Source organism: Sulfitobacter sp. PM12 (genome assembly GCF_045586035.1).
GTDB classification, from domain to species: Bacteria; Pseudomonadota; Alphaproteobacteria; order Rhodobacterales; family Rhodobacteraceae; genus Sulfitobacter; species Sulfitobacter pontiacus.
Genome location: NZ_CP151534.1, coordinates 1 through 113693, shown reverse-complemented (window position 1 = coordinate 113693; position 113693 = coordinate 1). Strand labels below are relative to the sequence as shown.

Here is a 113693-nt window from a genome sequence, read left to right as displayed (position 1 = left end):
ATCAAGGGCGATCAGATGCTGCTGGATTTCACCGGCACGGCAGACCGCTGTGCAGGACCGGTCAATATCGCGCTCCCCACGGCGGTGGCCACGGCCTATGTCGCGATCAAACATATCTTTCCCAGCCTGCCCGCCAACGCCGGTGTGATGCGCCCGATCGAGGTGAAGATCCCCGAAGGGTCGCTGCTGTCCGCCCCCTTCCCGGCGCCGGTCGGCGGCTATACCGAAACGATCCTGCGGATGGTCGATGTGATCCTTTCCGCCGCGTCGCAGGCGGCACCGGACCGCGTGGTTGCCAACGCGTATGGCACGATCAACGCGCTGTCGATTTCGGGCAAACGCGCGAATGGTCAACCCTGGGTGATGTTCAGCTTTTACGGCGGCGGGCATGGGGGCTCTCCCGAAGGGGACGGTCTGAACCACGGCAATGCGCCGATCTCCACCGCGACCATCCCCCCGATGGAAATCCTCGAATCCGCCTATCCGGTGATGTTCAAACAATGGGCGCTGCGCCCTGACAGCGCCGGTGCGGGTCAGCATCGCGGCGGCATGGGGGCTACCTACGAGATCGAAGTGCTTGAGGAATCTGCTACCGCCTTTCTGTTCGGCGAACGCGGGCGCTTTGCGCCGAAAGGGGTCGCAGGCGGGGGCGACGCGGCGCTGAACCGGTTTGAGTACGAACAAGACGACGGCTGGCACGCCCCGCCGATGGCCTCGAAAATGGTGGGCATCAAGCTGCAACGCGGCCAGTCCGTACGGCTCGATACCCCCGGCGGTGGCGGCTATGGCGCGCCCGCAAACCGTGCTGCGGCCGATGTGGCCCGCGACGTGGCGGGTGGCCTGCTGACACCCGACTACGCGACACAGACTTATGGCCCAGACTGGAAAGAGGTGACCCAATGACCAGCGCAAACCGCATGATCGGCGTCGATGTCGGCGGCACCTTCACCGATATTTTCGTTCTGGACGAGGCAACAGGCAGCGCGCAGGTTGCCAAGGTTCCCACCTCGCGCCCCGACCAATCGGCGGGCTTTTTGTCGGGCATCGGGTCGCGGGTCGATGATCTGTCAACTGTCTCTGTCGTCGTACATGGCACCACTGCCGGCACCAACGCGCTGCTGGAACGCAAAGGGGCCAAGATCGGCGTGATCACCACAATGGGCCTACGCGACGTGCTGGAAATGCGCCGCCGTGACCGGCCGCGCACCTGGGGCCTGCGAGGGGATTTCACGCCCGTTGTCGATCGCGCCTTGCGCCTTGAAGTACCGGAACGCACGCTTGCCGATGGCACAATCCGTCAGGCGGTGGACCTCGAGGCGGTGCAAGCCGCCGCGCAAGAGCTGCTGGATCAGGGCTGTCTTGCCTGTGCGATCCTCTTTGCCAACAGTTATGCCAATGCCGAAAACGAAAGACTGGCGGTCGAAGCCGTGCGCGCCATGTGGCCGAATGCCCATGTCTCGGCATCAAGTGAAATCCTGCCCGAGATCCGCGAGTTCGAACGGTTCTCTACCACCGCGTTGAACGCCTATCTGCAACCCGAAGTCTCTGGCTACCTCGCGCGGCTTGAAACCGCGCTGAAACAGGACGGGTTTGCGGGCGAGTTCATGATCGTGCAGTCCAATGGCGGGGTGATGGACGCGGCGACCGCAGCGCGTCTGCCCGTGCGCACAGCGCTTTCGGGTCCGGCAGCGGGGGTCATCGCCGCGGGTTACATCGCCGAAGCCGCCGGTTTTCCCGATATCATCACCGGCGACATGGGCGGCACCTCTTTCGATGTGAGCCTGATCGCCAAAGGCCAGTCGATGCTGTCGCAGCAGACCTCGATCGACTTCGGCATGGTGGTCCGGTCCCCCATGATCGAGATTACGACAATCGGCGCGGGCGGTGGCTCTATCGCTTGGGTCGATAAGGGCGGCTTGCTGAACATCGGGCCGGAAAGCGCCGGGTCCACTCCCGGCCCTGTCGCCTATGGTCAGGGGAACACGCGCCCCACCGTGACCGACGCCAATGTCGTTCTGGGCCGTATTGATCCCGACAACCCCATCGGTGGCAAGCTGGACCGGCTGGACGTGGAGGCGGCAAAGGCCGCGATCCTTGAACACGTGGGCACCCCCCTTGGGCTTGACGCGCTGCAAGCCGCCGAGGCGATCTTGCGCGTGGCCAACAGCCGCATGGCCGGCGCGCTGCGACTTGTCTCTATCGAGCGCGGGTTTGATCCAAAACGCTTTGCGTTCATGCCCTTTGGTGGCGGTGGTGCGTTGCATTCCGGTGCCATGATGGCAGAGGTCGGTCTGGCGCGGTCCATCGTGCCGCGTTACCCGGGGGTAACATCTGCCATGGGCTGCGTCATCGCGGATATGCGGCAGGATTTCGTGCAAACCATCAACGCCACCCTGTCGGGCATCGACCTTGGGGCGCTGACCGGTTTCATGCAAACCCACGTTGATGACGGGCTTGCCACGCTTGAAGCCGCGCGCACCCATTTTGAACGGCGCGATACGGAGTTCACGCTTGATATGGCCTATCTCGGCCAGACGCATACGGTATCGGTGACGCTGCCGGTGACAGTGACCGATGGCACAGTGACACCCCCGACAGAGGACGATATCTCGGCGGCATTCGACAGCGCCTACCGCGCCACCTACGGGCGGCTGCTTGAGAATGGCACGCGACGGGTGATCAACCTGCGTTCTGCCATCACCGGACGGCGCCCGCGCTTTGATCTGTCCACTCTCGCCCCTGTCGGTGGCAGCGTTGAAGACGCGCTGAAAGGCACGCGTCAGGTCCACTTTGACGGTCAATGGCACGAGACGAAGCTCTATCACCGTCTTTCCTTGCCGGTCGGTGCCGAAGTCCCCGGCCCCGCAATCCTTGAACAACCTGACACAACCGTGTTGATCGAACCCGGACTGGTCGGCAAAGTCGACGCCTACGGCAACACTCTGATCGAAAGGGCCACCGCATGACCCCTGCCACGACCGCTTTGCTGACCATCGACCTGCAAAATGATTTCCTGCATCCCGAAGGCGCCTATGGCCGTGCGGGTCAGGGGGCCGAGAGCATCCTCGCCCTGCCCGACCGGATCGCACCTCTCAAGTCCGCGCTGACCAAGGCGGGCGGCACCTATATCTCGGCGCAGTTCACGCTGGTACCGGGACGCGATGACGAACCGCTGATCGCCGCGCATCTCAAGAAGCTTCGCCCCTTCCTGACTAAGGGCGATTTTACCCCGGGCGGCTTTGGCCACGCGCTGGTAGATACGCTCGCCCCGGCGGATTTCACGATCGAGAAGGTCGCCTACTCTGCCTTTTACCAGACACGGCTTGAATATGTGCTGCGCGCGATGAAGATCGACACGCTGATCATCGGCGGGATCGTCACCAACGGCGGTGTCGCCAGTACCGTGCGGGATGCGCATCTGCGCGACATCCATACGGTGCTGCTGTCGGACGGTTGCGCCGCGTTCAAACAGGACGTGCACGAGGCGACGCTGACCTCGCTGGGGTCGGTGACGCAGGTGATGACCTGCGCCGAAGCCACCGCCGCTGTCGGAGGTGCCCAATGACCCTGCGCCAACGCCTGACCGCCCCCGATATTCTGATCGCCCCCGGTGTCTATGACGGGCTGACCGCCGCCCTTGCCACCGACGCGGGGTTCGAGGCGCTGTATCTTTCCGGTGCAGCGGTTGCCTACACCCGTTTGGGCCGCCCCGACATCGGGCTCAGCACCGCGTCCGAGATGACCGATACGATGGCGTTGATTGCCGATCGCACCGACCTGCCGGTGATCATGGATGCCGACACCGGTTTCGGCAATGCGCTGAACGCGCGACGCACGATGCAAAGCTATGAACGTGCGGGCGCCTCTGCTTTGCAGGTGGAGGACCAGACCTACCCCAAAAAATGTGGTCATCTGTCTGATAAGTCGCTAATCCCGAAAGAGGAAATGGCCGGCAAGATCGCCGCCATGGCCGATGCGCGCCGCCACGATACGCTGATCATCGCCCGCACCGACGCCATCGCGGTCGAAGGCTTTGACGCGGCGATTGATCGCGCGGGCAGCTATATCGACGCCGGTGCCGATGTGCTATTCATCGAGGCCCCCCGCGACAGCGGAGAGCTTTCGCGCATCGCCGATACCTTCAAGGGGCGTGTCCCGCTGCTGGCCAATATGGTGGAAGGCGGCGCGACCCCGATCTCTTCGGCGACCACGCTAGAGGATATGGGTTTCGATATCGTGATTTTCCCCGGCGGCATCGTGCGCGCTTTGGCGAAATCGGCGCAGGACTATTACGCGAGCCTGAAAGCAACCGGCTCTAACAAAGCGTTTTCCGACCGGATGCATGATTTCGACGGGTTGAATGCAGCGATTGGCACCCCCGAGATGCTGGCCCTTGGAAAGCGGTTCGATGGCAAGTCCTGATGTCGCCGCCCCGCCGTCGGCTTTCGATCTAGAGGTCGAAACCCTGATCATCGGCGCGGGTGCCTGCGGCATGATCGCGGCGCTGGCGGCGCATGAGGCAGGTCAGGATGTGCTGCTGCTAGAGGCCGACCCGATCCCCACAGGCTCTACCGCGCTGAGCGCCGGGTTGATCCCCGCGGCAGGGACGCGCCTGCAAAAGGACGCGGGGATCAGTGACAGCCCCGACGGTTTTGCCACCGACATTCAGGCCAAGGCGCACCACGAAAACGATAACGCACTGGTCGCTGCGATGGCCCGCACCGCCCCTCAGGTCATCGACTGGCTTGTCGAAACACATGGGCTGCCGTTCTCCCTCGTGCGTGACTTTGATTACCCCGGTCACAGCCAACGGCGGATGCACGGGCTGCCCTCACGGTCGGGGCGCGAATTGATCGACGCCCTGCGCGCGCGGATCGAGGCGCTTGATATTCCGCTGATCTGTAACCGCCGCGCCACCCGGCTTTATGCGGCAGGCGCAACGCTCGCAGGGGCGCGGGTGTCGCTGCCTGACCAAAGCGGCGAGGATATCGGCTGCGACCGGCTGATCCTTGCGTGCAACGGGTTCGGCGGCAACCGCGCCATGGTCGCCCACCACATGCCGGATATCGCGGACGCGGTCTGGTTCGGCCATGACGGCAACCGAGGAGAGGCGATCAGCTGGGGCGAGGCGCTTGGCGCCCGCCGCCGTCATCTGGGTGCCTATCAGGGGCACGGCAATGTCGCCCACCCTCATGGCATCCTGATCACATGGGCCACAATCACCGAAGGCGGCGTTCAGGTGAATACGACCGGCAAGCGGTTCTGGAACGAAGCGCAGGGCTACTCCGAAGCGGCGCGGGCAGTGCTGGCGCAGCCTGACGGCGTGGCGTGGACCATATTCGACGCCCGCATCGCCGAGATTGCCCGCCAGTTCGAGGATTTCAAGAACGCCGAGGCCCAAGGGGCGGTGATCACAGGGGATACGGTCGAAACACTGGCTGAAAAGGCCGGATTGCCCGCAGATGTTTTGGCGAAAACGATCACTGATATTCCGGCGGGCGGGCGGGATGCCTTTGGCCGCACATGGGGTGCGGCGTCCCTTTCTGCCCCCTTCTGCGCGGTGAAGGTGACCGGCGCGCTGTTTCACACGCAAGGCGGGCTTGAGGTCGACCCGACGACGGCCAAGGTGCGCAGGGCAGAGGGTGGCACATTCGACAATCTATACGCCGCTGGCGGCGCCGCTTGCGGGGTATCGGGCAAGGGCGACAGCGGCTATCTGTCGGGCAACGGCTTGCTCGCGGCTGTCACGCTCGGGTTCATCGCGGGGCGCGGATAGGGTTTTGCCGCCATCCTGCGTCTCGCGTGGTCGTTGGCGCGTTATCCCTTACTCGGCGGTCCAACCGCCATCGACCATCAAGGCTGTGCCCGTCACCATGGCAGACGCATCGCTCGCGAGGTAGACGATCGGGCCCATGATATCCTCGATCTCGCCGACGCGGCCCAGTTTGATCTTTTCTTCAATCCAAGCCAGACGCGTGGGATCGGATAGGGTTTGCTCTCCTAAAGGCGTGCGGATGAAGGTGGGGCATAGCGTATTGATGCGCACCGCCTTTGGGCCCCATTCGATTGCCATCGCTTTCACCATCCCTTCCAAAGCGTGCTTCGATGCGCAGTAGACCCCCCGATCGATGCCCCCGACATGGCCCATCTGACTGCTTACATGGATGATCGAACCGGGACGGCCCGCTGCGATCATTTGGTCGGCGGCGGCTGTGGAAAGGAAATAGGCTGCCCGAAGGTTAACATTCATGACGGCGTCGAAATCCTCGGGCGTTGTGTCCAACGCAGGCCCGTGGCGGGCCATGCCGGCGGAATTGACCACGATGTCAAACGCCCCAAGGCCGGCAAACGCCGCGCGGGTCGCATCCACATCAGTGATGTCGAGCTCTTGCGTCTCGCAGCTCAGCCCCTGAGCCTCCATCGCCGCGTGCAACTCGCCCAACGGTCCGGCCCGGCGCGCGGCGCAGACGACATGCGCCCCCGCCCTGGCCAAGGCCGTCGCAGCCCCCAGACCGATGCCAGAGGTGGCACCGGTCACAAACGCGCGTTTCCCCGAAAGGTCAAACCCGGCAAAGGACGGAAGTTGCATCAAGATCTCCTAGGTTGACAGCAGTCTATTCGGCCGCTTCGCGGTAGCTTGCGGCTGCGCCATACGGCACGTTCTCACCGCCATAGCGCCGCACGCGGACATTGCATTGTTCGGCGTGCCCCACAAAGCCTTCCAACATGCATAGACGCGAACCATAGGCCCCGACCATTGCTGCAGCCTCATCCGTCATAATCTTCTGATAGGAATGGGTCTTGAGGAATTTACCAACCCAAAGCCCCCCTGTATAGCGCCCCGCCTTATGCGTGGGCAGCGTGTGGTTGGTCCCGATCACCTTATCGCCATTGGCGACATTCGTACGCGGGCCCAAAAACAGCGCGCCATAGCAGGTCATGTTTTCCAAGAACCAGTCATCACGATCCGTCATGACCTGCACATGCTCCGACGCGATATCATCGGCCACCTGCAACATCTCGTCGTAGGTATCACAGACGATCACCTCGCCGTATTCCTCCCAGCTTGTCTGGGCTGTGGCCGCAGTCGGGAGAATTTGGAGCAGACGGTCAATCTCGGCCAAAGTATCCTCGGCCAACTGACGCGAATTGGTCAGCAAAACGGCAGGAGAGTTATAGCCGTGTTCCGCCTGCCCCAAGAGATCGGTCGCGCAGAGCTCGGCATCCGCTGCTGTCTCATCCGCGATAACCATCGTCTCGGTCGGGCCGGCGAAGAGATCAATACCCACCCGTCCGTAAAGCTGACGCTTGGCCTCGGCCACGAAGGCATTGCCGGGGCCAACCAGCATGTGTACCGGATCGATCGTCTCTGTGCCAAGCGCCATAGCCCCGACCGCCTGAATCCCGCCCATGACATAGATCTCATCCGCCCCGCCCAAATGCATGGCGGCAATAACAGCTGGGTTTGGTTTCCCGTTGAAGGGCGGCGTGCAGGCCACAATGCGCGGTACTTCGGCAACCTTGGCCGTGGCGACGGACATATGCGCGCTGGCGACCATGGGGAATTTCCCACCCGGAATGTAGCAGCCGACGGATTGAACCGGGATATTCTTGTGCCCCAGAATAACCCCCGGAAGCGTCTCTACTTCGATGTCGGTCATGGAAGCGCGTTGCGCGCGGGCAAAATTCACGACCTGCTCTTGCGCAAACTGAATGTCCTGCAATTCCCGTGCGCTGAGCTGACCGATCAGGCCGTCAATCTCTTGCTGGCTTAGCCGGAAGGTTTCCGGGCTGTAGCTGTCGAACTTTTCGCTCAATTCGCGCACCGCTGTGTCGCCGCGCGTTTCGATGTCCTGCAAGGTCTGCTCGACGACCGCACGGGTCTTGGCGTCGTCATCGGCACGGGCAGCATCGGATTTGCCCTTCTTGAGGTAGGTAATTGTCATGGTTCGGTCCTTTGGTCAGGCGCTGGCAGTGATAGGTCATTTCTAGGCTGACCAATCCGAGTTGCAATATTTTCTGAATATGCTGCAATTATTTCATAGTCATGTCAGCGCGCGTCTCTCTTTTTGAAATCTTCCACAAGCGCTGTACCGCCCAATTGCATGAGCGTGTGTTCGGACCCCACGACAAAGAAGCTCCCGCCGGCGTCGCGGTGCGCGTCTAGGGGCTCTGTCGGGGCGCAATAGAGTCCCGTGGCCGCCCCTGTCGCGGAAAGGATGTCCCGCGTCATCTTTGCCACTTCAGGCGCAAAGAAATCGGACAGACCATGAGAAACGGCCAGATCAGCGCGCCCGATAAAGAGCGCATCTACGCCGTCTACATCCGCAATTTCACTGTGGTTGACCACGCCGTCGGGGTCTTCAATCTGGCAGATCATGGCGACTTCACTTCGCGCCACGGACAGATGCTCTTTCAGGCTGCGGCCAGCATAGTCTGCCGCCCGTGACGTGCCGGCAAAACCACGCCCGCCGGGGCCGTAAGTCACGGCGCGCGCCAGTTCTTTGGCCTGCGCTGCGGTTTCGACATGAGGCACCATGACACCGGCCGCGCCGCCGTCCAGCACATTGAGCACCCAATCCGCTGTTGCCACTGGCACGCGCACCACGATGGGGCACCCTTCGGCACGTCCGGCCATTGTCATGGCGTCAACGGTGCCCCGATCAAAGGGCGCGTGTTCGGCATCGACGACGAGGAAATCGAACCCTGCCCGGGCCATGATTTCGATCACGATCGGATGGGGCGTTTTGATAAAAGCCCCGAGCATGGGCTCTCGTGCGACCAGCCGTGCCTTGAATTCAGCATTCGTCATCATTTCCAATACCCTCCTTGGCCCTTAAGCCGTTTGCATTTCGACATTTTCCGCAGCGCCCAAGGCTTTGCGAGAGAAGACCACCAAGACCGCGAACACGACAGCGGCTGCCGCCGTCGCCGGCCAAGGCGGCATCAGCGCAAGCCCAATCGGCACGACCCAAAGCAGCCGCGACAGACCGCCCCAAGGCAGCCGCGCGCCGCCCAGAAGATGCGCAACGCCCAAGGCGAAAACGCCTCCGGACAGGATGGCACGCAGGATGTCTCCGGCTTCGCCACCGCCCAACATGCCGGGATAGGCGAGGAACAGCATTGGCAAGGCATATGCGGTCGCCCCAAGGCGCAACGTCTCGCCCGCGACCTTCATCCACGGGGCCTGCGCAATGGTCGCCGCAACGAAAACACCAAGGCAGACAGGCGGCGTGATAACCGACAGCGCCGCATAGTAGAGCACAAACATGTGCACCACGAGCGGATCAATACCCTGTTGGATCAGCGCCGGAGCGAAAACAGCCGCGACCATGACGTAGGCTGCCGAGGTCGGCAGGCCCATGCCCGCGATCAGGCAGACAATGGCCATGAGCCCGGCAATGAGCCAGATTTGCCCCTGCCCGATCGACAACACCGCTGCTGTTACCGCGACGCCAAACCCGGTCAGGTTGATCATGGCGACAAACACCTGTGCGCCGACCAGAAGGATCCCGACAATGACAACACCTTTTCCGCCCGCTTCCAGCGCACGAATGATGATGCCGATGACGGCACGGGGATCCTCACCACTCGAGATCCGCGCGACAAGGACGGCCACCAACATGGCAATCATGCCGTAACAGGCCGTCAGCTCGACGGAATTGCCGTTGAGGACGCCAAATCCAAGCCCCAGCAAGGCGGCAACAATAGGGGCGAGCCGCGCAAAGGTCATGGCGCCGCGCCAGTCCGGTAGGTCTTCGGAGGTCACCGGACGAAAGCCCTGACGGCGCGCGATGACGTGAACGGTTGAGTAGATGCCAAGGTAGAACAACAGTGCAGGCACAACGCCCGCAAGCGCGATAGACCAGTAGTTCACGCCCACAAGCTCGGCCATGACAAAGGCGGCAGTCCCCATGATCGGGGGGGCGAGCTGGCCGCCAGTCGATGCGATAGCCTCTACCGCGCCGGCATAGGCAGGGGGGTATTTCAGCCGTTTCATCAGGGGGATCGTGAAGTTCCCCGTCGTCGCGACATTGGCGACGGTCGAGCCGTTGATCGCCCCAAAGAAGCCCGATGCGAAGGTCGCGATTTTCGCCGCCCCACCGGGCCGGGAGCCACCCAAACGGGCCGAGAGGTCAAAGAATGTCTCGCCTGCGCCCGTGTGCAACAGGATCGCGCCGAACAGCACAAATGCTGCCAGCGTCGTCGAGGCCACATTGACCAGCATACCCCATAGGCCACGGTCGGACAGGAAGATGATCTCGGTGAGATAGCCGGCGTCAAAGCCACGGTGCCCGAATTGTCCGGGGATCAAATAGCCGAAGAATGCATAGGTAACAGCCGCGATGACGATAAGGGGGAACACCCAGTTGGAGCTGCGCCTTGCCAGTTCAAGCACGCAGGCCAATGTGCCGAACCCCATGACCATATCCCAACCGTTCGCCCAAGGCAGATCGTTCATAATGGTTTCGTAGTTGGCTATGATATAGGCACCTGACACCGTCACAACGCCGACGATTGCCGCATCGATTACGATACCAAGCGGGCGCAGGCGGCTGCCTTCGAAAAGCGGGTGCATCAGCACGGCCAAGGCGGTGATCATCATCACAAAGATCGCACGCTGCACGAGCGATTCAAACGGCCCGTTGAAAGAGGTGTAGAACACAAACACCCCCAGAAGCACTGCAAGAGCCGCGATGGCGGTCTGTCGAAAATGAGCGAAGATCGGAAGAGTATTCATCACGGCACCTTGGCGAAAATGGTAAATAGAGGGGCGACACGCGCCGCCCCTTTTGAGATCAGGTCTTTTACTTGAGGCGCGCAGGCACGGTCAGGCCGATTTCCTCGTAGTAGCGGATGGCACCAGGATGCAGCGGGCTGGTTGCGTATTGCAGGGTCAGCTCTGGCAGGTTCAAGCCCTTTACCGTCGGGAAAGCGGCGGATTGCTCTTCCATATTCTCCATCACGGCTTTGGTCAGGTCATAGGCCGTCTGGTCGTCCATATTAGGGCGCGCAGAGACACCGATCATGAATCCCCAGACCTTGTAAGGGCCTGTGTTCTCCATCTCACCGCCCGGCATGTCCACGATGGAAAGCTCCGGCAGCGCTTCGCGGATCTTGGCTTCTTGCGCGTCGTCGATGCCAAGCGCAGTCAGCGGCGTGAAGGCCGCGATATCGGTGGTAAGCGCATCGAAAGACGTTCCCACGGCGCTTTTGACGAAGCCTTCGGAACGGCCGTCTTTGATGGCGTTGGCCTGTTCGCTGTTGGTCCCGCGCACCCAATCGGGCGAGATTTCCAGCAGGTCGAACACAGCCAAGGCCGTGGCTTCGGTCGACGACCCACGCATGCCCGGTCCGAACTTCTTGCCGTCGATATCCGACAGTTTCTCGATACCGGAATCGCGGCGAACGACTGCGTTCTGCGGTGCCAGAGAATACGCCCACAGGAGTTTGGATTCGATCGGTTTGCCGTCAAAGCTCTTGATGCCATTGTAGGCGTGATACAGCGTCGACGTCGTGATCAGCCCGATATCCAACTGGTCGCGCGCCATGCGTTTGAGGTTATCGACCGTGGCACCCGTTTCCACGACCGACGCCTGATAGGCGTCCGGATAGGCAGAGTTGATGATTTTCGCGAGCGAGGCGAAATAGGCATAATGCGCGCTTTGCGAATTGGTCGCACCGAAAGCGAGCCGCGTTTCAGCTTGAGCAGGCAATGCCACCCCAAGCCCGGCAAGGGACAGTGCAGCGGCGACAGCGAAGTTGCGTAGTTTCATGGGTATCCTCCAAATATCATGAAACGATCCCGATAGGGACGTTCGAACGGAGGTTAGCCACAGTGCATAGCCGCTATGCAATTCCTGTCTGCGTTAATGAAATAATTTCACTACCCGCTTTGACGTTCTTGGAGTTCACCCGCCAAAACACGGATATCACCGGTCCCGACATAGCTCTCGGCGCTTAATATGATATCTACAGCTTGATCCAGCATGCGGCGCAGTGGCTGGCGCATTGTGGTCAGCCGATAGGATTCCCAGGCCGCCATCGGAATGTCGTCGAACCCGATCACAGCCAGATCACCGGGGACCGAGATGCCTTTGTTTCGTGCAGCATCGAGCATGGCAATCGCCATGATGTCATTGGCGCAGAACACGGCGTCCGGCATCGGACGCTGGACCAACATTTCTTGCGCTGCGGCATAGGCTTGGCGGTAGCTGAACCCGCCGTCGAACTGCACAGCGATCTCGCGTCCGGCCTCTTCCAACTGGTCGCGAAACCCTCGCATGCGTTCCAGATGCGTCGAGGTATCACGCCGCCCACCGATAAAGGCGATGCGCTGTCGGCCACCGTCGAGAAACCGCCGCGCAATCGTTCGCGCGCCCCCGTAATTGTCGCAGCACACCGCCATCATGGTACTGTCGGTCTGTACCCGATTCAGCAACACGGCGGGAATTCCGTTCTGACGACAGGCACGCGCCAGCCCGGAGGTGATTGTGGAGCTTGCCAGAATGACCCCCTGCGTGCGGAAGTCGATGACTTGACGGATCATCGTGTCCACATCTTCGGCCGCTGGCACCACATGCATAATCGCCTTGAGCCCGCGCCCTGGTAGCATTCGGGTCAATTCGTCCATCACAATGGGATAGAACGGGTTGCGCATTTCGCTCAGCACCATCGAGATCGTGTTGCTGGATTGTTTGGCCAACACCTGATCGACCTTGCTCACATAGCCAAGCGCCGTGGCAGCAGCAAAGATCGCTTTGCGCTTATCCTCGGCAATCGGGGCATTCCCCCGATACGCGCGCGACACGGCGGACACCGAAACGCCCGCGCGGGCGGCAACATCTTTGGCAGTGACCTTTTTCATATCGATTGCCTTACCCGATTGCTGCGCTTGCCCGAAATGGGGACTGACGGCTGACCTCGCGCATAGTTTGACGAAGCAATGACATGGGTGCAATTGTGAAACGTACCCGCCATTGTGTTCAAATACTTGGATGAAAGCTGCCGAAAAGTAGCACGCTCAGAAAGCCCCCATGCCAGACCGCACAGATTTTTCGACCATTGTTTTCGACGTAAACGAAACCCTTCTGGATATCGCGACGCTAGAGCCGTTCTTTGACCGCGTGTTCGGCAATGCCGCGGTCCTGCGCGAATGGTTTCCGGAGCTGATCTTGTATTCACAAACAGTGACCTTGTCCGGGCTCTATGCGCCCTTCGGCGATCTGGCCGGCGGTGTTCTGCGGATGGTTGGCGACAATAGAAACATCGCCATTCAGGACAGCGACGTATCCGAGCTGAAGTCACTGATTGGATCGATGCCCGCCCACGCCGATGTGACCCCGGCCTTGACCAAATTGCGCGACGCGGGGTTCACGCTTGTGACCCTGACGAACTCCGCCCCATCCCCCGCACCGACACCCCTTGAAAAAGCCGGCATCGCAGCGCTTTTTGACCACCACTTTAGCGTAGCCGAGGTTGGTCACTTCAAACCTCATCCGTCGACATATCAGATGGTTGCCGACCGTCTGGGCGTCGATGTCTCAAGCCTGTGCATGGTCGCATGTCATATCTGGGACACCATCGGCGCGCAGTCCGTTGGGTGCCGCGGTGCCTTTATCGCGCGGCCACATAACAGCATCCTGCACGTGCCCGGCGTACCGAGACCTGACTTTACCTCACATGATCTCGCCAAGCTTGCCGAGCAGATCATTCAGGCACAGAAGTTGACCGAGTAGTCAGCAAAAAGCCCTGTTCGCCGTCGCGGTGCCGCAGGCCGCGGCCGTGTCGTAACGTCACCATTGTCTGTGACGCGGTACATATTGTCGGGTGCATTTAATTCATATACGAACAAACTAGTTCACATGCGAATTGATTTATGGCCAATACATTCAAGGTTTTCCACAAGCTCCAGATCGCACATTCAGCGCTCTTTCGCGCTGCTGACCGTCGCACGCGCAACAAGATAGGGCTTACCACGTCACAGCTAGCGGTGCTGTTGATCCTGTCGCGAAAGGACGGGCAGCCCATCAGTGACCTCTCTTCGACACTTGCTATGGGTAAGTCCAGCTTGACCGGTCTTGTGGATCGCATGTGCGCAAAGGGTCTGGTGCGTCGGTCACCGTCGCCGGTGGATGGCCGTGTCATACACGTCTACCTTGAACAGTCGGGCCGCGCGGTGCTTGAACAAGGCGCGGGCGAAATAAGCCAGTTCAATGCGGCGCTGCTTGCGCCTTTTCCTGCTGAGGAACAGGTCATTATTGAACGGTTTCTGACGCATCTGGCAGACAATGCGGACGGCATTGTGAACGGCCCTACCCCGCCGAAGAAAGGGCCAGCCGATGACTGAAGACATTACCCAAACGACGATCCGCTTCGCCGCCACCGATGGATGGAAGCTGGAGGCGGACATCTATACCTCATCTTCGCCCAAAATCGCGGTATTGATCTCGGCCGGCACGGGGTTCCCGCGTCAGTTTTATACCGGCCTCGCGATGTATCTGGCCCGCCAAGGTGCCGTTGTCCTGACCTATGACTATCGGGGGATTGGGGGATCAAAGGGCAAGGATCTGGCCGGATCCCGGATCGACTACCCTGACTGGGGACGGCTTGACGCACCCGCCGCCCTAAATGCGCTGGAGGAGGCGGCACCGGGCCTGCCGCTGACCCATCTGTGTCACAGTGTCGGTGGGCATTTTGTCGGCCTCATGCCGAACCACTCAAAGATCATCCGACACGCGTTTGTTTCTGTCGGGACCGGTTTTTTCGGCGGCCACCACCTGCGCAATATCCCGTCGGAGCTTTATTTCTGGTGGGTGTTGGGCCCCTATTTGCTGCTGCGCTACGGCTATATCAAACCGGCGGGCGGCTGGCGGGGCGAAGCGCTGCCGCCGAAACTGTTCAAGACATGGCGCCGGTGGAGCCAGCGCCGCAGCTATTTTCAACCGGACCTCGCAACGAAACTGGCCCCGCATCACTATGACGAGGTCACAGCCCCTATCCGGTCTTGGATATTCCCCGATGACTCGATTGCAACGCCGTCAACCGCATCCGACCTTTTAAAGTGTTATCCAGCCGCCCCGCACGAGGTGATCATCCGCACACCATCGCAGGTCGGTGTAACGCGGATCGGGCACGAAGGCGCATTGCGAAAAGGCCGCGACGCTTTATGGGCCGAATTCAGCGATTGGCTCATGGGCGCGCCTTGAACCGCAACCGATTTCCACCGCCATTCAAATCAACAGGATCAAACATGACCGAAAACATCAAGCTACACACCGACCAACGCGTCACGACCATGACCATCGCGCGCCCCGAAAAGCGCAATGCCATCACGCAGGATATGTATGCCGCCATGGCCGACGCGCTGGAAGACTATGCCCGGTCCGACGCGGTACGCGCCTTCGTGATCACAGGTGCGGAAGACTACTTTACGTCCGGGAATGACTTGCAGGATTTTGCCAAGGGAACCCGCAGCGACGGTGTGCCGCCCGTTATCCGGTTTCTGACCGCAATCTCCACCTGCCCCAAACCCTTGATTGCCGCCGTAAACGGCCCGGCCATTGGTGTCGGGGTGACGATGCTGCTGCATTGCGACCTGATTATCGCCGCCGACACGGCCACATTCAGCACGCCCTTTGTCCAACTGGGACTGGTACCAGAGGCCGCCTCGTCGCTTTTGCTGCCCGCCACCGTCGGCATGGCCGTGGCGAACGACATGCTGCTGGCCAATCGCGTTCTTGCTGCGGCAGAGGCGCTGCGTTTTGGGTTGGTGTCGCGTGTCGCTCCCTCGTCCGATTTTGCCACCGAAGTCGCGTCGCTTGCAGCTGGTTTGGCCCAGGCGGCACCAAGCTCGGTTATCAAAACCAAGGCGCTGATCCGTCATGGCAAGGACCAGATGACCGCCCAGATGGAGCGTGAGTCAGTGCTGTTCGCCGAGCAGCTGAAATCATCGGAATTCGCAGAGGTCGTCACCGCCAAGATGCAAAAGCGTCAGCCGGTCTTCAAATAACGCGCCGCTTTGCCCTAAGGCACCCGGCGGGCAAACCTGACGGTTCAACCCGGTTTTCCGGGTCGGCCGCAGGTTCGCTTGCCGGGTTGCGTCGCGGCGCGTCAACTCGCCAGCAGATGCATCGGCCCGCTCACCTTTTCGGCATAGCGCACAGCCGCGATCTGCGCGATGACGGCAAGTCCGCTTGGTGGTCATGGCGTGAATGCAGCGTTTTTCTTACCCTTGCGCATCGGCGTAGAGCTTTGGGAGAAAGCCTGCCAGAATGGTCATCTCATCAAAACAGTGGTTTAACAAAGCAGTTGCCGACGCCTCTTTCACGGTCAGCAGACGTGCCAGATAGGTGTTCCCAAGCGTTCCGATGACAGAGGGCACCGCCTCGTTTCCCTCACGCGCGGCCACCATCCCAAGCCAAAAACGGCTTCGCATTTCGGCACCGCCTTCGACATTGCGAACAATGTGGCACATTTCGCCGCCATAGATGGGCTCTTCCAGCAGGCCAACGCGGGCGCATACGGCGACGTCGCCGTCAGCCAAGTTTACCTCCCCCAAAACCTCCTCAGGTTCAACAAACTGAATTCTCAGCTTATTCAAGTCTTCACCGATGTATTCATGCACCAGATGGCTCGCCCCGATGAACTGGCCATCAACCTTGTTTTCCCAATCCATCCAAAGATGCGCGTCCGGGAACCAACGTCGGTAGTGTTCGGTCGTTTCCATGTAATCGCCAAACCACCAACCAACCATTTCAGGTGAAACGCCCGGCATCGGGGTCCGTACAGAAACCTCATAAATACCGTTGGGTAGGCGTTTCACCCCGGTCTCAAATCCAGGTTCACCTTCCGCAAACCCAGCGGTGGGCTGACCGCTAAAGGGCGGGAGGCCGAATATCCCGACACCAAGCGCAAAGACAACTGCGCCCCCTACAATCCATCTCATCATGTACTGACATCCTATCGTGCTTGTGCGCCCAGCTATTCTACGTTCGTGGAATATGTCAATATTATTCTTCGAGCGTAGAATAGCGTGTTGTAAGAGATCACGCTGGAAAGCTAAGCTGACCCGGGCTAAGCGAGACGGAGTTCTCGCGGCTCAAACATGGAGATGTCATTCAAATGTCCAAGCAACGTACGAGGACCGAGGTCAAAACCGCCATCGACGTTTCTGAGACAGCCGAAAGAAAACGCGGCCGTCCGCAGGCCGCACAGGGTACAGATTTGAAGCTGGCTTTGCTTCGCTCTGCGATTGATCTGTTTGCGGAGCGCGGTTTCGACGGCGTTTCACTGAGCAACGTTGCTGAAAAAGCCGGGGCCGACAAAGGCCTTTCACGGTATTACTTTGGATCAAAAGAGGCGCTTTGGATCGCAGCGATGGAACATCTTGCCGACTGTTTTGCAAGCGACCTTAACAAAGCTCTTGTCGTCAATACCGCGACCCAAACGGAAGCACTGAAAGCGCTCATTCGCGCTTTCATCACCGCATCCGCCCGCTGGCCGCAAGTGAGCCGTGTTATCGTTCATGACGGGGCAAAACACAGTGATCGCAGTGATTTTTTGCAAAGGCACCTCGTTGTGCCTTTTTTCACGGCACTGAAAGATCTGATCGCAGGTGCAAAATCAGAAGGCACCCTTCCGAACGTCTCGGACCGGACTATCTTTTTCATGATCACCCATGGTGGGTCATTTCCAATGGCCCTGCCCATTCTCACCAACGCGATCGAGGGTGGGGATATTCGATCATCCGACGCATTGGAACATCATTCCGAAGCGATCATCGAACTGCTATTTTCCAAGGCATGAAGATGAAATGGGGCTGTCGCAGTTCCCACCCTATCGTTGGTGCGTGCGCAGGGGGCAACCGGCGTCGGCACGCGCTGCGTAGTAACGACCAAGCACGACCGAAACCTATGCAACCGGGCAGCGACTTAGGGCCGAATTTCTTCAAAACGATCGTGTCAGACCGATGCTGGCAGTGGCGTTGCGAAACCTGTTGATCGAGATGGTGGAGCGTTGCTCTTCAAACCCGAGCCTCAGAACCTGGGTAAATCCCTTGTAGCTCCAGTTCTGGTTGGACAGGTTCAGCATGACGCTTGATTTCTTATCGACGCGGGCAACGCCGAAAATGGGATGCACGCCGTCAAATTCGTTCCGGTCAAACGACAGATCCAGCCCGACCCGAAGGCCGCCGGCAAAGGAATAGTCGCCGCCGATGGTGACGCCCGCCGCATGGCCCGCGACGGGGCTGTAAGAACTGGCACGGTTTTCCGCGCGCATGCCTACGCGAAACACAAGCTGCGAGGATGCCGCGTAGGCGAATTGCGCAGCGCCTGCTGTTCGGTCCACGCCGACACCGCTGCCATCATAGGTGATGCGTTCGCGCTGAAGCACCGCCGTGGCGCGGGCGCGTACGCCGAGGTTGCGCGTATAGGACAGGCCAAGGCCATAGGTATGCGCATAGGCCGCGTCATCAATCCAGCGCTGCGATCCATAGAGCTCGGCCGAGACAAGACGCCCCTCATCGGCGAAATGCAGCAGGGATGCACTGGTCCGAAGGGTCACTTCATCGGGCGCACGCCCGTCGAAAAGCCGGGCATCCAGATCCAGTGCGAACCGGGCGCGTAAGGCGTCCGTAAGGCGCGGCACGGTCGCGACGCCCGTGCCAATCTCGAACGCCGTGGCGGATTGGGCGCGGGAATTCGGGTCCAGCCGCAGCACAAAACCGCTGAGGTTCACCGTCTCTGCAGAGGTGCGGCGGGCGGCATTGCTTTCGGGCACAATGGCAAAACGGAAATAGCCCTGCCATTTTTTCGGTTTGGCCAAACGGTCAAGCTCCGCCTGCACTTTTGCCTGGACAGAGGGCGACAAACCCGCACCCTTGGCCAGTTCAAGGTGATATCGCGCCCGTTCGATCTGGTCGCTTTTCACCAATGCGTTCGCCAGCTCAAGCCGGAACGTAGGATCGTCTGGCCGCAAGATCACAAGCCGCGCCAGCGGGGCAACGGCTTGGTGTGATTTTCCGGAACGGTTGTAGGCGACCCCTAGAATCCACATCCGGCGCAGGGTCTCTGTCTCGGTCTTGGGTGAATACCCCTCAAGCAATGGAATAACCTCTGCGGCTTTTCCCTTGAGGATGCTTTGTTCTGCATCATCAAGGGAAAAGGCCGCTAATGGCGAGGCCAGTAAGATTAAAAATAGATTGTATAAAATTCGCCGCATCAAAGACCTCGGCTGCCGCGGGGAAAGCGGGTTTTTGCGGCCGGTAATTGACCGCATCCAAGAGACCCGCTTATCCGTCGCTTCTATTTCTTGTTGGCGTAGAATGTACCACCGACGCCCGCGTCGAAAATCTGCGGCGAGGGATTGTTCACATCGTTGATACCGCCAGATACCGGTCCAAGCATCGATTCCGCACCCGGCCCCATGAAGTTGCCGCCGAACTGCAAGGTGGCGTCCCCTTCATTCTCGCCATTGCTAAGCCGACCGGACATGTGGAACAGCATCGCGCCGGTGTTCTGCTCGGGGATATTGACGCCCGCGACGACCTGCGCCGGAATGGTGGTGCGGCTGAGCGAGGCAGGCAAGCCTTGATCGACCGTCAGCGTCCCGTCCAGTTTGACGGAGTTCGAGGTGCCCGCCTCGGTCGCGACGATGTTGGAGGCCGTTCCGGTGAACGGATTGGTGGTCTGCCCGTCGGTCCAGTCCACATCGACTGCCAGATCGCCAATGATTTCCGCGCTATTCGCATCGATATCGGTGCCGAAAATCTGGGCCGATCCGCTGTTCACGCCGACCTTCATCTGACCTTCGTAGCTGGCTTTCAGCGACGTGGGCATATCCGAAGTGGGGGCCTTTTGACTGACAGCGTTAAAGGCTGTTTCAAAATCCTGCCCGCCGCCTGCGCCGCCGCCAGCAAGCCCGCCTCCGGAGCTGCTTCCATTGCAACCAGACAAGACCGTCGCAACCCCAAGGCTTGCAATAACAATACTAAGACGTGCGTGTTTCATGAAATTCCCCTTGCTTGATTTAAAAAATTCTTCTTCACTTTTTAGATACCTACTTCATGAAATCGTCTCCCCCCCGTTCAGGGGGTGTCCTCGGACAAGAGTATTTTGAGAAGATGAGCCGTATAGAATGATAAAATTTGCAATTATAAATTCCGCTGTGTGGTCCATAAGATGACACGTCCACATGTCGCCCCCGGAGCCGTTTTCGCGCTTTGCGTCGTGCTCTATCTGGCCGCCGCCGCTGCCCTGACATGGGTGGCGACGGCCCAGCCGTGGCTCGGGATCAGGCTTGGCGTGGTGGGGCAAAGCGTTGTCGTCACTGACATCGCGCAGGGCAGCGCCATGGATCGCGATATAATCGGCAAGCCGCTTCTTGGCCTTTCAGCGGATAACCAGCCCACAATCCCGGTGACACCCCTAGATCTGATAGAAGAGCCCGACGGGATCAGTGATCAAGAGACCCTGCGTCGCTTCTTTGACCGTCAGGATCGCTTGCATGACGCGTTGCGCAGCGGCGCAGTCACCCTGACCTTCGACCAAGCCGACGGCCCTGAAAGCGTATCGGTAAGGGTCCAGGAAAGCCGTCCGGTTTCGGATCTGCCGATGAAATTCTGGACGCAAATTTTTGTCGCGTTCGTGGGCATGTTTATCGGGACTTGGGTCGTCTGCCTACGGCCTCATGAACAGGCCGGATGGTGGTTTCTGCTTTCCGGGATCGGGTTGGCTTTGGCATCGTCGAGCGCCGCGATCTACAGCTCGCGCGAGCTTGCGCTTAGTCTGACGGCCTATTCGGTGGCCTGCCGGGTAAATCCCGGTGGATCGCTGCTGTTCGGGATTGGTATGGTGACATTGTTCCTCTCCTACCCGCGGCGCATTGTTCCGAAACCCGTGCTCTGGCTACCGACACTTCTGATCGGCACCTGTATCCTCTTGGTGCTTGGCCCCGGCTGGCCGGACAAGCTGAACAATGCCCCGGATATGATCGCGATCATCATGGTGGCCCTATTGCTGGTCATTGCCGCCCAAGTCGCCGCCAATCGCCGCGACCCGGCCGCGAGGGCGATGCTGGGCTGGCTTGGCGTGTCGGTTGCGGTCGGTGCGGGTGGCTTTGTGCTAACGTCAATCCTGCCGACGCTTATTGGGTTGGCCCCGGTGATCGAACAAAGCACTGCGTTTTTGTTTTTCCTGATCATCTACGCCGGTATTGCCTTGGCGGTGACGCGCTACCGGCTGTTCGATCTGGCGAATTGGTCCTACGGCATCTTGTTCTATGGCCTTGGGGTGGCTTTGCTTCTGGGGCTTGATGCCGCGCTCATCTACGGGCTTTCGCTGGGGCGTGCCCCTGCCTTTGGCATCGCACTCGCGGCGATCTGCATGGTTTACCTGCCCTTGCGCGACAAAGTCTGGGTGCTGCTCAAGCGCAACCGCGAGATCCCGGCGGAAGAGCTGTATCGCAGAGTGACCCAGATCGCCCATGCGAGAGACCCCGAAGACAAGCAGAGGCTGCTGCGTAAATTCTGGTCCGATATTTTCAATCCGCTGCGCATCAAGGATCAACCGGCGTCTACCACGATCACCGCACTGCAAGACGATGGCCGTATCCTGACGCTCGCGTCTATAGGCAATCTGCCTGCACTGTCGCTTGAGCTGGCCGGGCAGGGATCGCGCCTTTTCTCGTCGCGCGATCTGGCGCGGGCCGATGCGATCCTGTCGTTGCTTGATGCCAGCCTCTCCCAGCACGAGACCTATCTTCAGGCCGTCAGCGCAGAGCGGCTGCGCATCAATCGCGACATGCATGACAATATAGGGGTGCTGCTGCTCAGCGCCCTGCACACCGGCCCTCGGGAACGCAAAGATCTTCTTATCCGCCAGACCCTCGCCGATCTACGAGAGTTGATTTCAAACCCGGATCAGACTGATTGGGAACTCCGCGATCTGCTCGCCGATCTGCGTGCCGAAATCATCACCCATTTCGAGGCCGCCCATATCACCGTCACGTGGCAGGCCGACGAGATCACCAAAGGCCGTATATCCCATCGGTTGGCGCATGCGCTACGCGCCTTCCTGCGAGAGGGGACCAGCAATATCCTACGCCACTCTGGCGCGACAGAGGCGAAGGCCCAGATCGACCTGGAAAGCGATGGATTGCAGCTCACGCTAAGCGATAACGGCTCGGGCTTTGACAGCAGCGTCGTCTCGCTTGGCAATGGTTTCAGAAACCTGAGAAACCGCTTCACCCAGTTGCAAGGTGCCTTCAGCTACAGCACCGGTGCCAAGGGCACCACCTTGACCGCGTTTCTACCTCTTTTCAGCACTCAGAAAGAGGCCGCAGCAGAATGAAGCGTATCCTGATTGTCGAAGATATCGTCGAAACCCTGCGTTGGCTGGTCGAGATCGTACGATCAGCATATCCGGCGGCCACAATATGCACGGCCAACTCGGTACGGACGGCGCTGTCAAAACTGGATGGCCAGATAGATCTCGCCCTGATTGATCTGGGCCTGCCTGATGGGTCGGGTCTCGAAATCCTGCGCGGCCTGAACAAGGCCAGCCCCTCTGCAATCAAGGTCGTAACCACGGTAATGGGCGACGACGCGAGCATTGTTTCCTCACTCTCCGCCGGGGCGGACGGGTATCTGCTGAAAGAGACAGAGGCGGCAGTGCTCTCTCGCCAGCTCACACAGCTTTCTATGGGGTTACCGGCGATATCACCCTCTGTCGCCCGCCGCATCATGGAACACTTCCGCCTCACCGGGCCAGTCGCCAGCCTGGACGGGCGCCTGACGGAGAGGGAGACCGAAGTGCTCACGCTCATCTCCAAAGGTCTGCGCAACGCCGAGGTCGCCTCCGCATTGAACATCGCGGAAACGACGGTCGCTGGATATATCAAGATCGTCTATCGCAAGCTCGGCATCTCCTCACGGGCGGAAGCCGCCTGGCACGCGAACCGCTTGGGGCTTGGACTGAAACCGGAATAGCGCCTTTGTCGGGCAATTCGATTTCAACGACGGAGCGGCTGCCGTTGGCGTGTTGTAGGGTCTGTTCCGCGTAACATAGCAAGGCCTTTCGCTTCGACGCCCTACGCCACATCAACCCCGGCGGGAACAAACCTACGCCAATCAACCCCGCGGCCCGCTGCGTAGTCCAGACCGATTTGCGCCCAATCGATGTCACCCTCTGCTGCCACCGATGATGGGGCGCTGCCATAGGTGACCTGCCGCGTGCCTTCCTCGAACGCGTCGATGGATTGGGGCCAGATCTCATCGTCCCAATGCAGCGTCATCGTCCGCCGTTTGGGTTCGTATTCGGCGGTGAAAAGCGTGCCAAACCCCTCGGCATAGCGGTCTTGCTTGAGCGGCGCTTGGGTGAACTGACCTGCCAGCGCTGACGGCGTAACCCCTTCGGATAAGACACTCACAAGGTGTTTTGACCGTTCAAACGTGCGGGTAAAACTGCCTCTGTCAGGCGTGCTGCCGTCGGTCTGGTGGTTTGTGGCGACCAGCCGCGGCTGCACCTTTGCACCGCCACCGGCGTACATCTCGACGCTCGCACCCGCACCCGAGGCATCGGCGACCACCACATTATACGGCATATGCGACGGCACGCGTTGCAGCACGCGCAGCGCTTGGGGCACGGTTTTGCAGGTTTCCAGAACGTAGCGCAGGATTGTGGTGATACCGAACCCGCGCCCTGTTTCCTGCCGTCCGCCATAAGCCAGCGCGATGCTGAGCCCCGCATCGTTGATGCCATCGGACAGGCCCCAAAGGAATTCGACCATACCCATCACCCGCCGCCCGGTCCAGGCGCTGTGAAGCAGCAGACCTTCGTTCAAGTCAGGCGACAGATCGTAGTTGCGCACCAGCCGGATGTCGTCGTCCGACGTGGCCACGGCAAGAGAGCATCCGCCCAGATAGCTTGGCGGGCACCACGTGGATAGGAAGCGTGCTGCACGGTCCGACCCGCCCGCGAGCGCTGTGAGCTTGGCGTGAATAGGCACTAACTCGGGCATATGTTGCTTTAGGGCCGCCTCGCAGGCTGCGCGGTCAGGGCCGTTATCGCCGTCGCGTGCAGTGAACCATGCCTCGTAGGCGGGCCATGAACGGGCCCATCGGGCGGCCCATTTCGGGCCCGGCGTGGCTTCGCTGATGGCGTCAAAAGTAAGAGAGTGTGTCATATCATGCGCCTTTCCTGGGCAAATCGAGGAAGAACCGCAGCATTTCGCCGCTCGCATCTGGTCCTGTGGGGTCCGTGTACGACCCCGCGCTGTTGCCGCCCGACCACGCGTGACCGAGGCCCGAGACGGTCCATTGTTCCATCACGACATGGCCTTTCGGTGCCATCACGCTGCGGCGGGAAAAACGGCGCCCGCCCGCATCGCCATCGTCCAGAACCTCGGGTCCGTTTGGGGCCTGCTTGGCGATCGCATCCGCATTCGCGGCACTTACAGTGGTATCCGCATCGCCCTGAAAAATGATCGTCGGGATGAAATCCCCTGTGTCAGAGCCTGCTGCCCCCTGCCCCATGGCCGCAAAAGCCGATGGCACGTCATGGGCCGCACGGTAGGGCAAACCGGAATGGGCACCCACCGCGTCAAAGACATCCCGATAGGTTTGTCCCAGCACCACAGCCATCGCCGCGCCGGCCGACAGCCCCGCAACAAAGCTGCGCCCTTTGGGAATGGCATGGTCGCGCTGAAGTTGTTGCATCAGCCCCGCAAGGATCGCCGGTTCACCAGCGCCGCGCATCTGATCGGCGGGGTCAAACCATTTCCAGCAGTTCTGCATATTCGCCATGCGGGATTGCGCCGGATAGACCACGATCAACCCATGCGCCTCTGCCAGTTGGTTCATGCCCGTGCCGTTGGCAAAATCCACAGGGGATTGTTTGCACCCGTGCAGCATCATCACCAAACCTGTCGGCGCAGAGCCGTTGAGGTTGGGAACATAAAGCCGATAGTCACGGCTGCCTGCGCTGCAGGAAAAGCTGCCGCTGCCGAATGTAGCACCCTCGGGCAGGTCCGGCTCGATGCTGTCACCGCCGTTCAGGGTTGATTGCGCCAGCCCCGAAAGCGTCTCGCGCAGGCCGCGGCCGATCTTGGATTTTCCAAAGGGGCTTTTGCCAGCTTTCGCCATGCTCCCCAGCCCTCCGGCGCCAAGCGCGTTCTGGATGGCTTCGGTCGCCGCTTTGGGGTTACCAGCGCGCACAAGTTTTCCGGCACGGCGCAGGGCCGCGTTAAATTCATCTGTCATGTCGCATTCCTTTTAAGGATGATGCCGGAGCTAACTGATCCGGTCGCCGAGTGCTTTCTTGACTTCGGTGCTGGCTTGAAGCGCCCCCAGCACGTTGATGGAGCCGATGGTCGCAAGGGCCAGCTCTGGCGTCACATCCCGCGCGATGCGGGCCAGACCCACCACCTTGATGTGCAGCACTTCATTTGCTGCCTGCACCGCCTCGAGGTCCGCGACGGAGTAATCGCGCAGACCCATTTCCATTGTGTGACGGTCGATAGACCGTGTCACCGTCTCCGACTGGTGATCCAACTGCTTGCGGATCGCCGTGCGGATGAAATCGCTGCGGTTGGAATAAAACCCCTCCTGCACCAGCAGGTCGATCCGCCCTAGATCGACAAAGCCGAGGTTGATCGTGATCTTTTCGTTCTCGGGTTGCTTTTCCCGTAGCTGCCTGACGTTGCTCATCTCGATTCTCCATCCATGTGGATGGTATATGGCATCCAATAGCCATATTGCAACTGCCCCATAAGAGATTTCGCCTTTTCAGGCCAACATTCGTACGGCGGCGGTCAAATCGTCTTGAAATTGGGCAGTTGCGTCGGCTTTGGCCTGAGGATCGGGGAGGCGCAAAAGATACGAGGGGTGTAGCGTCAGCAGAACCGGCATGCCCGAGGGCGTTTGTTCGACCGTGCCACGGCGGGCGGTGATGGCATCGCGCCGTCCGGTCAGCCCTTCGGCGGCCGTCGCCCCCATGCCCAAAATCAGCTTGGGTTTGACCTGTGCGATCTCGGCATCCAGCCACCAGCGGCAATGTTGAATCTCTGACGCATTGGGCCGTTGATGCAGACGGCGTTTACCGCGCGGGGTGAATTTGAAGTGTTTCACTGCATTGGTCACAAACGCCTTGTCCCGCGCCAACCCCGCCCGCCCTGCGATCTGATCAAAGAGCTGCCCCGCAGGCCCGACAAAGGGCCGCCCGCTTAAATCCTCCTGATCGCCCGGCTGTTCGCCCACGATCATCAGATCGGCATCCATGGGGCCCTCGCCCGGTACGGCCTGTGTCGCATTGCAATGCAAGGGGCAGCGGGTGCAGGCGGCAATATCCTTGGCCAGCGCGTCTTTCGGGCCCTCCCATGCGGATTGATGCGCGGCGAGCTGCGCTTGTACCTGCGCCAATCGCTGCGGCGGAAAGGACGGTGCTGCCTCGGCCATCGCGTGGGCACGGGCGGGGGCGTCGGCGATCATTTGGGGGATATGCGCCGCCTCGGGCATGTTCTTCCAGTATTTCTTGGGCATCTCGGACTGCATGGCTTTGACCATCAGCCGCGCGGGGTTAAAGATGTTCTGGAAATAGGTGATCCACAGCTGTTCGCTCGCGTCTTCGGGCAGCGCGGGCTTTTCCCGCCCCTCGTGGAAAGTCAGTTTCCCCCCCTCGAAAATCGCGCAGACATCCGGCGTGAGAATGCGCCAATCCATATCGCTGAACCGACGCAGAAAGAAATCGGCAGTGGGTTCTACCGTGTGATACGTCGGCTCGAACCACGCGGCAAAGGACCGGCGGGGGGCATCGGGCGCGCCAATCTCGCGGAAACGGACGAAGGCTTTCATCTTGTGCTGGCAGCGATGCACGTTCTTTTCCATCTGGCGCAGACGCGACAGATCAGCATCACCGCGATCCGTCATCAACTGCGGCGCGTCTTTCAACCGCCAAAGAAATGCATAAAGCCGCGCAAACCGTTCGGGGTCACTGTGCCAGACGACACTGCTCGCCATGCTGATGAAGCTCCGCGGCACGGTCACTTGCCCGCCCGTCTGCACGGGGGCGGTGTCGCCAAAAAGATCGGGCACCGTGCTGGTATCGCCCCACAGGATCGCCTCGGGCGGGATGCCGGCGGCCAGAAACTGCCGCGCGGCATCACGCCACGCCTGCGCCGTGCCGATCTTGGGCATGACCGCGCGGTGCATCAGAACAGGGTCAACTGTTCGGGCGGCGGCGCAAACCGCGCGCGCAGGTCGATGCTGTCGGTCAACCCGCCGGGGGACCAGCCCCCCACAGTGACAAAGCTGCGGGCCTTTTTCATAGATGCGCCCATGCGGATCAGATCCTCGTAGCGCAGGGTACGGTGGCGGCGCGTGGACAGGATGCGATTGACCGTCTTGACCCCGAACCCCGGCACCCGCAGCAGCAACTCGCGGCTGGCGCGGTTCACATCCAGCGGGAACACCGCGCGGTGCACCAGCGCCCATGCGAGTTTCGGGTCGACCTCAAGATCAAGGTTCCCGTCCGCGGTGACGGATGTAATCTCGTCCAGTTGGAAGTCATAGAACCGCAGCAGCCAGTCCGCCTGATAGAGCCTGTGTTCGCGTTGCAACGGGGGCCGGATCAGCGGCAGCTTGGCCGAGCTGTCAGGGATCGGCGAGAAGGCTGAATAATACACGCGCTTGAGCTTGTAGCTGGAATAGAGCCGCGTCGACTGGCCCAGAATGGCCGCATCATTCGATCCGTCCGCCCCGATGATCATCTGCGTCGACTGCCCCGCAGGCGCAAAGCGTGGTGGGCGCTTGCCGGTGTGGGATTTGTCTTTCGACACCTCTTTACGCAGCCGGAAATCGGCCATCGCTTTGCGGATCTGATCGGGCTTCTTTTCGGGCGCATATTGCTGAACGGCGGCATCGGTGGGCAGCTCGACGTTGATCGACAGCCGGTCTGCCAGCAGCCCTGCTTCCGCGATCAACTCTGGCGCGGCGTCGGGGATGGTCTTCAAATGGATATAGCCGCGAAAATTCTCTTCGTGGCGCAGCTTGCGCGCGATCTGTACCATGTCCGACATGGTCGCATCCGGCGACTTGATCACGCCCGAGGACAGGAACAGCCCTTCGATATAATTGCGGCGGTAGAATTCGATGGTCAGCTTCACCACTTCATCGACACTGAACCGCGCCCGCGTCACATTGGACGAGGCACGGTTGATGCAATAGCTGCAATCATAGATGCAGAAATTCGTCATCAGGATTTTCAGAAGCGAAATACAGCGCCCGTCCGGCGCATAGGCATGACAGATGCCCGACCCCTCGTTCGACCCCACGCCCTTGCCATCGCGCGAGTCGCGTTTCGTCGACCCCGAAGAGGCGCAAGACGCGTCATATTTCGCCGCGTCGCTCAGGATTGCCAGTTTTTGCTCTACAGATTGCTTAGCCATATGTTCACTATATGTTCACATATGACCGATGTCACGGCGTCAAAGCAGCCCCGCCCTGCGCCGCAGTGTCGCGGCGCGCGGGTTTTTGCCTGCGGGTGCTTTAGGGAGGCCTTACTCGGTCTCTAGGCTTGGATAGACGCGGCGCAGCGTCTCGATCAGCTTCTGGCTGCTCACGGGCTTTTTCACAACACGGTCGTCCGGCCCGAGAAAGCTGATCTGGTCGGCGTCATATGCGGTGATGAACACAAAAGGGATACCCCGTTCGCGCAGAATATCCGCGACGGGTTTCGATGTCTTGTTGCGCCCAAGGTTCACGTCAAGAAAGGCGATATCAATATCCCCGTCACGCGCTTTTTCCTTGGCGTCTTCCAGATGGATACTGGGGCCGACCACGTTAAAGCCGATGTCTTCCAGCAGGTCGGACATCTCGAATGCGACCACGACCTCATCTTCGACGATGAAAATATTCTGAGGTTGGTTTGTCATTCTACTGCCTGCTCTTCCGTCTGTTGCGGCATCTTCAAATGCCATTCATATCCATCTGGCCCGAAAACCGTATCGATTTTCCCGCCTGTTTCCGCCTCGAGGGCACGCCCTGTGATGAAGCTACCAAAACCTGTCTCGCTGGGTTTCTCGGCGGCAGGGCCGCCTTTTTCCACCCAGTGGAGTTCAAGGGGAGAACCCTCGGCGGCACTTCCTTGTTCCCAAGATAAATTCACAACACCGTCAGGAACCGACAGGGCACCGTATTTCATCGCGTTTGTCGCCAGTTCATAAAATGCCATCGACAAGGACAGCGCCTGGCGCGATGGCACCTCTACCTCCGGCCCTTTCAACGTGATCCGACCGCCGCCAATAGGGTCGAGCACATCGGCAGCCACGGCACCAATCGCAGCACGGTCCCATGTGGTGCCCACCAGTTTGGAGTGGGCCGTCGCATAGGCGTTAAGCCGTTGGTCAATCGTTTCGCGGATACCGCGTTGAATGCTCATCTTGCGCAGCGACTGGCTGACGATGGATTTCACCACGCTAAATGCGTTCTTCACACGGTGGTTCAACTCGGCAATCAGGATGTTCTGCGCCTCGCGCAAGCGGCGCTCTTCGTCGATATCAATCAGGGCGACGGTCGCGCCGATCCGCTCCCCCTCGCCGTCGAGCACCGGCTCGCCAATGATCCGCATCCAAAAACGGGTGCCGTCGCCGCGTTGATAATCCACGTCGATCTCGACATGGTCCTCGCGGTTCTGGATAACCCGCGCCAAAGGGTACTCGTGGCTTTGAACACGGGACCCATCAGCGTGGTACGAGACCCATTCGCCATAGGCGCCCACGTCGTCCGAATGCAACACAGGATGGCGCACCATCTTTTCGACGTGGCTGTTGCCGTAGATAATCTTGCCTTCGGCATCGGCCATGACGACCCCGACGGGCACCGTCTCCATCATCGCTTCGAGGAAGTTCAACCGATGCGACGCCCGCTGCGCCTGTTTCTTCGGCGCATCCGCGTCAACATTCTTTGCCGCCAGCTCCTCTTGCACATGCAAAAGCTCTGTCGCCATCTTATCGGTGGGCTGTGTCGGCATGGTTTGTCCTGGGTGATTGGTGTGGTGTGTCGGTTGACATAGATCGTCAGACGCTGGTGTCTAGGTGTAGTGTCACATTTGCGTCAGTCTGTCGAATCTCATACGTCAACCGATATATGTGTCAGCGCGCTGGCGTGGTGCCCAGCCCTACCCCATACGCTCCTGCGCGACGTGTGGCAGGATATAGCTTTGACCAGCTGCGGCGGGCGTATTGACGGTCAGGGTGCAACCATAGGCTTGGGACAGGATGGCGTTTTGCATCACGTCGGCGGGCGTGCCGTGTTTCAGGATCTGGCCGTCTTTGAACATCGCCATGTGATCGGCAAACATGGCCGACAGGTTCAGATCATGCATGACCGCGACCACGCCGCCGCCGCGATTGGCGAAATCTTTGAGAAGCCGCATCACCATAAGCTGATGGCCGATATCCAGACTGGCAACAGGTTCGTCCAGCAGCAACCAACAGGGCAAGCCGTTGTGCACCGGATGCCAAACCTGACAGAGCACGCGGGCCAGCTGCGTGCGTTGCTGCTCTCCGCCCGAAAGCTCTTGGTAAAGCTTGTCTGCGTAGCCCTCTAGCCCGACGGCATGCAGGGCGCGGGCGGGGATATCGTCGCGGTGTCCAGATATGCCGTGTCGTAGCCCCATGCGCACGACCTCGGCCACGGTAAAAGGGAACGCAAGGGTGGCTGACTGCGGCAGCACCGCGCGCATGGCGGCAAGTTCCCGCGGGTGCAGATCAGCAACGTTTTCGCCGTTCAGCAGAATGCGGCCGGAGAAATCGACCTCGGCCGTGATCGCCTTGAGCAACGTTGATTTGCCCGAGCCGTTGGGCCCGACAATCGCTGTAAGCGCGCCGGCATTGGCGGTGAAATCGACCCCGTGCAGTATCTCTTTCTTGCCGATACGGGCAGCAATATCGCAGACGCATAGCATCACAGGTCCACCAGCCCGCGGCGCCGCAGCAGGATCCAGAAAAACACCGGTGCGCCCAGAATGGCGGTGATCAACCCGATGGGCAGTTCCGCGGGCGCAATAATCACGCGGCTGATGATGTCGGCGGTCAGCAACAGCGTGGCCCCCAGCAACGCAGAGTTCACGAGCAAGGGTTCGTGATCCGGTCCCGTGGCAAGACGCAACAGATGGGGCACGACGATCCCGACGAAACCGATCCCGCCGGACATAGCGACCGCGGCACCGGTGGCGGCGGCGACGGTGAGGATGGCGGTATGCTTTACCCGCTGCACCGGCACCCCCATATGCGCGGCGGTTGCCTCCCCGAAAGCGAGCGCGTTCAGCCCGCCGCCCAAGCGCATAGCCACACCCGTCGCCAGAAGGATCAGCGGCCCCGCAATGGCGACCTTGGTCCATGTGGCACCGGCAAGCGAGCCGAGCCCCCAGAACGTCAGATCGCGCAACTGCGTGTCATCGGCGAAATAGATCAACAGCCCGCCCAAGGCCCCTGTCAGCGCGCCCAAGGCAATCCCCGCCAGCAGCATCGTCGCGACAGAGGTGCGCCCGCGCCGCGTCGACACGCGATATAGCAGCAAGGTTGCCGCCCATCCGCCCAGAAAGGCAGCCAGCGGGATCAGCCAAAAGCCCGCCACGGTGAGCACAGCCACCGGCAACAGCCCGCCCAGAACGATTGCCACGATCGCGCCCAATCCGGCACCGGCACTTACCCCAAGCAGGCCCGGATCCGCGAGCGGGTTGCGAAACAGCCCCTGCATCACCGCGCCTGACACAGCCAGCGCGGCCCCGACACAGATGCCCATGATCAGCCGCGGCAAACGGATATCCCAAAGCACTACCCGTTCAAGCTGCGTCAGCGGCGCACCGGTCACGATCTTGGCCAGGGCATGCCACAGCGATGTGCCCGACGCCCCGATCGCAAGGCTGCCGATGGCGGCGACCGCCAGAATGATCGCCAGCCACACATGCGCCTTGCGCGCGGCACGACGGCGGTCGCGGGGCGGGGCGAAATCTGCAAGCGCGGTCATCGGATCAATCGGCGTAAAGCGCGGCGTGCAGATCGGTGACCGCATCTGCCGTGCGCGGCCCGAACCCCAGCAGATAAAGCCCGTCCATCCGCACCACCGACCGGCTGGCCGCTGCAGGGGTGACGGATATGGCAGGCATCGCGAAAAGCTCTGCCTCGGTGCTGTTGTGATCGCCTTCACGCGCCATCATCACCAGCACATCGGGCGCTGCGGCCAGCACGGCTTCGTCCGTGATGGGTTTGTAGCCCGCAAACCCCGTGACCGCATTCACCGCGCCAGCCAGATCTATCATCGACGCGGCCGCGGTATCTGTGCCCGACGCCATGATCCGCCCGCCTTGGGTGCTGAGGATGAACATCACGCGCTTGCGCTCTGCCTCGGGCCGGTCTTGCGTCGCGCGGGACACGGCTGCCAGCTTTTGATGCACTTCAGCAGCCAGCGCTTCGGCCTGCGGCCCTTTCCCAAGCGCCTGCCCGACGGCGCCTATCTTGGCGCTGACCCCTTCGGCGGTATAGTCGTCAGGGACGGTGACAAAGGGGATATCCGCCTGCGCTAGCACCTCGATTGTTTCGGGCGGTCCGGCACCTTCCTCGGCGATGATCAGCTTGGGGCCTGTGGCCAGCACCCCTTCGGGCGAGAGCGCGCGCATATAGCCCACGTCCGGCAAGGCAGCGGCTTCAGGCGGATAGCTAGAGGTCGTATCCCGCGCAACCAGCTGGTCCTGCGCGCCGAGGGCAAAGACGATCTCTGTCACCGCGCCGCCGATGGAGACGACGCCCCCTGTGGGCTCCTGTGCCGTGGCGGGCAGTGCTGTAATCAGGCCAAGCGCCGCGACGCTGATAGCGGTCGTGACAGCGCGGATCATGCGGGCACCTCGACGTTCAGGCTCTCCAGCCCCGCGACAAGCTTGCCCCATGCGGGACGACAATCGCGCCCTTCCTTGCCGACGCCAAAGACCTGAAGGATAAGCCCCCCGTCCTTGTTGAAGGCCTCGACCGAAACAGCGGGGCCGCGTTGCGTGGGCTTGTCGACGGCCCAGACCTCGGCGATGTGATCCAGCCGCAGATGCAGGTTAAAGCGGGGGTCCAGCACGTTTTGCCACGGGCCCATGGATTTCAGCGTGGTGATCGGGCCCGAATGGATCTGGATACACCCGCGATTGCCGGTAAAGACCATGATCTCAAGCTCTTGCGCGACCACCTGATGCAGCATGGCATCGACAGCAGAAGGCTGCAAAGCGCGTGCAAAGGGTTCGCCCGCGATGCGGTAGGCCCCTAAGCGGTTCATCTTGAGCTTGGAGGTCAGGCGCAAGAACTGATGCGTGTCGGTCAGCCGCGCCCATTCCTTTTGCAGGATGTCCAGCTTCGACAGATCAGATTTCGGCACCTCGTCAGGGTCGCGCGGCACCACCTCAAGGGTGGGGGATTGGTCTTCCAGCGTCAGCCCCGCTTTGGCGCGATCAAAGGCCGCCGCATCGGACCCGTCGCGCAGAAAGATCTTATGTACAGCATCGCCCGCCGCATCGAACACCTGCAAGCTGCGGCGCGTACCGATGTCCGTCTCCTTCTCTACGGCAAAGGCATGATGCCACCGGCTGGGAAAGAGCCGCAGGTCGATGTCATCGGTGAGGATCATCGATGCATGGGGACCGGCGTGATAGTTATCATAGGTGCCGACCTTTTCGTGCACGCAGGACGGGTTGCGGGTCAGCGCCATAACCTCGCCCAGGGTCTGGGCGGCGCGCATGATCTCGTCGGGGTGCGCATTGATACGCCGCACGCCATCGCCGGTATAAGCCGCCAGCAACTGCGCCTCGCTGATCTTGAGCTTGTCGGCCACATCACGTTCGCGCAGCTTTGCGTGGTCGGCGCGGAAGGCGCGAATATCCTCGGGGGTCGGGGGAACGGAATGGGTCATGCAGCACCTTCGCCATATATATTAAAAGAGAGGGGGCTGGCGACGCGCGTCGGGCATCCGCTGGCAAAGGCGCAGATAAGAACCCGCCCTTTAATGTTGACACTTTTAGTCGGTCTTTTTAGAACCCGCAAGAGCGCAACCCGTCTACGCCCCTTTTTTCACCGCCAGCCCCTCGCAAGCATTCCGTCAAACCTATTGCTTGCAAGGATGTCTTCGATGACCAAAGCCGCTGGAACCCGTGCCCTATTGAGGGGTACGACAAGCCTGATACTTCTTTCCCTTACCCCGCTCCCCCTCGCTGCGCAGGAGGGCTTTCTAGGCACGCTCGTTCTGGGCGAAAGCAAACGCGAGGTGCAGACCGATACGGCAGTATCCATCACCACAGTCGACCAAGAGGAGATCGACGACCGTCAGGCAGGCACCGTGGCAGAGCTGATCGATTCAGTTCCCGGCGTGAGCCTTGTGAACGGGTCCACCCCGCAAGGGTCCGGCATCAACATCCGCGGCTTCGGCGCGAACGATATCTACGGTGCGGATTCCAAAGTCGCCGTGCAGATCGACGGGGCCACCACCGGGGCAGAGCGGCTTTACCGGATTGGCACCCAGCTGTTCACCGACCCGTTCCTTTACAAGTCGGTCGATGTGATCCGCGGGTCCGTCGGCAGCTTTGAATACGGGTCCGGGATCGTGGGCGGCGTCGTCCGGCTTGAGACGAAAGACGCGTCGGACCTGACGAATGGTGAGCTTGGCTATGTTCTGGGTCAAACGCTGGAGTTCAGCACGAATGGCGACGGCATCACGTCTTCCAGCGTGCTGGCGTGGCAACCGACCGAAGATATGGAGTTTCTGCTGAACTACACGTGGCGCGACCAGAACGATCAGGTGGATGGTGACGGGGCGACCATCGGGAACAGCGCCTTCACCCTGCCGTCGGGTCTGATCAAGGCGAAATACAGCTTTGGCCAGAACCGCGATCAATCGCTGACCTTCAGCCTGTCGCGCACCACAGCAAGCGACCGCGACGTGCCATTTGACAGTTTTACCACCACGGCGGATTCCTTTGGCACCGTTGACCGCGATACGGAGTCCACGACCGCGGTGCTCAAGTACAACTTCAACCCGGCTGACAATGATCTGGTGAACCTTGATGTCGTGCTGTCCTACGCCGACCAACAGATCGACCAAAGCTATGTCTCGGGCAGCTCCCCCCTTGAAGGCACCCCACAAGGGGCCGGTGTTCTTGCCTTGGCGAATGCGGATCATCGGTATCAAACAACGAAACTGGCGTTCAAAAACCAAAGCCTGTTCACCACAGGCGCTGTCTCCCATGATCTGCGGACCGGGCTTGAACTGATCCACAAAGAACGCCTTGATGCCAGCAACGCCCCCGGCGGCAAGGACCGCCGCGTCGCTGTCTATGCGGTGGACGATATGCGCATCACTGATGCATGGACCGTGACACCGGCGCTGCGCTACGAGACGTCGAAGATCACCGGATCAGCAGCACCGAATGATGGCACCTATGATAACAACGCGCTGATGGGCGGGCTGTCGGTGCGCTACGCCTTCGGGAATGGTTTGGCCCTGTTCACCAGTGCCGCCTATACCGAAGGGCTGCCAATGATCGACCATCTGGGCACCGATGCCGCGATCACCTCTTCCGAGAAGGCAGAGACATACGAGATCGGCGCCTCGTTTGACCGTCATGATCTGTTCCGCAGCGGGGACCAATTCGCGATCAAGGGTGTCTACTACGAGACCACCTTGACCGATGTCAGCAGCTATTCGGTCTCGGGGGTACGCCCGCCTGCACCGGCGCTGGACCGGGTCGAAACCTCAGGGCTGGAGCTTGAAGCCTCTTACGCGTTGGACACGGGTCTTTACTTTGACGTGAATGCCAATGTGGTGCGCGGAACGGAGTATGAACCGGGCGGCTCTTCCGGGGACTGGCGATTGCTGCCTGCGGACAGTCTGCGGGTCACCGTGGGCAAGAAATTCGGCAAAGAGCTTGACCTGAGCTGGGAGGTCGTGGGCAACACATCCGTAACAGACGACGGCGAGACCTCGGCAGGATTTGGCGTCCATAATCTGCGCGCCACCTATGTCCCGCAAAACGGTATCCTCAAGGATACGCAGTTCCGCGTCGGGCTAGAGAACGCTTTCGACAAAACCTATACGCCGCATCTGTCGACCCGCACGGCACCGGGTCGGAACGTGAAATTCTCGATCTCGCGGATGTTCTGAAACGGCACGGGCCCCCGGGGTGTGACGTACCTCGGGGCCTTGCCCTTTGGCTTAGTCGATCCCGTTCTCGCGCTGAAGGCGACGGATATAGGCCACAATGTCCATCACATCGGCCTGCGTGATCCCTTCGACGGGGGGCATGTTTCCGAACGGCCAGTGATGTCCCCGCACCCCGTTTTGCGCGGCCAGCAGGAACGCCCGGTCGCCGTGGTGGCTGGGCTCGTAGATCACATGCACCAAGGGCGGTGCGACGCCGTCCTGCCCCTGACCATTGGCCCCGTGGCAGGCCGCGCAAACCGCATCATAGGCGCGCTTTCCCAGCTGCTCCTGATCGGTGAAACTGTCCGGCACCTTCACGGGAGCCAAGGCACCCTCCGCAAGCTCGGTCGGGCTGGTCTCGGGTTGATCATGATGCGAGAAATACCACCCGCCCGCCGCTGCCGTCAGCAGCGCAAAGGGGACAACCCACAGCAATACACGCGATGTTTTCATGTCTTCGCCTCTAATGGGGCGGGCACCGATGCATGACCGGAGCCCGCGTGTGGATTACTTCAACTCGACGACGGTCAGCTTGCCTTTGACGGGCTCTGCGACGAATTCGATGCTCTGACCTGCAGAGAGCTTGCCGATCATGGTTTCATCGGCGCGAAACACCATGGTCATCGCGGGCATATCAAGGTTGACCAATGGTCCGTGATCGATGGTGACCTTCCCGCCTTTGGTGTCAACTTTCTTGACGGTGCCCTTGGTATAGACGACCTCTGCCGCTTCGGTTTCTGCCTCGGCTTTGGCGCTGACTTCGATGGGGCCGTACATGCCGGATTCATAGTGACCGGGGATCAGGCAGGCGAATTCAAACGAGCCAGCATTGGCAAAGGTCCAGATGACCTCGCCCGACTGGCCGCCCTCAAGACGGACCGAATTGGGGTCGTCATGTTCCATATCCATCTTCGCCATCATTTCCTTGTGCTTGGCGTTGCCTTCGGCGTTATCGATCACGAACTCATGCTCAAGCTCGCCCTTGTTGGTGACCTCAAAGCGGATGGTTTCCCCCTGCTCGAACGCAAAGTTGTCGGGTTCAAAGATCATATCCCCGTCTTCGGTCTCGCGCATGGTGACCGCGATGGTCCGGGTGACGTCAGCCGCCGTACCGGGTTTGCCCACTGCCATCATTTCGGCATGTTTGTCGGCGTGGTCGTCATCATGCCCGCCAGAGTGGGAACCCGCCGCAAAGGCAGGGCCGGTCAAAGCAATGGCGAAGGCGGTGGTCATCAGAAGGTTTTTCATCGTGTTTTCCTGTATTGTTTTCAATGTTTTATGTGGATGCAAAAGGGGTTATCCCTTTTGCGTTGGTTTCGGGGTCAGGATCGTTTTGGGGCTGTTGTTCGTGGCGAATTCCGGTAGTTCTCCGGTCCACTCATAGGCTTCCTCGCCGGGGGGGTTGTCGTACCATCCGGGGTCGGAATAATCGTCCGGCGCAATGCCGTCGCGTACCTTTACAACAGAGAACATGCCGCCCATTTCGATCGGCCCGTGTTTGCCCCAGCCGTTCATCATGGGGATCGTGTTCTCGGGCAGTTCCATCGACATCTTGCCCATGTCCCCCATGCCCGCCGTGCCCATCGGCATGTAGCCCGGCTTGAAGCTGCGCATCTTGGGGGTAAGCTGGGATTTATCGACACCGATAAAGGTCGGCACGTCGTGGCCCATGGCATTCATCGTGTGGTGCGACTTGTGGCAGTGGATCGCCCAATCGCCCAGATGGTCCGCCGTGAACTCATAGGCGCGCATCGCGCCGACAGGAATGTCGATGCTGACCTCGGGCCATTGCGCGCTTTCCGGCACCCAGCCGCCGTCGGTGCAGGTGACCTTGAAATCATAGCCGTGCATGTGGATCGGGTGGTTTGTCATCGTCAGGTTTCCGACGCGCACCCGTACCCTGTCGCCCTTGTTCACGACCAGCGGGTCAATATCGGGGAAAATCCGGCTGTTCCATGTCCATAGGTTAAAGTCGTTCATCGTCATGACGCGCGGCACATAGGTACCGGGGTCAATGTCGAACGCGTTGAGCATGATCAGGAAGTCACGGTCCACCGGCATGAACGTCGGGTCTTTGGGGTGGACGACAAACATGCCCATCATCCCCATCGCCATCTGGACCATCTCATCCGCATGGGGGTGGTACATGAAGGTGCCGGATTTGGTCAGGTCGAACTCGTAGACAAAGGTCTTGCCCGGTTTGATCCCCGGATGGCTCAGCCCGACCACGCCATCCATGCCCGAGGGCAGGATCAGCCCGTGCCAGTGGACGGATGTGTTTTCTGGCAGTTTGTTGGTGACATAAATCCGCACACGGTCGCCTTCGACCGCTTCGATCGTGGGGCCGGTGGACTGGCCGTTATACCCCCACAGATGCGCGATCATGCCATCGGCCAGTTCGCGTTCTACGGGTTCCGCGACAAGGTGGAATTCCTTGACGCCGTTATTCATGCGGTAGGGCAGCGTCCAGCCGTTCAGCGTGACCACGGGCGTGTAATCCACCCCCGTCGAGGGGCGCGCCGTAACCGCAGTCGCAGCGCTGTCCATATGCGCCGCTTCCGGCAGCCCCATGTTCAGAGTTTTGCCCCACGCCTGAGAGGACACAAGTGTCGCCCCCGCCGCACCGGCACCGAGTAGTTGACGTCTGTTCATCATATCGTTTCCTTTCAGTGTCCTGCGCCGCCACCAGCGGCCAACGTGGCGCCTTCGGAGCCCCCTCCGCCGCTGCCTGCACCGCCGCCGTAGATGGCCGCGGTCAGATCCGCCTGCGCCATAAAGAACGCCCGCTTCGCATCCGCGGCTTCCAGCTCGGCACCGAGCTTTTCACGCACATCAGTCAGCAGTTCGAAGGTGTTGGTGATCATGCCGTTGTAAGACAGCAGGGCTTCGTTCTCGACGGTCTTGCGTAGCGGAACAAGAACATCGCGGTAGTGGCGCGCGATCTTGTAAGAGGCATGGTAGGCCCGTTCGGCCCCCCGCGCTTCTGAACGTACATTGACCGCCCGTTCCGCCAGTACATTCGCCGCCTGCAGATACGACAGCTCTGCCTTGCGCATCCGCGCCTTGCCGCTGTCATAGATCGGGATCGCGAACTCCAGCTCTACCTGAGGCGTGATCTCTTTCTCGATATCGTCCCCCTCGGCTTCACGCTCAAGCTCGGCCCCTGCGACGATCTCGAGGTCGCTGACGATGCGGGTCTGATCCGTCAGGCCAAAGGCTTTTGCCTGCGCTTCAAGACCCAGCTTTGCGACGCGCAGGTCGACACGGTTGCGCAGCGCCTTGGCTTCGACGTTGGCAACGCCGCCCACGGACCGCGGCAGCCCCGGCAAGGCATCAGGCACGTAATAATTCACGTCAGCCCCCCAAAGCCCCATGAGGCGCGTCAGCTCTTCCTTCGCGGTGGTCGCGTCCAGCCGTGCCTTGGCAAGCTGTCCGGCCAGCTCCGCGTTGAACGCCTGCTCGCGGGCTTGGGCGGCTTTATTGAGCGCGCCGGTTTCCCCCAGCTTGCGGGCCAGCTCCGATCCGGCGTCCGAGGTCGCCTTGGCGCGTTTCAAATACCCCACCACCTCAAAGGCGGAGACGGCATTGACCCATGCCTGACGGGTCTGGTTGGCCAATGTCAGCGTATCGTTCACCGCCGTCAGCTGCGCTTGACGAAAGCTCGCGTCAGCGATTGCGCGGCGTTGTTTACGCGTGGTGGCATCCAGAAGATTGGCGCGGATCAACCCTTCGATCGCACGGTAGGCCCCCAGTTCGGGTGCCCCGATCCCCAGCACGCCAATAGACACGATCGGGTTTTCCGGCGTCGATTCCTGCCATGCTTCGGCGGCGGACAATCCGACATTCGCATAGGACGCCTGAAGCCCCTTGTTGTTGAGCAAGGCAACCTGAACCGCCGTATCGGCCGAGATTGTCTTGCCCTGCACCATCGCGCGCACTTCGCGTTTCACCGCTTCGTTTTCGGCTTGGGTCTCGGCAAAGACGGTGCGTTTACCAAGCGCGGGCGTGATCTGGCTGGCGACATTGGCAAAGCCGGCTTTGGGGTCGGTATAAGCGCTCGGGATCGCCGTGGCGCAGGCCCCGAGCACAAGGGGAAAGCCGATGATCAGCGGCAGTTTACGGACGTACATCAGTTCCCCTCCGATTGTTCTTGGTTCACGGTGCGCCAGTCACGCGGACCGGTGGGCCCACGATACGTATAGCCGGCCAGAGGGTTCGGGTGGCTGATGGGAGAGACGACGGTCGTGCTGAGCGTGGCTTCTTGCGTGGCCACGGCAGGCAGCGGTGTCGGCGTATAGGGCAAGGGTCTGACATCCTGCGTGCAGGCGCCAAGGGTCAGGGTGCAAGCCCCCAAAACGAAATGGATTTTCATGTGATGTACCTGATTGATCTTCTAGGGATCGCGCGCAGGAACGCTGGCGCGACGCAAAGACCCCAAAGCGGGTCTAAATCAGATCAGGATTGTGGAGGACGCAGAAAGCCTTGCGCCTCAAGCGAACGCGCCTGCGCATGGCCGATCTTGTAGGTGCCCGCAGTGACGGCATCGTCTTGCGGATGCGCGTGGTCCATCAACACGATGGACAGGCACATCCCGTTGCAGCAATTACCTGCACTATCGTCAGGCGCGCTTGAAGGGGCTTTGTCACTGTGATTGTCGACAGCGGCACGATCCATAGTGCTATGATCATGCAGGGCGTCTTGCGCGGTTATATCGGCCACATCATCCATGACCGAGGCATAATGCCCGTCATGCATCCCCGACGCCGCGTGGGACGCGGACGGCGGAAACAGCACCAGCGCCGCAGCAAAGGCAAGACATGCCACTGCGTTCAGCCAGAAAGATATGGTGCGCTCAAAAGCCATGAGAGACAGTTGATGCACCTGCCCCTTCCTGTCAATCGGTCCTGCGCTGGAAGGTTTCGAAGTTTTTTACCCGGTGGGCGGCGGAAAGCCGCTATGCTTTTTTGGCACCGGCGTTCGAGATAGCGCTGACACTGCGGTGGGTAATCTCCTCTCCGGTGACACGGTCCACCAGCATGGGCGCGATTGGCGTGCCCGCACTGCGCGAGACCAGCGTGACCGACGGGCTGCCTTCAATCGGGACATGGGCGTTGGCCCAGTCGATCAGCGACACCAGCATCGGATACAGCGCCTTGCCCCGTTCGGTCAGCCGGTATTCGTGGCGCAAGGGGCGCTCCTGATAGGCCTCGCGGCGCAGCACACCGGCCCCCTCCAGCTTGCGCAACCGGTCCGCCAGCACATGTCGCGTGATCCCCAGCCGGTCCTGCATCTGCTCGAACCGGCGAATGCCCAGAAAGCAATCGCGTAAGACCAGCATGGTCCAGCGGTCGCCCACCACGGACAGCCCCCGCGCCACGGGGCAGGATTCATTCTGTAGCTCGTTCCATTTCATGCCTTGATCCTAGCAGGCATTGACAGGTTCTGAAAGAGAACTTACCCGTAGTGCATTCCAAAAAGGAACCGAGAGGCGAAAACTCGCCACTCCAAGCATTCGAACGGGGGGTAAACCATGCCACATCAGGTCGCCACATCGCAGCTCGGCAAGGCCGGCTGATGGCCCGCGTCACCCCGAACGCCGCCCCTGCCCTTTCCGCCGCAGCGACGCAGGCTCGCGCCACCCGGACCCGTGCCCTGCTAGAGGCACCAATCGCGCCAACGCTGGCCAAGCTTGCCGCACCCAACGTCTTGGCGATGTTCGTGCAAACCGTGCAAAGCATATCCGAAGCGTATTTCGCCAGCCTCCTTGGGGTGACAGCGCTGGCCGGTCTGGCGCTGGTGTTCCCGCTTGTCATGCTGACGCAAATGCTGTCGGCGGGGGCCATCGGTGGGGCGATCTCCGCCGCGGTGGCGCGCGCACTTGGCGCGCAAGACAGCGCGCGGGCGGCCACATTGGCAGTAGTCGCGTGGATGATCGCGGGTGCCTTTGCCGTGATCATGGCCGTTCTGGTCGGGCTGTTTGGCGTGGCGTTTTTCACCCTGCTGGGGGGCGGTGCCGATGCCGTCTCTGCCGCCGCGACCTATGCGCTGGTCTTCTTTCCCGGCTGTATGGCGATCTGGCTGTGCAATGCCTCGCTCAGTATTATTCGTGGAACGGGCGACATGCAGACCCCTGCCGTGCTCTTGCTGCTGGTGTCTGTCATCTCGATCCCCTTGTCGGGCGGCTTCGCCCTGGGGTGGGGCCCCCTGCCCGCGCTTGGCATGGCGGGACTGCCCATCGGCGTCGTGCTCGCCTTTGCGATCGGGGCTGTGCTGGCGATGGCGCATATCCTGTCGGGGCGCACGGGGCTTAGCTTTGGCGGTGCCTTGGGCCGGATCGATATCAGCATGTTCCGCGACATCCTCAGCGTCGGGGCGCTGGCGGCGGTGAATACCCTGCTGACCACGATCACCATCATCATGATGACAGGGCTCGTGGGCCGGTTCGGCGAAGAGGCGCTGGCCGGTTACGGGCTTGGCGCACGGCTCGAATTTCTGATGATCCCCGTGATCTTTGGCATTGGTGCCGCGATGACGGCGATGGTCGGGGCGAATATGGGCGCCGGTCAGGTGGACCGCGCCCTGCGCGTGGCCTGGACCGGATCTTGCGCGGCAGCGGTGATCGTCGGCGGTATCGGGCTGCTGCTCGCCGTGTTTCCCGACCTTTGGCTTGGCATGTTCCTTGACCCGTCCAACACCGGCGCGCTGGACGCAGGGCGCAGCTATTTCCGCCTCGTGGCACCGTTCTACGCCTTCTTCGCCCTCGGTCTCGCGCTGTATTTCGCGTCGCAGGGGGCGGGGCATATGGTCTGGCCGGTGGTCAGCAGCCTCAGCCGGATGGCGGTGGCGCTGATCGGCGCGTTGATCCTGATGCAAACCGGCGGCCTGGGCCTGCGCGGCATCTTCATCGCCATCGGCGGCGCGATGGTGGTCTATGGCACGGTGATCGGCCTTGCGATCTGGCGTAAGGGCTGGCGCGCGCGGGCCTAGTCATAGACCTCTGCCGAGAGCCCCTGCTGGATCAGCGCGGTGACCAAAGCCGCCAGCACCTCGGCGCGGCGCGAGGTGACCCGCTGCACCAGCCCCAGACGGCGATGGATCGGCGGCGCCCCGAAAGGGAACCAGTCAAGCGAGGCGGTCTCGGCGTCGTGCAGCGCGATCTGCGGGATAATGGCAAAGCCCAGGCCCGCGCGCACACAGCCCACCACGGCAGGCATCGTATTCACCGATACGATCTGGCGCGGCGCGGCGCCAAGGCGGGCGATTTCGGTATCGATCTGGCGCGCCAGCGGCACCTGCGTGCGATAGCGGATATAGGGCACGTCGCGGATCAGATCATCCAGCGTGATCGTTCCGGTGCCGGGCGGGGTGAGAACGATCAGCGGTTCGGTCAGCACAGGGGTCCAGCGCAGACTGCTGGGCACCGCCACGTGATCCGCCACAACCGCGGCATCCAGCTGGCCCGAGACGACCTCGCTCATCAGCTCCTCTGACACACCGACACGCAGCCGAAAGTTCAGGTACGGAAAGCTGGCGCGCAGCGTCGCAAGCGCCTGCGGCATCAGTGAATTTGCCCCGGTCCGCAACGACCCGAGCGCCACGGTGCCGCGCATCTGCTCCCCCGCGACGGAGGCTTTTGTGTCCGACACGATCTGCAGGATCGACTGGGCCGAGCGGACCATCTCTGCGCCCTTGGTGGTCAAGGCGGGCGGGCGGCGGGTGCGGTCGAACAACTGCGTGCCGATCTCTGCCTCTAGCGCCGCGATCTGCTGGCTGACGGCAGAGGCGGTCAGGTTCACGGCCTGCGCCGCCGCAGCAAAGCCGCCGTGCTGGCTGATGGCCAATAAAGTCTCAAGCTGACGTGTATCCATACCTCAAGATAAGATATGCTAAATGTAATGGCAAGAATTACGCGCTTTGCTATGGTTATTCTTGTGTTATTCACGAAACTGACACCAAACCCGTGGCGGATAAACCGCTGCTTCTCTCACAGGGAGTCCTCCTATGACGTTTCGTTCGGGCCTTGCCGCCCTTTTCACCGCTGCCAGCCTGATTGCAGCCCCCGCCACAGCCAACACCTACCCCGAGCGCGCGGTAGAGTTCATCGTGCCCTGGTCGCCCGGTGGCGGCTCTGACACGCTGATGCGTCTTGTGGCCAACAACGTGCAGCCGTTCCTTGGCGCTGAAATGCCCGTGATCAACATGCCCGGCGTCGGCGGCACTGTGGGCCTGCGCGAGGCGTCGCGCCGCGCCGCGGATGGCTATACCATCAGCCAGGTTCACGAAGGTCTGCTGGTCGCCACCGAAACCGGCATCACCGATCTGGCATGGGATGACTTTGACCCGATCGCGCTGATGACAGCCTCGCCCCAGTATCTGGTGGCGGGCAAATCCGACAACTACAGCAATTTCGAAGAATTCGTGACCTACGCCAAGGCACATCCCGGCGAGATCTCCATGGGCGTCACATTGGCCGGCGTCCCGCATCTGCACGCCGCGATGATCGAACAGGCCTTCGGGCTTGAATTCAAATACGTCGGCTATGAGGGCACGGGCGAACGCGTGCGCGCGCTGGTCGGCGGCAACCTTGATGTGGCGATTGGCGACATCAGCTCCTCCAAACAATTCGTCGACAACGGCGATCTGACCTTCCTTGCCGTCGGCGCGACTGACCGGGTGGACGCCGCCCCCGATGTGCCGACCTTCAAAGAGCTGGGTCAGGATCTTGAGCTGAACGTGACCCGCGGCATCGTGATGCCCAAAGGGGCCCCGCAAGAGGTCCGCGAGACGCTTGAAGCCGCGCTGCAAGAGATGGCCCAAGACCCCACCTATATCGAGCAGACCAACAACGCGGGTGCCGATGTCGGGTTCCGCGGTCAGGAAGACTACCGCGCCTATCTGAGCAAACTGGACGAGACAGTGAAATCGCTGTCGTCGGTTCTGGCCCCATGAACGGGCACGACCCCATGAAGGCACAGGAGGCGGGCTTGGTTGCCCGCCTTCTGAGCTATGTCTTCCTCCTGCTGGCCTCGATCGCATTATTCATCTCGGCCAGCGGCATTGCGACCTCGCGTTTTGAAAAGCTTGGCGCGGGGGCGTTCCCCAAGATCATCTTTGGCGCGATGGCGATCGTATCAGCCATCGCGATCATCGACGCGCTGCGCCAGATCCCCCGCCATGCTTACGGTGATTTCGCCGCACAGGCCGTAGCATGGGCGAAACGCTGCTATCTGGTGTTTGTCTGCCTTGGCGCGCTCACCGCCTATCTGCTGGTCATTCCGGTGCTGGGGTTTTCCATCGCCAGCCTGATCTTCCTTTTCGTGCTTCAGGTGATCCTGATGCCGCGCACGCCCAAGTCTATTGCCCTCGCCGCTGTGGTGGCGGTGGTTTTCTCCTTCGGGCTGAACTGGCTTTTTGCCGAAGTGTTCACCGTCTTCCTACCGCGCGGAGTGCTTTGAATGACTGATTTCATGACAGGGGCCGCGCAGATTTTCACGCTAGCGACGCTCGCCTATATGCTGGCCGGGTCCGTCGCGGGCATCGTTGCGGCGGCGATCCCCGGTTTCACCGTCACCATGGCGATTGTGCTGACCCTGCCGCTGACCTTCACGATGGAGCCTTTGCAAGGCATCGCCGTGATGCTCTCGGTCTATGTGGGCGGCTATACTGGCGGGCTGATCTCGGCGGCGTTGCTGGGCATCCCCGGCACGCCATCGTCGGTCGCCACGACCTTTGACGCCTTCCCCATGGCGCGCAACGGCGAACCGGGGCGCGCGCTGTCCATCGGGGTCTGGGCGTCCTTCTTTGGCACCGTCATCTCGACCATCGTGCTGATCTTCGCCGCACCGCCGCTCGCGCTTTTCGCCGTGCGCCTTGGCCCGTGGGAGTATTTCTCGCTCATCGTCTTTGCCCTCACAATCGTCGCCAGCCTTGTCGGCACCTCCGCCATGCGCGGCATTCTGGCGGGGCTGATCGGGCTTGCAATCTCTACCGTGGGAACGGACCCGATCATGGGCCGCCCGCGCTTTGATTTCGGCATAGAGATGCTGCAGGCCGGCCTGCCGTTTCTGGTCGTGCTGATCGGGATCTTCGCCATCTCGCAGCTTGTGTCAGAGGTAGAGAATGCCGACAGCGTGCGGTCGGGCAATGCGCTGGTCACAGGGGCCATCGATTTCCAGACATGGACCGTGATGAAGGAAGTGTTGATGCGGCCCGTCAACCTGCTGCGGTCCTCCATCGTCGGCGTGCTGATCGGTGCCCTGCCCGGTGCGGGCGGGTCCATCGCCAACCTCGTCGCCTATGACCAGGCCAAGCGCGGGTCCAAGAACAGTGACAAATTCGGCACCGGTGAACCCGACGGCATCGTCGCCTCCGAGGCGGGCAACTCCGCCACCGCGGGCGGCGGACTGATCCCGCTTATCGGTCTGGGCATCCCCGGATCGGCTGTCGATGCGATCCTCATGGCGTCGCTGATGGTGCATGGCATCTCGGTCGGGCCACGGCTGATCATGGATCACGGTGACCTTGTCTATGGCATGTTCATCGCGATGGTGGTCGCGTCCTTCATGATGTTGATCGTGTCGATCTGCTCTATGCGACTGTTCCTGCGGGTGACCGAAGTGCCCAAATGGCTGATCGTGCCGGTGGTGATGACCTGCTGCGTCGTGGGCACCTTTGCGCTGAACAACCGCGTGACCGACCTTTACCTGCTGATCTTTATCGGCATCACCGGCTACACGCTGCGCGCCCTTGGCTATGCGCTGGCACCTTTGGTGCTGGGGGTCATTCTGGGCCCGATTGCAGAAACCAACCTGCGGCGCGCGCTGATGACGGACGAAGACCCGACGCTGTTCTTCACCCGCCCCATCAGCCTGATTTTCCTGATTGCGGCTGTCGTGTCCATTGTCTGGGCCATCCGCAGTCACCTCAAAAACCGTCCATCTACAGAAAGGCCATCCCATGCGCCTACGTCATGATCCCGTCTACCCGTCGCGCCGCTCGCCCATCCTGGCCGAGAATGTCGTCGCCACCTCGCAACCGCTGGCGACCCAAGCCGGTCTGTCCATCCTGCAACAAGGCGGCAACGCTGTGGATGCGGCCATCGCCACGGCGGCGGTGCTAACAATCGTCGAACCCACGGGCTGCGGCCTTGGCTCTGACGCCTTCTGCATCCTGTGGGACGGCAAGCAGCTGCACGGGCTGAACGCCTCGGGCCGCGCGCCCGCCGCTTGGACGCCCGAATATTTCAAGGACGGCATCCCCGAACATGGCTGGGACGCCGTGACCGTCCCCGGTGCCGTCAGCGCCTGGGTCGAACTGTCTGAAAAATTCGGCAGCCTCGGCCTGTCGACCGTGCTGGCCCCCGCGATCCGCTATGCTGAAGACGGCTTTATCGTGTCGCCGGTCGTGGGCACGGCATGGGCCAAAGGGGCCGCGGTGCTCAAGGACCAACCCGGCTTTGCCGAGACTTTCATGCCCGAGGGACGCGCGCCCAAACCCGGCGAACGCTTCCGCAACCCCGGCGCTGCACGCACCCTGCGCGCTATTGCCGAAACCAAGGGCCGCGCGTTCTACGAAGGCGAGATCGCGCAAGAGATCGCGGCCTTCGCCAAGGCCAATGGCGGCGCGATGACAGCCGACGATCTGGCAGCGCATCACAACGACTGGTGCGGCACCATCAGCCAAAGCTTTGACGACGTGGAATTGCACGAGATCCCGCCAAACGGTCAGGGCATCGCCGCGCTGATGGCGCTTGGCATGTTGCAGCACACCGACATCCGCGACCACGGCCCCGACGATCTGGCCGCCGTGCATTTGCAGATCGAGGCGATCAAGCTCGCCTATGCCGATCTGCACGCCTATGTCGCCGATCGCGATCACATGACCGACGTGGACGAAGCGGCCCTGCTTGACCCCGATTACCTTGAATCCCGTGCCGCATTGATTGATCCCAACAAGGCGCAGGACTTTGGCGCGGGGGCCCCGAAACAGGGCGGCACCGTGCTGCTGAACGTCGGTGATGCCTCGGGTATGATGGTCAGCTTCATCCAGTCGAACTACGCGGGCTTCGGCTCTGGCGTGGTGGTGCCGGGCACGGGTGTGTCCATGCAGAACCGCGGCTTTGGCTTCACGACACAGGACGGCCACCCCAATCAGGTCGCACCCGGCAAACGCCCCTTCCACACGATCATTCCGGGCTTCGCCATGAAGAACGGTGCGCCGCTGATGGCCTTTGGCATGATGGGCGGGCCCATTCAGGCACAGGGGCATATGCAGCTCTTGCTGCGCACGCAGCTGTGGGACCAAGACCCCCAGACCGCCGCCGATGCCCCCCGCTGGCGCGCGATCGAGGGGCTGGCCGTCGCCTGCGAACCTTCGATGCCTGCCGATCTGCTCGACGGGCTCAAGGCGCTTGGCCATGCGATCCAGATCGAGGCGCCGGACAACGCCTTTGGCTTCGGCGGCGCGCAACTGGTGCAACGCAACGCGGCGGGCGGTTACGCCGCGGGCTCTGATCCGCGCAAGGACGGGCAAGCCGCAGGCTTCTGATCCCGCGCCACATGGGCAAGCGGAGGGTCACGCCTCCGCTTGCACTTTACGGGCCGGCAGCGCCCCTATATCGATCTTTCGACAACGCAGGCATTCCCATGAACTATATCAAACGCATCGGCATCGACGCCTATATGATCTTGCTGCTGGCCACCGTGATCGCGGGCATTGTGCTGCCTGCCACAGGTGTTGCCGCCGAAGGCCTGCGCGGGGTGACCTTCTGGGCCGTCTCGCTGCTGTTCTATCTTTATGGGGCCAAGCTGGACCCAAGCGCGGTCAAGGCTGGCATCACAAATTGGCGCCTGCAGGGGATGACCTTTGGCGCGACCTATGTGCTGTTTCCGCTGATTGGCCTGCTGCTGGCGACGCTGTGTAGCCCGATCCTCGGGGCGACGGTGACCATGGGGCTGCTGTTCTTGTCGGTGCTGCCCTCGACCGTGCAATCCTCTATCGCTTTCACCTCGATTGCCGGCGGCAATGTGCCTGCGGCGATCTGCGCGGCGTCCGTCTCTAACCTCATCGGGGTCATTCTGACGCCGGTGCTGGTGACCTTGCTGCTGCATCAGGGCGACGGCGGCGTCAGTCTGGATGCCATCGGCAAAATCGGCGTGCAAATCTTGCTGCCTTTCATCGTCGGGCAGGTGATGCGTCCGCTGGTGGGCGGGTTTGTGCAACGCCACAAGCTGCTGACCATGATCGTGGACCGCGGGTCGATCATGCTGATCATCTACTCTGCCTTCAGCGCGGGCACCGTCTCGGGCCTTTGGTCCGCGATCCCCGTCACCACGCTGATGCTGCTTTTCGCCGTGGTCTGGCTGTTTCTGGCCGTGGGCATGTGGTCGATGATCGCGCTTGGCAAGGCTGCGGCGATGCCCGACGCGGATCGCGCGGTGCTGTTCTACTGCGGGTCCACCAAAAGCCTTGCCAGCGGGTTGCCCATTGCCACGGCGCTTTTCGCGCCCGATCTGGTCGGTGCCATCGTTTTGCCGCTGATGATCTACCATATCTCGCAGCTTCTGGTCTGCGCCTTCGTCTCGCAGCGCGCGTCGCGTCGGGCCGCTGCCGCACCTGCCTAAAGTTACCCATGGGTATCCTTTTTGCCGATCACCCCCGCGCCCGCGCGCGGGTCTTTGCCGGTCGGGGCACCCCGGCCTAAGCCACAGCAGAAACACGCAATTTTCCGCCGAGATTTGGCGGGGTGGCGACGTGCATCGATAGGGGAAACGCGTTACGAAAGCGCGAAAAGGCAGCAGGCTGCCCACCCGACAAGAAGGACCCTATCGATGGCAGATAAATCAAAACGAAGCTGGTTTGGACGTACCGTACTGGCCGCGGTGATGCCCGTGGCCGCACAGGCCCAGACCGTGCAGGACGGCATGGCCGCGTTCGAGCAAGGCGATTATACCCACGCGCTGGAATTGCTGCTGCCGCTGGCCGAACAGGGCGACGCCGAGGCGCAATGTCAGGTTGGCCGCCTATACTATCGCGGCGGCGATGGCGTGCCGCAAAGCTTTGATGATTCCGTCGCATGGGCCAAGAAGTCTGCCGAGCAGAACAACCCCTGCGGTTTGAACTCTCTGGGCGTGTCCTACCGCTTTGGGCAAGGCGTCGACCCCGATGCGAAAACCGCGTTCGACTATTTCACCCGCGCTGCGGCCCAAGGGTTTGACAAGGCACAATTCAGTCTGGGCAACATGCATGAACTGGGCGAAGGCACAGCGCAGAGCGATGCAGAGGCCCGCGCCTGGTATCGCAAAGCGGCAGAGCAAGGCAATGCTATGGGCCAATACCGCTTGGGCATCCTGTTGCTGGAAGGTCGCGGCGGCGAGGCGGCCCCCGAAGAAGCACAGCAGCTTTTGCGTGCCTCGGCGGAACAGGGACTGGCTGACGCGCAATATTCGCTGGGCTGGATGGCCAACCACGGCGTCGGGGTAAAGCAGGACCACGGCCAAGCGCTTGAATGGTATCGGCTCGCGGCAGAACAGGGCTATGCCCCCGCGCAGATCAATCTGGGCAACCTCTATGCCGAGGGGCTTGGCACCTCGCAAGATGACGAGAAAGCCGTCGGCTGGTACTATGAGGCAGCGCGCAATGGCGTCCCCGCTGCGCAGGTCAACATGGGTAAGCACTATGCGCTTGGACGCGGTGTGCAGCAGGACTTTGACGAGGCGATGGTCTGGTATCAGCAAGCTGCGGAATATGGCGAACCCGTTGCCTATCTGAACGTAGGATTGCTGTATGAAAACGGTCAGGGCCGCCCCGCCGATCCGGCAGAGGCCGCGCGCTGGTACCGTGCCGCCGCCGAACGCGGAGAGCCCCGATCCCTTGCCAAGCTCGCGCATTTCTATGCCGAAGGGATCAGCGTCACACCGGACCCCGTGACCGCATGGGCGTTGCAGGATACCGCGATGGCCTATGACCGCGACGGCGCGCTGGACGCGCCCGAAGAACGGCTGATGCAAATGGGCCAGCAGTTGGCACCCCAGCAAAAGGGTGAAGCAAAGGCACTGGCGCAAAGCTGGCAGAACGGGGAAGAGCTGGTCTTGCCTTAACGGTCCAGCCAAAGCTGTGACCACGGCCCATATGGACAAAATGTCCATTTTGCCTATATTGTGCGGTGACGCTAAAGGAGAGCCCCATGACACGTGTCACCGCCACCGAATTCAAAAACAACATCGGCGCATTCAGCGATGCGGCGATGAGCGAGCCTGTCATCATCACCAGCCATCAACGTGACCGTCTGGTGCTGTTGTCAGCGGATGAATACCGTCGCCTGACCGCCCTGACCGAAGGGGTGACCACGCAGGATAAAGACCGCGTGGCGCGCGGGCTTGAACGGCATCGCAGCACGATCCTGGAACTCGCCAAACGATGACGGAGCCCCGTTGGGTGACCCGCGAACTTGTTGAATACATGCATGATTGTGTTCTCGAACTGGCGGGCGGCGCGCGCGGGTTGCGCGATGGTGACCTACTAGAATCCGCACTGGCCCGCCCGATGAACCTATATGCCTTTGGCGAAACGTCGCTTTTTGAACTGGCCGCCTGCTATGCCGAAGCCATCGCCCGCAACCACGCTTTTGTCGATGGTAACAAGCGCACGGCCTTCTTTGTCGCCAGCGATTTTCTGGACCAGAACGGATACGAGCTGCAGGCCGCTGTGGATCAGGAGCACGCCGATATGATGGTGGAACTGGCCCAAGGCAAAATGACCCGTGCCGACGCTGCCGCACATTTACGCAACCACAGCATCAAGACCTCTGCGACCTGACGTTTCGCGTTGGCGCGTAACTTTAGATAGAATTAATCATTGTTTCCCTGCTAGAAACACCGGTGTGATGAACGCCACCCGTGGGCCGGCAAGGAGACGACAATGAATACACAGAATATGCCTGCGCCCGATGGGGCGACACCGGCGCACCCGATCCCTGTCGAGGCGGATCTGGCCAAGGCCGATGTCGGGTTGATCGACTTTGCCAAAAAAGCGGGGAAGAACATCTTTTCGGTGATCCCCGATGCGACGCGCACGCAAAGCTATCTGAAAGGGCCGGCCAAGATCCATTATGTCTGTGACCCCGATATGGTGACCGAACTGCTGGCCGGTGTCGGGCGTCGCTTTCCCAAGGCGGAGTTTACACATAACGTCATCGGCCCCGTTGTCGGCAACGGCATGATCCTGTCGGAAGGCGAGAAATGGCGCGCGCAACGGCATCGCTATGCCCCGCTTTTTGCCGCGCGCAACCTGCCCGTGCTGACCCGACATTTTGCCCAGACCGGCGACGAGCTGGCGGATTTCTTTGCGCGCACGGCAGGCGAGGTCGATGTATCGGATGCGGCGCAAGAGGCGACGCTCACCAATATCTCGCGGGTGATGTTCTCGGGGAACGAGGCTGTGTCCAAGCAGGATGTCCGTCAGGGGATGCGACGGTTCACCGACTATATCAGCTATATGTCGCTGTTCGACCTGATGGGGCTGCCGAAGTGGGTGCCCCGTCTGAAATGGCTGCGCAGCAAGAAAGCGATCCGTGATCTGCGGCAGTTGACCCATGACGTGATCGCCAACCGCCGTGCGCAGCGCCATGCAGAGGCGGTCGATTTTCTTGACCTGCTGATCGAGGCGCTTGAGACGGATAAGGAAGATGTCGAAACGACGGTCGATAACCTGCTGACCTTTGTCGCGGCGGGCTATGAGACCTCGGCCAATACAATCGCTTGGGGGCTGTATCTGCTGGCGATGCACCCCGAGGTACAGACCGATCTGCGCGTCGAGGTGATGGAGGCCTGCGGTGACGGGCCCATCGGCTTTCACGATTTGCCCAAAATGCCCAAGCTGCACGCCCATGTGCGCGAAACCCTGCGGATGTATCCCGCAGGTGCCTTGTTCGCCCGTGATGCGACGGATGAGGTGACGATCAAGGATGTGACGTTCAAAAAAGGCGACGTGATCATGTTCCCGGTCTATGCGCTGCACCGGAACGAGCTGCTGTGGGACAACGCGGCGCATTATCAGCACGACCGGTTTCTGGACCGTAAGTACCCGCGCGGACAGTATATTCCCTTTGGGGACGGGCCGCGCATCTGCATCGGGGCGCAATATGCCGAGACAGAGATTATGGTGCTGCTTGCCTCGGCGCTGCGGCGGGCGTCTTTTGAACTGACGGACCACCCTGTCGCGCCACCGAACCTGACCTTTACCATGCGGCCCGATGGCCCGCTGATGTTGCGGGCCGTGCCGGTAGATCAGGCAGCGGTGGAATAGCTTTCGGGTTTGGCCGCCTTGGCCGCATCCGCTGCCTTGAGCACGACACAGAAGGTGGTGCCCACGCCGAGCTTGCTTTCATAGGCGATGCTGCCGCCGTGGGCATCGACGATACGTTTCGAGATCGACAAGCCAAGACCCGTGCCCTGGAACTTGCGCTGATCGCTTGAATCGATCTGGCCGAATTCCTCGAAGATGACGCTTTCACTGCCTTCGGGAATCCCGATGCCCTGATCCGCGACCGAAATCACGAGGTTCTCGTCCTCGCGTTTGAGGCCCACACGGATCGTGCCCCCCGCTTCCGAGAATTTGGCGGCATTGGACAGCAGGTTCACGATCACCTGATCGAGCCGTTTCTTGTCGCCGCGCACGATGGGCTGGTCTGCGGCAACGTTGATCTCTACCGCGACGCCAAAGCGGCTGGCATAGGGCTGGAACGAATGGGCGGCCGTGTTCACGACCTCGGCCAGATCCACGTTACCCAGATCAAGCGAGAACTTCCCCACATCCGCTGATTGCAAAAGCAGCAAATCCCCGACCAGATCCCCCAGACGGTTCGAGTTGCGCGTCGCGATATCCAGCAGCCGCGACATTTTGTCCGGCACCTCGCCCGCTGACCCCGCGTTGATCAGGTCAAGCGCACCGCGGATCGACGTGAGCGGCGTGCGCAATTCGTGGCTGACGGTGGACAGGAAACGGGTCTTGGCCTCGCTTGCGGCGAGGGCATTCTTGTTCTCGGTCTGAAGCGCGAGGCGGTTCTTCATCAGCGCGGAATACCCCTTGATGAAGGTCCGGGCGAGTTCGAACACGAAGCCCAGCACAAACAGCGCGGTGAAGAGGTTCAGCCAGATTTCAGAGTCCAGCGACGGGCGCGCCACGACGACATCGCGGATCGGGATATAGAGGATCGCCCCGATGTAGATCGCCAGCCGAAATCCCAGCACATATAAAAACTGGTGGTTGTTCATCGCCGCGAAGATAGAGGCGGAAATCAACAGGAAAAGCGGCAGAAAGTGGCTGTTTCCAACGCCCTGCTGGATCGCGATCGAGATGCAGAAAAGCGCAATCGTCGTCGCACTGAGCGCCGTGGTCATGTAGATGTGGAACAGCGATTTGCGGATCTTGAGGGTCTTGGACCGGGTGTTGCGCAGGATGTAGCGCAGCACGACGATGTCATAGATTTCGCACAAGCCGATCGCGAAAAAGAAAAACAGCGCGACCCTCAGTTCATAGTAATAGCCTGCCAAAGCAATAGCTGCGGTATAGATGATCGCCCGCTGGCCAAACGCACGGCTGCCCACAAGCGCATAATCCCGCAGCCGGCTTAGAACCGGGCGGGCCTGAGGCAAATTAACATTGTCAATTGCTTCCATGTTGCGCTTCCTCCGTCAGCCTGGCGCGGAATCGGGCGCCAAACGAATCTGCTGATATTTCACTACGATACACCTCAACTATTGGTGGAAAATTTGTTGCGATCATGGCAGAACCGTGGCTGTATGCATTTTGTTAACTTTTTCGTTACTTGAGCGGAGCTTTAGGCAGAGAACAATGGGTATCCAGAACGCAAAATCGCACCAGCGTGCAGAGACGATCCAGTTGGAGCCTTCGGTTCAGGCCGCTCTTCAGACACGACCCGTTGAAAGTGATGTCCCTTCATACGCGACACGACTGGAAGAGACAGTGGTGCATATCGGCAACCAGTATCGGTATGGCCAACTCTATTCAGATTTTCTGAAAGCACGCAAATCAGTTTTTATCGACCAAAAGGAATGGGATCTGCCCCATACCGAAGGGATGGAGTTTGACCAGTACGACACCCCCCAAAGCCGGTCTGTCGTGATCCATGAATACGGCCGGGTGCTGGCGGGCGTGCGGTTGCTGCCGACCACGGCGCAATGCGGCTGTTATACCTATATGCTGAAAGACGCGCAGCGGGGGATGTTGCCGGATATCCCTGAATATGTGCTTTACGAAGACGCGCCGGTGATGCCCCATGTCTGGGAAGCCACGCGGCTGTTTTTGTCAAGAAACGAGCCCGCGCACCGGCGGCTGGCGATCCAGACCAAGCTGATCCGGGGCATGGCGCGTGCCGCGACCGAACAAGGGGCGACCCATGTGATCGGGATCGTGCCTGCCGTGTTCCAACGCTGGATGAACCGTCTGGGGATGAGCGCGCTGCCCTTGGGCCCCAAGCTGAACATCAGCGGCGACAATACGCAGGCCGCGATCATGCATGTGGCGAATTACGCCGACCCGACCCCGTCTGACGCGCGGTAAGCGACCAGAATGGTATCGACCGCACGGGTGACATGCTGGTCGATATCCTTGTAGGGGCGCGTCGTGAGCCCCAGTTGCGCACGGACCATGCCAAAGCCCTTGAGCAATGAAATAAGGTCTTCGGCGACATCACGCGGGTCGAAATCGTCGCGCAGGTCGCCGTTTTCCTGCCCTTGCACCAGCAGACCGCAAACGGCGGCGCACACTGCCTCGAAGGCGGCGGTATAGAAGGTGCGCCCGATCTGCGGGTAATCGCGAGCGACCTCGTGGATCAGGCAGGTAAATTCGACCGAGTCCTGCTCCCCTAGAAAGCTCAGGAACTTGCGCCCGAACGACATCAGCGCGGTGCGCAAATCGGGATGGCCAGAGATATCCGCCAGCACCTCGGCGCGAAAACACTCGGCCTCGGCCTCGAGCACATTTTGCAGGATCTCCGACATATTGTCGAAATGGCGATAGATCGTCGCCTTGGACACAGAAGCCTCGCGCGCCAAAAGGTCCGTCGTGACTTTTTCAAAGCCTTTGACGAAGAACAGGGCGCGCGCTGTCGACAGTATTCGCGATTTTGATGCGTTTTCATTCATATTGCAGAACTAGGACGTGTATGGGTGAAATAAAAGTGCTGAACGGTACCAAGGGGGGTTGAACTGTACGTCACTGCGCGTAAGTACCGCTCAGTACTCGAAAGGCCTTTGATATGAAGCAGCTGATTTCCGTTCTTTTATGCGCCACCCTCGCGACGCCTCTTGTTGCACAAGACGCCGATGACCTGACCCCCTCGGGCACGCCCGCGCCGATCAGGTCGGTCAAATTGATAGAGGCGGGCGGCGCCGCGTCGCAGGTGCAGCGGGTCTTTTTCGGCAAGATCGCAGCGCTGGAAACAGTGGACCTGTCGTTCGAGGTCGGCGGCCGCATGGTGATGTTCGACGCCCAAGAAGGGCAGTTCCTGCAAGAAGGCGTGCAGATCGCGGCGCTGGACCCGGTGCCGTTTGAACGCGCGGTACAACGTGCCGAGGTGCAGTTGACCCAAGCCGAACGGGATTTCGAACGTTCGCAAACGCTGGCCAAAAGCAACGCGGTGTCCACGGCACAGGCGCAGGATACGGAAACCGCCCGCGATCTGGCGCGGATCGCGTTGAGCGAGGCCCGCGAGGCGCTGGACCACGCGACGCTGATCGCCCCCTTCCGCGCCTTGGTCGCCTCGCGTCTGACACCGAATTATGCCAATGTCTCTCCGGGTCAGGCCATTGTGCGACTGCATGACATGTCGGAAGTACGCGTCGAGATCGACGTTCCCGAGCAGATGTTCCAGATGTATTCAAATGCGGCTGACGTCGAATTTACCGGCACCTCGCCGCTATTTGCCGGTGGTGTGCCGCTTGAATTGCGCGAGTTCAACGCCGAAACGCAAAGCATCGGGCAAAGCTACCGCGTGACGCTGGCGCTCCCCTCTGATCGGGTCACGCCCAAACTGATCCCCGGCGCATCGATGAGCGTCACCGCGCGGATCGCGGCAGGTGACGACACTGCAACGACCCTGCCCCCTTCTGCCGTGGTCATGGCGGACGATCAGGCGCGGGTCATGGTCTATACCCCTGACGAGACCGGCGAACAGGGTCAGGTCAGCTGGGTCAACGTCGACGTGTCCTCGAATACCGGCACAGATATCATCGCCACGGGGCTTGAGCCGGGCACCCTGGTTGTTGGCGCTGGCACACAGCTGCTGCGCGAGGGCGACACCGTGCGCCCCTTCAACGGGTTGAGCATCGAGTAAACTATGAAAATCGCACGTTTCTCCATTGAAAATCCACTTTATACGTGGATTTTCATCCTCTTTGCCCTGTTTGGGGGTGTGTTTGGCTACCTGTCTGTCGGCAAGCTGGAAGACCCGAGCTTCACCTTGAAATCCGCCATCGTCGCCACCGCCTATCCCGGTGCCAGCGCGGCAGAGGTGGCGACCGAAATCTCTGAGGTGCTAGAGGCTGAAATCCAGCAGATGGACGAGGTCAAGACCGTCACCTCGCGCAACACCCACGGTCTGTCGGTCATCGAAGTCGAGATGCAGGATGAATACGACGGGACCGAGCTGCCACAGGTCTGGGACGATCTGCGGGATCGTGTGTCTGACGCGGCAAGCTCACTGCCCTCGGGGGCCTATCCGTCACAGGTGAACGACGACTTTGGCGATGTTTTCGGTATCCTTTATGCCGTCTCCGCCCCCGGCTTTTCGGATTCCGAAATATGGGAGATCGCGACCTTTATCCGGCGTGACCTGCTGACGGTCGACGGTGTTGCCAACGTCGATATCGACGGGCTGCCGGAAGAGGCGATTTTTGTCGAACCGTCGTCGCAAAAGATGTCACAGCTTGGCATTGATCCCAGCGTGATCATCGGCGCGATCAGTGAATCCACAGCGATCAACCCCACCGGCTTTGTCGAAACGGGCGATACCAACCTGCGGATCGACGGTCCCTCGGGCGATGATAGTGTCAATGAAATCAGCGCGTTGACCTTCGGCTTTCAGGGCGAGGTGCTGAACCTGCTGGACGTGGCAACCGTGTCGCGGGGCCGTGTGGACGCCCCCGACCACCTTTTGCGTCAAGACGGGCAAGAGGTCTTCACCCTTGGCGTTTCGGGACTGGAATCGGAAAATATCGTCGAGGTCGGCAAACGCGTCGAAGCGCAGCTTGAGACCTTGCAGACCTTCCTTCCCGTCGGGGTCGAGATCACCCCGATCTACGAACAACACCGCGTCGTGGACGAAGCCAACAACAGCTTCCTTTTGTCTCTTGCCATGTCCGTGGGCGTGGTGATCGGGGTGCTTGCGCTGTTCATGGGGGTCCGCGCCTCGGTTGTTGTGGGCGTATCGCTTTTGCTGACCGTGCTGGCCACGTTCTTCTTCATGTATCTGTTCGGCGTCAAAGTTGAACGGATCAGCCTTGGGGCCTTGATCATCGCGATGGGGATGCTGGTGGATAACGCCATCGTCATCGCCGAGGGTATGCAGCAGGAAATGCGCAAGGGACGGCCCTCGGTCGCGGCCGCGGATACAGCGGCGCAGAATACGCAGATCCCCCTGCTGGGGGCCACGGTCATCGGGATCATGGCGTTTGCCGGGATCGGTCTGTCGCCTGACGCCACGGGCGAATTCATGTTCTCGCTTTTTGCGGTGATCGCGATCTCGTTGTTGATGTCGTGGGTCGTGGCGGTGACTGTGACGCCCTTGCTGGGGCACTATATGCTGAAGATCGGCGGGCTGGCGGATGACGACAGCGGGTATAACGGCCCGATTTTCCGCAGCTATGGCAACCTTGTCCGGCTGGTGCTGCGGTTCCGCTGGCTGGTGTTTGTCGGCCTGATCGGCACCACGGTGGCCTGTGTGATGATCTTTGGTCAGGTCAAACAGCAGTTCTTCCCCGCGTCCAACACGCCGCTGTTCTACTTTGAATACAAGGCGGAGCAAGGTAGCTCTATCCAGTCGACCTCCCGCGATCTTGCGGTGATCGAGGATTGGCTGCTCGCGCGCGACGACGTGGACACGGTGACGACGACCATCGGTGCCGGTCTGACGCGCTATGTTCTGACCTACACGCCCGGAGACAGCGACCCTTCGATCGGGCAGCTGGTGGTGCGCGCCACCTCGGCTGACGCAATCCCCGCCCTGCGCGCCGAGCTTGACCAGTTCGCGATCAACGCGCTGCCTTGGGCAGAGGTGCAGACCAAGCGGATCATTTTCGGCCCCGGTGGCGGGTCGGATATCGAGGCGCGTTTTTCTGGGCCTGACCCCGAAGTGCTGCGCGATCTGGCCGATCAGGCAGAGGATATCCTGCGTGACGCGACCCCGCTGCTGCATACCGAACATGTCGATTGGCGCGAGAAAGTGCTTGTGACCCGTCCCGTCTATGCCGAGGACCGTGCGCAGGCCGTGGGCATCGGGCGCAGCGATGTGGCGGATGCGATTGCCCTGTCGACCAACGGGATCACCGCGGGCACCTACCGCGAACGGGACCGGCTGATCGACATCATCGTGCGGGTGCCACGTTCGGAATCCGCTAGCAACGGGCAGCTGCCCGACCAGATCGTCTATTCCGCCGCGCTTGGGGACTACCTGCCGCTGAGCCAGGTGATCGACGGGTTCAAGGTCACCGCCGAAAACGCGGTGATCGAACGGCGCAACCGCGTGCAGACGATCACGGTACAGGCCAACGTCATCGAAGGCGTCACCCCGCCCACCGTCTTCCCGCAGATCCGCCCGCTGATCGAAGAGATCGAGCTGCCGGTCGGCTATACCCTTGAATGGGGCGGAGAGTTCGAGAACGCGGGCGACGCGCAGGCTTCGCTTGGCAAGCAGATGCCGCTGAGCTTCGGGACGATGTTGCTGATCACCATCCTGCTGTTCGGCAAACTGCGCCAGACGGCGGTGATCTGGACCATTGTGCCCATGGCGATCAACGGGGCGGCACTGGGGCTGTTGTTCTCGGGGTTGGCGTTCAGCTTTACCGCGCTGCTGGGGCTGCTGTCGCTGTCGGGTATGTTGATCAAGAACGCCATTGTTCTGGTCGAAGAGATCGACGTGCAGAAAGAAAACGGCCTGAACCAGCATGACGCCATTGTCACCGCCAGTGTCAGCCGTTTGCGCCCTGTGGTTCTGGCGGCGGTCACGACGATCCTCGGGATGGTGCCGCTGCTGGCCGATTCGTTCTTTGCCGCGATGGCGGTGACGATTATGGGCGGTTTGGGCTTTGCCTCTGTTCTGACGCTGATCGGTGTGCCCGCGCTATATCACACCTATCTCGCGAAAGAGCGCCGCGCGGATGCGGCGGCCAAACCGGCCTAGGAAAACGGATTATGCCGTGGTGCCATGCACCACGGCATGCGCCAAAGCACGGGCCAGCGCGTCGCGCTCCCCCTCGGATTGATCGGGACGGATACGGTACCAGTCAACCAGCCCGTTCAATGCCCCCATCAACGCACGGCTGGCGATTTCGATGTTCGGCACGTCCAACTCCCCCTGCGCCACACCCGCGCGCAGCACCTCGCGGTAGAGATTTTCATAGTCGTTGCGCAGGGTAATCAGCTCGCGCAGCACGCCGCGCTCTGCCTCTGTGGTGGAGCCGCGCAAATAGACCTCTACGCCCAAGCGGATACTGCGCTGATAGGGCAGCGTATCCATCATCACCCGCGCATGGGCATGGGCCATCAATTCGAGCTTGCTGATGTTGGAAGTATCCAATGATATCAGCGGGGTAACCGCGTCAAAACAATATTGCATCGCCTGTCGGTACACCGCGAAATATATCGCGTTCTTGGACCGGAAATGGTGGTACACCCGCCCTTTGGTCGCGCCCAGAACATCGGCGATATCGTCCATCGTCGCCTTGTCGAGCCCCTTGAGCATAAAGCACTGCGCCGCCGCCTCGATGATCTCGCGGCGGCTGTCGTGCTTGGGCGCGGCACCCTCGGTGGCGTCCGTCAGCGTGTCGTCATCGATGTGTTCGTCCATTCGGTTCAGCCTTTGACAGCGGGTGCGCAGTAAAGAACGGGGGGTTTTGCCCGTGTAGCGTGAATACTGAGCCGAAAAAAACGGTTGTGACAAGCCGTTGCGTCACCGGACCCCCCGTAATTATCCGTTAGCGCACTTACATCACCGACAGCTATTGACACCTGCGCGCCCTGTTACGAGAGTAACATACTACTCGGAATGTTGGGCCGGGAAATCACAGGCTCAACACATCAGACCGTGGGAATGGACGGTGTGCCGAGTACCGAAAATCAAGGGGCAACCACGCATTTTGCGCGGTTGCGTGACCCGAAATATATGTTTGGGAGGACATACATGACTTATAAATCATCCGTCGCAGTCACCGCATTGGTCGCTGCTGTTGCCATCGCCGGTCAGGCCAGCGCGAAAGAGCGTCTGAACTTTGCCTACGGCTATCCGAATAACTCTGCCATCGGTCTGGCGGTTGACGCCTATGCCGAAGCCGTGGCCGAACGCTCTGACGGTGAAGTCGACGTAACCGGTTTCGCGATGTCCCTGCTGAGCCTGCCTGAAACCTCGCCCGGTGTGCGCGACGGTCTGGCGGATGTCGGCTTTGTGCTGCCGCCCTACTACCCGGCGGAATATTCCACCAACCTCTTCCTGCACGAGATGAACCTGCTGGTGAACCTTGTCGAAAAACCCACAGGTAAAGAGCCGCTGGCCTTCACCGGCGCGATGGTCGAATACACCTTCACCAAATGCCCCGAGTGTCTGGAAGAATATAGCGCACAAAATCAGGTCTATACCGGTGGCGGCGTGACACCGCTGTACAACTTGCTGTGCAAGGACGTCAAAGTCACCTCCGTCGAAGATCTGAACGGTCTGCGTCTGCGTGCCGGTGGTGCGGGTTTCGTGCGATTCGCTGAAGCTTTCGGCGCCCAAGGCGTGCGTCTGCCCGTTTCGGAAGCCTATGAAGCGCTGGATCAAGGCATCATCGACTGCGCCATGCTGTCCGCGCCCGAGCTGACAAACTACAACCTGCACGAGGTCGTCACCGATATCACGCTGGCCGTACCGGGCGGTGTGTTTGCGGGCGTTTCCTCGGCGAACGTGAATGCGGACCGCTGGAAGGGCATGGACGACGCATCGCGCGAAGCCCTGCTGTGGGGTGGCAGCCAGATGACGGCGCATACCACATGGAACTTCTACACCGACGATGCCGCGGCGATCGAACATGCGCGTGGGGCCGGGATCAACATCCACGAGCCCGACGCAGAGCTGCTGGCAGCGGTCAAGGAATTCAGCCGTCAGGACCTCAAGACCGTTTCCGCCCTGTTCAAAGACACTTATGACGTTGCGCGGGCCGATGAAATCGCCGCCGATTTCGAGCCGCTGTTGGCCAAGTGGAACGATCTGGTGGTCGACGTGGACAGCGCTGACGCGTTGAACCAAGTGATCTGGGATCAGGTGATTTCCAAAGTGGACCCAGCGACATACGCGCAGTAAGCCGCCCATCCGCTGATCACAACGGGGTGCCGCGCCGATGCGCGTGGCCCCCCGACGACCCCTTTTGCAAACGGATACTCCGATGAAACTTATCGCGTCAGTGATCTCTGCGGTGATCACGTTGACCGCTTCGCTGGCTGGTATCATTGTTCTGATGCTGGTTGCCCATGTCACCATCGACGTGGTCATGCGCTTTGCGTTCGATACGCCGCTGAACTCTACTATTCTTTACGTCTCGGCCTTTTATATGGTCGCGATCGCCTTTCTGCCTCTCGCCGCGGTGGAGCAAAACGACAGCCACATCGCGGTTGAACTGCTGGTCGAAAGGTTTCCCACCAAAGTACAAAGCTTTCTCGCGGGGCTGGCCTTGCTGCTGACCTGCATCGTGACCGCCACCGTCGCGATCCGCACCGGAGACGAGGCTTTGGCGAAATTTATCGGCGGCTCCTATTCGATCGAGGCAGGCGGCAAGGTGACCACATGGCCCACCTATCTGGCGCTGCCCTTGGGCTTTGGCCTGATGTCGATCGTCGCCGCGTGGAAATTCATCTGTCACCTTACCGGCCGCCCCCACGGGTTGAACGCCTTGCAGGTTGAAGACCCCTATCTAGCCGGCGGAGACGCACAATGACCGAGTTACAAATCGCAGGCATCTTTATCGCGATCCTGCTGGCGATGATCCTGATGCGTATCCCGATTGGCATCTCGCTGATCGCCGTGTCCTTTGGCGGGCTTTGGTCCATGTTCAACTGGAACATCGCTTGGGGGAGCCTCGGGATCGTGCCCTATAGCTTTGCCAATTCATGGGTGCTGAGCTCTATCCCCGCCTTCTTGTTCATGGGGTTCATCTGTTATCATACAAGGCTGACGCAAGGGCTGTTCAACGCCGCGCAGATCTGGCTGTCGAGCCTGCCGGGCGGACTTGCGATTGCGTCAGTCTTTGGCTGCGCGGGTTTTGCCGCTGTGACCGGATCCTCGGTCGCCTGCTCTGCGGCGATGGGTAAAATCGCGGTACCTGAAATGGTGCGTCACCGGTACAGCCCCGAACTGGCGACGGGCACCGTTGCCGCGGCGGGGACCATTGGTGCCCTGATCCCGCCATCGATCCTGATGATCCTTTACGGCATCATCTCGCGGCAGTCGGTCAGTGCCCTGTTCCTGGGGGGTCTGGTGGTCGGGGTGATCACGCTGGTCGCCTATATCGTGCTGATCCTCGTGCGGGTGAAGATGAACCCTGATCTTGCCCCTCCGGTCCAGATCAGCGCGACGCGCGCGGAAAAGATCAAGGCATTGGGTCAGACATGGCCGGTGCTGCTGATCGTGATCGGTGTGTTTGCGGGTCTGTTTGGCGGGGCGTTCACCCCGACCGAAGCGGGCGCCATCGGGGCCATGCTGTCGACCATTGTCGCCCTGCTGTACCGCACGCTGACGTTCAAGGCGCTGCGCATGGCGATCACCGAAACACTGACCACCACCGCCGCTTTGCTGATCATCGCCGTGGGGGCCAGCCTGCTGACACGCTTTCTGGCGCTGTCGGGGATCGGGGACGCGCTGTCCGATGCGATCCTGGGCTTTGGTGCCGCGCCGTTGTTGATCATGATCGGCATCGTTTGCGTCTATCTAGCGCTTGGCATGATGCTGGAGCCCGTCGGTGCGATGCTGCTGACGTTGCCTATCGTTCTGCCCATCGTCGAAGAGACGGGCTATAGCCTGCTGTGGTTCGGTGTGGTGCTGGTCAAGCTGCTCGAAATCGGGATGATCACGCCGCCCATGGGGATGAATGTCTTCGTGATCAAAGGTGTGGTCGGCAATACCGCGTCGCTGTCCACGATCTTCAAGGGCGTGTTCTGGTTCGTCATCGTTGATCTGTTGATCGTGGCAGGGTTGATCGCCGTGCCCGATATCGTGATGTTCCTGCCCGATTGGGTCGGCCGCTAAGACATCGCCTCCGGCGCGGAGTTTTCCGCGCCGGAGCCCTTCACAGCGTGATAGCTTCCCCGTGAGGCGTCCGTGCCGCAGCTTCGTGCCATGCGTCTTTACATGCCGCCAGCTCGCCCGCCGTTGTCAGCTGCTTTTGCGCCACGATCTTTTCCAGCGCAGTCAGCCAGTGCTGGTAGTAGTCACGCTCTGTCCCTGAATGCACCTCTGCGGTCAACGCCTGCGCCCATTCGGCCCATGTAAAGGCCCCCGATTGATGCAGGGACACCGCCATCGCAAAGGCCTGCGCCTGCCACGGCGCGTCAAACACCGGTTCATCATCCGACAACGCAATATCGGGCAATAGCGAAAGATCGGGCAGGGTCATGATACGGTCCTTAGATAGGGTTCCCACAGATCAAGGGTCACGCTGTCATCCGCGCGCGCCTGATCGCCCCAAAGCGTGCGCGCCGAAAAGGCCACCTGATACAGCCATTGCGGATCCTCGCCCTGCCCTTGCGCATTGCTATCGGGAAAGACGTGAAACCCGTGCACCTTGGTGATCGTGCCGATCTTGTCGCGGGCATAGCGTGCCATACGGGTGTGGGTTGCGGGATGGTTGTTGATCGTTCTGATCTGATCCCCGACGGCAAACGCCGGGGTCCCTGTCGCGGGTCGGTCCGCCGGACCACCGGCCGCCAACATGGCGTCGACATCTTCGGCAGCAAGCTTGCGTTTGATCGGCGCGGCGGGTGTCAGCGGCACCGATTGCGCGATCTCTGCCTCGGTGAGCATCCCCTTTTCCACCATCAACCGCTTGGCCGCTTTCAGCCAGATCGCGTAATAGGGCGTGCGGGTATAATCGCCCGGATGCATATCTTCGCGCGCGGATCGCGCAGCATCGATATTCCACTGCCCGCAGGCCCCAAGCGCCACCACGATACCAAGCGCGCGGGCCTCCCAGGGGGCGTGAAACAGCGGTTCGTCCTCTTCTTGCACCACGGGGCCAAAGCCCATCATCCCGCCAAGGTCCGCGCCGCCGTTCATGATGCCACCTGCGGCGCGCGCGCCAGCCCTGTCCCGATCATCGCATTGCGGGTCACCAGATCGGCCAACTGTTCCATCGAATAGCCTTCGGTTCCTGCGGGGCGCTGCGGGATCACAAGATAGCGGATCTCGGCGGTTGAATCATGCACCTCGACCCGCGTTGCCGGGTCAAGGGTCACGCCGAACTCCGCCAGTACCCCACGCGGATCAATCACCGCCCGCGACCGGAAGGGAGGCGATTTATACCACGTCGGCGGCAGTCCCAGCACCGACCACGGGTAGCAAGAGCACAGCGTGCAGACGACCAGATGGTGCACCTCGTCCGAGTTGAACACCGCTTCGATATGCTCGCCCTGACGGGAATGATACCCAAGCGAATGGATCGCTGCAGAGGAATCGCGCCTTAGCCATGCCTCGAATTCCGGCTCTACCCATGATTTCGCCACCACATGCGCACCGTTGCGCGGGCCGATCTTGGTCTCGTAGGTCTGGATGATACGGTCCACCGCCGCGCTGTCGATATAGCCCTTGGCGCTCAACAGGCTTTCCAGCGCCCTCACCCGCGCCTCGGTTTCTGTCAGATGTGAATGATCGCCGTTGTGATCATGCCCGCGGGATGTCATCGTTCCGCCCCCTTCGCCCTGCGTGTTGATGCAACGATAGGAGGGAACGCCGCGATTGGAAAGCACCATATGTGTGGGCGGCCTGCCGCGACTTCCGTGACGTCAACATACCTTACTTATCCCCCCGTCCTGACACGAAGCGACCGCAGGAATGCCCAATTTGTTAACCAAGTTGACCCAAAGCCAAGGAGCCCCGCATGAGAACCTATCCGATCCCCTTTAACGAAGAAGCCCGCCTGCGCGCCGTTTTTGATATTCCGGGACTGACCGCACAAAACGAAGCGTTGTTTGACACGATATGCGAGGCGGCGCGCACCCTGCTCGACTGCCCGATTGCGCATATCAGCGTGGTCGAAGAGGACAGCCAGTGGTATAAATCCGTTGTGGGCATGCATCTGGACCCGATGCCCAAGGACACCGGTTTTTGTGCGCACACCATTATGTCCGACGCGCCGATGATCGTGCCCGATCTCAGCAAGGACGCCCGCTTTGAACGGCACCCGATGGTCGCCAAGGGCGGGCCGGAGGCGCGCTATTACGCGGGTGTGCCGCTCATCCTGTCCTCCGGTCACCGCTTTGGAAGCCTGTGTGCGCTGGACCTGAAGCCCCATGAATACCCTTCGGAAAAGCAGATTGCCCTGCTCACCGATCTGGGTCGTATCGTCGTTGCCGCACTAGAGCGGAGCCAACCCGAAGCCCCCGAAGTGCAGCAGGATAAAACCGCGCAATCAACCTTCCTGACCTTGGTCGGGCACGAGTTGCGCACGCCGCTGACCGTGCTTTTCGGCAGTCTCAAGCTGTTAGAGGCGACAGCAAGCACCGGTACTAACCCCACGCTGATCCATTCGGCCCGTCGGTCGGTGGATCACCTGACGAAACTGATTGAAACGATCCTGTCCTATAGTAACGCCAGCACCGGCGAGCTGCGGTTGAACGAACAAAACTGCGACCTTGCCGCGATCCTGAGCGCGGTTGCAGGGTTGCAGTTCCCCACCACGGATGTGGCGGCCAAAACGGTCACGCTTCGTGATACTGTGATGCTGGATACGCTGCATGTGGACGCCGAACAGATCGAGCTTGCCGTCACAGCCTTGGTATTGAATGCGGTGATGCACGGCGGGACCGACATCACGCTAGAGACGTTTCAGGACATGGACGGGAATATCGAGATTTCGGTGCGGGACAACGGCAGCTTCGACGAACATGTCGAACTGGCCGAACTTTACAAACCCTTTGTCGTGGGCGGGTCGCTGGACCACCGTGCGACCAAGGGCGGCCTGGGTCTGGGGCTGCCCCTGACCCGCAAGCTGGTCGAGATGCACGGCGGCGATTTTGAGGTCCACGCAGAAGCGGATCACAGCCGCGCCGTCATCCGCCTGCCCGCGTGGCGGTGCAAGACCGCGATGATTCAGGCTGCCAAAATGGCACCTGCCACTGTCCCTGATGCGCGACAGAAGCTTATCTAGCAGCGGAGCCTAAAAGCTTGTCTCGGCGTGGTGGATGAACCGGGCCTCAAGCGCGCTTGGCTGGCGTTCGGCATGGGTCAGGATGTGAAACCGCCGTTGCGGGGTGTCGATGGGCACGTCGACCATCCGCCCCGCCTCGATCGACCGGCGGACCACCAGATCGGACAGCAGCGCGGCACCGATGCCCGCTTCGACCGCGCTGCACACCGCCTCGTTTGACGGAAGCTCTAGCGTGCTTTCCAGTTCCTCCAGCCCCAAACCCTGCCGCCCGAGCCACTGAAGAAAACTGTCGCGCGTGCCTGAGCCTGCTTCACGCAGGATCCAAGGAGTGTGCCGCAAGCGTTCGGGCGAAAGATCGCCCCCCTCGGCACCGCTTGGAAACACCAGCCGCAGCGTATCCCCCGCCACCGCCTTAGCGCGGAGTGTGGTGAGCTGGCAGTCCCCCTCGATAATGCCGATGTCAGCTTGCAATGCTTCGACCGCGCGAGCGGCGTCGTCGCTGTTACCGATCCGCACCGTCAGCGCGATCTCGGGGTGCGCCTCGCGGAACCGCGCGATCACCGCGGGCAACCAGTAGTTCGCGACCGTCTGGCTTGCCGCAAGCCGCAGCTTTCCGCGTTTCACCCCCGCCAGATCATCCAGCCGCTGGCTGGCGATGGCGGCGCGGGCCAGAACGGCGCGGGCTTCGCTCAGAAAATCGCGCCCTGCATCGGTCAGCACAATCCGCCGCCCGATACGATCAAAAAGGCGCAGGTTATGACGCTCTTCCAGCGCGGCGATGGCAGCGCTGGTCGCACTTTGGGTCTGGTTCAATGCTTCGGCGGCGCGGGTCATGTGTTCACGCTCTGCCACGGCAACGAATATGCGCAACTGGTCCAGTGTCATCAGGCGGCCCCCGTCAGGATGATCAGCGCAAGGCTGACCCCCATGATAAAGACCCAAGCCGCCGCCCCCAGCAAGGCCGGACGCCCCCCCGCCGCAGCAAGTTTGCGCAGATCGGTCTCAAGCCCCATTGCCGCAAGCGCCATCGCCAGCAGGAATTGCGTCACAGCGGTCGCGGGGTCCAGCACCGCCTGCGGTACCCATCCGGTCGAGGCCACGCCGACCATCGCGATGAAACCGAAAACAAACCACGGGATCGGGGCCTTGCCGCCACCGCCTTGCCCCTGACGCCGCCGCGCGGCAAAGGCTCCCAGACACAGGATCATCGGGGCAAGCATCATCACCCGCGTGAGCTTGGCAATCGTGCCGAACTGGCCGGCCTCCTCGCCGCGCTGGAAGGCGGCGGCGACGACCTGGGCGACCTCGTGGATCGACGCACCGGTCCAAAGGCCAAAGCCGCGCGGGCCAAGGGTCAGCCAGTTTTCGGCCAAGGGCAGCAGGATCATGGAGAGCGAGCCAAAAATCGTCACACAGGCCACCGCATAGGCGACGTCTTCGTCGCGGCCACGGGTGACGGTATTGGTTGCGATCACGGCAGAGGCCCCGCAGATCGACGTGCCCGCCGCGATCAACTGCGTCAGCTTGGCATCCACCCCCAGCACGCGGCCCAGCCATGTGGTGAACCCGAAGGTCAGCACCAGCGAAAGCGCGATCACCGCGACCCCCACCCAGCCGACAGCCGCAACCTGCCCCAGCGTCAACTGCAACCCCATCAGGATAATCCCCGCCCGCAATATCTGTCGCATGCTGACCACAAGCCCTGCCTTGGCCACCTCCGGCGTGCCAAGAGTGTTGCGCAGCGCCATCCCCAGAAGGATCGCGAGGATCAACGGGCTCAGCATCCCCACCCCCGGCAGATACCGCAGCGCAAAGGCCAGCGCGGCGATCATGGCGGCAAGCGCCAGACCCGGCCAGATCGATGGCGTGGTTTTATCAGCGTGAACGAGGTCAGAGAGGGTCGTATCAGTCATAGCGTGCCTAAGTATCGTCGTGTCCCGTGCACTATCGGCCATTCCGATACATCAATCCAACGGATTATAATTATCCAACTGATCGCAAAACGTGATTGATTGGTTAGGCCGTGGCAGTCGCTTGATGCAGCGTCTCTCTTTACGCTTGGGGTTCTGCGCCCCTATCGTTAAAGGACTGCCGAAACCGGCATCGCTGCGCAGAAAGGGAAACCCATGGTCCCGATCATCTTTGGCCCCCTGCGGACCCGTGAAACGCCGCGCCAGTCGCGTGCGGTGATCCGCGTGCATGTCATCCTGAACGCCACGGCAGCGCTGCTGGCCGAGAACCGGTTGCAAGACCTGACCACCACCGCCATCGCGACCCGTGCCGAGGTGCCTGTCAGCTCTATCTATCGGTATTTTCCCACGCTTGATGACGTGCTGCTTGAGCTCTATTCGCAGACCGCCAATGAATTACGCGCCAAGCTTTTTGCCAGCCTTGATGATGTTCACGCCCATACGACATGGCGGGACCGGTTGCGTGCCGTGCTGGATGTGCAGCGCAGCTATCTGGCGCGGCATCCCTACTACCGCCCCCTCCTGCTGCATTTCGCGACGAAACGCGGGCCGCTCGCGATCGAGGATGACGACCACGACGATCTGGTCCGCTTTCTATGCAACAGATGGGAAAGCGGTGCCGACGGGTTTCAGGGCGGCGATCCCGTGGTGGTGGCCAAAACCACGATCCAGATCTCCCTTGCGATGGAAGATCTGGTCGCGGCGCAGGCGGATCGGCGCAGCTCTCGCCCCTATTCGCAAGAGCTGACCAAAGTGCTTGAGCATTATCTGGCGCAATACCTGTCGGATTAGCGCCTGCGGGTCAGGCGATCGTATCCGCCCGCCCCGCCTGCCGCCCCGAAAAGATGCAGCCGCCCAGAAACGTTCCCTCAAGCGCGTTATACCCGTGATACCCACCGCCGCCAAAACCGGCGACCTCGCCCGCCGCGAACAGCCCCGGGATCGGCGTGCCAGAGGCATCCAGCATCTGGCTGTCAAGATTGGTCTGCAACCCGCCCAGAGTTTTGCGCGTGATGATGTTCAGCTTGACCCCGATCAACGGGCCGTTTTCAGGGTCGAGGATCTTGTGCAGTTTCGCCGTGCGTTGCAGCTTGTCGCCGCGATAGTTCCGCGCCGCATGGATCGCCATGATCTGCGCGTCTTTGGTGAAGTTGTTGTCGACCTGACTGTCGCGAGCCCTGATCTCGGCTTCGATCTTGTCAAGCGACAACAGATCATTCCCCTCCATCCCGTTCATCTTGGCGATGAGCTCGGGCAATGTTTGGGCGACCACAAAATTCTCGCCATGCTCCTTGAAGGCTTCGACGGCGGGGGTCGCGGCCTTGTTCAGGATACGCTGCTGCAAGACTTTGACCCAGCTTTTGTCGGCGAAATCGGGGTTCTGCTCTGACCCCGACAGGGCAAATTCCTTTTTCACGATCTTCTGCGTCGTGATGAACCACGAATAATCAAAGCCCGTATCAAGGATCATCTTCAAAGACCCCAGACTGTCGAACCCCGGGAGTGACGGCGCGGGAAAGCGGTTGCCCTTTGCATCGAACCACATCGACGACGGGCCGGGCAGGATACGGATACCGTGGTTGGGCCAGATCGGGTCCCAGTTCTTCACGCCCTCGGTATAGTGCCACATGCGGTCATTGTTGATCAGCTGGCCGCCCGCCGCCTCGCTGATGGCGATCATGCGGCCATCGACGTGGGCGGGTACGCCGGCGATCATCTCTTTCGGGGCCGGGCCAAGACGTGCCGTCGGCCATGACTTGCGCACCAGCTCGAAATCTCCGCCGATCCCGCCAGAGGTGACAACGACAGAGGGCGCGCGCAGTTCGAAATCGCCCACGATATCACGGTTGGTCTTTTGCCCGCGCGATGCCCCGTCCGCCGCCAGCACCTCGCCCGAGACACCGACCGCGGCACCGTTTTCCATGATGATATGCGAACAGCGATGGCGGAATTTCAGCGTGATGCGACCGGCCTGCTGATGTTCCCGCACGCGGCGTTCGAATGGTTCCATTGTTCCGGGCCCAACACCCCAGGTCAGGTGGAAGCGCGGCACCGAATTGCCGTGACCCGACCCAAAGCTGCCGCCACGTTCAGCCCATCCCACGACGGGAAACCACCGCATCCCCATATCGTACAGCCAACTGCGCATTGGGCCTGCGGCGAAATCGACATAGGCCTCGGCCCATTTGCGCGGCCACGCGTCTTCGGGCCGGTCGAATTGCGCCGATCCCATCCAGTCTTGCAGCGCAAGTTCGCGGCTGTCCTTGATGCCCATCCGGCGCTGTTCGGGGCTGTCGATCAGCATCAGCCCGCCAAGGGACCAGAAGGCCTGCCCGCCCAGAAAGGCTTCGGGTTCCTGATCGATGATGGTGACCTGTTTACCACGATCAGCCAGTTCGGCTGCGGCGACCAGTCCGGCCAGACCGCCGCCCACGATAATAACGTCAGAGGTGTTCATGCAAAGCTCCTTACGCTGTGCCGATGCGGCGGTATTTCAAAACGACGGGCAGGATGATCAGATACATCAGGATACCGTAAACAGCCGACGGCAGCGCATAGGCGGTGAACCCACCCTCGCCGCCGACAATGATCGCGGCGACGGCGATCCCCAGGGTGCTGTTCTGCACCCCCGTCTCGACCGAGATGGTCTTGGCCTCGGTCACCGACCGGCCAAGCAGACGCGGCACGACAAAGCCGATGGTGGTCAGCGCGGCCAGCAAGACCAGCAGCGCGGGCCCGATCACCACGATATTTTCCACAAACAGCGCCCAATTCGCCGCCAGCGCCGCCAGCACGATCACCGCAAACAGGATCGTCGCCACCGCGCTCAGCTTAGGCTCGGCCCGGGTCATCGCGGCAGGGGCCATCGCCCGCGCGCCCAAGCCAAGCGTGACAGGCACCACCGTCAGGGCAAACATGGTGACAGCGGTTTTGGTGATGTCGATCTCGGGCGCGGCATCGCCCATGAAATATCCCATCGACAGGCCCAAAATCAGCGGCACGGTCACCACACTGGCAAGGCTGATCACCGCCGTCAGCGACACCGACAGCGCCACATCCCCTTTCGCCAGCTTCGAGATCACATTGCTGGTCACCCCACCGGGGCAGGCCGCCAGAATCATGAAGCCCACGGCCATTTCCGCGCGGATACCAAAGGCCAGCACACAGATAAAGGTCACGAGCGGCAGCAGGATGCTTTGGTTGAGCGCCCCGATGAAAAACGCAAGAGGCCGTTGCCCGACACGCGCGAAATCCGCAGGTGTCAGCCCGACACCCAAGGTAAACATGATAAACGCCAAGCCAAGCGGCAAGACGACCGAAATCAGTACATCCACGATTATCCCTCCCAAGACATCTGTGAAAAACAGAATATATTTCCGGTATAGCCGTCAAGTGCCGATTCACCTAAGAGAAATCCGCTCTGCCGTAACGTCGCGCACGGGCCCCCGATGGACCCTTACCCAAAGTAAGGTTACCTTAGCGTAAGGGAACGAAACAACCTGCGCGCCCGAAGGTGGCGGGCGGGTATTGGCACGATGGGAGTACATCTAATGTCGGATACGGTGATTGCGGATTTTGATCGCAAGCTTGCACGAGAGGCGTTTGAACAGCGCGCGGCGCAGGGCGCTGCGGCGCTGACGCGTCTGGGGGCGGGGGCTGATGTGCCTGTGGCGCTGATCATGCGCAACGATCTGACCCAGCTCGAGGTTATGCGCGCCGCGGCCATGGCCGGCACGGTCATCGTGGCGCAGAACTGGCACGCTGCGGCAGAAGAGGCCGGCGCCATCTGTGACGACAGCGGCGCGCAGTTCGTGATCATCCACCGTGACCTGATCGACGCTCTGCGCCCCGCCCTTGAGGGGCGAACGGTCATCGCGGTCACCCCTGATACCGCGCTGCGTCAAGCCTATGGCATTGATGACGCCGCCGCAAAGACCGACCCCGAGACGCCGGAATGGTCCGCGCTGGTAGATGCCGCCGACCCCATCACCCCGCGCGAGATGATGCGCCCGCTGATGCGCTATACCTCGGGCTCGACCGGCAAGCCGAAGGGCGTGCGGCGTTTGGGGGGCGGGCCCAAGCGTGACTTTGAAGAGGTGCTTTCGCGCGTAGGCACCGAGATGTTGCAGCTCAAACCCGGCTCGCGGTTCTTTACGGCAGCGCCCATCTATCACTCGGCGCCATCAACGCTGACCTCTGCCGCGCTGGTCACCCCGGGCGTATCGACCTTTGTCGCGCCCAAGTTCGACCCCGAAAGCTTCCTTGCCACGATCGAGGCTCAGCGCATTACCCATATCTATCTGGTCCCCACCATGATGAGCCGGATGCTAAAGCTCCCCCAAGAGGTGAAGGCGAAATATGACCTGTCCTCGGTGGAATTCTGCGTCTCGACGGGCTCACCGTGGCCACATGACCTGAAAGTAGCGATGATCGACTGGTGGGGGCCTGTGTTCTGGGAAAGCTACGGCGCGACAGAGATCGGGTTCATGACGATGGTATCCTCGGCAGATGCTTTGGCGCGGCCCGGTACCGCAGGGCGGATGCAGATGGGCGGCACGCTGATGATCCTTGACCCCGATGGGAACGAGCTGCCCGCCGGTCAGGTGGGCGAGATTTATGCCCGTATGGATGCCTTCGGCGGGTTCGACTATTCCAACGATCCCGAAAGCCGCGCCTCGGCTGAAAAGCACGGGCATTTCTCTGTCGGGGATCTGGGATCTGTGGATGAGGACGGGTTCCTGTTCATCACGGATCGCAAGAAAGACATGATCATCTCGGGCGGGGCCAATATCTTTCCCGCCGAGATCGAGGCGGTGCTGATGCGCGCGCCTTTCATCCGCGATGTCGCCGTCTTTGGCGCCCCTGACCCCGAATTTGGCGAACAGATCGTCGCGGCGGTTGAACTGGCCGACGGGCATAGCGCCGACAAACAGAAGGTGCTTGATTTCCTTGACGGCAAACTGGCCCGTTTCAAAGCACCACGGATCGTCGATTTCCACGAGGCCCTGCCCCGCGAAGACAGCGGCAAGATCTTCAAACCCCGCCTGCGCGCGCCCTACTGGGACGGGGCGGGCCGGTCGATCTGACCCTGACCTGACGCCCCAACGCCAACAGGGACCGGTGCGAATTGCGCCGGTCTCCTTGTGTTGGGGCGCGGGGTTTCCCACATCGCGCCGGTACACACGCCGCCCCGAGGCGGCCAAAAACAGGATGATCACGATGACCAGCACCCTACTAGAGCAGTTGAACTGGCGCTATCCGACCAAGAAGATGGACCCGTCCAAGAAAGTCCCTCAGGAAAAAGTCGACACCATCGTCGAAGCCATCCGCATGACCCCCACCTCAAGCGGCACCCAGCCCTTCGAGCTGCTGGTCGTGACCAACCCCGACAAGCTGGCGCAGATCCAGAAAGCCGCCAGCGACCAGACCCAGATCACCGAAGGGTCACATCTGCTGGTGTTCGCGGCGTGGGATAACTACACCAAAGACCGCATCGACGCGGTCACCGATCTGAATGTCGAAGCCCGTGGCGACCTGCCCTTGCTCAGCGCCTATTACGAGAACCTGAAAAACAACTACCTGCCCCGCGATGCCGAGGTAAACTACGCCCATGCCGCGCGTCAGGCTTATATCGCGCTTGGGGTGGCACTGGTTGCCGCCGCTGAACAAGAGGTCGACAGCACCCCGATGGAGGGTTTCGACCCAGCGAAGGTAGACGAGATTCTGGGCCTTAAAGAGCGCGGCCTGCGGTCGGTGATCCTGCTGCCTCTGGGCTACCGCGACGCGGAATCCGACTGGCTGGCCCCGATGAAAAAGGTACGCAAGTCGGCGGAAACGCTGGTCACCCATATCGACTGATTGTTGCGGGGCGAAGGGGCAAACACCCGTCTCGCACCGTCAGAAGCATACCAACGCGGGGCCGGTTCTTTGCGACCGGCCCCGCAGTTTTCGTCAGACCGCCGCCTCGCGGGTCAGACGTTTTGATGCCATCCCCGGCTCTGCCCCCCAGACCGCCACATAGCGGTAGAACACCGGCGTGAGGAATAGGGTGAAGATGGTGGCAAACCCAAGCCCGCCCACGATCACCCAGCCCACGGCGATGCGCGCTTCGGCCCCCGCGCCCGAGGTCAGGATCAACGGCAAGCCGCCAAAGACGGTCGATACCATCGTCATCATCACCGGACGGATCCGCAGACGCAGCGCGTCCCGAATGGCGCTATCGATATCCTGCCCCGCCTCGCGCAACTGATTGGCAAATTCGACGATCAGAATACCGTTCTTCGCCATCACCCCGATCAGCATCACCAGCCCGATCTGACTGTAGTAGTTCAACGATCCACCGCTGAGCGAGATCGCGAAAAGCGCCGCCGCCAGACCAAAGGGCACGGTCAGCATGATGACGACAGCGCTGGCGATGCTTTCGAACTGCGCGGCCAGCACAAGGAACACCACCACCAACGCGACGCCGAACACCATATACATCTCTGTCTGGCTGTCGCTCAGCGTCGCCGCCTCGCCGGTAAAGATGATCCCCATCCCGTCGGGCAGCACGCTATCGGCAATCGCCGTCAGACGGGTCATCGCGACGCTAAGATCGATACCGTCGTTCAGGTTCGCCTGCGCCGATACCGCCAGCGACCCGCCCTGCCGTTCCAGCGTGGACTGGCTGACCACGGGCACCAGCTCTGCCGCCGCGGACAGGGGCACATAGGCACCGCCCGGCAACTGCAACTGGATGTTATCAAGATCAGACGGGTCATCGATCGGTGGGCCACCGGGCACGACATTCACATCCGTCTCGATCTCGTCCGCAAAGACGGTGACGGCGACCTTGCCTTGGGTCATTGCGCCGATGGTCTGGGTGATCTCGGCCTCTGTCAGGCCAAAGACGCTCGCCATTTCGGGATCAACGCGGACCTCGTATTGCGCCTGCACCGCGTCGTTGGAAAGTTGCGGGTTCAAAAACGCCTCATCCTGCGCCATCGCCGCGACCAAAGCCTCGGTTGCCGTGGTCATCGCCGCGATGTCCTTGCCCGTCACCGCGAATTGCAAGCCCTGCCCGCCGCCGCGGATATTGAGGCTGTTTGTCCCCCGCGCAGAGGCCTGAACGCCGGGCACCCGCGCCAGTTTGCCGCTGATCTCGGCGACCAGTGCGGATTGGCTGCGGTCACGATTGCTCCAGTCATCGAGCCGCACGATGATGAAGGCGCTGGTGCCACCGCCGACGCCAACGATGCTTTGAACCGAGGTAACCTCGCCGCTTTCCTGATAGGGGGTCAGGATCTCTTCGATCTGATCAACCTGGGTATCAAGGTAGTCGATCGTGGTATCAGAGGCACCGCGCGCCTGTACCAGAAAGAACCCGCGATCCTCGTCGGGCGTGATGGCAGAGGGCAAAGTGCCCGCCGCCCCCGCCGCCACAATCACAAAGGCGCCCGCCGCCCCCAGCACCACCAACGGCATGCGGATGGCTTTGTCCATCACCGTGTCGAACATCCGCCCGGCCCAGCCTTGCGGCTTTGCCGTTGCCTCGAGCGCGGATTTCCCCGGATCAAGAAAGGCCGCCAGAACCGGTGCCAGCGTCAGCGCGGTGATGGAAGACAGCGTGACAGCAAAGGCCAGCACGAAGCCGAATTCGCTGAACACCCCACCGGCCTGACCGGGCAGGAAAGAGATCGGGATAAACACCGCCGCCAGCGTCGCCGTGGTAGAGATGACGGCAAAGAACACCTCGTTCGTGCCCGCCGCAGCGGCAGCAAAGGCCCCCATCCCCTGTTTACGTTTGCGCACGATATTCTCGATCACGACAATCGCATCATCCACCACCATCCCCGTCGCCAGCACCAGCGCCAGCAGGCTGATGGTATTGACCGAGAACCCCGTCAGCCAGATCGCGGCGACTGTGCCCACCAGCGACACCGGAATGGTCACCGCCGGGATCATCACCGCACGGGGGGAGCGCAAAAAGGCAAAGATCACCACAACCACAATCCCCGTCGCCAAAGCGATGGATTTCATCACCTCGGTCAAGGATCCCCTGATGAATGTCCCGTCGTCAGAGGTCACGAACAGCCGAACGCCGTCGGGCAGCGCCGATTGCAGATCAGCCACCGCAACGGCAACATCTTCCGAGATCGACAGCGTGTTGCCCACGGATTGCCGCGTGATGTCCATGCCGACGGCGGTTTGCCCGTTCACGCGGGTTAGCACGGCGTCCTCTTCCGGCAGCAGCCGCACGAACGCCACGTCAGAAACGCGCGTATTCGCATCAATCGGGATCTGGCCCACGGTATCAACGGTGACATTCGCGTTGCCGACCCGCAGCGCCAAGGTTTGCGCATCTGAATCCAGCGATCCCAGCGGCGTGTCATCGCGCAGCGCTGCCAGCGCGTCAGAGACATCGAACAGGGTCATACCCCGACTAAGCAACGCGGGCATATCCAGCGTCACGCGGAACTCGTTAGGTTGCTCGCCGCGCAGGGTAACCTCTGCAATGCCGTCAATGGTGGACAGCCGGTCATAGACGACGCCCTCGGCCAGCTCGGTCAACGCATCAAGACTCGCGTCGCCCATCAGCGCCAGCCGGATGATCGCATCCGCGTTGCTGTCGCTTTTGGTCACGGTCGGATCATCCTCGATATCATCGGGCAGGTCGCGCAATGTGGACGAAACGATCTCGCGCGCCTCATTTGCCGCAACATCGACATCGGTGCCTTCGGACAGATCAATGGTGATCCGGCTCGACCCCGTGGTCGAGGTGGATTCCATATAGGATAACCCCTCAAGCGCGCTCAGGGCATCCTCAAGGACCTGCGTCACCTCACGGTCGACGGTTGCGGGCACCGCGCCTTCATAGGTGGTGCGCACGGATAGAACCGGCTGGTCAACGTCGGGCATTTCCCGCACGTCGACAGCCACAAGCGCGGCGAGACCTGCGATCAGGATCAGCAGGTTGATGACGATCCCGAAAATCGGCCGCGAGACGAATAGATCGGCGAGCCCGCCACGGGGCTTTGCAGGGGTATCGCTCATGACGGTGCCTTTTCGGTCTCGGCACCGACCGCGGTGATTTTCGCCCCGTCCCGCAGCTTTTGCGCGCCTTCGGTCACAACCATCGCGCCATCGGCGATGTCGGCCTCGACCCAGACGAATTCGTTTTTACGGTAAAGGATCGTGATCGGCACCCGCACCGCCGTCCCACCGTCATCGACCCAGACCGCAGCACCCATGCGCGACCACGTCACCGCGGTCGATGGCAAGACCGGCAGCGGTTCGCTTTCATGCAGCAGGCGCACCGCAAAGGTCATGCCCGGCCAGAGGATGCGTTCCGCATTGTCGATCTTGGCCTTCACCGTGACCGAGCGCGTGACCGCATCGATCCGGCTGTCGAATGACAGGATTTCTCCGGTGATCGACCGACCGACAAAGGCAGAGGTAGAGACCAGCACCTCATGCGCCTGCCCCAGAACCCCGATAGCGCGTTCGGGCAGTTCGAATTCGACCACCAGCGTTTCGGTCTGGTCAATCGTTGCAATCACGTCATTCGCGCCAAGGATATCGCCTACCTCAACCTCGCTAAGCCCCAGACGCCCCGAGATGGGCGCGCGGATGGTGCGGTCTTCCAGCGCGACTTCGGCCAGACCCACTTCGGCATCGGCCAGTTGCTGCGCCACGCGCGCCTCTGACTGTGCGACATCGGTAATGGTAGAGTTGCCACCGGCCCGCAGCCGGTCATAGCGGTCGACCGTATCGGTCGCCTGCTGCAGATTGGCGCGCGCGATTTCAAGGTTCAGCTCTTGGGTCCGCGCATCCAACCGCACAAGGACCTCGCCCTGTTCAACGTCGCGGTTCGCGGTCAGCCGGGTTTCGACCACTGTACCGGCGGTTTCAGTCACCACATCCGCACTACGCAAAGAGGATGCTGTGCCGGTCGCGTATAGTGTCACCTCGTAGGGGCGTTGTTCCAGCGCGGTCGTCACCACCGAAGTCGCCCCCCGTGCACGCCCGCCCCCAGGGGGGCCACCTGCAGGGCGCCCGTCCGCCGCGGACTGAGGCTGCGCCGCCTCGCTTGTGGCATCCGTGCCGGGCAGGCCAAAGGTGATGGCATAAGCCCCGAACAAAAGCCCGACGGCCACCAGCAAACTCACAAATTTCCGCATTATTCCAACTATCCAGATCAGGTCATTAAGCCATTTAACGCGGGCCCTGAAAATTCCGTCGCTGAAAACACGACGAATTGCAGAAAAAATCCCAACGGTCCCGGGGGAGCCTAGTTTTCGGGCTTCACGCTCAGGGTGACCACGCGCCAGGCGTCATCCTCGCCGACCAGCTCTTTCGCGCGCGTCGCATCGGGCAGCAATTCGTCGTCGTCGCCGATCACCACGTGCAGATAGCGTCCGGCCTCGCGCAGCTTGACGACGGGCGCGCCGTCCATGCCTTTCTGAACACGATCCGCCAGATTTTGACGCTCGGCAGAGCCAAGCTTGCGCGGCGCACCGTCCAACAGCTCCGCGACCGAGATACGCAGATTGCGCCCACCGTCTTTCAACACGTCCAACCCGATCAACCCCGCAGCCACGGCATCGGCCCACCAGAACCCCATCGAGATACCGATGATGCCCAGAATACCCGCAACGCCGGTCTTCCAGTCTGCGGCGTTCATGTCAGCATCCGCATGCAACACCTTGTCCTGAATGTCGGGCGCGATGGCCAGCTTCTTGCGGCCCAAGATCACCGGCGGGATAATCGAATAGACCAATGCCGCCACCATCAACCAGCCCATCCAGATCTCGGTGCCAAACAGTTCGATACTGCCGATGGTGGGATGTTCCTGCCGCACCAACGTGACCACCGCGTCATACACCAGATAGCCGCCCATCAAGGTCAGCGCCGCCGCCGAGAGGGCAAAGGCCAGGGTGCCGATGCGGTGCAGGCCAAAGGGGTACTTCGGGCTTGGAGGCATCCGTTCAAGCCGCGCGGCGATCAGGAACAGGATCGGCGGCAACAGCGATAGCGTGTCTTCGATCCACGCCGCCTGCATCGCCTGACTTGATCCCATGACCATGAACATCACAAAAATGATCGTCACCAGCCAGAACAGCGTCCACCATTCCAGCCGACGCGCTTTCGCGATTTTGTCGGCGATCTCTTGCGGCAGCGGGGGGTAGCGGTTCATTCCTGCGCCTCCCGTGTCAGCGGACGCAGCGCCATATTGGACCGCATGAGAAACCGGTTCTCGCCGCGCCGCAGCAGCAACACCCGTTCGGGACGGTCGGCCCCGACGGTCACATATCCGATGGGGTTGGTCATGCCCGTATGCTCTGTCAGCGGTGAATCTTTCGGTATTCCGCCCGCCAGCAGATGCAGATCACCCCCCTCAAGCGCGTCAAGCATCTGGTGCGGGTTCTCGCGATGCCATTCGATTTGCGCATCCAGTGCCGCGGCGATCATTGTCACCGCCTGCAGGTCTTGATCCGGCAAAGGATCTTGCAACACGCCGACCTTCAGCACGGCACCTTCCACAATATCAGTGGTGTTTTCGGGGTCTTTCGGCAACTGGCAGGCAGCCAGAACGACCAAAAGAGCAGCGGCGATGAGGTGGCGGTACATGATCAAAACCCTTCAGGGCGACAACTGCACAGATCATGATTTCGTTCCCGCGGGACCGACACCCGCAGGAACCAGAGGGGTCACAGCCCTTTCGACAACAGATCACCCGTTAAAGCGGGGTGCCCGTTTTTCGAGGAACGCGGCCACGCCCTCTTTGAAGTCGGGGGTATTCCCCGCTTCTTTCTGCCACTTGCGCTCGTTCGCCAGTGCGGTGTCAAAATCAGCGTCGGCAGCGCTCCACGCGGCTTTGCGGATCAAGGCAAGGCTGCGCACCGGCCCGTTCGCCAGTTTGGTCGCGATCTCAAGCGCGGTGGCGTCAACCGCGTCATTCTCGACCAGCCGCGTCACCAGCCCCCAGTCAAACGCCGTCGGCGCGGGAATTTTCTCGGCCAGCAGCATCATCTCCATCGCGCGCACGCGGCCCACGGCGCGTGTCAGCAACCACGTCGCCCCGCCATCGGGGATCAGCCCGATCCGCGCAAAGGCTTCAAGGAAATAGGCATCACGACCGGCGACAATCACATCACAGGCCAGCGCAATCGATGCTCCCACACCCGCGACCGCCCCCTGCACGGCAGAGACCACGGGCACCGGCAGATCGCGAAGCGTCATCATCAACGGGTTGTAGGCATTTTCAAGCGCGGCACCCGCGTCGAGCTCTTTGCCGCTTTCGATCGTCCCCTGCTTGAGGTTCGCCCCCGCCGAGAACGCGCGCGGCGACCCCGCCAAGACAATCGCCCGCGCTGTCTGTGCTTCTTGTTGCAGCAGGTCACGCAGCTCTAGCGCCATGGCAGAGGTCAGCGCGTTCATCGTCTCGGCATCATCAAACCGCAGCACTGTCACCGGCCCGTGCCGTTCGACCTTGATCTTATCCGTCATCCTGCTCTCCTCCCACGCATTCTACGGTCTGTGTCGGGGGTATCCCACCACGAGAACAGGGCATGGTAAAGGCGCCATCACCGGAACCCGCAGCGTCGAAGGGTCACTGATCAGGTATCGCCAAACGTCGCGGCGACCCACTCCGGCAAGGTCACCCGCTGCTCGAACACTGTCGATTTCGCCCGCAGCACGTTTTCTTTGGTGTCGCGCACCGGCTCCGCGCTGATCGTGGCATAGGCGTGATCGCGCGCGACCTCCCATGTCTCGTCGCGAAATCCCGCCAATCGGGCATAGAACCGTGCCGCCGTCTGGTCCGCCTCTTTCCACGCGGCACCGGGCAAGCCGCGCCCCGGCATGTTTCCCACGTCGGTCCGATGCTGGTTTGCCGTCTCTAACGCGTAAATATTGGCGTATTTCAGGTGCATCAGATAGACACCGCGCGGCAGGTCAAACACCGCCGTTTCAATGCGCTTGGGCCCGACCCATATGCCGTGGCGCCACAGCCCCGTGCCGCGTTTGGTCACCCATGCCTTGCTGTAGTGCCCCGAGAACACCGCCGTGCGCCGATGACCAAGAGCCATTTGCCCCGCCGCGAGCACATCATCCTCCAAGGTCTCTGCCACATTGAGACCAAGCGCGAACATCGACTTTGCCGATGCCGTCTCTAACACCGCGTGCAGAGACGTATATAGTTCAGGATCATAGCAGATAAGCTCGTCCGCATCGGTGCGGATCACCCAGTCGAAAGACACGGCCAGCCCATCGGCAAAACTGTTCAGCACTTGCCCGCGGCGCCGGTCGAACCCTTCCAGCGTTTCGCGGGGCACGGTGATCACGGTCGCACGCGGGCAAAGGCTGGCGATCCTGGCGTCGGCCCCGTGGGCGACAATATAGAGGTTATCAAACCCCAGCATGCGCCCATAATGCGCGTACCACTGGGACAGCGCCCAGTAGTCTTTGTAAACCATTGTGATCGCGCAAATATTCATGGTGTCCTTTTACGCGCTTTGCGATTTTCCGAACAGGGTATTTTGTCACGCACCGGCCTGACGCCTCCAAATTCCCTTACGCAAAAGGGTGAACGCCTTGTTCCAGCCATATTTTATGTTGCTTTTTGGCGACACCGTTGCCATTATGTTGCCTAGGCCGGGGGGCGAACATGTCATTGGAAAAGCTGATTGATTTGGCAGGTGCCGCGAAAGCGGGCACGGGCGATGTTGCATTTTGGGACAGCTGCACCCAAACCTTCGCCGATCTGGGCGTCACCGGCATCGGCTATGGCATCATCCCTTACGCCAGTGACGCGACCGTGCGCGGGTTTACCCAAGCCGGTTTCTTTCGCCACACCTACCCCCAAGACTGGGTCACCGCGGTCGAGGAACAGGCGCTGGTGGATGACGATATCTCGGTCGAGTTGATCGCCAATGGCACGAAAGAGGTGCTGTGGAATGACGCCAGCCTGCTGGACCACGCGACCGAGCCGCAACAGATGCAATCCGAGCTTGAGAATGACATCGGGATGCAGTTCGGTGCGTCTTTCGCGCTGAACCGCACGCCTGCGGGTCAGGCCATCTCCGGCATCGGTCTTTGGGTGAGCGAGACACGCACCGACCGCGAATTCGATCTTTACTGGCAGCAGCATCGCAGCGCGTTACGACGTTTGTCCTTTGCGATGGATGAAGGCATCCGCCGCGATCACATGAGCGTGCTGGTCAACCTCACCCCGCGCGAGCGTGACTGCCTCAGCTATCTTGCCATCGGTCTGCGCCCGGCCGAGATCTGCTGGACCCTCAAGATCAGCGAAAAAACCTTCGAGAAACACATCAAGGGCGCGAAAGAAAAGCTGCGGGCCAGCACACGCGATCATGCGGTCGCCAAATCACTGGTTTTAGGGCTAATCCAACCGTAGATGGGGGTTTTCCCCCGCTTGATCTACCCTTGGGTTACTGGCAGGTAGAGCGCATAGAACGGCATCACGATTTTCTCCAAGCAGGCCGGTGAGATAGGGCATATTCACGCTGCCTTTTCTCGTCATACTGGCATTGCTTCGCAAGTAATTCTTAGACCAAAGCGCGGGGTGGCAGTAATGCCGCCCCCATTTTGTATCTACTGGTCGTAAAACGTGAACCATCGCCCCACCCACAACTGACGCGAGAGAGTCGCTACGTCAACTTATCACAAAGCCGTTAAATCCGTTGCCAGATGCGCATACAGCGATAAAAAGAACGCCAGTTTTTTCACGATTTGCGAAACCTTTGCCGACTTCGGACCGTGGTTTCTTGCAGAAATCACGCGGAGCAGACGACAATGGCAGCGATCAACGGCACGACGGGGACAGATACCCTTCAAGGTACGGCAGAAGACGACCGGATCGATGCAGGTGCCGGCAACGACCGCGTGTCTGGCGAAGGCGGCGACGACCGGATCGACGGTGGCGCGGGCGATGACCTGCTATATGGCGACGCAGGCGTCGGAACAGCACCGGGCAACGACGCGTCTCCGATCACGCTGTCTTATGCCAGCCGCCTTTTCAACACGGGCAACTCTGCCGACGAAGGCGACAGCGTCTTTTATGACAACGTGGCAACGTTGGACAATGGCGGCGGCGTTTTTGCGCGGCTGGTGCTTGTCGACACCTCGAATGACAACATGCCCATCGACCTTACCGGTGGCACCGGCTTCGAGATCCTGCTGAACTCCGGTAATGGAAGCAGGAGCAGGTATGCCGGTGAAACCGCGACCTTCCGGCTCGAATTCTACGACCGCCAGCACTACGTCGATACGGGCGAGTTCAAGCCGATCGCGCTGAATTCCACCGCGACCTTCAACGATCTGGATCGCAACAACCCCGGCGATCAGGAATCCGTGACGCTGGACACCAACAGCTTCACCTCCTTCGCGACCAGCGATGACACGTCGTTGAATGTCACCAATGCCGATGGCACCGTGACCGCAGCGGGGACCGAGGCGAACTCCCCCGACGATCAGGATGCGTGGTTCTCGGGCCAGTTCGAGAACCGCGAGTTTATCGAGTTCACGCTCGAAACCCGTTCCACACAGTCGGGCTTCACCCTGTCTGGCGACCTGATTGACGACGCCGTCGTGACCCCGATCGAAGCGGGCAATGACACCATTCTGGGCGGCGAGGGCGACGACACGATCTTTGGTCAAGGCGGGAACGACAGCCTGGACGGTGGCGAAGGCGACGATCAGATCGAAGGCGGCGACGGGCAGGATACAATCACCTCGGGTGGCGGCAATGACCGCGCCGAAGGGGGGCAAGGCTCCGACCTGTTCAACTTTACCTCGGGCGGCAATCACACCATCGTGGGTGGCGAAGATGCCGACGGAACAGATGTCGACGTTCTGAATCTCAGCGGGCTGGATCGGTCGCAGTACACGCTGACCAAAACGGGCCCTGAATCCGGCACCATCGAATTCCGCGATGCGGACGGCAACGTGACCGGCACCACAACCTATTCCGAGATCGAAGAGGTCGTGATCTGCTTTACCCCCGGCACCACCATCGCCACGCGACGCGGCGAGATTCCGGTGCAGCAGATCAAGGTCGGCGATCTGGTCGTCACCCGTGACAACGGCCTGCAGCCGGTTCGCTGGGTGGGCCGCCGCAATCTGGGGCGCGACAACCTGCTGCGCACCCCCGGCTTCAACCCCGTTCGGATCAAGGCCGGTGCCTTTGGTGAAGGCGTGCCGCAGCGCGATATGATGGTCAGCCCGAACCACCGCATGCTTGTCGCCTCCGAAACGGCCGAGGTGATGTTCAGCGAACGCGAAGTTCTGGTCGCGGCGAAACATCTGGTCGGGCTCGACGGGGTCGACACTGTCACGCCGGACAAGGTCAGCTATATCCACATGCTGTTCGACAACCACGAGGTCGTGTTTGCGGATGGCACATGGGCCGAAAGCTTCCAGCCGGGGGCACATTCGATGGCCGGCATCCAGTCCGACCAACGCAGCGAGATCCTGTCGCTGTTCCCCGAACTCGATGCGGCGGACGGCATGTCCAACTTTGTCGCCGCCCGCCGGTCTTTGCGCGCGCATGAGGCGCAACTGCTGGTATCCGCCAGCGCCGCGTAAGCTGCGCCATCCGGTGCAGGTAACGAAAAGGCAGCCCTTTCATGGGCTGCCTTTTTTGTCTCAATAACAGCGCGTTACCAGAAGGCCGAGATATAGGACCGCTCGGCCGCGCCGCCGTGCTCTTTCCACGTCTTGCGCACCTGCGTCGCCATCGCCTTTTGCCCCGCGAACCATAAAAACCCGTCCGCCACAGATGAAACCGCGTCGCAGGCCGCCTGCCCCATCGTGGCACGCTTGGCCTCGCTGGCGATAACGACCTCCAGACCGGTGTGCTTTGGGAACGGATAATGCGCGGCATCTACATGCGATGGATACAGCATGATGCGCCCGGTCAGATCGGGGTTCGCCTCCATGATACGGGCGATGGCCGGAAAGGCGGTGTCATCGGCAAATCCGAACACCGGCCCCGTGATCGTACAGCCGCCGCCGCCCGGTCCGGTGACAAGGATCTGCGTCCCCAGTTCAACGCTGCGCGCCCAATCGGTGGTACGCCCGCCTTCGTGAATAAAGATGTCAAACACCAGCAGCCCGTTTTCCCGATCCACCCGCCGCGCGGTATAGACCGGCAGATGCAGCTTGTGTTCACCCTTGGGCCAGACCGTTGCCCCGTTCTCTCCGATGCGGGGCCATTGGGGGGTCTTGCCCGGTTGCGCGATGCCAAGGCGGAAATGGATCGCACTGTCAGAGAACCGCGCCACATCGCCCGCCAGCGTGACCCGCATAAACCCGCAGTCCAACATCTCGCGGTGCTGCACCGTCATCAACCTCGCGTTATCGGGCAAAGCACCCTGACGTACCCCATCCGACCAGCGGATCGCCTGCGCCGCATCGGGCATGACGCTGCCGATCTGATCCACCAGACTGTCCTTCAACGTCTGCAGGAAATCGGCGCGCGCGGTCGATATCTCGGCCTTGCAATTGGCACCCGACGGGGCAAAGGCGATCCGCCCATAATAGGTGCCCACGACAATTCCCTGCGCGCCATCCTGTTCGACGTGCAGGTCATGCTCTGCCGCTTCGGCCAAGGTGGCCTGACGCAGGGCGGCGAAATTGACGCCGGGCAATTCGGTTTGTGCAGTGTGATCAGACATGGGCCATCCCCTGTTGCGGTGCGCGCTGGCCGGAAACCCGCCAGATCAGCGGCAATGCCGCAAGCGAGACGGCACAGGCCACACCAAAAAAGAAACCGTAACCAAGATGCTCGGCGATGACCCCGGCGACCATGCCCGAGACCATGCTCACCGCCGCATCCATACATTGGAACAAGGTAAAATCGACGCCGCCCTGCCGCGGGTCGGACCAGTTCATGAACTGCCCGTAAAGGGCAACGAACCCAAAGGCCATGACGGCCGCGCTGCTGACCATCGCAATCGGGGCCACCGTCGCGGCGGCGAAAACGCCACCCGCCGCCGACAGGCCAACCACCCCGAGGATCAGCGCCTGAAGCGCCACCGCGCCGGCCAGCACCACGCGGGTGCCAAAACGGCGCACCACTGCGCCGCCGGTCATCGCCCCCGCAAAGCCCAAGGTCAGGCTGCCGACCCCGCTGAGCAGTCCAAGCTGACCCAGATCATAACCCGCATCGATAAAGTAAGGCCCGAACATCCCCATCGCGGTTTTCTGCGCCACGACATAAAGCGCCGCGACCAGCAAACCCTGACGCACCTCGGCGCGGGCCAAGGCGGTATTTAGCCGCGGTTGATGCGGTCGCGCCTGCGCGGTTTTCGCCCGCGCGATGATCGCAAAGGGGACGCAGAGCACAGCAATCACCGCCGCCATCCCCCATGCGCCCACCAGCCATCCAGCGCGGTCCACGAGGATCAGGAACACGCCCCCGCCGATCGCAGCCCCCAGATAGGCACCGCCCACCTGCGCCGCATTGCCCCAGCCGTATTGCGTGTCCTTCAACGCCGCCACGGCATAGCCGTCGCAGGCAATATCCACCGTGGCCGTCGCAAAGGCCGCCACCATCAGCACCGCTAGGACAGGCAGCACCGGCGACGGGCCGATCAGCCCCACCACGAAAAGCGCCGCGATCACCACCGCAGCGCCGAGTGTTACAATCGTGACCGACCGGTCCCGCCCGCCATCGGGCAGCCGGAACCGTTCAACCCTTGGCGCCCAAAGGAACTTGAGCGCCCAAGGCAGCACCAGCACCGAGATCAACCCGATCTGGTCCAGTGGCAGCTTCTGCGCGCGCAACACCCCCGGCAGCCCCGACCATGTGACGCCCGCAATCACGCTTTGCGCGATATAGATGCCGCCGATCGCGCCGACGACACCCCAAGTTCCCCCGGACCGCGCCATCAGAAGCGGTAGCTGACGCTGGCCGTCGCGGTGCGCCCTTCGTAGCGATAGCAATAGTCCGCGCTGCAGGTCTGGTCTGTGTTGTCAAAGACGTTCTTGACGTTGATCTGCGCGCTCAGCCCGTCATAGCCCACTTCGCCAAAGTCATAGGACATCGACAGGTCGGCAAAGACCTCGGCATCGTTCTTGTAGGTATTTGCATCGTCGCCATAGCTTTCGCCGACATAGCGCAGACCCGCCCCGAAGCCAAAGCCCTTGAACGCCCCGCTTTGCGGCTCGTAGAAGCCCCAGATCGATGCGGTGTGATGCGGCGTGGCCGACAGCCGGTTGCCCACGGTGCCGGTGGACCCTGCCTCGATCTCCATATCCAGATAGGTATAGGCGCTGGTCACGCGCAAACCATTGGCAAAGTTGAACTGGCCTTCAATCTCCAGCCCGCGCGACCGCAGGTCATAGGGCACCTGCACCTGGTTCAAGCCATTGAACGTCGCCGGATCAACCGTCTGGAAGACCACGCCGTCCTCTTGACGGATGTCAAACAGTGACGCGGTGATCAGGCTTTCCGTGCCCGGCAGCTGGTACTTGACGCCCACTTCCTTTTGCAGCCCGCGTGTCGGCTCTGCCGAACGGCCGCTGTTGGGGTCGGTGCTGTCGTCATAGACCAGCCCTGTGGTCGGCACGAAGGAGCTCGACACATTGGCATAAACCGACAGATCGGTGTTGAACGCATAGCTCAGCCCGACACGGCCCGAGAACCCATTATGCGATGTATCGGTGCCGTTCTGATTGGCATCAAAGGTGGTCATATCGACCCAGTCGTAACGACCGCTCAGGAACATCGTCCAGGGGCCAGAGCTCAGCTGGTCGTGCACATAGACGCCATACTGATACATCTCCTGACCGTTGGAATAGGGCTGATCCACCGCGTCCGTGTCGGCGGCAGAGACATAGCCGACACCGCCATAATAGGCGTCATAGGACGACTGCGTGTAATCGAAACCGGCCACAACCGTGTGGTCAAACGCACCGGTAGAGAAATGTCCCTCGGCATAGGTATCGACCGAGAAATTCTCGGAGTTCTCTAGGTAATGGCCCCAGTAGCGCCCGAACCCCGTGCCCGCCGCATAGATGCCGCTTAACTCAAGATCCGCATCCACTTCGGAATACCGCAGGTTTTGGCGCAGGGTCACGCCATTGTCCATCTCGTGCTCAAGCTCGTATCCGACGCGCCATTGTTCGTTCACAAAGTCATTATAGTCCGGATCGCCGACATAGATATCAGACGCTTCGCCCTGCGACGGGTTGTAGTAAGACGCCGTGCCCCCGCGGGTTGATTCAGAATACTCAGTCAGGACCGTGATCTTGGTCCGATCCGTCAATTGATAGGTGAAGGACGGGGCCAGCAGCGCCAGATCATCGCTATAGCCCGGCAGCGGCGTGTCCGCATCCCGCGCCACACCGGTCAGGCGATAGCTGAGCCGTCCGTCGGTCCCCACGGGGCCGGTGAAATCGAACGCCAGCTCTTTGCGGCTGTCGGTGCCAAAGGTGAGCTTGAGCTCGTTATAGGCGTCGTCCTTGGGGCGTTTGGAGATGATGTTTACCAGACCGCCCGCACCGCTGACGCCATACATCGACGACGATGGCCCCTTCAGCACGGAAACCCCTTCGAACGTGTAGGGGTGGTTCTGGAACCACGCCGATGGCCCGTTCACCTGACGCAGGCCATCGCGGAACAACCCGTCATAATAGGCCGAGAAACCGCGTAGATAGACAGCATCATAGCGCGAGTCGAAACCGAAGTTGGTGACATTCGTCCCCGAGGTATAGCCCAAGGCGTCCAGCAGCGTGCGCGGCTCCTGATCTTCGATCTGGTCCTGCCCGACGGTGCTGATCGCTTGGGGGATGTCACGGATGGGGGTGTCAACGCGCGTGGCCTGGCGCCCCGATTCGGCCACATACCCGTTTTGCAGCAGCGTCGCATCGCTTTCCGCCTCAAGCGTGAGCGTCCCCAGATCAAGCGTATCCGCCTCCTGCGCATAGGCGGGGTGTGATGCGGCCAGCGCGGCCACCAAGGCAATCCTTGAAATTTGCATGGAATTCTGTCCCTTACTGTTTTAGTCGGAAATGAACCGCCTCGCGGCTATTGTCAAACTGAAATAGTAAGGTATTCGCCTGCCCGAGACCTAATCAGGGCAGCGCGTCGGGGCAAGCCGCTGCGTCACAAACTTGGCCGCCACAAGCGGCATCCTGCCTATACCCATGTATTTACATAATATTTTCAAATACCCCACTAAAATACTCCCCCTTGTCGGGGCGATGCTTATACCCTATAAATAAAGTAAGATATTCAACCGGACAGGCCCGACCCCTGCCCCATGTATGGACTTCTCTTGATATGGCATCTTTGGCGACCCTTCCGATCCTCGACCGCGACGACGCTCCGGCACAGGCTCCCGCCCCCCGTATCACCCTCGAACAACGCGCCGCGCTGACCCATTTGCGGATGTCGGCGATGGCCTGCCGCGTCGCCGCGCGCACGGATCTTTACGAAGCCTGCGCCCTGCTCAGCCTTGATGGCGAGGACGCGAAACGCACATTTGTGGATACGCTGATCAAATGTCTGCCGAATGCGATCCAGCGCAAGGTCGTCTGGTTCGCGCCGGGCACAGACACGCTATCGTTCGACGAAGCATGGATCCTGCGCTGCCTCACCAGCATCCGCGAGGACGATCCCGCCAGTCTCAACTTCCTGATCAAGTCGCGCGTGGCCCCTGCGGACCGACGCTATATCGGCTATCTACTCGGCCAGATTTCCGAGCAGTTTTCTCAAGTTTAGAATAATTCCAAAAAGACCTTGGCAAACCGTTTTTGGTGTCTATGTTGAATGGACAGCAAGCTAGTACCGTGCCAGCCAGTCAGAATTTTAATCACTTGGGGACGAGAAAATGAACCAGACAGCAGCTGCTTTGACAACCGATGCAAAAACAGCAATCGCCGATGCATTGAACCAATGCGTTGCGGAAACCGCCGTGACGACAATGCTGGCGCAAAACTTTCACTGGAACGTAAAAGGTATGGGTTTCGGCCCGCTGCACGACCTGTTCCAGAAGATCTACGAAGACCACTTTGTCGCGCAGGATGATCTGGCAGAGCGTATTCGCGCCCTTGATGTCCACGCCGAAGGGATGCTTGCAGGCATGCTGAAGCGGTCCAAGATCAACGAACACGATGGCCACGCCAACGACAAGGAAATGATCCGCATCATGATGGAAGCGCAGGAAACGCTGGCCTCCACCATCGCGGGCGCGGGCCAGTTGGCCGCCGACCATGGCGACACGCTGACAGAAGATCTGTGCATCGCACGCGGGACAGAGCACGAGAAATTCGCGTGGTTCCTGCGCGCACACCTCGCAGGCTAACCCGCCCGCTGATCCCGTCAGCACCCAAATCAAATCGCGGCTAGAGAAGCTTCTCGGCCGCGATTTTGCGTTTTGCCAGCTTCTTGCGATAGGCCAGATCCCAATGGCTGTATTTGCCCAGACGTTCCTGTTGCGCGGTCAGCATCTGGATAAAGCCCACGCGGTGGCTTTCTTTCTTCAGCGATTTGAACATGGATTTCTGCGCCTTGGTCATCGAACACCCGATGCAGTGGCCTTCGCGTTTGAACTTGCACACGTCGATACAGGGGCTGGGTGTTTTTGCCATGGGAAACCTTGCTGATTGATCCGGCGGTTTGCCCCCTGACCGCGCAGGGTGCCAGCGGTAGCCTATGCCAGCAAAAGCAAGGCCGCGCCAGTGGGGGCGCGGCCTTGGCCGTTCAAATCATCGTTTGCCGAAGCGTGATCAGGCGGGATCAGCACCAAACACACCGCAGGCAATCCGGTCGCCCGCATCGCCCGAGGGTTGCGAGCTGTAATCATCCTGCCCGCCGTGGATTACAAAGGCAGCGCCGTCGTCATCCATCAGATGCTCTTCGACATTCAGGAACGGCAAGAACACTTCCTGCTCTACGGTGCCATCACTGCCCACCGTAACATTCGGCATATCACCGGGATGTGGGCCACCGGCGGTCAGCACGCCATGCTCGCGGTCCCCCGCGATATGTCCGCCAGCGGATTTGAACCCGTCGCCCGAACAATCGCCGGTTTCGTGCAGGTGCACCGCGATGCCCCCTGCCGGCAGGTTGGACAGCGACAGTTTTGCCAGCGCCACGCCGGACTCGGTATCCTGGACCGTCACGGTTCCGACCTCTGCCCCCTCGGCATCCATAACCGGCGCAGTCGTCTCGGCGGCGAAAGCGGCGCTTGTCATCAGCCCGCAGGCCACGGCGGTGGTGAGTGCGAATTTCATTGGAATCTCCCTTTTCATGCTTGGGTTTGAACCGGCCAGCTGTGGTCGATTGGTCAAAGACCAACCCGCCGCATTTACCCAAAGTTCCAAGCCCCCGTGCCCCCACGGCCAAACAACGCGCATCGGCAGAAGTTAGCCGCCCCTCGACGGACGCGGAACCGCCGCGCCGCCTCTATCGTTTCAACTACAGGTAACCACAACACAGGAGAGTTTCGACATGACTGCGACATCACATTCTAGCCTCGTATCTTCCTCTGACGTGAATGGTACGACTGTTTACAGCCGCGACGGCACGCATATCGGGTCCATTGATCATCTGATGATCGACAAGCAATCCGGCAAGGTCGCCTATGCCGTGATGGGCTTTGGCGGGTTTCTGGGCCTGGGCGAGGATCACCACCCCGTGCCGTGGGGCAAGCTTGAATACGACACCGCCAAAGAAGGCTTCGTGACCGACATCACCGAAGAGCAGGTTAAAGGCGCACCAACCCGCAGCGACGGTTGGGTAACAGACCGCGAATGGGAACGCCGGACCCACGAACACTATATGGTGCCGAACTACTGGATCTGATCCACAGAAGTTAACAACCGCGGACCGTCCCCACATCGGGGGCGGTCTTTTTCTGTCACTGCCCTACATCCAGACCAATAGCTTTCAAGATACCGGATTGCCCCCATGCCCAGTTCCGCTACCTGCCCCCCTCTCCCGCACCCGTCTTGCGCGCAGGAGACACGCTGATGTGGGAGGATCTGCTGAACGAATTCTCCCTCGCCCCCAGCCTGCCCCTGTCCGTCGTTGTGGCCCGCACCCTTGCGACGGTGGTATTCTGCGGGCTGATCGGGCTTGAACGCGAAACCTCCAAACGGCCCGCAGGTCTGCGCACGCATATGCTGATCGGCCTCGCGTCGTGCATCTACTGTCTGTTGACCCTCGCCCTGCTCGCCCGCAGCGCCGAATTCGGCGACACCATCCGGATGGACCCCCTGCGTATCATCGAGGCGGTGACCAGTGGCGTCGCTTTCCTTGCCGCGGGGCTGATCGTCTTTTCCCAAGGCAAGGTGCGCGGCCTGACCACGGGGGCCAGCATGTGGGTCGCCGCCGCCGTTGGCGTGGCTTGCGGCTTGGGCGAATGGACGATTGCGGGCATGACCGTGATCCTCGCGCTGATCATCATCGCGCTGGTCCGCAAGCTTGAGAAACGCGCAGGCACCTACGAAGAGCACGACTAGTCGCGGCCATCGGCAGCAATGCAACAGTTTGTGACCCAGAAACACGCGCCCTTGTTTTACAACTCCGGCGAAATACCCTAGCTGCATAGCAAATTCATATGAGGAATATCACGATGAGCGTTCGGGTTTGGATTGCAGGCTGTGCCGTATTGGCGCTGGCTGCTTGTGCGGATGTACAGACCACCACTGACAAGATGACAACGGACGACGGGTTCTTCAAGGAACTGCCCGAAGGGGTGCGCCTGGTGGCTGCCAAGAACCAGGATCTGACCGCGGTTAAGATCGACCCCAGCAACGGGTGCTACGTCTATCGCTACCGCGGGCCGGTCGAAACCACCTTCCTGCCTCTGCGCGCCGACAATGGCCGCCCGATCTGCACCCAAACGATCGCGGCAGCTGCGGCGGGCTAATCGCGCCCCGCGTCGTGACGTAAAAAGGCCGCCCGAAGCATCTCGCTTCGGGCGGCCTTTTCATGTCTGCAAAGGTCCGGACTTAGGTCGCAGCCGTCACCAGCTCTTCCGGCGGGTACAGGACCGCGCGCGATCCGGTGTTCACGTTCTCGTACAGATCGTTGATATGCGCCATGATCATCCGCACGCAGCCAGAGCTTGCACGCCCGCCGATCGATTGCGGGTTAGGCGACCCGTGGATGCGCAGATAGGTGTCGCGGTTGCCGACGAAAAGATACAGCGCGCGTGACCCCAAGGGGTTCTGCGGGCCTGCGTCCATCCCATCGGCGTGTTGTTCATAAAGCTCGGGATCGCGGCGGATCATGTTCTGCGTCGGCGTCCAGGTCGGCCATTTCGCCTTGCGCTTGATCGAATAGGTGCCGGGCTCGTACAGGTCACCCCGCGCAATCGCCACGCCATAGCGCATGGCGGTGCCATTGTCCTGAATATGGTACAGATACCGCGCGACCGCATCGACGTGGATATCGCCCGGCGTCAAACCGGGGTTCGCTTCTACCAGTCGGGGCAGAAAGCGGGGCGCGACGCCCCAAGGGTTCGTCGTTGCAGGATCGTAGCCCGCAGGCGTTACCTGCGCATCCCATGCGTCCCACATCGACTTGTCTGTTGTCGCAGCGGCGGCGAGACTGGGGGCCAGAGGGGCAGAAAACAACGCGGCAGCGGAGCTGGTGATAAAATGGCGTTTGGTCAGCATGCGTGCACGCTCCTATTTAGTTAGTGCTTGACGATGTAACCCCCAATAGCGCGACCCTGTTCCCAAGAACCAGTCACATGGCTGTGTGAGTTTGTTTCGGCCCGCGCAAACTAGACCGCCCCCGGCAGAAACGCCACGACTAGTTTCGCCGAAATTTTTTGCAAAACTGCGGAACAACTCGTTCACGCGGGCGTTATTTAGACAAATGACCAATCATTTGGGTTTCGTATGCCAACGTATTCCAGACGATCAGTTCTATTCGGCTTCGGTGCCGCAGTCGGCCTTGCGTCCCTGCCGCGCCATGCCTTTGCCGCTCTTGATGGCACCCCGTTCACCTTCCTGACCGATTCCGAGGCCCGAAGCCTCGCACTGCTATGTGACACGCTGATCCCGCAGGATGATTTCCCCTCGGCCAGTCAGGCCGGCGTGGTCGATTTCATCGATCTGCAACTTGCGGGCGGATACGGGCGCGGGGAACACCTGTATATGGACGGGCCCCACCCCCAAGGCACACCCGAGCAAGGCTACCAATCTCCCCTACGCCCCGCCGAGCTCTGGCGCGAGGGGCTGGCGGCAATGCAGACCGTCATCGGCCCGCTTGACGGACAACCGCAATCCGCGCTCGACCAGCTGATGACCGACCTGTCCGAGGATAGGCCCGCGCTTGCCGGTCGTGTCGGGGCCAAAACATTCTTTACCGAACTCCACGCCCTGACGAACCAGGGCTATTTTGCCGACCCGATCTATGGCGGCAACAAGGGCTATGCCGGTTGGCATATGGTCGGCTTCCCCGGGGCCTTCGGATATTTCACCGATACGGTCGACGCCCACAATCTCCCCTACCGGCAGCCCCCTATGGGCATCGGGCATCAACCGGGCACAAGCGACTTCAACTGGGAAAGGTAGATCATGGCACGGCGGCTGGCGAAAACAGATGTGGTCATCATCGGGGCCGGTTGGACGGGTCTGACAGCTGCATATGAACTTGCCCACGCTGGCAAACGCTGTGTGGTGCTGGAACGCGGATCCTATCGCCATGATGCCGATGATTTCGCCGCCCCCAAGGAACATGACGAACTAAAATATGCGGTGCACCACGCGCATATGATCAACACCCGCAAAGAGACCCTGACCTTCCGCAACAACGCCAGCCAACAGGCGCTGCCGATGCGTAGGCTCGGGTCGTTCCTGCCCGGTGTGGGGCTTGGCGGCGCGGGCATCCACTGGAATGGCCAGCTTTGGCGGCCCCTGCCGTCTGACCTCGAAATGCGCAGCCATTACGAAAACCGCTATGGTGCCGACTTCATTCCCGATGACCTGAATGTGCAGGATTGGGGCGTCACCTATGACGAGCTTGAACCCCATTTCGATTTCTACGAGAAGATCTGCGGCACCTCCGGTACAGCAGGTCAGATGGCAGACGGCCCGCGTGAAGGCGGCAACCCCTTCGAAGGGCCGCGCAGCGCCGATTATCCCAACCCGCCCATGCGCCAGCCCATCGGCCCCACCAAATTCGGAGAGGCGGCGCAAAAGCTCGGCTATCACCCTTTCCCCCTGCCCGCCGCCAACGCCACCAAGGAATACACCAACCCCTACGGCGCCAAGCTGCATCCCTGCACCTATTGCGGCTTTTGCGAACGCTTCGGCTGCGGCTACTACGCCAAGGCCGACCCGATCATCTGCGTTTATGACCAGATCAAATCCCACGAGAACTTCGAGATCCGCTATCAGGCACAAGTCTTGCGGGTCGAGAAGGCAGAGGACGGCAAGACCGCCACCGGCGTCACCTATCTGACCGACGCGGGCGAAGAGGTGTTCCAGCCCGCCGATATCGTCTGCATGAATGCCTATGGCCTGTGGAACACGCATCTGATGCTGGTCTCCGGTCTGGGCAAACCCTACGACCCGAAAACCCGCACAGGCACCGTGGGCCGGAACTATGCCTATCAGACGATGGCAGGCGTGAACGTATTTTTCGATGATCAGGTGGTGACCAACCCCTTTATGGGGGCGGGGGCGCTTGGCACGGTGATCGACGATTTCAACGGCGACAACTTTGACCACAGCGATCTGGGGTTTCTGGGCGGCGGCTATATCGCCTGCACGCAGACCAATGGCCGCCCGATCAACTACCAGCCCACGCCCGACGGCACGCCCGCATGGGGCGCCGACTGGAAACGTGCCGTGCGCGAGAATTATCTGCACCACGCCAGCCTGACGGTGCACGGTTCATCTATGGCGACGCCCGATAACTACCTTGACCTCGATCCAACATGGAAAGACGCCTATGGCCGCCCGCTGCTGCGGATGACCTTCAACTTCCCCGAAAACGACCGGCGCATGGCCGACTATGTGATGGGCAAGGCGCATGAGATCGCGCGCAATATGGAGAACGTGACATCCACCTCCGCCAGCAACCGCGCGGCAGAGGGAAGTGATTATTCCATCGTGCCCTATCAGACCACCCATAACACCGGCGGCACGGTGATGGGCACGGACCCGACCACCAGCGTCGTGAACCGCTTTGGCCAGATGTGGGATCATCACAACGTCTTTGTCTTTGGCGCAGGGCTGTTTCCGCAGAACCTTGGCTACAACCCCACGGGGCCGCTGATGGGCGTCGCCTATTGGACGCTCGATCACATGAAGAACGACTATATCGCCAACCCGCGCCCGCTGATGGACGCCTGAAGCAGAGGAGCCCCCATGAACATCCCGCACCGCCCCCTGCTCTGCCTCGCCCTCGCAGCCCTTTTGCCCGCGCTGGCCACCGCGCAGGCGATCCCTGCGGATCAGCCCTATGATACGGCGCGCGATCTGTTCAACATGACGGTCGATACGCCGCCCGACGCCGACACGCTGGCACGGGGGCAGGCGATCGCCCTGCAGGGCGCGGGCGATGTGCAATCCTGCGTGACCTGCCACAGCGTTGATGGTCAGGGGGACGGGTCGGGCAGCTTCCCGCGGCTTACCGGACAACCGGCGTGGTATCTTGACAAGCAGCTGGACGACTATGCCAGCGACGCGCGGCCCGACGACCTGATGACGCCCGTCGCGCAATCCCTCTCTGACGACGACCGCGCCGCGGTCAGCGCCTATTACGCCTCTCTCGCCGCACCGCTGCGGGTGGCGCGCGGGCAGGTTTCAGCGCAAGAGATCCAGAAAGGGGCCGCCATCGCGCGGGCCGGATCGCCCGACAAGGGCCTGCCCGCCTGCACCAACTGCCACGGGCCCGACGGCACGGGCAACCCGCCCTCGGTGCCCTATCTTGCCGGTCAATACGCCAACTACATGGTGCTGCAACTGTACCGCTGGAAACGCGGCCAGCGGGACAATGACGTTGGCGGCATGATGTCCGCCATCGCCCGCAAAATGACCGCCGAGGATATGCGCGCCATCAGTGAATACTACGAGCGTGTGGCAAACCCGCTGACGACGAAAGACCCTCAATGACCCTCAACGCCCCCTCCCCCGCAACGCAACAGAACCGGAGTCCCCATGTTTGACTGGATCACCGGCCTGCTGGATGCCGCAGGCTATCTGGGCGTCGCGTTTCTGATGTTCGCGGAAAATGTCTTTCCGCCCATCCCGTCCGAGCTGATCATGCCGCTGGCGGGGTTTCTGGCCTATCAGGACCAGATGAACTTTGTCGGCGTGGTGATCGCGGGCAGCATCGGGTCGCTGGCGGGCACCTACCTCTACTACATCATCGCGCGCAAGATCGGGCACGACCGCGTGCGGCACCTTCTGGAAAAGCATGGCCGCTGGCTCACCATGTCCCCCGAGGATCTTGACCGCGCGTCGGACTGGTTCGACCGCCACGGCAATCTGGCCGTGCTCATGGGGCGCATGGTGCCCGCGATCCGCACATTGATCTCGGTGCCCGCGGGGCTGACGCCGATGCATCACCTGCCATTTCTGGCCTTCTCGCTGGCGGGCACGGTGATCTGGAACACATTGCTGACCGGGCTCGGCTACGCGCTTGGGTCGCAATACGATCTGGTCGCGGACTACATGAACCCCGTGTCCAACGTTGTCATCGGCGCCTTGGTGCTGACCTACATCTACCGCGTGATCCGCAAGAAAGGCGGCAGCGCACAAGACGCCACGGGCTAGCCGTCGCTACGGGCGTGAACTGGTGACGGCTGTGATGTCGGGGCCACGCCCCCGGCAAGGGGGGAAGGGAGTGTCCCATGACCAAGGATGTTTCAACAGCGCCGGATCAAGACGGCGAGAAAACCGAACTTAAACGCGTGATGGGGCCCGGCTTGCTGCTGCTTTTCGTGGTGGGCGATGTCTTGGGCACAGGGATCTACGCGCTCACAGGCGAAGTCGCGGCAAAGGTCGGCGGCATCGTTTGGCTGCCGTTCCTCGTGGCCTTTGTCTTGGCCACCGTGACCGCTTGCAGCTACCTTGAACTTGTCACCAAATACCCCAAGGCCGCCGGTGCCGCGCTTTATACGCAAAAGGCCTTTGGCGTGCATTTCCTCACCTTCCTCGTGGCCTTCGCTGTGATGTCGAGCGGGATCACCTCGGCCTCGACCGCCTCGCAGGCCTTTGCCGAAAATTTCGGGAAAAGTTTCGGTCTGGGCGACGGGGCCTTCCTGATCACCGCCATCAGCATCGGCTTTATGGTGCTGCTGGGGTTGATCAACCTGCGCGGCGTCGGCGAAAGCGTGAAGGCAAATGTGGTGCTCACCTGCATCGAACTGACCGGCCTGCTCATCATCATCATGATCGGTGCCGCCGCGCTCATGGGCGGGCAAGGCGATTTCGGGCGCGCGTTCGATTTCAGCAGCGCCGGAGAGCAGGGCCTGTTCTGGCCCGTGATCGCCGCGACCACGCTGGCCTTCTTTGCGATGGTCGGCTTCGAGGATTCCGTGAACATGGCCGAAGAGGCCAAGAACCCCTCGCGCATCTTTCCCAAAGTCCTGCTGGGCGGGCTGCTGATCACCGGCGTGATCTATCTGCTGGTGTCGATCACCGCCATTGCCCTTGTCGACGCAAAGGCCTTGGGCGAAGGGGCCACCCCCCTGCTCAAGGTCGTCGAAGCCGGCGCGCCCTGGTTCCCGCTCAGCGTCTTCGGCATCATCACCATGTGCGCCGTGGCGAACTCCGCGCTGATCAACATGCTGATGGCCAGCCGCCTGCTGTACGGGATGGCGCAGGAAAAAGTGCTGCCCTCCATTCTGGGCAAGGTGCTGCCCAAGCGGCGCACGCCCTATACGGCCATTGTCTTTACCACCGGGCTGGCGATCGCGCTGATCACCTTTGTCGGCGCGGTGCCTGATCTGGGGGGCACCACGGCGCTGCTGCTGCTTGCGGTGTTCACGCTGGTCAATATCGCCGTGCTGGTGCTGCGCAGCGATACGGTGGATCACGACCATTTCACCAGCCCCCTCGGCCTGCCCTATATCGGCGCGATATCTTGCGCCTTCTTCGTCGGCCCGTGGACCGGGCGCGACAGCGTGCAATACCTCATCGCCGCGGTGCTGATCGGCTTGGGTGTCGTGCTCTGGGGCGCGACCGTGTTCTACATGAAATCAAAGGGGCAGGACCCGCTTGCCTCGGACATGGACAAATTGTCAGAGTGAAAGGAGCCCCCTTGCAACACCCTTGGCGCATCTGTGCAATCGCCCCGGCCGCCCTGCTTCTGGCGGGCTGCGAAGGGCGTCAATCCGTGCTTGCCCCCGCCGGTCAGGACGCGGCGGATGTGCTGAACCTCTTTTGGGTGATGCTGGTCGGCGCGGTGATCCTGTGGGGGCTTGTCGCGCTGCTGTTTGTCTATGTCACACGCATCAACCCCGGTGCCATGCGCCGCCGCACCGCCGAGATGCTGATCGTCGGCGGGGGCATCCTCTTTCCCGTAGTCCTGCTGGGGGGGCTGCTGATGTATTCCCTGCCGCTGATGGGACCGACCCGCGCCGAAGGGGACGGGCTGGTCGTGCGCGTCACCGCCGAACAATGGTGGTGGCGCGTCGAATACCAACAACAAGGGGAGACCAGAACAATCGTCTCGGCGAATGAACTCCGCCTGCCCGCCGGTGCCCGGACCGAGCTTGTGCTGAACGCCCATCGGGTGATCCACTCCTTCTGGGTGCCGGCCCTTGGTGGCAAGACCGATATGTTCCCGGGGCGCGAAACCCGCATGACCCTCGCGCCCACCGATCCCGGCATCTACCGGGGCCAATGCGCCGAATTCTGCGGCGCCTCCCATGCGTTGATGGCCTTTGAAACCGTGGTGATGCCACCCGATGAATTCGACCAATGGCTGAGCGCCGAGGCGCGCGATGCCAAGCCGCCCCAAGGCGCGCTGGCCCAGGCCGGCGCGACCCTGTTCCTTGAGGAAGGCTGCGGCGCCTGCCACAGCATTCGTGGCACCAAGGCCATCGGCAAGACCGGCCCCGACCTGACCCATCTGGCAAATCGCCACTCGCTTGCCGCAGGCACCCTGCCCCTGAACGCGCAGGCCATCGCCACATGGATCGGCCACACCGACACGATCAAACCCGAGGTCAATATGCCCACTTATGACTTCCTGTCCGACGACGACCTCGCGGCGCTCGCCGCCTATCTGGGGGGGCTGGAATGACCCGCAGATACCCCGATGTGCTGCAACCCGAAGGCACCTACCCCCCGACCGAGGATATGCTCGCCGAACCCGTCCCGCAGGAGGTTCAGGAGGCGCAGAAAAAACGCCTGCGTGCGGCTTGGAAAACGCCGCAGGGCTGGCGCTACTGGTCGGCAGTGAACAATACCGAGGTCGGCATCTGGTACACGATGACCGCGTTCTTTTTCATGCTCTGTGCGGGTATTCTGGCGGTGCTCATGCGCACCCAGCTTGCCGTGCCCGAGAATGATTTCCTCGACGCCGACCGCTATAACCAGTTCTTCACCATGCATGGCTCGGCGATGATGTTCCTTTTTGCCGTGCCCATGTTCGAGGCGATCTCGATCCTGCTGCTGCCCGGGATGCTGGGGGCGCGCGACATGCCGTTCCCGCGGCTCAGCGCCTATGGCTACTGGTGTTTCCTGATCGGCGGCATATTTGTCTTCGGGTCCATCCTGTTCGATTCCGGCCCCAAGGCGGGTTGGTTCATGTACCCCCCGCTCGCCACGAAGGAAGAAGGCATCGGCCCCGATATCTGGCTTCTGGGCCTCTCGTTTATCGAGGTCGCCTCCATCGCCGCGGCGGTCGAGCTGATCGTCGGCGCGCTCAAATGCCGCCCGCCGGGGATGCGCGTCAACATCATGCCGCTTTACGCGTGGTATGTGATGGTCGTGGGCGGGATGATCCTCTTCGCCTTCCCGCCCCTGATCGCGGGGGATTTCCTGTTCGAACTCGAACGCTCCTTCGATTGGCCGTTCTTCGATCCCGTCCGGGGCGGCGACCCGATGCTCTGGCAGCATCTGTTCTGGATTTTCGGCCATCCGGAGGTCTACATCATCTTCCTGCCCTCTATCGCCATCGCCGCGATGATCGTGCCCACTGTCGCACGCACGCCCATCGTGGGCTATTCGTGGATCGTGCTCAGCGCGGTCGGCACCGGGTTCTTGTCCTTCGGGCTGTGGGTGCATCACATGTTCACCACCGGCCTGCCCCAGATCAGTCTGGGGTTCTTCTCTGCGGCGTCCGAGGCCGTGGTGATCCCCACCGGCATCCAGCTTTTCGCCTTTGTCGCGACGCTGATGGTGGGACGGGTCAAGATGACCCTGCCAATGCTCTGGATCGCGGGAGCGCTGGCGATCTTTGTGGCGGGCGGTCTGACAGGGGTGATGCTGGCCATCGTGCCCTTCAACTGGCAGGCGCATGACAGCTACTTCGTCGTGGCCCACCTGCATTACACGCTGTTCGGCGGCATGGTCTTTCCGGTCATGGCGGGGGTCTATTATTTCTTCCCCTTCTTCCGCAAAAAGCTGCTGTCCGAAACCCTTGGCCGTTGGGCCTTCTGGCTGATCTTTGTGGGCTTCAACGTCACCTTCCTGCCGATGCATCTGACGGGGCTCAAGGGGATGCCGCGCCGGATCTTCACCTACCCGGGCAGCGCGGGCTGGGACTGGCTTAATATGATGTCCACCGTGGGGGCCTATATCACCGCCGCAGGCTTTGCCGTCTTCGTCTACGACCTGCTGCGCCCCAAAGCGTATCAAGGCCAGATCAAGCGCAACCCTTGGGGCGGCGGCACGCTGGAATGGGCCCATGATGTGCCCGAAGAGGCATGGGGCAACCGTTCGGTGCCCTATATCACCTCGCGCTACCCCCTGTGGGACCAGCCCAAACTGGTCGAGCGTATGGACGCGGGCCGCTACTATCTGCCCGACGCCCCCGAGGGCAAACGCGAGACGCTGATCACCTCGGTCATCGACGCGAAACCGCTGATGGTGCAGCGCGTCACCGGCCCCGCGTGGATCACCATGCTCGCCGCGTTCTTTACCGGCGGTGCGTTCATCTTCCCCACCTTCCACATCTACGAACCCGCCATCGTCTGCGGCGCCTTCGCCATTGTCTGCGTGCTCTACTGGCTCTGGACCAGCACGGCACAGGTGCCGGATCAGGAGCGTAAGGACGTGGGCCTTGGCCTCAGCCTGCCGACCTACGCCTCGGGGCCGACCTCTGTCGGATGGTGGGCGGTCTGGATCACGATGCTGGGCGACAGCACCGCCTTCGCCAGCCTCGTCTTCGGGTTCTTCTTCTACTGGACCGCGCGACCGGACTTTATCACCATCGGAGCGGACCACGCGACGGGCGCCGCGGTCGCGCTCGGGGTTACGCTGTTTGTCGTCTCATGGGCCGCGACCGTGCTCGCGCGCGAGGTCAATAAACGCAGCCATATCACGCTGGCACGCATCGCATTGGCACTGGCCGCGATCTGCACCGTCGGCGGGGCGGGGCTGATCATCCTGTCGGTCCTCGATCTTGAGCCCACAACCCATGTCTACCCCGCGACCATGTGGGCGCTGATGGTCTGGCTGGTGGCCCATTCGCTGCTGGGGGTCATCATGCAGCTTTACGCGCTGGCAGGGTCGATCTTTGGCAAGGTGACCCCGCAATATGACGCCGACCTGTGCAACGTGACGCTGTTTTGGCACTTCATGGTGCTGACCGCGCTGGTTACCGGCTTTATTCTGGGCGTGGCCCCAAGGTTGCTGGCATGAACCAGATCTCCACCGAAGAAGAGCAAGAGGAATTCCACGAGGAACAAGACAGCCTCTGGCGGCTCGCCCTCAGCCCCACGCTTTGGGCGCTGCATTTCGTGATCTGCTACGGTGCCACAACCGTGTTCTGCGCCGATCACATCCTCGGCGTGGATTACCTTACCACCCTGCGCCTTGGCATCGGGCTGCTGACCATAGGCGTTCTGGCGGCGATCGTCTGGCTGGGCTGGGGCGCGTGGCGGCAATGGGATGTGGTGCGTGACCGCGAATGGGAAAACGACGCGGGCAACAACGAGGACCGCCACCAGTTCATGGGCCACGCGGCCTTCCTGCTGTCGCTGATCTCGGCGGTCGGGGTGATCTATGTCTCGCTCCCCGTGCTGCTGATCGCCAGCTGCGCATGACCCGCGTGGCGACATATCTGGGGTTTGCCCTGCTTGGCCTGCTCTGGCTGGTGCCGCTGGAACGGCTGACCGGCGCCGCCTTCCCCGTCCATATGCTGCGCCATATAGGGCTGGTCGCCGTGGTCGCACCGCTGCTCGCCTTCGGACTGGGGGACCGGGTGCGCTGGCTGATGATCTCTCCGCTGATCGCGACGGTGCTTGAATTCATGGTGGTCTGGGCATGGCACCTGCCGCAACTGCACGGGATGGCCTATCTGCTGCCCGCGGGCTTTGCGCTGGAACAGGGCAGTTTCCTGATCGTCGGACTGCTGGTCTGGGTCAGCGCCCTGCGCGCGCACAACGGGCTGGCAGGGGCAGGATCGCTACTGCTGACCTCGATGCATATGACCCTACTGGGGGCGCTGCTGATCCTCGCCCCCCGCGATGTCTTTGCCGAGATTTGCGGCCGCGCCGCCGACCTTGGCGGGCAACAACTGGGCGGGCTGCTGATGCTGGGCATCGGCACACCGGTCTATCTGATCGCCGGATTGTGGCTGGTGGGCCGCGACCTGCGCAGCACCGACCCCGCACCCCAAACGTAACGGAGCAAACGCAATGAGAACTGTGATCAAAACCCTGATCGTTCTGGCCCTGCTGGGGGCTGTCGGCGCGGTGACCATCGTGGGGCTGGGGCTGTTCAACGTCTCTGCCCGCGCGGGCCATATTCCGGGCGTGTCCTGGGTGCTGCACACCGCCTATCGCCAGTCGGTCAAACTCCGCGCCCCTGACGCCGCACAAGTGCCCGACCTGTCCGACCACGATCTCGTCGCCCTCGGCGCGGGGCATTTCGACAGCGCCTGTAGCTTCTGCCACGCCGCCCCAGACCGGATCCATTCCGCCACCGCCGACGCCATGTCGCCCGAACCGCCCCATATCACCGACGCTGTCGCTGACTGGCAGCCGCAACATCTGTTCACCATCGTCAAGGACGGCGTCAAGATGAGCGGCATGCCCTACTGGCCCGCCGAAAACCGCGAGGACGAGATCTGGGCCATGGTCGCCTTCCTCACCCATGTCCGCGAGATGGAAGGCGCGGGCTTTGACGCGCTGCTGGCGTCAGACGCAGCGGGCAATGACACCGCGCTGACCTATTGCGCCTCCTGCCACGGCGCGACGGGCGACAGCAAAGGCAACGGCCATATCCCCCGCCTCGATATCCTCGACGAAGGATATATGCAGGACGCGGTCACCGCCTATCGCACCGGCGCGCGGGACAGCGGCTTTATGGCCCATGCAGCAACGCAGCTTCCCCCCGATGACCTGACCCGCGTGATCCGCCACTATGCCGCATCCGCGCCCGATGGCCCGACCCCGACAGCCCCCCTGCCCCCGGCAGAGCTTGAGCTGATGGAGCAAGGGGCCGGCGTCGCCGCCATCGGCAATATCGACGCGCCGTCTTGCGCGTCCTGCCACGGCCCCGGTCTGGACCAGACCAAACCCGGATTCCCGCGCATCAGCGGCCAGCCGCGCCCCTATCTGGCGCAACAGCTGAAGCTTTGGCGCGATGGCACACGCGGCGGCGGCCCCCGCAAAGAGCTGATGGAAAAAGCCGCCCGCAATCTGTCAGATGCCGAGATCGACGCGCTGGCGCTGTATTACTCCCAGCTTCCGGCGGAGTAGGCAAAAAGGGTAACCCTAGTCGAGCGCGTCGTAATCGTTGCGCAGAAACATCTTTTTGCGCCGCGACCAATGCAGCCCGACATCGCGGGCCGTCCGCTCCATCCCGCGGTGCAGGGCACGGTGCCGCAGATAGGGCACCCAGCTGCGCAGCTTGATCACATTGGGGTCGCCAAACCCGTCCACGATCAGTGGTTGCCACTTACCCTCCTGCTGTCCCCAGACGATGCTGCGGGAGTTCAACCCCGGGGCCACCACCCCAAGCGCAAAGACCGCGCGCGAGAAATCGTTCAACGCCTTCAGCGCCGCCGTATCCAGCAGATCCCGCGCGACGAATTCGTCCAGCGTCATCCCCAGCCCGCCGCTTTCCGGCCCGACCCGCTGCATCAACAGCCCCAGCCCCATATCCGTCCGCATCACCCCGTTGGTGAATGCAATCGGCGAAGCAATACCCGCGTCATGGCTGCGAATCCGCACTTCGATGTCATGGGTCAACTGGCGCAACAGCATGCGGTGTCGCGTCGTCGGGAAATGTTTGTAAAGAAACGGTCTGACCCGCCCCGTGTCCGCCGCCCGCAGCGCTTTCATCGGCACTTTCACGACAAGATCATCGGGCGCTTTCACAGCAAAGACCGCCCGGCCCTGCTCTTGTTTAAGCAACGTACCGGTTTCCATCTGAAGCAATTCGGCTGACTGTGTCATCTACACTATTTATCTTTAACTGTTGGTACTTACTAAGCAGAGCGTGTCACAGCGCATGCGTAACCTAAAGTTGCGAACACTGTCAAAAATTATCTTAAAAAGGGCGGTCGAACGCCGCAGATGCGCAATATTTCGCACAGCGAAATGCTGAGACCCCGCTTGACATTCCCCTGCGGCACTTTGATTGACATGCGTTAAGAACGATAGAAACCATAGAAAAGGGTGGAATGTGCGTTTTCTCGCTGGAGTAGCATCCCTCATCTGCGCTGTTAATCTGATTATCGGAAAAGTCTTTTCCTGGCTCGCGCTGGCCATTGTCGTCGTCTGCTTTACCGTGGTGGTGCAAAGATACCTCTTTGCCACCAGCTACGTCTGGATGCAGGATCTCTATATCTGGCTGAACGGGGCGATGTTCACCGCGGTGGCAGGCTTTGCCCTGCTGCGCGACGATCACGTGCGCGTCGATATCTTTTACCGTCCCGCCAAACTGCGCACCCGCGCCATCACCGACCTGATCGGGGTGTTCGTCTTTCTGCTGCCCTTCACATGGATCGTCTACATCTATTCGATGCCCTTCGTGCAGCGCGCATGGGGCTATCACGAAGGCTCTGCCAATGTGGGCGGGATGCCGGGGCTTTATATCCTCAAAACCTTTATCATCGTCTTTGCGGCCCTGATTGCGGCGCAAGGCATTGCCATGGCGATCCGGTCCATTCTGGTGCTTGGCGGCAGGGCTGATCTTGTGCCCGCCGCTATGCAATACAGCCCGGACGCCATCAAACCCGCCACCACCGAGGGAGCCGCCTGATGGACCCGATCATGATTGGCGAGATGCTCGCCGCGCTGATGTTCTTTGGGGTCATCGGCTTTCTGCTTCTGGGCTTCCCCGTAGCCTTCACCCTCGCCGGGACTTCGTTACTATTCTGCGGTGTAGGCATGGCTTTGGGCGTGTTCGACCCGTCCAACTTCGGGTCTTTGCCCAACCGCTATATCGGCTTTATGACGAACGAAGTGCTCGTCGCCGTGCCGCTGTTCATCTTCATGGGCGTGATGCTGGAACGCAGCCAGATCGCGGAACAACTGTTGCTCACCATGGGCAAGATGTTCGGCAATATGCGCGGCGGGCTCGGGATCTCTGTGGTGCTGGTCGGGGCGATGCTCGCGGCCTCTACGGGTGTGGTGGGCGCGACTGTGGTGACGATGGGGCTGATCTCGCTGCCCGCGATGCTGCGGGCGGGCTATGACCCGAAACTGGCCACCGGCGTGATCTGCGCCAGCGGCACTTTGGGCCAGATCATCCCCCCCTCTACCGTGTTGATCTTCATGGGCGATATGCTGTCGGGCATCAACTCGCAGGTGCAGATGGCCAAGGGCAACTTTGCCCCCACGCCTGTTTCTGTCGGGGATCTTTTTGCCGGGGCCCTGCTGCCCGGGCTGCTGCTCGTATCGCTCTACCTCGGGTATGTGCTGTTCAAAGCCGTAACAGACCCTAAATCCTGCCCTGCCACCCCCGTTCCAGCGGATGAGAAATCAAAGCTGCTGCGCGAGGTCTTTGTGGCGCTTGTCCCGCCTCTGGCGCTGATTTTGGCCGTGTTAGGGTCTATTCTGGGCGGCATCGCCACCCCGACAGAGGCCGCATCCGTCGGTGCCGTCGGGGCCATGATCCTCGCCGCATTGCGCTGGCGTCTGTCCTTTGGCGTGCTTAAGGAAACGATGGTATCGACGGCCACAATCACCAGCATGGTCTTTGTGATCCTGCTCGGGGCCTCGGTCTTTTCGGTCGTGTTCCGCATGATGGGGGGCGACAATCTGGTGCATGAATTCCTCAGCAACCTGCCGGGCGGCACGCTCGCTGCGGTGGCGGTGGTGATGATCATCATGTTCTTCCTGGGCTTCATCCTCGACACCTTCGAGATCATCTTTATCGTGATCCCGATCACCGCACCGGTGCTGCTGATGCTGGATGTCGATCCGATCTGGCTGGGGGTGCTTGTGGGGGTGAACCTGCAAACGTCCTTCCTGACCCCGCCCTTCGGCTTTGCGCTGTTCTACCTGCGCGGCGTCGCCCCGGCGGACCTGCCCACCAGCGCGATCTACAAGGGCATCCTGCCCTTCGTGATGCTGCAAGTGGTGGCGATTGCGATCCTGTTCATGTTCCCGCAGATCGTGACCTGGTTGCCCAAACTGATCGCAGGCTAAAGGCCACCTTATACTTTGACACGCTAAGGGGATCGCCCTCCCTGGGGGGCGATCCGCAGGTTTGAAAGTGGCAGCCCCGGTGCATCAACCGCTGACCGATGCAGATGGCGCGACGTCACAAAATCGCCCTCCGGGGGGAGGGAGGGCGATGCCCGGTGTGCCACCGGGCGGGACGGGGATTAGGCCCCTGCCCCATCACAAAAAAAGGCCCGGTGTTTCCACCGGGCCTTTTCTGTATCCGACGGGCGGAGCTTAGTATTTCAGGAAGCTCTGACGCGCCTGAATGTAGGGGCTGTCGATCTTCTCTGTCCGGGTGCGGACAAGGTTCAGCGCTTCGACAAAGCTGTCGGCGGTTTTCTTGACCAGCGGGTCGTCGCTGCTGCGCAGTTCCTCGACCACCTCGACCGAGGCTTTGGCACCGGCTTCCATGATGTCGTCGGGGAAGTTGCGGACGGTCACGCCGTGCTCTTCCACCAGCGTTTTCAGCGCGCGTGGATCGTTGGCATAGAAGTCGGCCGCGACCTGATCGTATTCCGCCTGGCTTACATCACGGATGATCGCCTGCAGGTCTTCGGGCAGTTCCTGATACTTCTTCTTGTCGACGACAAGCTCGGTCGCGAGGCCGGATTCAACGAAGGACGGCATGTAATAGTTCTTGGCAACCTGGTGGAAGCCGAGCGCCAGATCGTTGTAGGGGCCGACGAATTCGGCCGCGTCCAGCGTGCCCGATTGCAGCGCCTGAAAGATCTCGCCCGCGGCCATGTTGGTGACCGTCGCGCCCAGTTTCTCCCATACGCGACCGCCCAGGCCGGGGGTCCGGAAGCGCACGCCTTTGACATCGTCAAGGCTGGTCAGTTCGTCGCGGAACCAACCGCCTGTCTGCGTGCCGGTGTTGCCCGACAGGAAGCCCTGAACGCCGAACTGGTCATAGATCTCGTCCCAGATTTCCTGACCGCCCATATAGCGCATCCAGGCTGTCAGCTCTGGCGTGGTCATGCCGTAGGGCACGCCGGTAAAGAAGGACAGCGCGGGCGATTTGTTCTGCCAATAATAGGCGGCACCGTGGCTCATCTCGGCGGAGCCATCGATCACGGCGTCCAGCGATTGCAGCGGCGGCACCAGCTCACCCGCGGAGTAGACCTGCACGGTCAGACGGCCCCCGGAGGCCGCTGTGATACGGTCCGCCAGACGCTGCGCGCCGACACCCAGACCGGGGAAGTTTTTCGGCCAGGTGGTGACCATGCGCCAGGTAATGTTGCCTTGGGCGACGGCGGGTGCGGCCAGCGATGAAGCAACGGCCCCTGCCCCCGCAACGCCTGCGCCACGAATAAATGAACGACGATCCATGATGTTTCTCCCGAGATCAAAAATATGTCGATAAGGTCTTTCTGACATCTGCCAGCCCTCCCCTATGGGCGCACGTTAATCCCGCGTTTCAGGGGATGTCCATGGGTCAACGTCTGGTTCTGGCGCCTATATGGCGGAATCGCGGTGAAATCTGCATCTTTCAACCGCAAAGCTGTTTTGAATCAAAGCGTTAAGCCGATATTCGCGCCGAAAACCCCTTGTTTTATTGGGAAATGCGGCAATTGCGCTCTCCGCCCCGTCAACGCACAAAAAAGGGGACGCTTCTGCGCCCCCCTTCCCTGCTATCCCTCTCATTTACCCTTGCCGGTTACCCATGGGTAACCCGATGCGCGGTGGTTACCCATGGGTAACCGGGTGGGCAGTGGTTACCCATGGGTAACCGCTTACCGGATTCGCGGCCCGTTGCTGAGCACCTCTTCAAAGGCGCGCACGGCTTCTTCGAGCTGCTTCTTAGGCATGGTGGCAAAGTCGATATCGCTCATCAAACGGCATTCGCCGTGGCGGGCGGTCACCTTGGTCTGGCCGACGTAGAATTCAAACTTCTGCTTCGGCTCTGCCTTGGAGGCGGGCTTCTCTGTCGGCTCGTTCGAGGTGGTCAGAAAATCCTTGAGGATTTTATTCTGCTCGTCCGGCGTCGAGGCATCCAAGAGTTTTTCCTGCAAGACACTGGCTTGATCGGGCGTGCGCAGCGCGCGCGCGACATCGACGCCCAGATTGCGCGGCACGGCCTTAGGCCACTGCAAGCTCCCTTCCAAAGCAGAGAGAAGGAAGACGAAGCTTTTGATATAAGACCGCTTGGTCTTGTGCAGCGCGCTGTAAAGACGGGTCACCAGCTCTGCCGGGTCGATCTCTTCTACCGCGTCGTCCTTGGCGGCGGTGATCGCCACCTGCGCCATCTCGGCGAAAGACAGGTCTTCGCGCACGACGTTTTCTTCGACCATATCCACATAGCGCGAAATGCGATCATCCTCGCCGACCTCTACCCGCGCGGTGATCGTGCCAAAGCGGTCGTCTTTGGTTTCGGAAAACAACTGAGACAGGGCGGTGAAACGGCGCCAGCCTTTCTTGAGCTGGTAGCGCCCGTTCGGCCCGACATAGACCTCGACCGGTTCACGCTGCCCACGTTCGCGGATCGAGGATTTAAGCTCCTCCATCTCGTCGGACTGCGCGACTTCTTCCAGCGCGAGGCGATCGCGCGGCAGATCGTCGGTGAAGATTTCCGACAGGTCGATCTGGTAGAGCACGCGGCCTTCGCCTTGGGCCTGCCGGAAAGTCTTGGCGTCTTCGGCGTTGCGGCGGCGCTGTTCGATTTTGGCTTCCGTTGCCTCTTGCAGGTTTTCGGCCACGTCGCGCACAGCGGCGCCCATGGGGCCGGGCTGGCGGTTGCGGCGGCTGCCGGATGTGGGGGCTTCTACCGGGGCGAAGCCGAATTTGTTTTTACTGCTCATTCTGCCTTCTCCTTACGTTTTCCGTTTTCTTTCCACGCTTCGAGCACGGTTTGCAAAAACTCGTCATAGGCACGGTCGAAACTTTGCCGCGCCCGTTTCCATGTTTCGCGCGTCATCTGGCGATAGTCCTGTTCGTAAACCGACATCTGGAACCGACCCGACTGTTCGACCGCGCGGGTCATTTCAATCGGGTGGGCGCAGACGTCGGCGCCGAAGACGTTCTTGAACGCGTCGATCATGGCGCTGTGCAGCGGATTGTTGGATTCAAAACGGGTCATAAGTAAACGGATGTCGGAAAACTGTTTAGGAAGCGTAATGCCTGCGTCCGCTGCGAGGCTTGCAAACCCTTCCGAGATATCGGCCATCGCGTCGCCAAGCTGGCCCAGATAGCTGGTCGTACTGTCATATTCCCAGTAGCCCGGGCCCGAGGGGATATAGAGGATATCAGCCGCAAACGCGGCGTTTAGGGACTGGTAGCCGATGGCGGGCGGGCAGTCGAAAATGATGATGTCATATTGATCGTCGGGCAGTTCATCGAGGTAGCGCGCGACGCAGCCGAAAAAGCTCCATGCCTTGTGGAGCGCGCGGTATTGGGCCGAGGCGAATTCAACGAAGGCCGCGTTGGCGCAGGATGGGATGATGTCGATCGTGGGCCAGCAGGTGGGCTGGATGAATTCCTGAAACCGCTGCGCGCCGATGGATTGCACGTCTTCAGGCAATTCGTCCGCGGCGGGGTAGGGGCAGTCATCGGGGTCATCATAGCTTTCCATGATCCGGTTGGATTCACGGCAGAGGTCGCGACACATGATGCCCCAGACCGTGTGGCTTTCCTTGACCTCGGTCAGCCCCATCGAATGGGTCAGCGTCGCTTGCGGGTCGAAGTCGACGCAGAGCACACGGTAGCCATCAAGGGCGGCGGCATGGGCGAGGTGTTGTGCGACGACCGTCTTGCCGACGCCGCCTTTGAAGTTCGACACGGCCACGCGCATGGCACGGCCCCGGGGGCGTTCGGGCAGCAGCTTGCGACCGCGGAACTTGGCGCGGCGGCGCAGCTCGTTGATCTCTTCGAGGCTGAACCAGCGCTGGCGGCCATCCTCTTCGGTGAGCCCCTGGGGCAGGGTCGGGTCGTCCGCCAGCTTCTTGCGCAGGGTGTCGGCGGGGACGTCGAACATGAACTGGCTGATCTCCCAGATGGAGAAGGGGCGCAGGGCCTTGATCTCTCCGGGGGAGAAGGTGGCGCGGCGCACGGCGGCCTGTTGTTCCAAGCTGCGCTCGTTCATGTTAAGAAGGTCGTTGTGATTTCTCAT

General features: G+C 61.2%; 107 protein-coding genes (1 of these 107 running past the window's edge). 53 read left to right on the top strand and 54 right to left on the bottom strand.

What is annotated here, in order from left to right; all coding sequences use genetic code 11:
• The 5 genes in view from AADW22_RS17715 to AADW22_RS17695 are tightly spaced (each overlapping or abutting the next) and all read left to right on the top strand, a layout consistent with a single transcriptional unit that may run on beyond the window.
• A protein-coding gene (locus tag AADW22_RS17715; RefSeq protein WP_407474832.1) for a hydantoinase B/oxoprolinase family protein crosses the window boundary here: on the top strand, positions 1 to 903 show its 3' portion. Its footprint begins 792 nt before the window's first position; the window shows 903 of its 1695 coding nt (coding positions 793-1695); its start codon lies beyond the left edge, outside the window; it ends in the stop codon at positions 901 to 903.
• Positions 900 to 2966 carry a hydantoinase/oxoprolinase family protein gene (locus AADW22_RS17710; protein ID WP_278426024.1) on the top strand — a complete coding sequence of 689 codons (2067 nt, stop codon included), beginning with the start codon at positions 900 to 902 and terminating at the stop codon, positions 2964 to 2966. The genes AADW22_RS17715 and AADW22_RS17710 overlap by 4 nt, the downstream gene beginning before the upstream one ends.
• Positions 2963 to 3565 (top strand): cysteine hydrolase family protein, encoded by a 603-nt coding sequence (locus AADW22_RS17705; protein WP_005848602.1) that lies wholly within the window; start codon positions 2963 to 2965, stop codon positions 3563 to 3565. Before AADW22_RS17710 ends, AADW22_RS17705 begins: the two co-directional genes overlap by 4 nt.
• Positions 3562 to 4422: an oxaloacetate decarboxylase gene (locus AADW22_RS17700; protein WP_009824166.1), complete on the top strand. Its 861-nt coding sequence runs from the start codon at positions 3562 to 3564 to the stop codon at positions 4420 to 4422. Before AADW22_RS17705 ends, AADW22_RS17700 begins: the two co-directional genes overlap by 4 nt.
• Entirely contained in the window at positions 4409 to 5776 is a 1368-nt protein-coding gene (locus AADW22_RS17695) for an FAD-dependent oxidoreductase (RefSeq protein WP_407474831.1), read from the top strand. Before AADW22_RS17700 ends, AADW22_RS17695 begins: the two co-directional genes overlap by 14 nt.
• 48 nt (positions 5777 to 5824) lie before the next feature.
• On the opposite strand, the gene AADW22_RS17690 is transcribed toward AADW22_RS17695, so the two are convergent.
• The 6 genes from AADW22_RS17690 to AADW22_RS17665 all read right to left on the bottom strand — a co-directional run bounded on the left by AADW22_RS17690 (position 5825) and on the right by AADW22_RS17665 (position 12868).
• Positions 5825 to 6589 (bottom strand): SDR family NAD(P)-dependent oxidoreductase, encoded by a 765-nt coding sequence (locus AADW22_RS17690; RefSeq protein WP_407474830.1) that lies wholly within the window; start codon positions 6587 to 6589, stop codon positions 5825 to 5827.
• 25 nt (positions 6590 to 6614) lie between these two features.
• Positions 6615 to 7946, bottom strand: coding sequence for a histidinol dehydrogenase (hisD, locus tag AADW22_RS17685; protein WP_407474829.1), 1332 nt, complete (start codon positions 7944 to 7946; stop codon positions 6615 to 6617).
• A gap of 104 nt (positions 7947 to 8050) precedes the next feature.
• Positions 8051 to 8815, bottom strand: a complete 765-nt coding sequence (locus AADW22_RS17680) for an HpcH/HpaI aldolase family protein (RefSeq protein ID WP_407474828.1) — start codon at positions 8813 to 8815, stop codon at positions 8051 to 8053.
• A 21-nt stretch (positions 8816 to 8836) separates the two neighbouring features.
• Entirely contained in the window at positions 8837 to 10741 is a 1905-nt protein-coding gene (locus tag AADW22_RS17675; protein ID WP_407474827.1) for a TRAP transporter permease, read from the bottom strand.
• Positions 10742 to 10808: 67 nt separating this feature from the next.
• Positions 10809 to 11777, bottom strand: coding sequence for a TAXI family TRAP transporter solute-binding subunit (locus tag AADW22_RS17670; RefSeq protein WP_005848614.1), 969 nt, complete (start codon positions 11775 to 11777; stop codon positions 10809 to 10811).
• A 110-nt stretch (positions 11778 to 11887) separates the two neighbouring features.
• Positions 11888 to 12868, bottom strand: a complete 981-nt coding sequence (locus tag AADW22_RS17665; protein ID WP_005848616.1) for a LacI family DNA-binding transcriptional regulator — start codon at positions 12866 to 12868, stop codon at positions 11888 to 11890.
• Positions 12869 to 13037: 169 nt separating this feature from the next.
• Between AADW22_RS17665 and AADW22_RS17660 the strand changes: the two genes are divergently transcribed.
• From AADW22_RS17660 to AADW22_RS17645, 4 genes are all read left to right on the top strand, one after another.
• Entirely contained in the window at positions 13038 to 13739 is a 702-nt protein-coding gene (locus AADW22_RS17660; RefSeq protein ID WP_407474826.1) for a haloacid dehalogenase type II, read from the top strand.
• 140 nt (positions 13740 to 13879) lie between these two features.
• Entirely contained in the window at positions 13880 to 14350 is a 471-nt protein-coding gene (locus tag AADW22_RS17655) for a MarR family winged helix-turn-helix transcriptional regulator (RefSeq protein WP_009824175.1), read from the top strand.
• Entirely contained in the window at positions 14343 to 15209 is an 867-nt protein-coding gene (locus AADW22_RS17650) for a serine aminopeptidase domain-containing protein (RefSeq protein ID WP_407474825.1), read from the top strand. The genes AADW22_RS17655 and AADW22_RS17650 overlap by 8 nt, the downstream gene beginning before the upstream one ends.
• 44 nt (positions 15210 to 15253) lie before the next feature.
• A complete protein-coding gene (locus AADW22_RS17645; RefSeq protein WP_407474824.1) occupies positions 15254 to 16012 on the top strand; it encodes an enoyl-CoA hydratase in 759 nt (252 codons plus the stop codon).
• Positions 16013 to 16228: 216 nt separating this feature from the next.
• Here the strand turns inward: AADW22_RS17645 and AADW22_RS17640 are convergent, their stop codons facing one another.
• Positions 16229 to 16951, bottom strand: coding sequence for a DAPG hydrolase family protein (locus AADW22_RS17640; RefSeq protein ID WP_278426015.1), 723 nt, complete (start codon positions 16949 to 16951; stop codon positions 16229 to 16231).
• 173 nt (positions 16952 to 17124) lie between these two features.
• On the opposite strand from AADW22_RS17640, the gene AADW22_RS17635 reads away from it, so the two are divergent.
• A complete protein-coding gene (locus AADW22_RS17635; protein ID WP_180829713.1) occupies positions 17125 to 17808 on the top strand; it encodes a TetR/AcrR family transcriptional regulator in 684 nt (227 codons plus the stop codon).
• 141 nt (positions 17809 to 17949) lie between these two features.
• Here AADW22_RS17635 and AADW22_RS17630 read toward each other — a convergent pair whose 3' ends face one another.
• A complete protein-coding gene (locus AADW22_RS17630; protein WP_407474823.1) occupies positions 17950 to 19107 on the bottom strand; it encodes a surface lipoprotein assembly modifier in 1158 nt (385 codons plus the stop codon).
• A 200-nt stretch (positions 19108 to 19307) separates the two neighbouring features.
• Positions 19308 to 20012, bottom strand: a complete 705-nt coding sequence (locus AADW22_RS17625; protein ID WP_168592870.1) for a hypothetical protein — start codon at positions 20010 to 20012, stop codon at positions 19308 to 19310.
• 171 nt (positions 20013 to 20183) lie between these two features.
• Here AADW22_RS17625 and AADW22_RS17620 point away from each other — a divergent pair, with 171 nt between their 5' ends.
• Both AADW22_RS17620 and AADW22_RS17615 read left to right on the top strand, forming a co-directional pair.
• Entirely contained in the window at positions 20184 to 22352 is a 2169-nt protein-coding gene (locus AADW22_RS17620) for a sensor histidine kinase (RefSeq protein WP_407474822.1), read from the top strand.
• Entirely contained in the window at positions 22349 to 22990 is a 642-nt protein-coding gene (locus AADW22_RS17615) for a response regulator transcription factor (RefSeq protein WP_005848636.1), read from the top strand. The genes AADW22_RS17620 and AADW22_RS17615 overlap by 4 nt, the downstream gene beginning before the upstream one ends.
• 101 nt (positions 22991 to 23091) lie before the next feature.
• On the opposite strand, the gene AADW22_RS17610 is transcribed toward AADW22_RS17615, so the two are convergent.
• From AADW22_RS17610 to AADW22_RS17560, 11 genes are all read right to left on the bottom strand, one after another.
• Entirely contained in the window at positions 23092 to 24186 is a 1095-nt protein-coding gene (locus tag AADW22_RS17610) for a C45 family autoproteolytic acyltransferase/hydolase (protein WP_407474821.1), read from the bottom strand.
• Position 24187: 1 nt separating this feature from the next.
• Positions 24188 to 25261 (bottom strand): alpha/beta hydrolase family esterase, encoded by a 1074-nt coding sequence (locus tag AADW22_RS17605; protein WP_407474820.1) that lies wholly within the window; start codon positions 25259 to 25261, stop codon positions 24188 to 24190.
• A 30-nt stretch (positions 25262 to 25291) separates the two neighbouring features.
• A complete protein-coding gene (locus AADW22_RS17600) occupies positions 25292 to 25708 on the bottom strand; it encodes a CopG family transcriptional regulator (protein ID WP_009824184.1) in 417 nt (138 codons plus the stop codon).
• A 78-nt stretch (positions 25709 to 25786) separates the two neighbouring features.
• Positions 25787 to 27208, bottom strand: coding sequence for a UdgX family uracil-DNA binding protein (locus AADW22_RS17595; protein ID WP_407474819.1), 1422 nt, complete (start codon positions 27206 to 27208; stop codon positions 25787 to 25789).
• Positions 27208 to 28443: a putative DNA modification/repair radical SAM protein gene (locus AADW22_RS17590; protein WP_407474818.1), complete on the bottom strand. Its 1236-nt coding sequence runs from the start codon at positions 28441 to 28443 to the stop codon at positions 27208 to 27210. The genes AADW22_RS17595 and AADW22_RS17590 overlap by 1 nt, the downstream gene beginning before the upstream one ends.
• A gap of 111 nt (positions 28444 to 28554) precedes the next feature.
• The gene (locus AADW22_RS17585) at positions 28555 to 28929 is read right to left on the bottom strand and encodes a response regulator (protein ID WP_005848648.1); all 375 of its coding nucleotides are present in this window, start codon (positions 28927 to 28929) and stop codon (positions 28555 to 28557) included.
• The gene (locus AADW22_RS17580; protein WP_407474817.1) at positions 28926 to 30026 is read right to left on the bottom strand and encodes an HWE histidine kinase domain-containing protein; all 1101 of its coding nucleotides are present in this window, start codon (positions 30024 to 30026) and stop codon (positions 28926 to 28928) included. The genes AADW22_RS17585 and AADW22_RS17580 overlap by 4 nt, the downstream gene beginning before the upstream one ends.
• A 147-nt stretch (positions 30027 to 30173) precedes the next feature.
• Complete coding sequence (locus AADW22_RS17575) at positions 30174 to 30962, bottom strand: heme ABC transporter ATP-binding protein (protein WP_407474816.1); 789 nt, start codon at positions 30960 to 30962, stop codon at positions 30174 to 30176.
• Complete coding sequence (locus AADW22_RS17570) at positions 30962 to 32071, bottom strand: FecCD family ABC transporter permease (protein ID WP_407474815.1); 1110 nt, start codon at positions 32069 to 32071, stop codon at positions 30962 to 30964. Before AADW22_RS17570 ends, AADW22_RS17575 begins: the two co-directional genes overlap by 1 nt.
• Positions 32031 to 32891, bottom strand: coding sequence for a hemin ABC transporter substrate-binding protein (locus AADW22_RS17565; protein WP_407474814.1), 861 nt, complete (start codon positions 32889 to 32891; stop codon positions 32031 to 32033). The genes AADW22_RS17570 and AADW22_RS17565 overlap by 41 nt, the downstream gene beginning before the upstream one ends.
• Positions 32888 to 33943 carry a hemin-degrading factor gene (locus tag AADW22_RS17560; protein WP_407474813.1) on the bottom strand — a complete coding sequence of 352 codons (1056 nt, stop codon included), beginning with the start codon at positions 33941 to 33943 and terminating at the stop codon, positions 32888 to 32890. The genes AADW22_RS17565 and AADW22_RS17560 overlap by 4 nt, the downstream gene beginning before the upstream one ends.
• 216 nt (positions 33944 to 34159) lie before the next feature.
• On the opposite strand from AADW22_RS17560, the gene AADW22_RS17555 reads away from it, so the two are divergent.
• On the top strand, positions 34160 to 36187 hold the full coding sequence (locus AADW22_RS17555) for a TonB-dependent receptor domain-containing protein (protein WP_407474812.1): 2028 nt from the start codon (positions 34160 to 34162) through the stop codon (positions 36185 to 36187).
• Between the two features lie 51 nt (positions 36188 to 36238).
• Here AADW22_RS17555 and AADW22_RS17550 read toward each other — a convergent pair whose 3' ends face one another.
• The 7 genes from AADW22_RS17550 to AADW22_RS17520 all read right to left on the bottom strand — a co-directional run bounded on the left by AADW22_RS17550 (position 36239) and on the right by AADW22_RS17520 (position 41639).
• Positions 36239 to 36679: a cytochrome c gene (locus tag AADW22_RS17550; protein ID WP_037966964.1), complete on the bottom strand. Its 441-nt coding sequence runs from the start codon at positions 36677 to 36679 to the stop codon at positions 36239 to 36241.
• Positions 36680 to 36733: 54 nt separating this feature from the next.
• Positions 36734 to 37474, bottom strand: coding sequence for a copper-binding protein (locus AADW22_RS17545; protein WP_260006033.1), 741 nt, complete (start codon positions 37472 to 37474; stop codon positions 36734 to 36736).
• A 48-nt stretch (positions 37475 to 37522) separates the two neighbouring features.
• Positions 37523 to 38881 (bottom strand): multicopper oxidase family protein, encoded by a 1359-nt coding sequence (locus AADW22_RS17540; protein WP_107277643.1) that lies wholly within the window; start codon positions 38879 to 38881, stop codon positions 37523 to 37525.
• 11 nt (positions 38882 to 38892) lie between these two features.
• Entirely contained in the window at positions 38893 to 40356 is a 1464-nt protein-coding gene (locus AADW22_RS17535; RefSeq protein ID WP_407474811.1) for a TolC family protein, read from the bottom strand.
• Entirely contained in the window at positions 40356 to 40598 is a 243-nt protein-coding gene (locus tag AADW22_RS17530; RefSeq protein ID WP_009824197.1) for a hypothetical protein, read from the bottom strand. Before AADW22_RS17530 ends, AADW22_RS17535 begins: the two co-directional genes overlap by 1 nt.
• Positions 40599 to 40681: 83 nt before the next feature.
• Positions 40682 to 41089, bottom strand: coding sequence for a hypothetical protein (locus tag AADW22_RS17525; protein ID WP_288960172.1), 408 nt, complete (start codon positions 41087 to 41089; stop codon positions 40682 to 40684).
• 91 nt (positions 41090 to 41180) lie between these two features.
• Positions 41181 to 41639: a helix-turn-helix domain-containing protein gene (locus AADW22_RS17520; protein WP_037941432.1), complete on the bottom strand. Its 459-nt coding sequence runs from the start codon at positions 41637 to 41639 to the stop codon at positions 41181 to 41183.
• Positions 41640 to 41800: 161 nt separating this feature from the next.
• Here AADW22_RS17520 and AADW22_RS17515 point away from each other — a divergent pair, with 161 nt between their 5' ends.
• A complete protein-coding gene (locus AADW22_RS17515; RefSeq protein WP_407474810.1) occupies positions 41801 to 43213 on the top strand; it encodes an MATE family efflux transporter in 1413 nt (470 codons plus the stop codon).
• Here the strand turns inward: AADW22_RS17515 and AADW22_RS17510 are convergent.
• Positions 43210 to 44094 (bottom strand): LysR family transcriptional regulator, encoded by an 885-nt coding sequence (locus AADW22_RS17510; RefSeq protein WP_132998061.1) that lies wholly within the window; start codon positions 44092 to 44094, stop codon positions 43210 to 43212. The genes AADW22_RS17515 and AADW22_RS17510 overlap by 4 nt on opposite strands.
• A gap of 133 nt (positions 44095 to 44227) precedes the next feature.
• Between AADW22_RS17510 and AADW22_RS17505 the strand changes: the two genes are divergently transcribed.
• The 9 genes from AADW22_RS17505 (at position 44228) to AADW22_RS17465 (ending at position 53530) form a co-directional block, all read left to right on the top strand.
• Positions 44228 to 45175, top strand: coding sequence for a Bug family tripartite tricarboxylate transporter substrate binding protein (locus AADW22_RS17505; protein WP_407474809.1), 948 nt, complete (start codon positions 44228 to 44230; stop codon positions 45173 to 45175).
• A gap of 35 nt (positions 45176 to 45210) precedes the next feature.
• Positions 45211 to 45681 (top strand): tripartite tricarboxylate transporter TctB family protein, encoded by a 471-nt coding sequence (locus AADW22_RS17500; RefSeq protein WP_240790874.1) that lies wholly within the window; start codon positions 45211 to 45213, stop codon positions 45679 to 45681.
• On the top strand, positions 45682 to 47199 hold the full coding sequence (locus tag AADW22_RS17495; RefSeq protein WP_260006022.1) for a tripartite tricarboxylate transporter permease: 1518 nt from the start codon (positions 45682 to 45684) through the stop codon (positions 47197 to 47199).
• Positions 47183 to 48772 carry a gamma-glutamyltransferase family protein gene (locus AADW22_RS17490; RefSeq protein ID WP_407474808.1) on the top strand — a complete coding sequence of 530 codons (1590 nt, stop codon included), beginning with the start codon at positions 47183 to 47185 and terminating at the stop codon, positions 48770 to 48772. Before AADW22_RS17495 ends, AADW22_RS17490 begins: the two co-directional genes overlap by 17 nt.
• 98 nt (positions 48773 to 48870) lie before the next feature.
• The gene (locus AADW22_RS17485; protein WP_407474807.1) at positions 48871 to 49848 is read left to right on the top strand and encodes a bile acid:sodium symporter family protein; all 978 of its coding nucleotides are present in this window, start codon (positions 48871 to 48873) and stop codon (positions 49846 to 49848) included.
• Between the two features lie 207 nt (positions 49849 to 50055).
• A complete protein-coding gene (locus AADW22_RS17480) occupies positions 50056 to 51324 on the top strand; it encodes a tetratricopeptide repeat protein (protein WP_180829753.1) in 1269 nt (422 codons plus the stop codon).
• Between the two features lie 86 nt (positions 51325 to 51410).
• Entirely contained in the window at positions 51411 to 51647 is a 237-nt protein-coding gene (locus tag AADW22_RS17475) for a type II toxin-antitoxin system Phd/YefM family antitoxin (protein WP_407474806.1), read from the top strand.
• 14 nt (positions 51648 to 51661) lie between these two features.
• Entirely contained in the window at positions 51662 to 52042 is a 381-nt protein-coding gene (locus AADW22_RS17470; protein ID WP_407474805.1) for a type II toxin-antitoxin system death-on-curing family toxin, read from the top strand.
• A 102-nt stretch (positions 52043 to 52144) separates the two neighbouring features.
• Positions 52145 to 53530 (top strand): cytochrome P450, encoded by a 1386-nt coding sequence (locus tag AADW22_RS17465; protein ID WP_407474804.1) that lies wholly within the window; start codon positions 52145 to 52147, stop codon positions 53528 to 53530.
• Here AADW22_RS17465 and AADW22_RS17460 read toward each other — a convergent pair.
• Positions 53512 to 54903 carry a sensor histidine kinase KdpD gene (locus AADW22_RS17460; protein ID WP_306285865.1) on the bottom strand — a complete coding sequence of 464 codons (1392 nt, stop codon included), beginning with the start codon at positions 54901 to 54903 and terminating at the stop codon, positions 53512 to 53514. The two genes, AADW22_RS17465 and AADW22_RS17460, sit on opposite strands and share 19 nt — an antisense overlap.
• 175 nt (positions 54904 to 55078) lie before the next feature.
• On the opposite strand from AADW22_RS17460, the gene AADW22_RS17455 reads away from it, so the two are divergent.
• Complete coding sequence (locus AADW22_RS17455; protein ID WP_180829759.1) at positions 55079 to 55807, top strand: acyl-homoserine-lactone synthase; 729 nt, start codon at positions 55079 to 55081, stop codon at positions 55805 to 55807.
• Here AADW22_RS17455 and AADW22_RS17450 read toward each other — a convergent pair.
• Complete coding sequence (locus AADW22_RS17450; RefSeq protein ID WP_184584043.1) at positions 55774 to 56391, bottom strand: TetR/AcrR family transcriptional regulator; 618 nt, start codon at positions 56389 to 56391, stop codon at positions 55774 to 55776. The two genes, AADW22_RS17455 and AADW22_RS17450, sit on opposite strands and share 34 nt — an antisense overlap.
• Before the next feature lie 113 nt (positions 56392 to 56504).
• Here AADW22_RS17450 and AADW22_RS17445 point away from each other — a divergent pair, with 113 nt between their 5' ends.
• A complete protein-coding gene (locus AADW22_RS17445) occupies positions 56505 to 57581 on the top strand; it encodes an efflux RND transporter periplasmic adaptor subunit (RefSeq protein WP_168593273.1) in 1077 nt (358 codons plus the stop codon).
• 3 nt (positions 57582 to 57584) lie between these two features.
• A complete protein-coding gene (locus AADW22_RS17440) occupies positions 57585 to 60644 on the top strand; it encodes an efflux RND transporter permease subunit (RefSeq protein WP_407474803.1) in 3060 nt (1019 codons plus the stop codon).
• A gap of 9 nt (positions 60645 to 60653) precedes the next feature.
• On the opposite strand, the gene AADW22_RS17435 is transcribed toward AADW22_RS17440, so the two are convergent.
• On the bottom strand, positions 60654 to 61310 hold the full coding sequence (locus tag AADW22_RS17435; RefSeq protein ID WP_407474802.1) for a TetR/AcrR family transcriptional regulator: 657 nt from the start codon (positions 61308 to 61310) through the stop codon (positions 60654 to 60656).
• Positions 61311 to 61643: 333 nt separating this feature from the next.
• On the opposite strand from AADW22_RS17435, the gene AADW22_RS17430 reads away from it, so the two are divergent.
• The 3 genes from AADW22_RS17430 to AADW22_RS17420 all read left to right on the top strand — a co-directional run bounded on the left by AADW22_RS17430 (position 61644) and on the right by AADW22_RS17420 (position 64733).
• A complete protein-coding gene (locus AADW22_RS17430; RefSeq protein WP_005848706.1) occupies positions 61644 to 62795 on the top strand; it encodes a C4-dicarboxylate TRAP transporter substrate-binding protein in 1152 nt (383 codons plus the stop codon).
• A gap of 82 nt (positions 62796 to 62877) precedes the next feature.
• On the top strand, positions 62878 to 63426 hold the full coding sequence (locus AADW22_RS17425; RefSeq protein ID WP_009824216.1) for a TRAP transporter small permease: 549 nt from the start codon (positions 62878 to 62880) through the stop codon (positions 63424 to 63426).
• The gene (locus AADW22_RS17420; protein ID WP_407474801.1) at positions 63423 to 64733 is read left to right on the top strand and encodes a TRAP transporter large permease; all 1311 of its coding nucleotides are present in this window, start codon (positions 63423 to 63425) and stop codon (positions 64731 to 64733) included. Before AADW22_RS17425 ends, AADW22_RS17420 begins: the two co-directional genes overlap by 4 nt.
• 40 nt (positions 64734 to 64773) lie before the next feature.
• Here the strand turns inward: AADW22_RS17420 and AADW22_RS17415 are convergent, their stop codons facing one another.
• The 3 genes from AADW22_RS17415 to nthA are packed head-to-tail and all read right to left on the bottom strand — an operon-like array spanning position 64774 to position 66382.
• Entirely contained in the window at positions 64774 to 65100 is a 327-nt protein-coding gene (locus AADW22_RS17415) for a nitrile hydratase accessory protein (RefSeq protein WP_407474800.1), read from the bottom strand.
• Entirely contained in the window at positions 65097 to 65759 is a 663-nt protein-coding gene (nthB, locus tag AADW22_RS17410) for a nitrile hydratase subunit beta (protein WP_064215706.1), read from the bottom strand. Before nthB ends, AADW22_RS17415 begins: the two co-directional genes overlap by 4 nt.
• Positions 65756 to 66382: a nitrile hydratase subunit alpha gene (nthA, locus tag AADW22_RS17405; protein ID WP_407474799.1), complete on the bottom strand. Its 627-nt coding sequence runs from the start codon at positions 66380 to 66382 to the stop codon at positions 65756 to 65758. Before nthA ends, nthB begins: the two co-directional genes overlap by 4 nt.
• Positions 66383 to 66579: 197 nt before the next feature.
• Here nthA and AADW22_RS17400 point away from each other — a divergent pair, with 197 nt between their 5' ends.
• Positions 66580 to 67848 (top strand): histidine kinase dimerization/phospho-acceptor domain-containing protein, encoded by a 1269-nt coding sequence (locus tag AADW22_RS17400; protein WP_340245275.1) that lies wholly within the window; start codon positions 66580 to 66582, stop codon positions 67846 to 67848.
• Positions 67849 to 67857: 9 nt separating this feature from the next.
• On the opposite strand, the gene AADW22_RS17395 is transcribed toward AADW22_RS17400, so the two are convergent.
• Positions 67858 to 68733, bottom strand: coding sequence for a LysR substrate-binding domain-containing protein (locus tag AADW22_RS17395; RefSeq protein WP_407474798.1), 876 nt, complete (start codon positions 68731 to 68733; stop codon positions 67858 to 67860).
• A complete protein-coding gene (locus AADW22_RS17390; protein ID WP_407474797.1) occupies positions 68733 to 69761 on the bottom strand; it encodes a YeiH family protein in 1029 nt (342 codons plus the stop codon). The genes AADW22_RS17395 and AADW22_RS17390 overlap by 1 nt, the downstream gene beginning before the upstream one ends.
• A gap of 213 nt (positions 69762 to 69974) precedes the next feature.
• Here AADW22_RS17390 and AADW22_RS17385 point away from each other — a divergent pair, with 213 nt between their 5' ends.
• A complete protein-coding gene (locus tag AADW22_RS17385; protein ID WP_407474796.1) occupies positions 69975 to 70610 on the top strand; it encodes a TetR/AcrR family transcriptional regulator in 636 nt (211 codons plus the stop codon).
• Between the two features lie 10 nt (positions 70611 to 70620).
• Here AADW22_RS17385 and AADW22_RS17380 read toward each other — a convergent pair whose 3' ends face one another.
• A complete protein-coding gene (locus AADW22_RS17380) occupies positions 70621 to 72276 on the bottom strand; it encodes an FAD-binding dehydrogenase (protein WP_278376430.1) in 1656 nt (551 codons plus the stop codon).
• A 10-nt stretch (positions 72277 to 72286) separates the two neighbouring features.
• On the bottom strand, positions 72287 to 73153 hold the full coding sequence (locus AADW22_RS17375) for a bile acid:sodium symporter family protein (RefSeq protein WP_278426114.1): 867 nt from the start codon (positions 73151 to 73153) through the stop codon (positions 72287 to 72289).
• A 216-nt stretch (positions 73154 to 73369) separates the two neighbouring features.
• Here AADW22_RS17375 and AADW22_RS17370 point away from each other — a divergent pair, with 216 nt between their 5' ends.
• Both AADW22_RS17370 and AADW22_RS17365 read left to right on the top strand, forming a co-directional pair.
• Positions 73370 to 74905 (top strand): AMP-binding protein, encoded by a 1536-nt coding sequence (locus AADW22_RS17370; RefSeq protein WP_037941397.1) that lies wholly within the window; start codon positions 73370 to 73372, stop codon positions 74903 to 74905.
• A 124-nt stretch (positions 74906 to 75029) separates the two neighbouring features.
• The gene (locus AADW22_RS17365) at positions 75030 to 75677 is read left to right on the top strand and encodes an NAD(P)H-dependent oxidoreductase (protein WP_180829777.1); all 648 of its coding nucleotides are present in this window, start codon (positions 75030 to 75032) and stop codon (positions 75675 to 75677) included.
• A 93-nt stretch (positions 75678 to 75770) separates the two neighbouring features.
• Here the strand turns inward: AADW22_RS17365 and AADW22_RS17360 are convergent, their stop codons facing one another.
• From AADW22_RS17360 to AADW22_RS17335, 6 genes are all read right to left on the bottom strand, one after another.
• A complete protein-coding gene (locus AADW22_RS17360; RefSeq protein WP_407474795.1) occupies positions 75771 to 78851 on the bottom strand; it encodes an efflux RND transporter permease subunit in 3081 nt (1026 codons plus the stop codon).
• Positions 78848 to 79978, bottom strand: a complete 1131-nt coding sequence (locus AADW22_RS17355; protein ID WP_407474794.1) for an efflux RND transporter periplasmic adaptor subunit — start codon at positions 79976 to 79978, stop codon at positions 78848 to 78850. The genes AADW22_RS17360 and AADW22_RS17355 overlap by 4 nt, the downstream gene beginning before the upstream one ends.
• 110 nt (positions 79979 to 80088) lie before the next feature.
• Complete coding sequence (locus AADW22_RS17350; RefSeq protein ID WP_289080393.1) at positions 80089 to 80994, bottom strand: cation transporter; 906 nt, start codon at positions 80992 to 80994, stop codon at positions 80089 to 80091.
• Positions 80991 to 81428 carry an enoyl-CoA hydratase gene (locus AADW22_RS17345; RefSeq protein ID WP_407474793.1) on the bottom strand — a complete coding sequence of 146 codons (438 nt, stop codon included), beginning with the start codon at positions 81426 to 81428 and terminating at the stop codon, positions 80991 to 80993. Before AADW22_RS17345 ends, AADW22_RS17350 begins: the two co-directional genes overlap by 4 nt.
• A gap of 102 nt (positions 81429 to 81530) precedes the next feature.
• On the bottom strand, positions 81531 to 82307 hold the full coding sequence (locus AADW22_RS17340; RefSeq protein WP_407474792.1) for an enoyl-CoA hydratase-related protein: 777 nt from the start codon (positions 82305 to 82307) through the stop codon (positions 81531 to 81533).
• Positions 82308 to 82417: 110 nt separating this feature from the next.
• Positions 82418 to 83296 (bottom strand): glycosyltransferase family 2 protein, encoded by an 879-nt coding sequence (locus AADW22_RS17335; RefSeq protein WP_407474791.1) that lies wholly within the window; start codon positions 83294 to 83296, stop codon positions 82418 to 82420.
• A gap of 23 nt (positions 83297 to 83319) precedes the next feature.
• On the opposite strand from AADW22_RS17335, the gene AADW22_RS17330 reads away from it, so the two are divergent.
• The 3 genes from AADW22_RS17330 (at position 83320) to AADW22_RS17320 (ending at position 86405) form a co-directional block, all read left to right on the top strand.
• Entirely contained in the window at positions 83320 to 83388 is a 69-nt protein-coding gene (locus tag AADW22_RS17330; RefSeq protein WP_399268893.1) for a hypothetical protein, read from the top strand.
• 78 nt (positions 83389 to 83466) lie between these two features.
• On the top strand, positions 83467 to 84216 hold the full coding sequence (locus AADW22_RS17325) for a helix-turn-helix transcriptional regulator (RefSeq protein ID WP_037941385.1): 750 nt from the start codon (positions 83467 to 83469) through the stop codon (positions 84214 to 84216).
• 398 nt (positions 84217 to 84614) lie between these two features.
• Positions 84615 to 86405 carry a Hint domain-containing protein gene (locus AADW22_RS17320; protein WP_407474790.1) on the top strand — a complete coding sequence of 597 codons (1791 nt, stop codon included), beginning with the start codon at positions 84615 to 84617 and terminating at the stop codon, positions 86403 to 86405.
• A gap of 74 nt (positions 86406 to 86479) precedes the next feature.
• Here the strand turns inward: AADW22_RS17320 and AADW22_RS17315 are convergent, their stop codons facing one another.
• Genes AADW22_RS17315 through AADW22_RS17305 form a run of 3 tightly spaced genes read right to left on the bottom strand, consistent with a single transcriptional unit; the run spans position 86480 to position 90805 of the window.
• Complete coding sequence (locus AADW22_RS17315; protein ID WP_407474789.1) at positions 86480 to 87496, bottom strand: siderophore-interacting protein; 1017 nt, start codon at positions 87494 to 87496, stop codon at positions 86480 to 86482.
• Positions 87489 to 88712, bottom strand: coding sequence for an MFS transporter (locus tag AADW22_RS17310; protein WP_184584075.1), 1224 nt, complete (start codon positions 88710 to 88712; stop codon positions 87489 to 87491). The genes AADW22_RS17315 and AADW22_RS17310 overlap by 8 nt, the downstream gene beginning before the upstream one ends.
• On the bottom strand, positions 88712 to 90805 hold the full coding sequence (locus tag AADW22_RS17305) for a TonB-dependent siderophore receptor (RefSeq protein ID WP_407474788.1): 2094 nt from the start codon (positions 90803 to 90805) through the stop codon (positions 88712 to 88714). Before AADW22_RS17305 ends, AADW22_RS17310 begins: the two co-directional genes overlap by 1 nt.
• 302 nt (positions 90806 to 91107) lie before the next feature.
• Between AADW22_RS17305 and AADW22_RS17300 the strand changes: the two genes are divergently transcribed.
• Both AADW22_RS17300 and AADW22_RS17295 read left to right on the top strand, forming a co-directional pair.
• Positions 91108 to 91548 carry a hypothetical protein gene (locus AADW22_RS17300; RefSeq protein WP_184584079.1) on the top strand — a complete coding sequence of 147 codons (441 nt, stop codon included), beginning with the start codon at positions 91108 to 91110 and terminating at the stop codon, positions 91546 to 91548.
• A gap of 109 nt (positions 91549 to 91657) precedes the next feature.
• Entirely contained in the window at positions 91658 to 92131 is a 474-nt protein-coding gene (locus AADW22_RS17295; protein ID WP_005848741.1) for a Dps family protein, read from the top strand.
• 40 nt (positions 92132 to 92171) lie between these two features.
• Here AADW22_RS17295 and AADW22_RS17290 read toward each other — a convergent pair whose 3' ends face one another.
• Both AADW22_RS17290 and AADW22_RS17285 read right to left on the bottom strand, forming a co-directional pair.
• Positions 92172 to 92417, bottom strand: a complete 246-nt coding sequence (locus tag AADW22_RS17290) for a DUF1289 domain-containing protein (protein WP_009824242.1) — start codon at positions 92415 to 92417, stop codon at positions 92172 to 92174.
• 138 nt (positions 92418 to 92555) lie between these two features.
• A complete protein-coding gene (locus tag AADW22_RS17285; protein WP_005848745.1) occupies positions 92556 to 93062 on the bottom strand; it encodes a superoxide dismutase family protein in 507 nt (168 codons plus the stop codon).
• A 217-nt stretch (positions 93063 to 93279) separates the two neighbouring features.
• Between AADW22_RS17285 and AADW22_RS17280 the strand changes: the two genes are divergently transcribed.
• The 3 genes from AADW22_RS17280 to AADW22_RS17270 all read left to right on the top strand — a co-directional run bounded on the left by AADW22_RS17280 (position 93280) and on the right by AADW22_RS17270 (position 94702).
• Positions 93280 to 93633: a PRC-barrel domain-containing protein gene (locus AADW22_RS17280; RefSeq protein WP_181358616.1), complete on the top strand. Its 354-nt coding sequence runs from the start codon at positions 93280 to 93282 to the stop codon at positions 93631 to 93633.
• A 167-nt stretch (positions 93634 to 93800) separates the two neighbouring features.
• The gene (locus AADW22_RS17275) at positions 93801 to 94292 is read left to right on the top strand and encodes an MgtC/SapB family protein (RefSeq protein ID WP_037941371.1); all 492 of its coding nucleotides are present in this window, start codon (positions 93801 to 93803) and stop codon (positions 94290 to 94292) included.
• A gap of 113 nt (positions 94293 to 94405) precedes the next feature.
• Entirely contained in the window at positions 94406 to 94702 is a 297-nt protein-coding gene (locus AADW22_RS17270; protein ID WP_005848750.1) for a hypothetical protein, read from the top strand.
• 82 nt (positions 94703 to 94784) lie between these two features.
• Here the strand turns inward: AADW22_RS17270 and AADW22_RS17265 are convergent, their stop codons facing one another.
• The gene (locus AADW22_RS17265; protein WP_005848752.1) at positions 94785 to 95453 is read right to left on the bottom strand and encodes a L,D-transpeptidase; all 669 of its coding nucleotides are present in this window, start codon (positions 95451 to 95453) and stop codon (positions 94785 to 94787) included.
• Positions 95454 to 95681: 228 nt separating this feature from the next.
• On the opposite strand from AADW22_RS17265, the gene AADW22_RS17260 reads away from it, so the two are divergent.
• The 10 genes from AADW22_RS17260 (at position 95682) to AADW22_RS17215 (ending at position 106672) form a co-directional block, all read left to right on the top strand.
• Positions 95682 to 96359, top strand: a complete 678-nt coding sequence (locus tag AADW22_RS17260; protein WP_407474787.1) for a gluconate 2-dehydrogenase subunit 3 family protein — start codon at positions 95682 to 95684, stop codon at positions 96357 to 96359.
• Positions 96360 to 96362: 3 nt separating this feature from the next.
• The gene (locus tag AADW22_RS17255) at positions 96363 to 98144 is read left to right on the top strand and encodes a GMC family oxidoreductase (RefSeq protein WP_407474786.1); all 1782 of its coding nucleotides are present in this window, start codon (positions 96363 to 96365) and stop codon (positions 98142 to 98144) included.
• 15 nt (positions 98145 to 98159) lie between these two features.
• Positions 98160 to 98906, top strand: coding sequence for a c-type cytochrome (locus AADW22_RS17250; RefSeq protein ID WP_407474785.1), 747 nt, complete (start codon positions 98160 to 98162; stop codon positions 98904 to 98906).
• Between the two features lie 45 nt (positions 98907 to 98951).
• The gene (locus tag AADW22_RS17245) at positions 98952 to 99569 is read left to right on the top strand and encodes a DedA family protein (protein WP_037941363.1); all 618 of its coding nucleotides are present in this window, start codon (positions 98952 to 98954) and stop codon (positions 99567 to 99569) included.
• A gap of 77 nt (positions 99570 to 99646) precedes the next feature.
• Positions 99647 to 101047 carry an APC family permease gene (locus AADW22_RS17240; RefSeq protein ID WP_184584090.1) on the top strand — a complete coding sequence of 467 codons (1401 nt, stop codon included), beginning with the start codon at positions 99647 to 99649 and terminating at the stop codon, positions 101045 to 101047.
• Between the two features lie 11 nt (positions 101048 to 101058).
• Positions 101059 to 102045 carry a cytochrome c oxidase subunit II gene (gene coxB, locus AADW22_RS17235; RefSeq protein WP_353628361.1) on the top strand — a complete coding sequence of 329 codons (987 nt, stop codon included), beginning with the start codon at positions 101059 to 101061 and terminating at the stop codon, positions 102043 to 102045.
• Complete coding sequence (gene ctaD, locus AADW22_RS17230; RefSeq protein ID WP_407474784.1) at positions 102042 to 104609, top strand: cytochrome c oxidase subunit I; 2568 nt, start codon at positions 102042 to 102044, stop codon at positions 104607 to 104609. Before coxB ends, ctaD begins: the two co-directional genes overlap by 4 nt.
• The gene (locus AADW22_RS17225) at positions 104606 to 105013 is read left to right on the top strand and encodes a hypothetical protein (protein WP_005848768.1); all 408 of its coding nucleotides are present in this window, start codon (positions 104606 to 104608) and stop codon (positions 105011 to 105013) included. Before ctaD ends, AADW22_RS17225 begins: the two co-directional genes overlap by 4 nt.
• On the top strand, positions 105010 to 105594 hold the full coding sequence (locus AADW22_RS17220) for a cytochrome c oxidase assembly protein (RefSeq protein ID WP_407474783.1): 585 nt from the start codon (positions 105010 to 105012) through the stop codon (positions 105592 to 105594). The genes AADW22_RS17225 and AADW22_RS17220 overlap by 4 nt, the downstream gene beginning before the upstream one ends.
• Before the next feature lie 13 nt (positions 105595 to 105607).
• Positions 105608 to 106672, top strand: coding sequence for a c-type cytochrome (locus AADW22_RS17215; RefSeq protein WP_407474782.1), 1065 nt, complete (start codon positions 105608 to 105610; stop codon positions 106670 to 106672).
• 15 nt (positions 106673 to 106687) lie between these two features.
• On the opposite strand, the gene AADW22_RS17210 is transcribed toward AADW22_RS17215, so the two are convergent.
• Positions 106688 to 107371: a YrbL family protein gene (locus tag AADW22_RS17210; protein WP_184584098.1), complete on the bottom strand. Its 684-nt coding sequence runs from the start codon at positions 107369 to 107371 to the stop codon at positions 106688 to 106690.
• A gap of 229 nt (positions 107372 to 107600) precedes the next feature.
• Here AADW22_RS17210 and AADW22_RS17205 point away from each other — a divergent pair, with 229 nt between their 5' ends.
• Positions 107601 to 108179 (top strand): TRAP transporter small permease subunit, encoded by a 579-nt coding sequence (locus AADW22_RS17205; RefSeq protein ID WP_174226630.1) that lies wholly within the window; start codon positions 107601 to 107603, stop codon positions 108177 to 108179.
• The gene (locus AADW22_RS17200) at positions 108179 to 109570 is read left to right on the top strand and encodes a TRAP transporter large permease subunit (RefSeq protein ID WP_407474781.1); all 1392 of its coding nucleotides are present in this window, start codon (positions 108179 to 108181) and stop codon (positions 109568 to 109570) included. Before AADW22_RS17205 ends, AADW22_RS17200 begins: the two co-directional genes overlap by 1 nt.
• Positions 109571 to 109822: 252 nt before the next feature.
• On the opposite strand, the gene AADW22_RS17195 is transcribed toward AADW22_RS17200, so the two are convergent.
• From AADW22_RS17195 to AADW22_RS17185, 3 genes are all read right to left on the bottom strand, one after another.
• A complete protein-coding gene (locus AADW22_RS17195; protein ID WP_005848780.1) occupies positions 109823 to 110917 on the bottom strand; it encodes a TRAP transporter substrate-binding protein in 1095 nt (364 codons plus the stop codon).
• Positions 110918 to 111321: 404 nt separating this feature from the next.
• Entirely contained in the window at positions 111322 to 112386 is a 1065-nt protein-coding gene (locus tag AADW22_RS17190) for a ParB N-terminal domain-containing protein (protein WP_114865413.1), read from the bottom strand.
• Positions 112383 to 113693, bottom strand: a complete 1311-nt coding sequence (locus AADW22_RS17185; protein WP_107277637.1) for an AAA family ATPase — start codon at positions 113691 to 113693, stop codon at positions 112383 to 112385. The genes AADW22_RS17190 and AADW22_RS17185 overlap by 4 nt, the downstream gene beginning before the upstream one ends.

Excerpts from the sequence above, each read along its gene's own strand:
- AADW22_RS17710 (WP_278426024.1), top strand. The coding sequence starts at position 900 with ATGACCAGCGCAAACCGCATGATCGGCGTCGATGTCGGCGGCACCTTC.
- AADW22_RS17705 (WP_005848602.1), top strand. The coding sequence starts at position 2,963 with ATGACCCCTGCCACGACCGCTTTGCTGACCATCGACCTGCAAAATGAT.
- AADW22_RS17700 (WP_009824166.1), top strand. The coding sequence starts at position 3,562 with ATGACCCTGCGCCAACGCCTGACCGCCCCCGATATTCTGATCGCCCCC.
- AADW22_RS17695 (WP_407474831.1), top strand. The coding sequence starts at position 4,409 with ATGGCAAGTCCTGATGTCGCCGCCCCGCCGTCGGCTTTCGATCTAGAG.
- AADW22_RS17690 (WP_407474830.1), bottom strand. The coding sequence starts at position 6,589 with ATGCAACTTCCGTCCTTTGCCGGGTTTGACCTTTCGGGGAAACGCGCG.
- hisD (WP_407474829.1), bottom strand. The coding sequence starts at position 7,946 with ATGACAATTACCTACCTCAAGAAGGGCAAATCCGATGCTGCCCGTGCC.
- AADW22_RS17680 (WP_407474828.1), bottom strand. The coding sequence starts at position 8,815 with ATGATGACGAATGCTGAATTCAAGGCACGGCTGGTCGCACGAGAGCCC.
- AADW22_RS17675 (WP_407474827.1), bottom strand. The coding sequence starts at position 10,741 with ATGAATACTCTTCCGATCTTCGCTCATTTTCGACAGACCGCCATCGCG.
- AADW22_RS17670 (WP_005848614.1), bottom strand. The coding sequence starts at position 11,777 with ATGAAACTACGCAACTTCGCTGTCGCCGCTGCACTGTCCCTTGCCGGG.
- AADW22_RS17665 (WP_005848616.1), bottom strand. The coding sequence starts at position 12,868 with ATGAAAAAGGTCACTGCCAAAGATGTTGCCGCCCGCGCGGGCGTTTCG.
- AADW22_RS17660 (WP_407474826.1), top strand. The coding sequence starts at position 13,038 with ATGCCAGACCGCACAGATTTTTCGACCATTGTTTTCGACGTAAACGAA.
- AADW22_RS17655 (WP_009824175.1), top strand. The coding sequence starts at position 13,880 with ATGGCCAATACATTCAAGGTTTTCCACAAGCTCCAGATCGCACATTCA.
- AADW22_RS17650 (WP_407474825.1), top strand. The coding sequence starts at position 14,343 with ATGACTGAAGACATTACCCAAACGACGATCCGCTTCGCCGCCACCGAT.
- AADW22_RS17645 (WP_407474824.1), top strand. The coding sequence starts at position 15,254 with ATGACCGAAAACATCAAGCTACACACCGACCAACGCGTCACGACCATG.
- AADW22_RS17640 (WP_278426015.1), bottom strand. The coding sequence starts at position 16,951 with ATGATGAGATGGATTGTAGGGGGCGCAGTTGTCTTTGCGCTTGGTGTC.
- AADW22_RS17635 (WP_180829713.1), top strand. The coding sequence starts at position 17,125 with ATGTCCAAGCAACGTACGAGGACCGAGGTCAAAACCGCCATCGACGTT.
- AADW22_RS17625 (WP_168592870.1), bottom strand. The coding sequence starts at position 20,012 with ATGAAACACGCACGTCTTAGTATTGTTATTGCAAGCCTTGGGGTTGCG.
- AADW22_RS17620 (WP_407474822.1), top strand. The coding sequence starts at position 20,184 with ATGACACGTCCACATGTCGCCCCCGGAGCCGTTTTCGCGCTTTGCGTC.
- AADW22_RS17615 (WP_005848636.1), top strand. The coding sequence starts at position 22,349 with ATGAAGCGTATCCTGATTGTCGAAGATATCGTCGAAACCCTGCGTTGG.
- AADW22_RS17610 (WP_407474821.1), bottom strand. The coding sequence starts at position 24,186 with ATGACACACTCTCTTACTTTTGACGCCATCAGCGAAGCCACGCCGGGC.
- AADW22_RS17605 (WP_407474820.1), bottom strand. The coding sequence starts at position 25,261 with ATGACAGATGAATTTAACGCGGCCCTGCGCCGTGCCGGAAAACTTGTG.
- AADW22_RS17600 (WP_009824184.1), bottom strand. The coding sequence starts at position 25,708 with ATGAGCAACGTCAGGCAGCTACGGGAAAAGCAACCCGAGAACGAAAAG.
- AADW22_RS17595 (WP_407474819.1), bottom strand. The coding sequence starts at position 27,208 with ATGCACCGCGCGGTCATGCCCAAGATCGGCACGGCGCAGGCGTGGCGT.
- AADW22_RS17590 (WP_407474818.1), bottom strand. The coding sequence starts at position 28,443 with ATGGCTAAGCAATCTGTAGAGCAAAAACTGGCAATCCTGAGCGACGCG.
- AADW22_RS17585 (WP_005848648.1), bottom strand. The coding sequence starts at position 28,929 with ATGACAAACCAACCTCAGAATATTTTCATCGTCGAAGATGAGGTCGTG.
- AADW22_RS17580 (WP_407474817.1), bottom strand. The coding sequence starts at position 30,026 with ATGCCGACACAGCCCACCGATAAGATGGCGACAGAGCTTTTGCATGTG.
- AADW22_RS17575 (WP_407474816.1), bottom strand. The coding sequence starts at position 30,962 with ATGCTATGCGTCTGCGATATTGCTGCCCGTATCGGCAAGAAAGAGATA.
- AADW22_RS17570 (WP_407474815.1), bottom strand. The coding sequence starts at position 32,071 with ATGCGGTCACCGATCTGCACGCCGCGCTTTACGCCGATTGATCCGATG.
- AADW22_RS17565 (WP_407474814.1), bottom strand. The coding sequence starts at position 32,891 with ATGATCCGCGCTGTCACGACCGCTATCAGCGTCGCGGCGCTTGGCCTG.
- AADW22_RS17560 (WP_407474813.1), bottom strand. The coding sequence starts at position 33,943 with ATGACCCATTCCGTTCCCCCGACCCCCGAGGATATTCGCGCCTTCCGC.
- AADW22_RS17555 (WP_407474812.1), top strand. The coding sequence starts at position 34,160 with ATGACCAAAGCCGCTGGAACCCGTGCCCTATTGAGGGGTACGACAAGC.
- AADW22_RS17550 (WP_037966964.1), bottom strand. The coding sequence starts at position 36,679 with ATGAAAACATCGCGTGTATTGCTGTGGGTTGTCCCCTTTGCGCTGCTG.
- AADW22_RS17545 (WP_260006033.1), bottom strand. The coding sequence starts at position 37,474 with ATGAAAAACCTTCTGATGACCACCGCCTTCGCCATTGCTTTGACCGGC.
- AADW22_RS17540 (WP_107277643.1), bottom strand. The coding sequence starts at position 38,881 with ATGATGAACAGACGTCAACTACTCGGTGCCGGTGCGGCGGGGGCGACA.
- AADW22_RS17535 (WP_407474811.1), bottom strand. The coding sequence starts at position 40,356 with ATGTACGTCCGTAAACTGCCGCTGATCATCGGCTTTCCCCTTGTGCTC.
- AADW22_RS17530 (WP_009824197.1), bottom strand. The coding sequence starts at position 40,598 with ATGAAAATCCATTTCGTTTTGGGGGCTTGCACCCTGACCCTTGGCGCC.
- AADW22_RS17525 (WP_288960172.1), bottom strand. The coding sequence starts at position 41,089 with ATGGCTTTTGAGCGCACCATATCTTTCTGGCTGAACGCAGTGGCATGT.
- AADW22_RS17520 (WP_037941432.1), bottom strand. The coding sequence starts at position 41,639 with ATGAAATGGAACGAGCTACAGAATGAATCCTGCCCCGTGGCGCGGGGG.
- AADW22_RS17515 (WP_407474810.1), top strand. The coding sequence starts at position 41,801 with ATGGCCCGCGTCACCCCGAACGCCGCCCCTGCCCTTTCCGCCGCAGCG.
- AADW22_RS17510 (WP_132998061.1), bottom strand. The coding sequence starts at position 44,094 with ATGGATACACGTCAGCTTGAGACTTTATTGGCCATCAGCCAGCACGGC.
- AADW22_RS17505 (WP_407474809.1), top strand. The coding sequence starts at position 44,228 with ATGACGTTTCGTTCGGGCCTTGCCGCCCTTTTCACCGCTGCCAGCCTG.
- AADW22_RS17495 (WP_260006022.1), top strand. The coding sequence starts at position 45,682 with ATGACTGATTTCATGACAGGGGCCGCGCAGATTTTCACGCTAGCGACG.
- AADW22_RS17490 (WP_407474808.1), top strand. The coding sequence starts at position 47,183 with ATGCGCCTACGTCATGATCCCGTCTACCCGTCGCGCCGCTCGCCCATC.
- AADW22_RS17485 (WP_407474807.1), top strand. The coding sequence starts at position 48,871 with ATGAACTATATCAAACGCATCGGCATCGACGCCTATATGATCTTGCTG.
- AADW22_RS17480 (WP_180829753.1), top strand. The coding sequence starts at position 50,056 with ATGGCAGATAAATCAAAACGAAGCTGGTTTGGACGTACCGTACTGGCC.
- AADW22_RS17475 (WP_407474806.1), top strand. The coding sequence starts at position 51,411 with ATGACACGTGTCACCGCCACCGAATTCAAAAACAACATCGGCGCATTC.
- AADW22_RS17465 (WP_407474804.1), top strand. The coding sequence starts at position 52,145 with ATGAATACACAGAATATGCCTGCGCCCGATGGGGCGACACCGGCGCAC.
- AADW22_RS17460 (WP_306285865.1), bottom strand. The coding sequence starts at position 54,903 with ATGGAAGCAATTGACAATGTTAATTTGCCTCAGGCCCGCCCGGTTCTA.
- AADW22_RS17455 (WP_180829759.1), top strand. The coding sequence starts at position 55,079 with ATGGGTATCCAGAACGCAAAATCGCACCAGCGTGCAGAGACGATCCAG.
- AADW22_RS17450 (WP_184584043.1), bottom strand. The coding sequence starts at position 56,391 with ATGAATGAAAACGCATCAAAATCGCGAATACTGTCGACAGCGCGCGCC.
- AADW22_RS17445 (WP_168593273.1), top strand. The coding sequence starts at position 56,505 with ATGAAGCAGCTGATTTCCGTTCTTTTATGCGCCACCCTCGCGACGCCT.
- AADW22_RS17440 (WP_407474803.1), top strand. The coding sequence starts at position 57,585 with ATGAAAATCGCACGTTTCTCCATTGAAAATCCACTTTATACGTGGATT.
- AADW22_RS17435 (WP_407474802.1), bottom strand. The coding sequence starts at position 61,310 with ATGGACGAACACATCGATGACGACACGCTGACGGACGCCACCGAGGGT.
- AADW22_RS17430 (WP_005848706.1), top strand. The coding sequence starts at position 61,644 with ATGACTTATAAATCATCCGTCGCAGTCACCGCATTGGTCGCTGCTGTT.
- AADW22_RS17425 (WP_009824216.1), top strand. The coding sequence starts at position 62,878 with ATGAAACTTATCGCGTCAGTGATCTCTGCGGTGATCACGTTGACCGCT.
- AADW22_RS17420 (WP_407474801.1), top strand. The coding sequence starts at position 63,423 with ATGACCGAGTTACAAATCGCAGGCATCTTTATCGCGATCCTGCTGGCG.
- AADW22_RS17415 (WP_407474800.1), bottom strand. The coding sequence starts at position 65,100 with ATGACCCTGCCCGATCTTTCGCTATTGCCCGATATTGCGTTGTCGGAT.
- nthB (WP_064215706.1), bottom strand. The coding sequence starts at position 65,759 with ATGAACGGCGGCGCGGACCTTGGCGGGATGATGGGCTTTGGCCCCGTG.
- nthA (WP_407474799.1), bottom strand. The coding sequence starts at position 66,382 with ATGACATCCCGCGGGCATGATCACAACGGCGATCATTCACATCTGACA.
- AADW22_RS17400 (WP_340245275.1), top strand. The coding sequence starts at position 66,580 with ATGAGAACCTATCCGATCCCCTTTAACGAAGAAGCCCGCCTGCGCGCC.
- AADW22_RS17395 (WP_407474798.1), bottom strand. The coding sequence starts at position 68,733 with ATGACACTGGACCAGTTGCGCATATTCGTTGCCGTGGCAGAGCGTGAA.
- AADW22_RS17390 (WP_407474797.1), bottom strand. The coding sequence starts at position 69,761 with ATGACTGATACGACCCTCTCTGACCTCGTTCACGCTGATAAAACCACG.
- AADW22_RS17385 (WP_407474796.1), top strand. The coding sequence starts at position 69,975 with ATGGTCCCGATCATCTTTGGCCCCCTGCGGACCCGTGAAACGCCGCGC.
- AADW22_RS17380 (WP_278376430.1), bottom strand. The coding sequence starts at position 72,276 with ATGAACACCTCTGACGTTATTATCGTGGGCGGCGGTCTGGCCGGACTG.
- AADW22_RS17370 (WP_037941397.1), top strand. The coding sequence starts at position 73,370 with ATGTCGGATACGGTGATTGCGGATTTTGATCGCAAGCTTGCACGAGAG.
- AADW22_RS17365 (WP_180829777.1), top strand. The coding sequence starts at position 75,030 with ATGATCACGATGACCAGCACCCTACTAGAGCAGTTGAACTGGCGCTAT.
- AADW22_RS17360 (WP_407474795.1), bottom strand. The coding sequence starts at position 78,851 with ATGAGCGATACCCCTGCAAAGCCCCGTGGCGGGCTCGCCGATCTATTC.
- AADW22_RS17355 (WP_407474794.1), bottom strand. The coding sequence starts at position 79,978 with ATGCGGAAATTTGTGAGTTTGCTGGTGGCCGTCGGGCTTTTGTTCGGG.
- AADW22_RS17350 (WP_289080393.1), bottom strand. The coding sequence starts at position 80,994 with ATGAACCGCTACCCCCCGCTGCCGCAAGAGATCGCCGACAAAATCGCG.
- AADW22_RS17345 (WP_407474793.1), bottom strand. The coding sequence starts at position 81,428 with ATGTACCGCCACCTCATCGCCGCTGCTCTTTTGGTCGTTCTGGCTGCC.
- AADW22_RS17340 (WP_407474792.1), bottom strand. The coding sequence starts at position 82,307 with ATGACGGATAAGATCAAGGTCGAACGGCACGGGCCGGTGACAGTGCTG.
- AADW22_RS17335 (WP_407474791.1), bottom strand. The coding sequence starts at position 83,296 with ATGAATATTTGCGCGATCACAATGGTTTACAAAGACTACTGGGCGCTG.
- AADW22_RS17325 (WP_037941385.1), top strand. The coding sequence starts at position 83,467 with ATGTCATTGGAAAAGCTGATTGATTTGGCAGGTGCCGCGAAAGCGGGC.
- AADW22_RS17320 (WP_407474790.1), top strand. The coding sequence starts at position 84,615 with ATGGCAGCGATCAACGGCACGACGGGGACAGATACCCTTCAAGGTACG.
- AADW22_RS17315 (WP_407474789.1), bottom strand. The coding sequence starts at position 87,496 with ATGTCTGATCACACTGCACAAACCGAATTGCCCGGCGTCAATTTCGCC.
- AADW22_RS17310 (WP_184584075.1), bottom strand. The coding sequence starts at position 88,712 with ATGGCGCGGTCCGGGGGAACTTGGGGTGTCGTCGGCGCGATCGGCGGC.
- AADW22_RS17305 (WP_407474788.1), bottom strand. The coding sequence starts at position 90,805 with ATGCAAATTTCAAGGATTGCCTTGGTGGCCGCGCTGGCCGCATCACAC.
- AADW22_RS17300 (WP_184584079.1), top strand. The coding sequence starts at position 91,108 with ATGGCATCTTTGGCGACCCTTCCGATCCTCGACCGCGACGACGCTCCG.
- AADW22_RS17295 (WP_005848741.1), top strand. The coding sequence starts at position 91,658 with ATGAACCAGACAGCAGCTGCTTTGACAACCGATGCAAAAACAGCAATC.
- AADW22_RS17290 (WP_009824242.1), bottom strand. The coding sequence starts at position 92,417 with ATGGCAAAAACACCCAGCCCCTGTATCGACGTGTGCAAGTTCAAACGC.
- AADW22_RS17285 (WP_005848745.1), bottom strand. The coding sequence starts at position 93,062 with ATGAAATTCGCACTCACCACCGCCGTGGCCTGCGGGCTGATGACAAGC.
- AADW22_RS17280 (WP_181358616.1), top strand. The coding sequence starts at position 93,280 with ATGACTGCGACATCACATTCTAGCCTCGTATCTTCCTCTGACGTGAAT.
- AADW22_RS17275 (WP_037941371.1), top strand. The coding sequence starts at position 93,801 with ATGTGGGAGGATCTGCTGAACGAATTCTCCCTCGCCCCCAGCCTGCCC.
- AADW22_RS17270 (WP_005848750.1), top strand. The coding sequence starts at position 94,406 with ATGAGCGTTCGGGTTTGGATTGCAGGCTGTGCCGTATTGGCGCTGGCT.
- AADW22_RS17265 (WP_005848752.1), bottom strand. The coding sequence starts at position 95,453 with ATGCTGACCAAACGCCATTTTATCACCAGCTCCGCTGCCGCGTTGTTT.
- AADW22_RS17260 (WP_407474787.1), top strand. The coding sequence starts at position 95,682 with ATGCCAACGTATTCCAGACGATCAGTTCTATTCGGCTTCGGTGCCGCA.
- AADW22_RS17255 (WP_407474786.1), top strand. The coding sequence starts at position 96,363 with ATGGCACGGCGGCTGGCGAAAACAGATGTGGTCATCATCGGGGCCGGT.
- AADW22_RS17250 (WP_407474785.1), top strand. The coding sequence starts at position 98,160 with ATGAACATCCCGCACCGCCCCCTGCTCTGCCTCGCCCTCGCAGCCCTT.
- AADW22_RS17245 (WP_037941363.1), top strand. The coding sequence starts at position 98,952 with ATGTTTGACTGGATCACCGGCCTGCTGGATGCCGCAGGCTATCTGGGC.
- AADW22_RS17240 (WP_184584090.1), top strand. The coding sequence starts at position 99,647 with ATGACCAAGGATGTTTCAACAGCGCCGGATCAAGACGGCGAGAAAACC.
- ctaD (WP_407474784.1), top strand. The coding sequence starts at position 102,042 with ATGACCCGCAGATACCCCGATGTGCTGCAACCCGAAGGCACCTACCCC.
- AADW22_RS17225 (WP_005848768.1), top strand. The coding sequence starts at position 104,606 with ATGAACCAGATCTCCACCGAAGAAGAGCAAGAGGAATTCCACGAGGAA.
- AADW22_RS17220 (WP_407474783.1), top strand. The coding sequence starts at position 105,010 with ATGACCCGCGTGGCGACATATCTGGGGTTTGCCCTGCTTGGCCTGCTC.
- AADW22_RS17215 (WP_407474782.1), top strand. The coding sequence starts at position 105,608 with ATGAGAACTGTGATCAAAACCCTGATCGTTCTGGCCCTGCTGGGGGCT.
- AADW22_RS17210 (WP_184584098.1), bottom strand. The coding sequence starts at position 107,371 with ATGACACAGTCAGCCGAATTGCTTCAGATGGAAACCGGTACGTTGCTT.
- AADW22_RS17200 (WP_407474781.1), top strand. The coding sequence starts at position 108,179 with ATGGACCCGATCATGATTGGCGAGATGCTCGCCGCGCTGATGTTCTTT.
- AADW22_RS17195 (WP_005848780.1), bottom strand. The coding sequence starts at position 110,917 with ATGGATCGTCGTTCATTTATTCGTGGCGCAGGCGTTGCGGGGGCAGGG.
- AADW22_RS17190 (WP_114865413.1), bottom strand. The coding sequence starts at position 112,386 with ATGAGCAGTAAAAACAAATTCGGCTTCGCCCCGGTAGAAGCCCCCACA.
- AADW22_RS17185 (WP_107277637.1), bottom strand. The coding sequence starts at position 113,693 with ATGAGAAATCACAACGACCTTCTTAACATGAACGAGCGCAGCTTGGAA.